This window comes from Amycolatopsis sp. cmx-8-4, assembly GCF_046548675.1.
GTDB lineage: Bacteria > Actinomycetota > Actinomycetes > Mycobacteriales > Pseudonocardiaceae > Amycolatopsis.
On the sequence record NZ_JAEBDZ010000004.1, the window covers coordinates 1 to 113,289 of the forward strand.

General features: G+C 71.5%; 106 protein-coding genes, 1 rRNA gene and 2 pseudogenes (1 of these 109 only partly in view). 48 read left to right on the plus strand and 61 right to left on the minus strand.

The genetic code is table 11. From position 1 onward, the window contains the following. The 11 genes from ACLJQZ_RS08925 to argC all read right to left on the minus strand — a co-directional run. Positions 1-67 (minus strand): 16S ribosomal RNA (locus ACLJQZ_RS08925); the annotation flags it as partial. Positions 68-413: 346 nt separating this feature from the next. Further along, a complete protein-coding gene (tyrS, locus tag ACLJQZ_RS08930; RefSeq protein ID WP_410619572.1) occupies positions 414-1,688 on the minus strand; it encodes a tyrosine--tRNA ligase in 1,275 nt (424 codons plus the stop codon). 32 nt (positions 1,689-1,720) lie between these two features. Continuing rightward, positions 1,721-2,359 (minus strand): DNA-3-methyladenine glycosylase, encoded by a 639-nt coding sequence (locus tag ACLJQZ_RS08935; RefSeq protein WP_410619573.1) that lies wholly within the window; start codon positions 2,357-2,359, stop codon positions 1,721-1,723. Between the two features lie 79 nt (positions 2,360-2,438). Next, the gene (gene argH, locus ACLJQZ_RS08940) at positions 2,439-3,854 is read right to left on the minus strand and encodes an argininosuccinate lyase (protein WP_410619574.1); all 1,416 of its coding nucleotides are present in this window, start codon (positions 3,852-3,854) and stop codon (positions 2,439-2,441) included. 50 nt (positions 3,855-3,904) lie between these two features. Further along, a complete protein-coding gene (locus ACLJQZ_RS08945; protein ID WP_410619575.1) occupies positions 3,905-4,801 on the minus strand; it encodes an argininosuccinate synthase domain-containing protein in 897 nt (298 codons plus the stop codon). Continuing rightward, on the minus strand, positions 4,798-5,310 hold the full coding sequence (locus ACLJQZ_RS08950; protein WP_410619576.1) for an arginine repressor: 513 nt from the start codon (positions 5,308-5,310) through the stop codon (positions 4,798-4,800). Before ACLJQZ_RS08950 ends, ACLJQZ_RS08945 begins: the two co-directional genes overlap by 4 nt. After that, positions 5,307-6,248 (minus strand): ornithine carbamoyltransferase, encoded by a 942-nt coding sequence (gene argF, locus ACLJQZ_RS08955; protein WP_410619577.1) that lies wholly within the window; start codon positions 6,246-6,248, stop codon positions 5,307-5,309. The genes ACLJQZ_RS08950 and argF overlap by 4 nt, the downstream gene beginning before the upstream one ends. After that, complete coding sequence (locus tag ACLJQZ_RS08960; RefSeq protein WP_410619578.1) at positions 6,248-7,459, minus strand: acetylornithine transaminase; 1,212 nt, start codon at positions 7,457-7,459, stop codon at positions 6,248-6,250. The genes argF and ACLJQZ_RS08960 overlap by 1 nt, the downstream gene beginning before the upstream one ends. Continuing rightward, on the minus strand, positions 7,456-8,376 hold the full coding sequence (argB, locus tag ACLJQZ_RS08965; protein WP_410619579.1) for an acetylglutamate kinase: 921 nt from the start codon (positions 8,374-8,376) through the stop codon (positions 7,456-7,458). The genes ACLJQZ_RS08960 and argB overlap by 4 nt, the downstream gene beginning before the upstream one ends. Then, positions 8,373-9,533 carry a bifunctional glutamate N-acetyltransferase/amino-acid acetyltransferase ArgJ gene (argJ, locus tag ACLJQZ_RS08970; RefSeq protein ID WP_410619580.1) on the minus strand — a complete coding sequence of 387 codons (1,161 nt, stop codon included), beginning with the start codon at positions 9,531-9,533 and terminating at the stop codon, positions 8,373-8,375. Before argJ ends, argB begins: the two co-directional genes overlap by 4 nt. After that, positions 9,530-10,558 (minus strand): N-acetyl-gamma-glutamyl-phosphate reductase, encoded by a 1,029-nt coding sequence (gene argC, locus ACLJQZ_RS08975; protein ID WP_410619581.1) that lies wholly within the window; start codon positions 10,556-10,558, stop codon positions 9,530-9,532. The genes argJ and argC overlap by 4 nt, the downstream gene beginning before the upstream one ends. A 106-nt stretch (positions 10,559-10,664) precedes the next feature. On the opposite strand from argC, the gene ACLJQZ_RS08980 reads away from it, so the two are divergent. Next, positions 10,665-11,627 (plus strand): helix-turn-helix transcriptional regulator, encoded by a 963-nt coding sequence (locus tag ACLJQZ_RS08980; protein ID WP_410619582.1) that lies wholly within the window; start codon positions 10,665-10,667, stop codon positions 11,625-11,627. Between the two features lie 32 nt (positions 11,628-11,659). Here the strand turns inward: ACLJQZ_RS08980 and ACLJQZ_RS08985 are convergent, their stop codons facing one another. The 3 genes from ACLJQZ_RS08985 to ACLJQZ_RS08995 all read right to left on the minus strand — a co-directional run bounded on the left by ACLJQZ_RS08985 (position 11,660) and on the right by ACLJQZ_RS08995 (position 14,389). Beyond that, a complete protein-coding gene (locus tag ACLJQZ_RS08985; RefSeq protein ID WP_247054020.1) occupies positions 11,660-12,019 on the minus strand; it encodes a hypothetical protein in 360 nt (119 codons plus the stop codon). Positions 12,020-12,101: 82 nt separating this feature from the next. After that, positions 12,102-12,602: a helix-turn-helix domain containing protein gene (locus tag ACLJQZ_RS08990; RefSeq protein WP_247054022.1), complete on the minus strand. Its 501-nt coding sequence runs from the start codon at positions 12,600-12,602 to the stop codon at positions 12,102-12,104. 203 nt (positions 12,603-12,805) lie between these two features. Then, the gene (locus tag ACLJQZ_RS08995) at positions 12,806-14,389 is read right to left on the minus strand and encodes an alpha/beta hydrolase (RefSeq protein WP_410619583.1); all 1,584 of its coding nucleotides are present in this window, start codon (positions 14,387-14,389) and stop codon (positions 12,806-12,808) included. A 193-nt stretch (positions 14,390-14,582) separates the two neighbouring features. Here ACLJQZ_RS08995 and ACLJQZ_RS09000 point away from each other — a divergent pair, with 193 nt between their 5' ends. Further along, complete coding sequence (locus tag ACLJQZ_RS09000; RefSeq protein ID WP_410619584.1) at positions 14,583-15,272, plus strand: DNA alkylation repair protein; 690 nt, start codon at positions 14,583-14,585, stop codon at positions 15,270-15,272. 221 nt (positions 15,273-15,493) lie between these two features. Here the strand turns inward: ACLJQZ_RS09000 and pheT are convergent, their stop codons facing one another. The 6 genes from pheT to infC form a co-directional block, all read right to left on the minus strand. Next, the gene (gene pheT, locus ACLJQZ_RS09005; protein ID WP_410619585.1) at positions 15,494-18,055 is read right to left on the minus strand and encodes a phenylalanine--tRNA ligase subunit beta; all 2,562 of its coding nucleotides are present in this window, start codon (positions 18,053-18,055) and stop codon (positions 15,494-15,496) included. Further along, positions 18,055-19,119, minus strand: coding sequence for a phenylalanine--tRNA ligase subunit alpha (pheS, locus tag ACLJQZ_RS09010; protein ID WP_247054031.1), 1,065 nt, complete (start codon positions 19,117-19,119; stop codon positions 18,055-18,057). Before pheS ends, pheT begins: the two co-directional genes overlap by 1 nt. A gap of 319 nt (positions 19,120-19,438) precedes the next feature. Continuing rightward, a complete protein-coding gene (locus ACLJQZ_RS09015; RefSeq protein WP_410619586.1) occupies positions 19,439-20,227 on the minus strand; it encodes a TrmH family RNA methyltransferase in 789 nt (262 codons plus the stop codon). A gap of 23 nt (positions 20,228-20,250) precedes the next feature. Then, the gene (gene rplT, locus ACLJQZ_RS09020) at positions 20,251-20,625 is read right to left on the minus strand and encodes a 50S ribosomal protein L20 (RefSeq protein ID WP_247054033.1); all 375 of its coding nucleotides are present in this window, start codon (positions 20,623-20,625) and stop codon (positions 20,251-20,253) included. Between the two features lie 63 nt (positions 20,626-20,688). Then, positions 20,689-20,883: a 50S ribosomal protein L35 gene (gene rpmI, locus ACLJQZ_RS09025; RefSeq protein WP_247054035.1), complete on the minus strand. Its 195-nt coding sequence runs from the start codon at positions 20,881-20,883 to the stop codon at positions 20,689-20,691. 69 nt (positions 20,884-20,952) lie between these two features. Beyond that, entirely contained in the window at positions 20,953-21,630 is a 678-nt protein-coding gene (infC, locus tag ACLJQZ_RS09030; RefSeq protein ID WP_410619587.1) for a translation initiation factor IF-3, read from the minus strand. A 148-nt stretch (positions 21,631-21,778) separates the two neighbouring features. On the opposite strand from infC, the gene ACLJQZ_RS09035 reads away from it, so the two are divergent. From ACLJQZ_RS09035 to ACLJQZ_RS09045, 3 genes are all read left to right on the plus strand, one after another. Beyond that, entirely contained in the window at positions 21,779-22,138 is a 360-nt protein-coding gene (locus ACLJQZ_RS09035) for a DUF1844 domain-containing protein (RefSeq protein WP_247054038.1), read from the plus strand. A gap of 421 nt (positions 22,139-22,559) precedes the next feature. Continuing rightward, positions 22,560-23,204: a GntR family transcriptional regulator gene (locus tag ACLJQZ_RS09040; RefSeq protein WP_410619588.1), complete on the plus strand. Its 645-nt coding sequence runs from the start codon at positions 22,560-22,562 to the stop codon at positions 23,202-23,204. Then, the gene (locus ACLJQZ_RS09045) at positions 23,201-24,196 is read left to right on the plus strand and encodes a 1-aminocyclopropane-1-carboxylate deaminase (protein WP_410619589.1); all 996 of its coding nucleotides are present in this window, start codon (positions 23,201-23,203) and stop codon (positions 24,194-24,196) included. Before ACLJQZ_RS09040 ends, ACLJQZ_RS09045 begins: the two co-directional genes overlap by 4 nt. 36 nt (positions 24,197-24,232) lie before the next feature. Here the strand turns inward: ACLJQZ_RS09045 and ACLJQZ_RS09050 are convergent, their stop codons facing one another. The 3 genes from ACLJQZ_RS09050 to ACLJQZ_RS09060 are packed head-to-tail and all read right to left on the minus strand — an operon-like array spanning position 24,233 to position 26,342. Next, a complete protein-coding gene (locus ACLJQZ_RS09050) occupies positions 24,233-24,616 on the minus strand; it encodes a RidA family protein (protein ID WP_410619590.1) in 384 nt (127 codons plus the stop codon). Next, positions 24,616-25,374: an IclR family transcriptional regulator gene (locus tag ACLJQZ_RS09055; protein WP_247054046.1), complete on the minus strand. Its 759-nt coding sequence runs from the start codon at positions 25,372-25,374 to the stop codon at positions 24,616-24,618. The genes ACLJQZ_RS09050 and ACLJQZ_RS09055 overlap by 1 nt, the downstream gene beginning before the upstream one ends. After that, positions 25,371-26,342 carry a sugar kinase gene (locus ACLJQZ_RS09060; protein WP_410619591.1) on the minus strand — a complete coding sequence of 324 codons (972 nt, stop codon included), beginning with the start codon at positions 26,340-26,342 and terminating at the stop codon, positions 25,371-25,373. The genes ACLJQZ_RS09055 and ACLJQZ_RS09060 overlap by 4 nt, the downstream gene beginning before the upstream one ends. Before the next feature lie 113 nt (positions 26,343-26,455). Between ACLJQZ_RS09060 and ACLJQZ_RS09065 the strand changes: the two genes are divergently transcribed. The 8 genes from ACLJQZ_RS09065 (at position 26,456) to ACLJQZ_RS09100 (ending at position 36,492) form a co-directional block, all read left to right on the plus strand. Beyond that, positions 26,456-27,763: an amino acid deaminase gene (locus ACLJQZ_RS09065; protein WP_410619592.1), complete on the plus strand. Its 1,308-nt coding sequence runs from the start codon at positions 26,456-26,458 to the stop codon at positions 27,761-27,763. After that, positions 27,763-29,358: an N-acyl-D-amino-acid deacylase family protein gene (locus ACLJQZ_RS09070; protein ID WP_410619593.1), complete on the plus strand. Its 1,596-nt coding sequence runs from the start codon at positions 27,763-27,765 to the stop codon at positions 29,356-29,358. The genes ACLJQZ_RS09065 and ACLJQZ_RS09070 overlap by 1 nt, the downstream gene beginning before the upstream one ends. Then, a complete protein-coding gene (locus ACLJQZ_RS09075) occupies positions 29,355-30,743 on the plus strand; it encodes a GntP family permease (protein WP_410619594.1) in 1,389 nt (462 codons plus the stop codon). Before ACLJQZ_RS09070 ends, ACLJQZ_RS09075 begins: the two co-directional genes overlap by 4 nt. 78 nt (positions 30,744-30,821) lie before the next feature. Further along, positions 30,822-31,949 (plus strand): lactonase family protein, encoded by a 1,128-nt coding sequence (locus ACLJQZ_RS09080; protein WP_410619595.1) that lies wholly within the window; start codon positions 30,822-30,824, stop codon positions 31,947-31,949. A gap of 71 nt (positions 31,950-32,020) precedes the next feature. Next, complete coding sequence (locus tag ACLJQZ_RS09085; RefSeq protein WP_410619596.1) at positions 32,021-33,304, plus strand: extracellular solute-binding protein; 1,284 nt, start codon at positions 32,021-32,023, stop codon at positions 33,302-33,304. Further along, a complete protein-coding gene (locus ACLJQZ_RS09090; protein ID WP_410619597.1) occupies positions 33,304-34,254 on the plus strand; it encodes a carbohydrate ABC transporter permease in 951 nt (316 codons plus the stop codon). Before ACLJQZ_RS09085 ends, ACLJQZ_RS09090 begins: the two co-directional genes overlap by 1 nt. Next, entirely contained in the window at positions 34,245-35,120 is an 876-nt protein-coding gene (locus ACLJQZ_RS09095; protein WP_328647219.1) for a carbohydrate ABC transporter permease, read from the plus strand. The genes ACLJQZ_RS09090 and ACLJQZ_RS09095 overlap by 10 nt, the downstream gene beginning before the upstream one ends. A 1-nt stretch (position 35,121) precedes the next feature. After that, positions 35,122-36,492 carry a beta-N-acetylhexosaminidase gene (locus ACLJQZ_RS09100; protein ID WP_410619598.1) on the plus strand — a complete coding sequence of 457 codons (1,371 nt, stop codon included), beginning with the start codon at positions 35,122-35,124 and terminating at the stop codon, positions 36,490-36,492. 9 nt (positions 36,493-36,501) lie between these two features. On the opposite strand, the gene ACLJQZ_RS09105 is transcribed toward ACLJQZ_RS09100, so the two are convergent. From ACLJQZ_RS09105 to ACLJQZ_RS09115, 3 genes are all read right to left on the minus strand, one after another. Continuing rightward, positions 36,502-37,233 carry an alpha/beta hydrolase gene (locus ACLJQZ_RS09105; RefSeq protein WP_410619599.1) on the minus strand — a complete coding sequence of 244 codons (732 nt, stop codon included), beginning with the start codon at positions 37,231-37,233 and terminating at the stop codon, positions 36,502-36,504. Between the two features lie 180 nt (positions 37,234-37,413). Continuing rightward, positions 37,414-39,171 carry a M64 family metallopeptidase gene (locus ACLJQZ_RS09110; RefSeq protein ID WP_410619600.1) on the minus strand — a complete coding sequence of 586 codons (1,758 nt, stop codon included), beginning with the start codon at positions 39,169-39,171 and terminating at the stop codon, positions 37,414-37,416. Positions 39,172-39,259: 88 nt separating this feature from the next. Next, positions 39,260-40,579, minus strand: a complete 1,320-nt coding sequence (locus ACLJQZ_RS09115) for an amidohydrolase family protein (RefSeq protein WP_410619601.1) — start codon at positions 40,577-40,579, stop codon at positions 39,260-39,262. A 78-nt stretch (positions 40,580-40,657) separates the two neighbouring features. Here ACLJQZ_RS09115 and ACLJQZ_RS09120 point away from each other — a divergent pair, with 78 nt between their 5' ends. After that, entirely contained in the window at positions 40,658-41,113 is a 456-nt protein-coding gene (locus tag ACLJQZ_RS09120; RefSeq protein ID WP_410619602.1) for a MarR family winged helix-turn-helix transcriptional regulator, read from the plus strand. 16 nt (positions 41,114-41,129) lie between these two features. Here ACLJQZ_RS09120 and ACLJQZ_RS09125 read toward each other — a convergent pair whose 3' ends face one another. Together ACLJQZ_RS09125 and ACLJQZ_RS09130 are read right to left on the minus strand one after the other, a co-directional pair. Further along, positions 41,130-41,798, minus strand: coding sequence for a response regulator (locus ACLJQZ_RS09125; protein ID WP_410619603.1), 669 nt, complete (start codon positions 41,796-41,798; stop codon positions 41,130-41,132). Continuing rightward, positions 41,795-43,432: an ATP-binding protein gene (locus tag ACLJQZ_RS09130; RefSeq protein WP_410619604.1), complete on the minus strand. Its 1,638-nt coding sequence runs from the start codon at positions 43,430-43,432 to the stop codon at positions 41,795-41,797. The genes ACLJQZ_RS09125 and ACLJQZ_RS09130 overlap by 4 nt, the downstream gene beginning before the upstream one ends. A gap of 91 nt (positions 43,433-43,523) precedes the next feature. Here ACLJQZ_RS09130 and ACLJQZ_RS09135 point away from each other — a divergent pair, with 91 nt between their 5' ends. Beyond that, on the plus strand, positions 43,524-44,891 hold the full coding sequence (locus ACLJQZ_RS09135; RefSeq protein ID WP_410619605.1) for a cation:dicarboxylate symporter family transporter: 1,368 nt from the start codon (positions 43,524-43,526) through the stop codon (positions 44,889-44,891). A gap of 182 nt (positions 44,892-45,073) precedes the next feature. Here ACLJQZ_RS09135 and ACLJQZ_RS09140 read toward each other — a convergent pair whose 3' ends face one another. Next, positions 45,074-45,475 (minus strand): winged helix-turn-helix transcriptional regulator, encoded by a 402-nt coding sequence (locus tag ACLJQZ_RS09140; RefSeq protein ID WP_410619606.1) that lies wholly within the window; start codon positions 45,473-45,475, stop codon positions 45,074-45,076. 105 nt (positions 45,476-45,580) lie between these two features. Here ACLJQZ_RS09140 and ACLJQZ_RS09145 point away from each other — a divergent pair, with 105 nt between their 5' ends. After that, positions 45,581-46,999, plus strand: coding sequence for a DHA2 family efflux MFS transporter permease subunit (locus ACLJQZ_RS09145; protein ID WP_410619607.1), 1,419 nt, complete (start codon positions 45,581-45,583; stop codon positions 46,997-46,999). 65 nt (positions 47,000-47,064) lie between these two features. Here the strand turns inward: ACLJQZ_RS09145 and ACLJQZ_RS09150 are convergent, their stop codons facing one another. From ACLJQZ_RS09150 to ACLJQZ_RS09165, 4 genes are all read right to left on the minus strand, one after another. After that, positions 47,065-47,505, minus strand: a complete 441-nt coding sequence (locus ACLJQZ_RS09150; RefSeq protein ID WP_410619993.1) for an SRPBCC family protein — start codon at positions 47,503-47,505, stop codon at positions 47,065-47,067. Positions 47,506-47,512: 7 nt separating this feature from the next. After that, positions 47,513-48,235 (minus strand): anti-sigma factor family protein, encoded by a 723-nt coding sequence (locus ACLJQZ_RS09155; protein ID WP_410619608.1) that lies wholly within the window; start codon positions 48,233-48,235, stop codon positions 47,513-47,515. Further along, positions 48,232-48,786 carry a sigma-70 family RNA polymerase sigma factor gene (locus ACLJQZ_RS09160; protein ID WP_247064425.1) on the minus strand — a complete coding sequence of 185 codons (555 nt, stop codon included), beginning with the start codon at positions 48,784-48,786 and terminating at the stop codon, positions 48,232-48,234. Before ACLJQZ_RS09160 ends, ACLJQZ_RS09155 begins: the two co-directional genes overlap by 4 nt. A 143-nt stretch (positions 48,787-48,929) precedes the next feature. Continuing rightward, entirely contained in the window at positions 48,930-49,433 is a 504-nt protein-coding gene (locus tag ACLJQZ_RS09165) for a hypothetical protein (protein ID WP_326951197.1), read from the minus strand. Between the two features lie 221 nt (positions 49,434-49,654). Between ACLJQZ_RS09165 and ACLJQZ_RS09170 the strand changes: the two genes are divergently transcribed. Beyond that, positions 49,655-50,248: a fibronectin type III domain-containing protein gene (locus ACLJQZ_RS09170; RefSeq protein ID WP_410619609.1), complete on the plus strand. Its 594-nt coding sequence runs from the start codon at positions 49,655-49,657 to the stop codon at positions 50,246-50,248. 12 nt (positions 50,249-50,260) lie between these two features. Here the strand turns inward: ACLJQZ_RS09170 and uvrA are convergent, their stop codons facing one another. Beyond that, entirely contained in the window at positions 50,261-53,122 is a 2,862-nt protein-coding gene (uvrA, locus tag ACLJQZ_RS09175) for an excinuclease ABC subunit UvrA (RefSeq protein WP_410619610.1), read from the minus strand. A 74-nt stretch (positions 53,123-53,196) separates the two neighbouring features. Then, complete coding sequence (locus ACLJQZ_RS09180; RefSeq protein WP_410619611.1) at positions 53,197-54,444, minus strand: acyltransferase family protein; 1,248 nt, start codon at positions 54,442-54,444, stop codon at positions 53,197-53,199. Positions 54,445-54,572: 128 nt separating this feature from the next. Here ACLJQZ_RS09180 and ACLJQZ_RS09185 point away from each other — a divergent pair, with 128 nt between their 5' ends. The 3 genes from ACLJQZ_RS09185 to ACLJQZ_RS09195 all read left to right on the plus strand — a co-directional run bounded on the left by ACLJQZ_RS09185 (position 54,573) and on the right by ACLJQZ_RS09195 (position 57,279). Beyond that, positions 54,573-55,250, plus strand: a complete 678-nt coding sequence (locus tag ACLJQZ_RS09185; RefSeq protein WP_410619612.1) for an MBL fold metallo-hydrolase — start codon at positions 54,573-54,575, stop codon at positions 55,248-55,250. A gap of 116 nt (positions 55,251-55,366) precedes the next feature. Beyond that, complete coding sequence (locus ACLJQZ_RS09190) at positions 55,367-56,677, plus strand: PIN-like domain-containing protein (RefSeq protein WP_410619613.1); 1,311 nt, start codon at positions 55,367-55,369, stop codon at positions 56,675-56,677. A gap of 113 nt (positions 56,678-56,790) precedes the next feature. Continuing rightward, positions 56,791-57,279: a hypothetical protein gene (locus tag ACLJQZ_RS09195; protein ID WP_410619614.1), complete on the plus strand. Its 489-nt coding sequence runs from the start codon at positions 56,791-56,793 to the stop codon at positions 57,277-57,279. Between the two features lie 18 nt (positions 57,280-57,297). Here ACLJQZ_RS09195 and ACLJQZ_RS09200 read toward each other — a convergent pair whose 3' ends face one another. The 4 genes from ACLJQZ_RS09200 to ACLJQZ_RS09215 form a co-directional block, all read right to left on the minus strand. Further along, complete coding sequence (locus ACLJQZ_RS09200) at positions 57,298-58,077, minus strand: DUF1684 domain-containing protein (protein ID WP_410619615.1); 780 nt, start codon at positions 58,075-58,077, stop codon at positions 57,298-57,300. 83 nt (positions 58,078-58,160) lie between these two features. Continuing rightward, entirely contained in the window at positions 58,161-58,784 is a 624-nt protein-coding gene (locus tag ACLJQZ_RS09205) for a hypothetical protein (protein ID WP_410619616.1), read from the minus strand. A gap of 35 nt (positions 58,785-58,819) precedes the next feature. Next, entirely contained in the window at positions 58,820-59,785 is a 966-nt protein-coding gene (locus ACLJQZ_RS09210) for a hypothetical protein (RefSeq protein ID WP_410619617.1), read from the minus strand. Positions 59,786-60,266: 481 nt separating this feature from the next. Next, positions 60,267-60,980, minus strand: coding sequence for a Crp/Fnr family transcriptional regulator (locus ACLJQZ_RS09215; protein ID WP_410619618.1), 714 nt, complete (start codon positions 60,978-60,980; stop codon positions 60,267-60,269). Between the two features lie 89 nt (positions 60,981-61,069). Here ACLJQZ_RS09215 and rnhA point away from each other — a divergent pair, with 89 nt between their 5' ends. The 5 genes from rnhA to ACLJQZ_RS09240 all read left to right on the plus strand — a co-directional run bounded on the left by rnhA (position 61,070) and on the right by ACLJQZ_RS09240 (position 67,267). After that, on the plus strand, positions 61,070-61,549 hold the full coding sequence (gene rnhA, locus ACLJQZ_RS09220) for a ribonuclease HI (RefSeq protein WP_326951208.1): 480 nt from the start codon (positions 61,070-61,072) through the stop codon (positions 61,547-61,549). A 114-nt stretch (positions 61,550-61,663) separates the two neighbouring features. Further along, positions 61,664-62,320, plus strand: coding sequence for a hypothetical protein (locus tag ACLJQZ_RS09225; RefSeq protein ID WP_410619619.1), 657 nt, complete (start codon positions 61,664-61,666; stop codon positions 62,318-62,320). A 62-nt stretch (positions 62,321-62,382) separates the two neighbouring features. Further along, positions 62,383-62,763, plus strand: a complete 381-nt coding sequence (locus tag ACLJQZ_RS09230) for a YchJ family protein (RefSeq protein WP_328647203.1) — start codon at positions 62,383-62,385, stop codon at positions 62,761-62,763. Positions 62,764-62,835: 72 nt separating this feature from the next. After that, on the plus strand, positions 62,836-64,068 hold the full coding sequence (locus ACLJQZ_RS09235) for a hypothetical protein (protein ID WP_410619620.1): 1,233 nt from the start codon (positions 62,836-62,838) through the stop codon (positions 64,066-64,068). 124 nt (positions 64,069-64,192) lie between these two features. Beyond that, positions 64,193-67,267, plus strand: a complete 3,075-nt coding sequence (locus ACLJQZ_RS09240; protein WP_410619621.1) for a glycosyl hydrolase 2 galactose-binding domain-containing protein — start codon at positions 64,193-64,195, stop codon at positions 67,265-67,267. A gap of 60 nt (positions 67,268-67,327) precedes the next feature. Here ACLJQZ_RS09240 and ACLJQZ_RS09245 read toward each other — a convergent pair whose 3' ends face one another. Next, positions 67,328-68,719, minus strand: coding sequence for a carboxylesterase/lipase family protein (locus ACLJQZ_RS09245; RefSeq protein WP_410619622.1), 1,392 nt, complete (start codon positions 68,717-68,719; stop codon positions 67,328-67,330). Positions 68,720-68,747: 28 nt separating this feature from the next. Between ACLJQZ_RS09245 and ACLJQZ_RS09250 the strand changes: the two genes are divergently transcribed. After that, positions 68,748-69,227, plus strand: coding sequence for a hypothetical protein (locus ACLJQZ_RS09250; RefSeq protein ID WP_410619623.1), 480 nt, complete (start codon positions 68,748-68,750; stop codon positions 69,225-69,227). Here ACLJQZ_RS09250 and ACLJQZ_RS09255 read toward each other — a convergent pair. Next, positions 69,224-70,803: pseudogene (locus ACLJQZ_RS09255) on the minus strand (beta-N-acetylhexosaminidase). The gene ACLJQZ_RS09250 and the pseudogene ACLJQZ_RS09255 sit on opposite strands and share 4 nt — an antisense overlap. A 139-nt stretch (positions 70,804-70,942) precedes the next feature. Here ACLJQZ_RS09255 and ACLJQZ_RS09260 point away from each other — a divergent pair. Together ACLJQZ_RS09260 and ACLJQZ_RS09265 are read left to right on the plus strand one after the other, a co-directional pair. Further along, complete coding sequence (locus tag ACLJQZ_RS09260; protein ID WP_410619624.1) at positions 70,943-72,826, plus strand: Na+/H+ antiporter; 1,884 nt, start codon at positions 70,943-70,945, stop codon at positions 72,824-72,826. 10 nt (positions 72,827-72,836) lie between these two features. Beyond that, positions 72,837-73,523, plus strand: coding sequence for a histidine phosphatase family protein (locus ACLJQZ_RS09265; protein ID WP_410619625.1), 687 nt, complete (start codon positions 72,837-72,839; stop codon positions 73,521-73,523). Here ACLJQZ_RS09265 and ACLJQZ_RS09270 read toward each other — a convergent pair. Together ACLJQZ_RS09270 and ACLJQZ_RS09275 are read right to left on the minus strand one after the other, a co-directional pair. Next, positions 73,507-74,250 carry an ABC transporter permease gene (locus ACLJQZ_RS09270; RefSeq protein WP_410619994.1) on the minus strand — a complete coding sequence of 248 codons (744 nt, stop codon included), beginning with the start codon at positions 74,248-74,250 and terminating at the stop codon, positions 73,507-73,509. The genes ACLJQZ_RS09265 and ACLJQZ_RS09270 overlap by 17 nt on opposite strands. Positions 74,251-74,267: 17 nt before the next feature. Continuing rightward, entirely contained in the window at positions 74,268-74,759 is a 492-nt protein-coding gene (locus ACLJQZ_RS09275) for an MmpS family transport accessory protein (RefSeq protein ID WP_410619626.1), read from the minus strand. A gap of 189 nt (positions 74,760-74,948) precedes the next feature. Here ACLJQZ_RS09275 and ACLJQZ_RS09280 point away from each other — a divergent pair, with 189 nt between their 5' ends. Continuing rightward, a complete protein-coding gene (locus tag ACLJQZ_RS09280) occupies positions 74,949-75,377 on the plus strand; it encodes a YybH family protein (RefSeq protein ID WP_410619627.1) in 429 nt (142 codons plus the stop codon). 107 nt (positions 75,378-75,484) lie between these two features. Here the strand turns inward: ACLJQZ_RS09280 and ACLJQZ_RS09285 are convergent, their stop codons facing one another. After that, entirely contained in the window at positions 75,485-75,907 is a 423-nt protein-coding gene (locus tag ACLJQZ_RS09285) for an NUDIX hydrolase (protein ID WP_410619628.1), read from the minus strand. Between the two features lie 9 nt (positions 75,908-75,916). Between ACLJQZ_RS09285 and ACLJQZ_RS09290 the strand changes: the two genes are divergently transcribed. The 4 genes from ACLJQZ_RS09290 (at position 75,917) to ACLJQZ_RS09305 (ending at position 79,669) form a co-directional block, all read left to right on the plus strand. After that, a complete protein-coding gene (locus tag ACLJQZ_RS09290; RefSeq protein ID WP_410619629.1) occupies positions 75,917-76,630 on the plus strand; it encodes a helix-turn-helix domain-containing protein in 714 nt (237 codons plus the stop codon). 104 nt (positions 76,631-76,734) lie between these two features. Beyond that, positions 76,735-77,712: a LacI family DNA-binding transcriptional regulator gene (locus tag ACLJQZ_RS09295; protein WP_410619630.1), complete on the plus strand. Its 978-nt coding sequence runs from the start codon at positions 76,735-76,737 to the stop codon at positions 77,710-77,712. Between the two features lie 667 nt (positions 77,713-78,379). Beyond that, complete coding sequence (locus ACLJQZ_RS09300) at positions 78,380-78,961, plus strand: DNA-binding protein (protein ID WP_247054136.1); 582 nt, start codon at positions 78,380-78,382, stop codon at positions 78,959-78,961. A gap of 51 nt (positions 78,962-79,012) precedes the next feature. After that, positions 79,013-79,669, plus strand: a complete 657-nt coding sequence (locus tag ACLJQZ_RS09305) for an RES family NAD+ phosphorylase (RefSeq protein WP_410619631.1) — start codon at positions 79,013-79,015, stop codon at positions 79,667-79,669. Positions 79,670-79,682: 13 nt separating this feature from the next. Here ACLJQZ_RS09305 and ACLJQZ_RS09310 read toward each other — a convergent pair whose 3' ends face one another. From ACLJQZ_RS09310 to ACLJQZ_RS09320, 3 genes are read right to left on the minus strand one after another with little or no spacing between them, the layout of a single operon-like run. Next, entirely contained in the window at positions 79,683-80,015 is a 333-nt protein-coding gene (locus ACLJQZ_RS09310; protein ID WP_247054140.1) for a hypothetical protein, read from the minus strand. Between the two features lie 48 nt (positions 80,016-80,063). Continuing rightward, the gene (locus tag ACLJQZ_RS09315) at positions 80,064-82,019 is read right to left on the minus strand and encodes a S9 family peptidase (protein ID WP_410619632.1); all 1,956 of its coding nucleotides are present in this window, start codon (positions 82,017-82,019) and stop codon (positions 80,064-80,066) included. Positions 82,020-82,071: 52 nt separating this feature from the next. Next, complete coding sequence (locus tag ACLJQZ_RS09320) at positions 82,072-83,034, minus strand: TerC family protein (RefSeq protein ID WP_326951225.1); 963 nt, start codon at positions 83,032-83,034, stop codon at positions 82,072-82,074. A 315-nt stretch (positions 83,035-83,349) separates the two neighbouring features. On the opposite strand from ACLJQZ_RS09320, the gene ACLJQZ_RS09325 reads away from it, so the two are divergent. From ACLJQZ_RS09325 to ACLJQZ_RS09335, 3 genes are all read left to right on the plus strand, one after another. Beyond that, positions 83,350-86,211 (plus strand): alpha/beta fold hydrolase, encoded by a 2,862-nt coding sequence (locus tag ACLJQZ_RS09325; RefSeq protein ID WP_410619633.1) that lies wholly within the window; start codon positions 83,350-83,352, stop codon positions 86,209-86,211. Next, on the plus strand, positions 86,208-87,140 hold the full coding sequence (locus tag ACLJQZ_RS09330; protein ID WP_326951227.1) for an ABC transporter permease: 933 nt from the start codon (positions 86,208-86,210) through the stop codon (positions 87,138-87,140). The genes ACLJQZ_RS09325 and ACLJQZ_RS09330 overlap by 4 nt, the downstream gene beginning before the upstream one ends. Positions 87,141-87,201: 61 nt before the next feature. Next, on the plus strand, positions 87,202-87,957 hold the full coding sequence (locus ACLJQZ_RS09335) for an enoyl-CoA hydratase/isomerase family protein (RefSeq protein WP_410619634.1): 756 nt from the start codon (positions 87,202-87,204) through the stop codon (positions 87,955-87,957). On the opposite strand, the gene ACLJQZ_RS09340 is transcribed toward ACLJQZ_RS09335, so the two are convergent. Further along, a complete protein-coding gene (locus ACLJQZ_RS09340; RefSeq protein WP_328647188.1) occupies positions 87,954-88,457 on the minus strand; it encodes an SRPBCC family protein in 504 nt (167 codons plus the stop codon). The genes ACLJQZ_RS09335 and ACLJQZ_RS09340 overlap by 4 nt on opposite strands. A 236-nt stretch (positions 88,458-88,693) precedes the next feature. On the opposite strand from ACLJQZ_RS09340, the gene ACLJQZ_RS09345 reads away from it, so the two are divergent. Then, positions 88,694-90,100, plus strand: a complete 1,407-nt coding sequence (locus tag ACLJQZ_RS09345; protein WP_410619635.1) for a S28 family serine protease — start codon at positions 88,694-88,696, stop codon at positions 90,098-90,100. A gap of 79 nt (positions 90,101-90,179) precedes the next feature. Continuing rightward, on the plus strand, positions 90,180-90,569 hold the full coding sequence (locus ACLJQZ_RS09350) for a VOC family protein (protein WP_410619636.1): 390 nt from the start codon (positions 90,180-90,182) through the stop codon (positions 90,567-90,569). A 1-nt stretch (position 90,570) separates the two neighbouring features. On the opposite strand, the gene ACLJQZ_RS09355 is transcribed toward ACLJQZ_RS09350, so the two are convergent. The 6 genes from ACLJQZ_RS09355 to ACLJQZ_RS09380 form a co-directional block, all read right to left on the minus strand. After that, positions 90,571-90,918 carry an MmcQ/YjbR family DNA-binding protein gene (locus ACLJQZ_RS09355; RefSeq protein ID WP_410619637.1) on the minus strand — a complete coding sequence of 116 codons (348 nt, stop codon included), beginning with the start codon at positions 90,916-90,918 and terminating at the stop codon, positions 90,571-90,573. Continuing rightward, positions 90,915-91,313, minus strand: a complete 399-nt coding sequence (locus tag ACLJQZ_RS09360; RefSeq protein ID WP_410619638.1) for a type II toxin-antitoxin system VapC family toxin — start codon at positions 91,311-91,313, stop codon at positions 90,915-90,917. The genes ACLJQZ_RS09355 and ACLJQZ_RS09360 overlap by 4 nt, the downstream gene beginning before the upstream one ends. Continuing rightward, positions 91,310-91,582 (minus strand): type II toxin-antitoxin system VapB family antitoxin, encoded by a 273-nt coding sequence (locus ACLJQZ_RS09365; RefSeq protein ID WP_326951232.1) that lies wholly within the window; start codon positions 91,580-91,582, stop codon positions 91,310-91,312. The genes ACLJQZ_RS09360 and ACLJQZ_RS09365 overlap by 4 nt, the downstream gene beginning before the upstream one ends. A gap of 91 nt (positions 91,583-91,673) precedes the next feature. Continuing rightward, a complete protein-coding gene (uvrB, locus tag ACLJQZ_RS09370) occupies positions 91,674-93,830 on the minus strand; it encodes an excinuclease ABC subunit UvrB (protein WP_410619639.1) in 2,157 nt (718 codons plus the stop codon). Between the two features lie 46 nt (positions 93,831-93,876). Then, complete coding sequence (locus ACLJQZ_RS09375) at positions 93,877-94,488, minus strand: carboxymuconolactone decarboxylase family protein (protein ID WP_410619640.1); 612 nt, start codon at positions 94,486-94,488, stop codon at positions 93,877-93,879. An 11-nt stretch (positions 94,489-94,499) separates the two neighbouring features. Beyond that, positions 94,500-96,071: a DUF5685 family protein gene (locus ACLJQZ_RS09380; protein ID WP_410619641.1), complete on the minus strand. Its 1,572-nt coding sequence runs from the start codon at positions 96,069-96,071 to the stop codon at positions 94,500-94,502. 117 nt (positions 96,072-96,188) lie between these two features. Here ACLJQZ_RS09380 and ACLJQZ_RS09385 point away from each other — a divergent pair, with 117 nt between their 5' ends. Together ACLJQZ_RS09385 and ACLJQZ_RS09390 are read left to right on the plus strand one after the other, a co-directional pair. Next, on the plus strand, positions 96,189-96,704 hold the full coding sequence (locus ACLJQZ_RS09385) for a DUF402 domain-containing protein (RefSeq protein ID WP_410619642.1): 516 nt from the start codon (positions 96,189-96,191) through the stop codon (positions 96,702-96,704). A gap of 301 nt (positions 96,705-97,005) precedes the next feature. Beyond that, entirely contained in the window at positions 97,006-97,647 is a 642-nt protein-coding gene (locus tag ACLJQZ_RS09390) for a response regulator (RefSeq protein ID WP_410619643.1), read from the plus strand. Here ACLJQZ_RS09390 and coaE read toward each other — a convergent pair. Continuing rightward, positions 97,644-98,828, minus strand: a complete 1,185-nt coding sequence (gene coaE / locus ACLJQZ_RS09395) for a dephospho-CoA kinase (protein ID WP_410619644.1) — start codon at positions 98,826-98,828, stop codon at positions 97,644-97,646. The two genes, ACLJQZ_RS09390 and coaE, sit on opposite strands and share 4 nt — an antisense overlap. Before the next feature lie 230 nt (positions 98,829-99,058). Between coaE and ACLJQZ_RS09400 the strand changes: the two genes are divergently transcribed. Further along, positions 99,059-99,307 carry a hypothetical protein gene (locus ACLJQZ_RS09400; RefSeq protein WP_247054187.1) on the plus strand — a complete coding sequence of 83 codons (249 nt, stop codon included), beginning with the start codon at positions 99,059-99,061 and terminating at the stop codon, positions 99,305-99,307. Positions 99,308-99,317: 10 nt separating this feature from the next. On the opposite strand, the gene ACLJQZ_RS09405 is transcribed toward ACLJQZ_RS09400, so the two are convergent. Both ACLJQZ_RS09405 and ACLJQZ_RS09410 read right to left on the minus strand, forming a co-directional pair. Next, positions 99,318-99,764 (minus strand): OsmC family protein, encoded by a 447-nt coding sequence (locus ACLJQZ_RS09405; RefSeq protein WP_410619645.1) that lies wholly within the window; start codon positions 99,762-99,764, stop codon positions 99,318-99,320. 347 nt (positions 99,765-100,111) lie between these two features. After that, positions 100,112-100,507, minus strand: a pseudogene (locus tag ACLJQZ_RS09410) (HD domain-containing protein); the annotation flags it as partial. A gap of 108 nt (positions 100,508-100,615) precedes the next feature. Between ACLJQZ_RS09410 and ACLJQZ_RS09415 the strand changes: the two are divergent. Next, positions 100,616-101,230 carry a TetR/AcrR family transcriptional regulator gene (locus tag ACLJQZ_RS09415; protein WP_410619995.1) on the plus strand — a complete coding sequence of 205 codons (615 nt, stop codon included), beginning with the start codon at positions 100,616-100,618 and terminating at the stop codon, positions 101,228-101,230. 567 nt (positions 101,231-101,797) lie between these two features. Here ACLJQZ_RS09415 and rpsA read toward each other — a convergent pair. Next, positions 101,798-103,300 (minus strand): 30S ribosomal protein S1, encoded by a 1,503-nt coding sequence (gene rpsA / locus ACLJQZ_RS09420; RefSeq protein WP_410619646.1) that lies wholly within the window; start codon positions 103,298-103,300, stop codon positions 101,798-101,800. Positions 103,301-103,636: 336 nt separating this feature from the next. Between rpsA and ACLJQZ_RS09425 the strand changes: the two genes are divergently transcribed. The 6 genes from ACLJQZ_RS09425 to ACLJQZ_RS09450 all read left to right on the plus strand — a co-directional run bounded on the left by ACLJQZ_RS09425 (position 103,637) and on the right by ACLJQZ_RS09450 (position 109,610). Further along, positions 103,637-104,488 (plus strand): class I SAM-dependent methyltransferase, encoded by an 852-nt coding sequence (locus ACLJQZ_RS09425; RefSeq protein ID WP_410619996.1) that lies wholly within the window; start codon positions 103,637-103,639, stop codon positions 104,486-104,488. Then, positions 104,485-105,396 carry a GNAT family N-acetyltransferase gene (locus ACLJQZ_RS09430; protein ID WP_410619647.1) on the plus strand — a complete coding sequence of 304 codons (912 nt, stop codon included), beginning with the start codon at positions 104,485-104,487 and terminating at the stop codon, positions 105,394-105,396. Before ACLJQZ_RS09425 ends, ACLJQZ_RS09430 begins: the two co-directional genes overlap by 4 nt. Positions 105,397-105,416: 20 nt before the next feature. After that, positions 105,417-106,337, plus strand: a complete 921-nt coding sequence (locus ACLJQZ_RS09435) for a GNAT family N-acetyltransferase (protein ID WP_410619997.1) — start codon at positions 105,417-105,419, stop codon at positions 106,335-106,337. 107 nt (positions 106,338-106,444) lie between these two features. Then, the gene (locus tag ACLJQZ_RS09440) at positions 106,445-107,149 is read left to right on the plus strand and encodes an ABC transporter ATP-binding protein (RefSeq protein ID WP_410619648.1); all 705 of its coding nucleotides are present in this window, start codon (positions 106,445-106,447) and stop codon (positions 107,147-107,149) included. Beyond that, on the plus strand, positions 107,146-109,041 hold the full coding sequence (locus tag ACLJQZ_RS09445; RefSeq protein ID WP_410619649.1) for a YhgE/Pip family protein: 1,896 nt from the start codon (positions 107,146-107,148) through the stop codon (positions 109,039-109,041). The genes ACLJQZ_RS09440 and ACLJQZ_RS09445 overlap by 4 nt, the downstream gene beginning before the upstream one ends. After that, positions 109,038-109,610 carry a TetR/AcrR family transcriptional regulator gene (locus tag ACLJQZ_RS09450; protein ID WP_410619650.1) on the plus strand — a complete coding sequence of 191 codons (573 nt, stop codon included), beginning with the start codon at positions 109,038-109,040 and terminating at the stop codon, positions 109,608-109,610. Before ACLJQZ_RS09445 ends, ACLJQZ_RS09450 begins: the two co-directional genes overlap by 4 nt. A gap of 154 nt (positions 109,611-109,764) precedes the next feature. On the opposite strand, the gene ACLJQZ_RS09455 is transcribed toward ACLJQZ_RS09450, so the two are convergent. The 3 genes from ACLJQZ_RS09455 to polA form a co-directional block, all read right to left on the minus strand. Next, positions 109,765-111,375 (minus strand): serine protease, encoded by a 1,611-nt coding sequence (locus ACLJQZ_RS09455; protein WP_410619651.1) that lies wholly within the window; start codon positions 111,373-111,375, stop codon positions 109,765-109,767. A gap of 114 nt (positions 111,376-111,489) precedes the next feature. Continuing rightward, positions 111,490-112,023, minus strand: coding sequence for an EF-hand domain-containing protein (locus ACLJQZ_RS09460; protein WP_410619652.1), 534 nt, complete (start codon positions 112,021-112,023; stop codon positions 111,490-111,492). 195 nt (positions 112,024-112,218) lie between these two features. After that, positions 112,219-113,289, minus strand: the 3' portion of a protein-coding gene (gene polA, locus ACLJQZ_RS09465; RefSeq protein ID WP_410619653.1) for a DNA polymerase I. It continues 1,671 nt past the right edge of the window; only the last 1,071 of its 2,742 coding nucleotides appear in the window; its start codon lies off the right edge, out of view — the gene reads right to left on this strand; the stop codon is at positions 112,219-112,221.

Here is a 113,289-nt window from a genome sequence, read left to right on the forward strand (position 1 = left end):
GTTCGACTTGCATGTGTTAAGCACGCCGCCAGCGTTCGTCCTGAGCCAGGATCAAACTCTCCAACAATGAATAGTTTGATCGAGACTATGTACTCAATCATTCTCAAAGGAACCTCATACGAGGTTAAATATAAGCTCTACTGGCTTAGTTCACTAGCACACTGTTGAGTTCTCAAGCAACACACTCCGGAATCACCCACATTATCCGCGGGCTCAACCTCGGCGATTGTTTCAAGCTATTTTGGTGGGACACCCACTCAATCGCTTCTGCGAGAGCTTGGTTCGTGTCCCGGTGGCCACCCGGTTTCCCTGGCGACTTGGAGAACTTTACATGGCCTTCCGGGGCCCGGAACAGGGGGGTACCTTAACCGCGTTCCCGCAGGTCAAGGCCCTGTTCCGGGCCGCGGAGCCGATCAGCCGCCGAGCGCGACGCCGGCGACGTTGCGCCGGCCCCGGCGGACGACGAGCCACTTGCCGTGGAGCGCGTCGTCCGAAGCGGGCTTCCACTCCTCGTCACCGATCTTCACGTTGTTCACGTACGCGCCGCCCTCTTTCACCGTGCGGCGCGCGGCGCCCTTGCTGTCGACCAGTCCCCCGGCGAGCAGCAGATCGACGATCGTCGCCTCGCCGGACGGGTCTACCTTGCCGTTCGGGACCTCGGCCATGGCGGCGTCGAGGGTGCGTTCGTCGAGGTCGGCCAGCTCGCCGCGGCCGAACAGCGCCTGGCTGGCGTTGATCACCTGCCGGGTCTGGTTCTCCCCGTGCACGAGGGTGGTGAACTCCTCGGCCAGCCGCTTCTGCGCCGAGCGCAGGTGGGGACGTTGTTCGGTGTCCTCGGCCAGCGCGGCGATCTCCTCCTGGTCGAGGAAGGTGAACATCCGCAGGTAGCGGACCACGTCGGCGTCACCCACGTTGACGAAGTACTGGTACCAGGCGTACGGCGAGGTCATCTCCGGGTCGAGCCACAGCTTGCCGCCACCGGTGGACTTGCCGAACTTGCGGCCCTCGGCGTCGGTGACCAGCGGCGCGGTGAGCGCGTGCACGCTCACCCCCTCGGTGCGGCGGATCAGGTCGACCCCGCCGATGAGGTTGCCCCACTGGTCGGAGCCGCCGACCTGCAGCTTGCAGCCGTACTGGCGGTACAGCTGCTGGTAGTCCTGCGACTGCAGCAGCAGGTAGCTGAACTCGGTGTACGACATGCCGTCGCTCTCGAGCCGGCGCTTGACCGTCTCCCGGTTGAGCATGACGTTGACCGAGAAGTGCTTCCCGGCGTCGCGCAGGAACTCCAGGACGCTCTGCTGGCCGGTCCAGTTGAGGTTGTTCTCGACGACCGCGCCGATCGGGCTGTCGTCGAAGTCGACGAACCGCTCCAGCTGACCGCGGATGCGCCCGGCCCACTCCGCGACGACGTCGAGGGTGTTCAGCGTGCGCTCACCGGTGTCGCGCGGGTCGCCGACCATCCCGGTCGCGCCGCCGGCCAGCACGATCGGCCGGTGCCCGGCGCGCTGGAACCGCTTGAGCATGAGCAGCGGGACGAGGTTGCCGGCGTGCAGGCTGGGCGCGGTCGGGTCGAAACCGCAATAGAGCGTCACAGGACCCTGGTCGAGCTCGCGCCGGAGGGCGTCGATGTCGGTGGACTGCGCGATGAGGCCGCGCCAGGACAGCTCGTCGAGGATGTGTTCGCTCACGCCTGTAGATCCTCCCGCACCAGGTCAACCGACTAACTGGCGGGTCGGACCCGGCGCTTCCCGCCGCGGCGGTAGGTGGACACGGCCGGGGAGGCGCCGTCCCAGAACCGCCACGGCGTGTCGATCGCCGTCGCGACGCCGACGCGCGGCCCGACCCGGATCCGTTCGGCCGGCACCCGCTCGCCGACGTGCAGCCGCACCGGCGACGCCGGGTCGGTGAGGTCGACGCCGTTCTGCTCGCGGTCGATGCACAGCACCGAGGTGAGGATGGCCGGGCCTTTGGCCAGTTCGCCGGTCCCCCGGGCGCTCGGGCGCCGCTTGCGGACGACGTCGAGGCCCGAGACGACCTCGCCGGCCCGCAGCAGCACGGCCCCCGGCATGTCCTCGTGGGTGCCGACGACGTTCGCGCAGAAGTGCATCCCGTAGACGAAGTACACGTAGAGGTGACCGGCCGGCCCCCACATGACCGCGTTGCGCGGGGTCCGGCCGCGGTAGCAGTGCGACGCCGGATCGTCCTCGCCGCGGTAGGCCTCGACCTCGACCAGCCGGACGCCGACGGTGCCGTCGGGCCCGGTCGCCTCCAGCACGGAGCCGAGCAGCAGCTGGGCCAGGTCGACCGGGTCCAGCGCCAGTTCGGCGCGGGTGAACAACCGGCCTGCTTCGCCGCTCAAGCGTCCCCTCCTTCGGGAAGTCGTGCGACGACCAGCCTATCGAGCCGGACCGACATTGGCGCCGGCCCGGCTCGTCGGCTCAGTTCAGCCAGTGGCGGGCGGCGGTGACCCGCTCTTCGAGCCGCGCGCGCTGCTCGGCCACCCGCACCGGCGCCGTGCCGCCCCGCGCGTCGCGGGACTTCACCGAGCCTTCGACGGTCAGGACCTCGCGCACCGCGGGCGTCAGGGCCGGGTTGATCTTCTCGAACTCCTCGTCGGTGAGCTCGTCCAGGCCGACGCCGCGCGACTCGGCGACCCGGACGCTTTCACCCGCCGCTTCGTGCGCGACGCGGAACGGGACGCCCTGGCGCACCAGCCACTCCGCGATGTCGGTGGCCAGCGTGAACCCGGCCGGAGCCAGCTCGGCGAGGCGGTCGGTGTGGAAGGTCAGCGTGGCGAGCATGCCGGCGATGGCCGGGAACAGGAGCTCGAGCTGCTCGACCGAGTCGAACACCGGCTCCTTGTCCTCCTGCAGGTCCCGGTTGTAGGCCAGCGGCTGGGCCTTCAGCGTCGCCAGCAGGCCGGTGAGGTTGCCGATGAGCCGGCCCGCCTTGCCGCGGGTCAGCTCGGCGACGTCCGGGTTCTTCTTCTGCGGCATGATCGAGCTGCCGGTGGCCCAGGCGTCGTCCAGCGTCACGTAGCCGAATTCGGCGGTGTTCCAGATGATCACCTCTTCGGCGATCCGGGACAGGTTGATCGCCAGCATCGAGACGGCGAAGGCGAACTCGGCGACGAAGTCGCGCGAGGCGGTGCCGTCGATGGAGTTCTCCACGCTGGTCGCGAAGCCGAGCTCCACGGCGACCGCCTCCGGGTCGAGCCCCAGCGACGAGCCGGCCAGCGCGCCCGAGCCGTACGGCGACTCCGCCGTGCGGGCGTCCCAGTCCTGCAGCCGCGAGACGTCGCGCAGCAGCGCCTGGCCGTGGGCCAGCAGGTGGTGCGCGAGCAGCACGGGCTGGGCGTGTTGCAGGTGCGTGCGGCCGGGCAGGATCGCGTCCGGGTGCCGCTTGGCCTGTGACACCAGCGCGTCGACGATGTCGAGCGTGCCGGCGACGACGCGGCGGGCGGCGTCCCGCAGCCACATCCGGAAGAGGGTCGCCACCTGGTCGTTGCGTGACCGGCCGGCGCGCAGCTTGCCGCCGAGCTCGGTGCCCGCCCGCTCCAGCAGCCCGCGCTCGAGTGCGGTGTGCACGTCTTCGTCGGCGATCGTCGGGGTGAACGCCCCCGAAGCGACGTCCTGGGCGAGGGTGTCGAGCGCGGTCAGCATGCCGGTCAGCTCGTCGCCGGTGAGCAGGCCCGCCTTGCTCAGCACCCGGGCGTGCGCGCGGGAGCCGGCGATGTCGTAGGGCGCCAGGCGCCAGTCGAAGTGCGTCGACGCGCTCAGCGCCGCCATGGCCTCCGCCGGACCGCTGGCGAACCGGCCGCCCCACAGCTGCACCGGCTGCTCGTTCCCGCTCACTGTTCTCGCTTCTCCTGTGTCTGTTTCGATCGTCTGTTCCGATGGGTGGGTCAAGCTTGTGCCGTGATCCTGCCGGGCCGCGCGACGTACTCCGCCGCGGGCCGGGCGTCACGCGGTTCGAGCGCGGTGACGCGGCCGTCGTGCAGCAACAGCCGTACGTCGCCCGAGACCGCTTCCTGCGCTTCGACCACGAAGCTGTCCAGCGCGTGCTTCAGCGGTGAGAACCACTGGCCGTCGCGGACCAGGGTGGCCCATTCGCGGTCGACCCGCCGCTTGAACCGGGCCAGCTCCGGCTCGAGGGTGCCGCTTTCGAGCGCGCGGTGCGCCGTGACCAGCACGAGTGCGCCCGGGGCCGCGAACGTCCGGCCGTCTTCGGTCCGGTGTTTCCCGGCGCCCTGCGCCGCCGCCCGGCGGTTCAGCCTCCGGAGGGCTTCGGCGACCGAGACCGTCTCGCCGTCGACCGCCACCGGGACCCCGCTGTCGAAGGTCACGGTGACCTCCTCCGGGGCGAGGAACTCCCCCTCGGCGGGGAACCGCCACCGGTCGCCGGGTTCGACCACGTACCCCCAGAGGGTCCGCTCGGCCGGGGGCGCGCCGGGCACCGCGAGCACCCGGAGATCCGGGGCCACCGCGGCCAGCCCGGCCGCGAACCGGTGCGCGCCGCGCCCGGTGTACCCGTGCGCGACGGTCGTGGCGCCGCACCGCCGGGCCGCGTCGGCCAGGCGGCGGACGACGGCGGGCCAGGCCAGCCCGGTGACGAGCGCGTTGGCCTGGATCGCCGGGAGGCAGTGGTCGTCCGCGAAGGTGGCCGCGTCGCGGTTCGAGCCGCCGGCCGTCGGGTGGCCGCCGAGGTCGGCGACGAGCGTCACGACCTCGGCTCCGGTCTCCTCGGCGAGCTTCGCGGCGGCCGAGGCGACCTCCCCACCGGCACCGGCGAGCACGATCATGGCGTTGTTTCGTCTCCGTGTTCCGTGACCGAGCGCTGGGCCAGCGCGGCGAAGCGTTCGGCGAGTTCCTTGCCCGACAAGGGTTCCCGGGCGATGACGGCGACGGTGTCGTCGCCCGCGATCGAGCCGACGACCTCCTCCAGCGCCGCGCGGTCGATGGCGCTGGCCAGGAACTGCGCCGCGCCCGGCGGGGTCCGCAGGAGCATCAGGTTGCCCGACGAGTCGGCCGAGACCATCAGCTCGGCCAGCAGCCGGGACAGGCGTGACGTGCCGCCCTGGACCCCGCGGACCGGGCTGCCGTCCTCAGGGATCACGTAGACCGGCGCGCCGGAGTCCGGGCCACGCAGCTTCACCGCGCCCAGCTCGTCGAGGTCGCGCGACAGCGTCGCCTGGGTGACGTCGATGCCCTCCGCGGCCAGCAGTTTCGCGAGCTCGGTCTGGCTGCGGATGGTCGTGGACGACACCAGTTCGGTGATCCTGGCCTGCCGCCCCACCCGGCTGCTGGTCATCGTCGGCTCTCTTCGGGCCGGCTCTCTTCGAAGAGCCAGACCAGCAGCGCCTTCTGGACGTGCAGCCGGTTCTCGGCCTCGTCCCACACCGCGCTGGCCGGGCCGTCGAGCACCTCGTCGGTGATCTCCCAGCCGCGGTGCGCCGGCAGGCAGTGGAGCACGATCGCGTCGTCCGCCGCCTTCTTCAGCAGCTCGGCGTTGACCTGGAGGGCGCGGAACGGACCAATCCGGTCGAGGCCGTCGTTTTCCTGCCCCATCGACGTCCAGGTGTCGGTGACGAGCACGTCGGCGCCGGCCACCGCTTCGTACGGGTCGGTGAACGCCGTGGCCGTGCCGCCGGTGTCCTCCCCGCGCGTCTTGGCGTCGAGGATGACCTGCTGGTCGGGCTGGAACCCGAGCGGCGAGACCACCCGGACGTGCATCCCGGCGGTGACGCCGCCGAGCAGCAGCGAGTGCGCCATGTTGTTGGCGCCGTCACCGAGGTAGACGAGGGTCAGCCCGGCGAGCTCACCCTTGCGCTCCCGGATCGTCATCAGGTCGGTGAGCACCTGGCACGGGTGGAACTCGTCGGTCAGCGCGTTGACGACCGGGATCGACGCGGCCGAGGCCATCGCTTCGATGCGCTTCTGCGCGAAGGTCCGCCAGACGATCGCGTCGACGTACCGCGACAGCACACGCGAGGTGTCCTCGATGGTCTCCTCCCGGCCCAGCTGCATCGACCGGCCGTCGACGATCACCGGGTGCCCGCCGAGCTGGCTGATGCCCACCTCGAAGGAGAACCGGGTGCGGGTCGAGTTCTTCTCGAAGATCGCCGTGACGGACTTCCCGGCCAGCGTGCGGTTGCCGAGCGGGTCGGCCTTCAGCGCGTCGGCGAGGTCGAGGATGGCTTTCTGCTCGGCGGGACTGACGTCGTCGTCGCGGAGGAAGTGGCGGGGCATCAGTCGGAGTCCTTCGATTCGGTGGCCGCGGCGTCGAGCGCGCCCGGGAGCGCGGCGAGGAAGCCGTCGGCCTGGTCGCTGTCCAGCACGAGTGGCGGCGCGAGCCGCACGGTCTCGGGCGCGATCGGGTTGACCAGGTAGCCGGCGTCCTGGACGGCCTTGGCCACCGCTCCCGAGACGGGCCGGCGCAGCGAGATCCCCAGCAGCAGGCCGGCGCCGCGCACCCCGGCGACGAGCGGGTGGCCGAGCGCCTCGACGCCGGCCGCGATGTCCTTGCCCAGTGCGGAGACGTGGTCGAGGAGGTTGTCCTCGGCGATGGTCCGGAGCACGGCCAGGCCCGCCGCGCAGCAGACGGGGTTGCCGCCGAACGTGGTGCCGTGCTGGCCGGGCTTGAGCAGATCGGCCGCCGCGCCGACGCCGATCACCGCGCCCAGCGGCAGGCCGCCGCCGAGGCCCTTGGCCAGGGTGATCACGTCCGGCACGATGCCGGCCTGCTGGTAGCCGAACCAGGTGCCGAGCCGGCCGAGGCCGGTCTGCACCTCGTCGAGCACCAGCAGCGTGCCGGTGGCCTTGGTGATCTCGCGCGCGGCCTGCAGGTAGCCGTCCGGCGCCGGTATCACGCCGGCTTCGCCGAGCACCGGCTCCAGGAACACGGCCGCGGTGTCGGTGTCGACGGCCGCCTTGAGCGCCGCGACGTCCCCGAACGGCACGTGTTCCACGCCGGGCACCAGCGGCTTGAACGGGTCGCGCTTGCCGGGCTGCCCGGTGAGGGTCAGCGCGCCCATGGTCCGGCCGTGGAACGCGCCCTCGGCCGCGATCACCTTGGTGCGCCCGGTCAGCCGGCTGATCTTCAGCGCCGCTTCGTTCGCCTCGGCCCCGGAGTTGACGAACAGCACCTTGCCGTTGCCGGCGAGACCGGCGACGTCGAGCAGCGCTTCGGCGAGCTCGACGGCGACCGGGTTGACGTACAGGTTCGACGTGTGGCCGAGCCGCGAGATCTGCTCGGTGACCGCGGCGACGATCGCCGGGTGCGCGTGGCCGAGCGCGTTGACGGCGATGCCGCCGACCAGGTCGACGTACTCGGTGCCGTCGGCGTCCCACACCTTCGCGCCCTCGCCGCGGACGAGGGTCAGCGCGGGGGTGCCGTAGTTGTCCATCAACGCGGACTTCCAGTGCTGCTGGCCATCCACATTGGACTTGAGGTCGGTCACGGGAGCTCCGTTTCGGGGAAGACCATGGTGCCGACGCCGCGGGAGGTGAAGACCTCCAGCAGCACCGAATGGGCGAGGCGGCCGTCGATCACGTGCGCCCGGCGCACCCCGCCGCGGATGGCGCGCACGCATGCCTCCATCTTCGGGATCATGCCGCTGGCCAGGCCGGGCAGCATCGGCTCGAGGTGGTCGACGCGGATGCGGTCGATCAGCGACGACCGGTCCGGCCAGTCCGCGTACAGGCCTTCGACGTCGGTGAGCACGACGAGCTTCTCGGCGCCCAGCGCGGCCGCCAGCGCTCCGGCGGCGGTGTCGGCGTTGACGTTGTGCACCACGCCGTCGACGTCCGGGGCGACCGTGGACACCACCGGGATGCGCCCGGCGTTGACGATGTCGAGCACGGCGTCCGGGTTGACCTCGGCGACCTCGCCGACCAGGCCGATGTCGACTTGTTCACCGTCCACAGTGGCCTGTTTGCGCTCGGCGGTGAACAGCCGGGCGTCCTCGCCGGAGATGCCGACCGCGTACGGCCCGTGGGCGTTGATCAGCCCGACGAGCTCGCGGCTGACCTGGCCGGTGAGCACCATCCGGACGATGTCCATCGTCTCCGGCGTCGTGACGCGCAGCCCGCCCTTGAACTCGCCGGGCACGCCGAGCCGGTTGAGCATCGCGGTGATCTGCGGGCCGCCGCCGTGCACGACGACCGGGCGCAGGCCGGCCAGGCGGAGGAACACCATGTCTTCGGCGAAGGCCGCCTTCAGATTGTCGTCGATCATGGCGTTGCCGCCGTACTTCACCACCACAGTGGCGCCGTGGAACCGCTGCAGCCAGGGCAGCGCCTCGATGAGCACCCCCGCCTTCTCGGCCGCCGTCGCCAGTCTCTCGTCCGCGGAAATCAGAGCCTCCGAGCCGGTCATGAGGAGTACGCGCTGTTCTCTTCGACGTAACCGTGCGAAAGATCGGTGGTGTAGACCGTCGATTCGGCCGACCCGACGCCCAGGTCGACGACGATCTCGATGGCCCGGCCGGTGAGGTCGGCTTCGGACCGGTCGGCGGCCGGCATCCCCTTCGCGAACAGGGTGACGCCGTTGACCGCGATCGACACGGTCTCCGGGTCGATGCGGGCCGGGACGCGGCCGAGCGCCATGGCGATCCGGCCCCAGTTCGGGTCGGAGCCGAAGAGCGCCGTCTTGACCAGGTTGTCCTCGGCGATCGTGCGGGCGACGGCGATCGCGTCGGCCTCCGACTCCGCGCCCTTCACGGTGATGTCGACGTCCTTCGTCGCGCCTTCGGAGTCGGCGCGCAGCTGGAGCACCAGGTCGTGGCTGACCGCGGTGAGCAGCTCGGTCAGCTCCGCCTCGGTCGGTTCGACGCCGCTCGCGCCGGAGGCCAGGACCAGCACCGTGTCGTTGGTGGACGTGCCGCCGTCGACGTCGAGGCGGTCGAACGTGACGTGGGTGGCCGCGCGCAGGGCGCGGTCGAGGGTTTCCTTGTCCGCCACGGCGTCGGTGGTGAGGATCGAGAGCATGGTGGCGAGGTTCGGGGCGAGCATGCCCGCGCCCTTGGCGAACCCGCCGACGCTCCACCCGGAGTCGTGTTTCGCGAAGGCCTGCTTCGGTTTCGTGTCGGTGGTCATCACGCCGGTGGCGGCGTTCAGGCTCGCCTGATCGCTCGCGTCGAGGGCCTCGACGGCGGTGTCGACCCCGGCCAGCACGGCGTCCATCGGCAGGCGTTCACCGATCAGGCCGGTGGAGCAGACGGCCACCTCGATCGCGCCGGCGCCGAGCACCTCGGCGACCTTCTCGGCCGTGGCGTGGGTGTCCTGGAAGCCGCCGGGCCCGGTGGCCGCGTTGGCGCCGCCGGAGTTGAGGACGACGGCCTTGAGCCGCTGCTGCTTGAGCACCTCCTGCGACCACAGCACGGGCGCGGCTTTGATCACGTTGCGGGTGAACACGCCCGCGGCGACGTCGAGCGGGCCGTCGTTGACGACCAGCGTGAAGTCGAGCGCGCCGGACGCCTTGATCCCGGCGGCGACGCCTGCTGCGCGGAAGCCCTGGGGGCCGGTGACGGTCACGGTGCCACTCCTACGGTGGAAAGGCCGGTGGTTTCGGGGAGGCCGAGGGCCAGGTTCATCGACTGGACGGCACCGCCCGCGGTGCCCTTGGTCAGGTTGTCGATCGCGGCGACGACGACCAGGCGCCGCGCGTCGGTGTCGACCGTGACCTGCAGCTGGACGTTGTTCGAGCCGAGCGTCGCGGAGGTGGTCGGCCAGGCGCCTTCGGGCAGGAGCTGGACGAACGGTTCCGCGTCGTAGGCCTTTTCGTAGGCCTCGCGGGCGGCGGCCGCGTCGATGCCCGCCTTCAGCGGGGCACTCGCCGTGGTGAGGATGCCGCGGGGCATCGGCGCGAGCACCGGGGTGAAGGACACGGTGACCCGCTCACCCGCGACGGCGGAGAGGTTCTGCGCGAACTCCGGGGTGTGGCGGTGGGCGCCGCCGACGCCGTACGCGCTGGCCGAGCCCATCACCTCGGAGCCGAGCAGGTTCGGCTTCAGGCTCTTGCCCGCGCCGGAGGTGCCGGTGACCGCGACGACCGTCACGTCGGGCTCGATCAGGCCGGCACCCAGGGCGGGCGCGAGGGCGAGCGAGCCGCCGGTCGGGAAGCAACCCGGCACGGCGATGCGCTTCGTGCCGGCGAGCTTCTCTCGCGCGCCCGGCAGTTCGGGGAGGCCGTACGGCCATTGGCCGGCGTGGTCGCCGCCGTACCAGCGCCGCCAGTCGGCCGCGTCGGCCAGCCGGTGGTCGGCGCCGAGGTCGACGACCAGGACGTCCGGGCCGAGCTGCGCCGCGATCGCCGCGGAGTGCCCGTGGGGCAGGGCCAGGAAGACGACGTCGTGGCCGGCCAGGGTCTCCGGCGTGGTCTCCGCCAGGACGCGGTCGGCCAGGGGGACCAGGTGTGGCTGGTGGACGCCGAGATTCGTGCCGGCGCTGCTGGCCGCCGTGAGCGTGCCGATCTCGACCTCGGGATGGGTCAGCAGCAGGCGCAGGAGTTCGCCGCCCGCGTACCCGCTGGCTCCGGCCACCGCGATGTTCACCGTCATACGCATGATTATGCATGCCCTTGCAAGGCTAAACAAACAGGAATACCGGGAAGTGGTGCCCGCCACCGCGCGGACGCCGTCCCGCGGGGCTTGGGATGCTGTGCCGATGACGGACACCCCGGCGCGGCTGCTCGGACTGCTCTCGCTGCTCCAGACGCCACGGGAATGGCCGGGCAGCGAACTGGCCGACCGGCTCGGAGTCAGCCCGCGCACGATCCGTCGTGACGTCGAGCGGTTGCGCGAACTCGGCTATCCGGTCGAGGCCAGCCGCGGGGTCACCGGTGGCTACCGGCTGATCGCCGGCACCGCGATGCCGCCCCTCGTGCTCGACGACGACGAAGCCGTCGCGATCGCCGTGGGCCTGCGGACCGCCGCGGGCCAGGCCGTCGACGGCATCGAGGAAGCCTCCGTGCGGGCGCTGGCCAAACTCGAGCAGATCCTGCCCGCGCAGTTGCGCCGCCGGGTGGGCACGATCGGCACCGCGACCGTCGCGGTGCCGGCCACCGGACCCGTCGTCGACCCCGCGCAGCTGACCGTGTTCGCCGGCGCGATCACCAACCACGAGACGGTCCGGTTCCGCTACCACTCGGGCGACGGGACCGAGTCCCGGCGCCGGACCGAGCCACTCCGGCTGGTCGCCACCGGACGGCGCTGGTACCTGGTCGCCTTCGACCTCGACCGGGACGACTGGCGGGTCTTCCGCGTCGACCGGGTCCACGACGCCGAGGCGACCGGTGGGCGCATCGCCCCGCGCCGGCCACCCGCGACGGATCTGGCGGCCTACGTCCTCGAACGGCTCTACGACCTCGTGCCCACCTACCGGGCAGTGGTCACGCTGGCCGCACCGGCCGACGAGATCACCCCGCGCCTGGGCACGGCGGTCGGCGAGCTGACGCCGCTGCCGGACGGCGGCTGCCGCTGGCACAGCCACGGGGACACCCTGGACTGGCTCGCGTTCCGCCTGCTGGGGCTGGGGTGCGCGTTCACGGTCGAGGAACCGCCGGAACTGGTGGCCCGCTTGGAGGTCCTCGCAGCCCGCGCGCTGGCCGGCGCGGGCGTGGGCGACTGATCCGCGGTGGTCCGGGTTTCCCGGCACGGAACTCACTCCGCACCGCCCGAGGGCGGGTACACGGTTGCGTCCTGCGGGTCGTAGAGAACCATCCCGTGCCGCCCGGCCAGCTCCTGGACGTACGACACGACGGCGTCGGGAGCGGACCAGCTCAACGACATGACCACGCCGTCACCGGCGACGGTCAAGGCGCACGACCACGGGCAGCTGCCGAGGTCCTCGACCGGCACGTCGGTCAGTTCCGGGTAGCGGGCCGTCAGCTCCCGGTGGTACGCGACAGCCCGGGGGTGCAGCGGGATCACCACCGGTTCGGGGGACGTCAGCGCGGCGTACTTGCGGGCCGCTTCTTCGGCGGCCGTGGGCTGGTGCCACACGGCGAGATCGAAACTCATCAGGACAACTCCGGTGAGTGAAAGGGAAACGGGACGGCCGCGGTGGCGGGCCGGTCCGGTGTGGACCGGCCCGCCACCGTGCTCAGCCCGGTTCACCCCCGTCCAGGTCCACGCGCCGGCTCGGCGGCACGGGGAGGTAGCAGCCCGGGTTCTCCGGGTCGCAGCCCACACGCGGCAGCCGGGAGCGGATGCCGCCGGGGGTGCGCTCGAAGTACGCCGCGATCTCCGTGACGCTCTCGCCGGCCAGCCACCGGCTCTCCAGCTCCGCGTCCATCTCGTCGTTCCACGGACGGCCTTGCTGGGCGGCCCGGGCCGCGGATCTTCGCCGCGACGACCGGCCGGCGCCGGTCGTCGCGGACAGCAGGCCGTCGGCGACCAGGTCGGCCACCGTGGCCGCCACGGCGACGTCCAGGTCGAGGCTGCCCTCGGCGACCGGTTCGCCCTCAGGACCGCCGGCTTCCAGGGTGATCATCACCCTGGTGTTCGGTTCGGCGCGGTCTTCGTCCGTCCTGGTGGCGACCGCGATCTGGTAGATGATTTCCTGTGCCCGGATCTCGGTCCGGCGCTCTTCGATGATCGACATGCCGTGAAGCTAGCGCGCACCCCCGACAATTTTCGGCCACGCACTGCTCAGGGCCGACTCCGCTCCGAAATTGTCGGACCCCTCCCCTAGCGTCCTCGTCGACCACACCACGTCACCGGGAGGCCACGATGCGACACCTGCGTACAAGACGGTGCCCCGGTCCGGACGAGCCGGACCGGGGCACTGACCTACGTCGATTCCGCTCAGAAGTGCAGCAGCTGAGCCAACGTTCGCTGCTTCTCCTGGGCCGCCTTCGCGGTGTTGTCCGACTTCTGCGCGGCGGCGCCGTCGGGCACCGGCGGCGGAACCGGGCTGCACTGGACGTCGGAGTGGTTGCCGGGCCGGCGCGCCGGCAGCGTTCCGGTCGCCAGGTAGTCGGCGATCTTGTCGTCCACACAGGACACCCCGGACAGCGAACCGGCGTGCGTGGTGCCGCCCGGCGCGCTGATCAGGCTCGAGTTCGGGAACCGCTTGCGGACCTCGAGGCTGCCGGCGTACGGCGTCGCGGCGTCGAGCTCTTCACTGATGAGGAGCGCCCCGGCGACCTTGCTGCCGTTGATGTCGACGGGCTTGCCCGCCTTCGCCGGCCAGTACACGCAGGGCGCGTTGAACCAGGCGTTGCCCCAGGTCTCGAACGGGGCCTTGGCGTAGGTCAGCCAGTTGTCGACCCGCCACTTGTTCCAGCTGGTCGGCCACTGGGTGTCGGTGCACTGCACACCCAGGTAGACGGCGAAACCGTTGTCGTCGCCGGGCGGGTTCGAGTCGTCGTAGAGCGCCTTCAGCGTCTGCCAGTCACCCTTGTGGACGTAGCCGTCGAACGCCTTGGCCATGTCGACCCAGCCGAAGACGTAGTAGCCGGCCTGCAGGAAGACGTCGGTCCACTCGTCACCGCCGATCACCCCGCCCGCCGGGTTCCTGGCGAGCTTGCGCTGGGTGTCGTACCAGAGCTTCTCCACCGCGGAACCGGTCTTGCCCAGGTGGTAGACGCTGTCGTAGGACGCCAGCCAGTCGAAGTAGATCTTGATGTTCTTGTCGAACGCGACGTCCTGGTCGAGGTTGGCCTGGTACCAGACCTTCCGCGGGTCGACGTTGCCGTCGAGCACCATCCGGCGGACGTTCTTCGGGTACATCGTGCTGTACACCTGGCCGAGGTAGGTGCCGTAGGAGAAGCCGTAGTAGTTGATCTGCTTCTCGCCCAGCGCCTTGCGCAGGCTGTCCATGTCCTGCGCGACGTCGGTCGTCTTCAGGTGGTCGAGGATCGCGCCGTTCTTGCGGCACGCCTGCGCGTAGCCCTTCGAGCGGTCGAGCCAGGTCTTCTCCAGCTTCGGCGAGGTCGGCACGTACCCCGGCCGGTCGTAGCTGAAGTAGTTGCCGTCACAGCTGACCGCGGGCTTGCTGGAGCCGACGCCCCGCGGGTCGAAGCCGATCCAGTCGTAGTTGTCCCCCGCGTGGTTCGGCACGTACTTGCCGAGCACCGAGAGCCCGAGGCCGGACCCACCGGGGCCGCCCGGGTTCACCAGCATGATCCCTTGGGACTGCGCGGTCTTGTGCTTGATCCGCGACACCGCGACGGAGACCTTCGCCCCGCCCGGCTTCGCGTAGTCCATCGGCACTTCGAGGAAGCCGCACTCGGCGCCCGCCGCCTTGAGGCTCGCCGAGTCGCAGGGCCCCCAGGCGATCGGCGCGGGGCTGAACTGCACCGCGGGGTCCGCCGACGCGGCGGGTGCGGCGGCCAGCAGCCCGGCCGCGAGCCCCACAGCGGCGACAGCGGCAACGATTCTCTTCACAGTCGTCCTTTTCATCCGCATTCGACAGAGTTCGCCGGATTTCGCCGAAACTACCGGCAACCCTGCACAATCTCGCCGACCGCCACGACTTCCGCCATCCGCCTTTCGTCGGGACCTCCCCCGATCGGCGAGCACCCGGAACCGTCGGTGGCCACCGGTACGCTCCGGGCGACCGGGGACGACGGGAGGACGGATGACCGCGGACGAACGGCTGGTCAAGGCCATTCGCACCGGGCTGGCCGAGCTGGGCGATCCGGTGAAGGCACCCGGGATGCGGGCGTACATGAAGTCGGCCATGCCGTATCGCGGAGTGGCCAAACCGGAGCGGAGCGTGCTTCTCAAGCGGGTGCTCGCCGACCACATACTGCCCGATCGAGTGACGTATTCGGCGACGATCCTGGCGTTGTGGCGGGACGCGGAATTCCGGGAGGAGCGGTACGCGGCGGTCGATCTTTCCGGATATCGCGCCTACCGGTCGTGGCAGGATCCCGGCCTGATCCCGATGTACGAGGAAATGATCGTCACGGGGGCGTGGTGGGACCACGTCGACGAGCTGGCGATCCGGCGGGTGGGCCCGATCCTGTGTTCCGCCCGCGGCGAGGTCACGCCGATCATGCTGCGCTGGGCGGCCGACGAGGACCTCTGGCGGCGGCGCACGGCGATCATCTGCCAGGTCGGCGCGAAGGAGGACACCGACACCGACCTGCTGACCCGGGCGATCGAACCCGCGATCGCCGAGCCGGAGTTCTTCCTGCGCAAGGGAATCGGCTGGGCGTTGCGGGACTACGCGAAGACGTCACCGGACTGGGTGCGGTCCTTCGTGGACGATCACCCCGGCCTGTCGGGGCTGTCGCGCCGGGAGGCGCTCAAGCACATCGGGTGACGTTCGGCTTCGAAGAGGTGCCCGGCGCCGCGACACCTGCGGCCGGCCGACGTGCCTGGACGGTCGGCTCACGTACCTGGAGGGTCGGATCGCGTATCTGGAGGGTCGGGTCGCGTGCCTGGAGGGTCGTCTGCGTTCTGGTGCTGTTGGTCGGCCGGATGTGCGGGGCCGGACGCGAAAGAGGGGCCGGTTTCCCGGCCCCTCTTCGAGAGCGTCGTGCGTCAGCGCAGGGTCGCTTCGAACCGTTCGCCCGCCGCGGCGACCGCGGCGTCACGGGCCTTGGTCGCCTCGTCGACGGTCAGCGTCCGGTCCGGGGCGCGGAAGCGCAGCTTGTAGGCCAGCGACCGCTTGCCCTCGCCGACCTGCTCGCCGGCGTAGACGTCGAACAGCGTGATGTCCTCGAGCAGCTCGCCCGCCCCGGTGCGCAGCACCGCGGCCAGGTCGCCCGACGGGACGTCCGCGGCCGCGACCAGCGCGACGTCGAGCAGCACCGGCGGGTAGCCGGACACGCTCGGCGCCGGCCGGGAGTCCGGCAGCGGGATCGCGTCGAGGTCGAGCTCCATCGCCACGGTGCGCGGCGGCAGGCCGAGCGCCTCGACGACCTTGGGGTGCAGCTCGCCCGCGTGGCCGACCGGCCAGTCGCCGACCCGCAGCTGGGCGCAGCGGCCCGGGTGCCACGGCGGCAGGTCGGTGGCCTGCGTGGTCAGCTCGACCCCAGCGGCCTCGGCGATCGTCCGGGCGGCCTGCACCGCGTCGGCCCAGCTCGCCTGCTCGCCCCCGCCCCACCAGCCGGCGCGGTGACGCTGGCCGGCGAGCACGACGGCGACGTGCAGCGGCTGCTTCGGCACGGCCTCTTCGAGAACGGCCAGTTCCTCGTCGGTCGGGCGGCGGTCGACGCCGAGCACCGGCACCTTCAGCGGGTTCGGCGCGGGCAGCACGACCTGGCCGACGTGGAACAGCGCCACGTCCTTCATCCCGCGCGACACGTTGCGCTGCAGCGTGTCCAGCAACCCCGGCAGCAGCGTGGTGGCCAGCTTGTTGCGCTCGGCCTCCAGCGGGTTGCGCACCACGACGGCGTTGCGGCGGACGTCGTCCTCCGGGAGCCCGAAGGCGTCCCACACCGCGTCGCCGACGAACGGGAAGGGGCGCACCTCGACGTACCCGGCCTCGGCCAGCGCCCGCGCGACACCGCGGACGCGCCGCTGGCCGTCGGTCAGGCCGCGGCCGGCCGGAGCGGCGGGCAGCGTCGACGGGATGCTGTCGTAGCCCTCGAGCCGCAGCACCTCTTCGACGAGGTCGGCGGGCTGGCGCAGGTCGCCGCGCCAGCTCGGCGGGATCGCGGTGACGAGGCCGGTGCCGTCGTCGCCCGTGCTGACCGTGACCTTGCAGCCGATCTGGCTGAGCCGGCGCACGGTCACGCCGCGCTGGTAGCTCACACCCGCGACCTTGTCGGGCAGGTTGATCGGCATCCGGACCGGCGGGTTGGGCTCGACCGTGCCCTCGTCGGTGCGGCCGGGCCGGATGGCCGCGTCGCCGTACTGCCGCAGCAGCCGGGCGGCCAGCTCGACCGCCGGCCCGCACAGCTGCGGGTCGGTGAACCGCTCGAACCGCTTGGCCGCCTCGGAGAACAGCTTGTGGCGCCGGGCCGTGCGGCTGATCGACGCCGGGTTCCAGTGCGCCGCCTCGAGCAGCACGTCCGTGCTCTCCGGCGTGATCTCGGTGCTCGCACCACCCATGGTGCCGGCCAGCGAGATGACGCCGCTGTCGTCGGCGATCACCACGTCGTCCGGGTCGAGCGTGCGCTCGACGTCGTCCAAGGTGGTCAGCTTCTCGCCCGGCTTCGCCTTGCGCACCACCAGGTCGCCCTGGATGGCCTTGGTGGCGAACGCGTGCAGCGGGTGCCCGAGCGCGAGCATCACGTAGTTGGTGACGTCGACGGCCAGGGAGATGGAGCGGATGCCGGCCAGCATCAGCCGCCGCCGCATCCACCACGGGGTCGGCGCGGTCGAGTCCAGGCCGGTGACCCGGCGCAGCACGAACCGCGGGCAGCCCTCGGGGTCCTCGACACGAACCGGCCAGGCATCACCCTCGGCCGCCGGGACCTCCAGCAGCGCCGGGTCGCCGAAGGGCACGTCGAGGGCGTTCGACAGCTCGCGCGCCAGGCCGCGGACCGACAGCGCGTAGCCGCGGTCCGGGGTCGGCGTGAGCTCGATCACCGTGTCGTTCAGGGCGAGCAGCTCCTGGGCGTCGTCGCCCGGGCTCGCGGTGCCCGGCGGCAGCACCAGGATGCCGGTGTGGTCCTCGCCGAGGCCGAGCTCGCGCGCCGAGCAGATCATGCCGTCGCTGATGCGGCCGTAGGTCTTGCGGGAGGCGATGGCGAAGTCACCCGGCAGCACCGCGCCGGGCAGCGCGACGACGACCAGATCGCCCTCGGTGAAGTTGCGCGCGCCGCAGATGATGCCGCGGGTCCTGATGCCGTGCGGGCCCTCGTCGAACTCGCCCGACTCTTCGTCGTCCTCGTCTTCGTCGTCGTCTTCGGGCTCATCGTCTTCCTCGGCGACTTCGCCGACGTCGACACGGCAGAAGCGGACCGGCTTCTTGAACTCGGTCAGTTCCTCGATCTCGGCCACGCGGCCGACGACCAGCGGGCCGGTCACCGGGCCGAGCTCGCGGAGGTCGTCGACCTCGATCCCGATCCGGACGAACGCCTCGACCAGGTCCTGCGGCGTGATCTCCTCGCCAACGTCGAGGTGTTCGGTCAGCCAGCTGACTGGGACTCGCACTACGCCTCCGTTCCGAAGGGAAGGGTGAAGCGGACGTCGCCTTCCACCATGTCGCGCATGTCCGGGATCCCGTTGCGGAACTGCAGGGTGCGCTCGATGCCCATGCCGAAGGCGAAGCCCGAGTACACCTCGGGATCGACACCGCAGGCGCGCAGGACGTTCGGGTTGACCATGCCGCAGCCGCCCCACTCGACCCAGCCGGGGCCGCCCTTCTTCTCCTCGAACCAGACGTCCACCTCGGCGGACGGCTCGGTGAACGGGAAGAAGTGCGGGCGCAGCCGGGTCTTGGAGTTCTCGCCGAACATCGCGCGGGCGAAGGCGTCCAGCGTGCCCTTGAGGTGCGCCATGGTGATGCCCTTGTCCACCGCGAGGCCCTCGACCTGCGTGAACACCGGGGTGTGGGTCGAGTCGAGCTCGTCGGTGCGGTACGTCCGGCCGGGGCACACGACGTACACGGGCAGGTCGCGGTGCAGCAGGGTGCGGGCCTGGACAGGCGAGGTGTGCGTGCGCAGCACCAGGCCGGAGTCCTCTTCGCCGACGTAGAACGTGTCCTGCAGCTGGCGCGCGGGGTGGTCCTTGCCGAAGTTCAGCGCGTCGAAGTTGAACCACTCGGCTTCGAGCTCCGGGCCTTCGGCGACCTCGTAGCCCATCGCGATGAACGCGTCGGCGACGCGCTCGGAGACGGTGCTGATCGGGTGCCGGGCACCGCGCGGCACGCGATCCCACGGAAGGGTGACATCGACGGCTTCTTCGCGCAGCACGCGCTCGTCGCGCTCCACCTGGAGCTCGGCGCGGCGGGTGTCGAAGGCCGATTGGACGGCCTGACGGGCCTCGTTGACGCGCTTGCCGGCCTCGGCCTTCTCCTGCTTGGGCAGGGCGCCGATCTCGCGGCGCGCCAGCAGCAGCGGCGAGTGGTCACCGAGATGCGCGGGCTTGACCTCGGCCAGCGCATCGAGCCCGGTCGCGGCGGCGAACGCCGCTTCGGCGGCCTTGACCGCCTCCTGCAGCGTCTCGGGGGCGAGAACCGCGCCGCCTTGGGCTTCCTTCTCCTTGGCTCCGGACATAACTCCTCGGCGTCCGCTGGGACTGGTCGTTCGTGCTCCGCCGGACAACACGGCGCACGAGAGGTCAAAGGCAAGAAAAGTCTATGGGATCGGGTCAGGGCGCCCTTGGTCGCCCTCGGCCCGCGCCGGCGCACGCCCGGGTACGGGCCTGACGGGACTGAACGATGACCAGGCCGGGCCGCGGGAATCCGGTCGTGTGAGGTGAAATCGCTGGTCGGCGCACAGCGCGTGTCCGGTGAGCGGACACCGGCGGGATCGGCCGCCAAGACTCCGTGGAGGGACCGGCGGTGGCTCGGCTGAGCGGGCGATGGGCCACGCCTCAGCGGCGGGCCGCCATCGCGCTCGTGTACACGCAGACCGCCGCCGCCGTGGCCAGGTTGAGACTCTCCGCCTTGCCGTACAGCGGGATGCGGACCGCCAGATCCGTCTCGGCCAGGACCGCTTCCGAAAGGCCGTGGGCTTCGTTGCCGAACACCCAGGCCGTCGGCTCGGTCAGATCCACCCGATCGAGTTCGGCGTCGGCGTAGCCGTGGGCCGCGAACGTGCGCAGGCCCGCCGCCGAACAGGCCTTCAGCGCGGCCGAGACGTCCCGGACGCGGGTGATCGGGAGGTGGAACAGGCTGCCCGCGGCCGCTCGGACGCACTTGCCGTTGTGGGGGTCGACCGTGTCGCCCGCCAGGACGACGGCGTCGGCGCCCGCCGCGTCCGCCACGCGGATCACCGTGCCCGCGTTGCCCGGGTCGGCGATGTCCACCAGCACGACCACCAGCCGGGCACCCGGGGTCACGGCCGTCTCGAGTGGACGGTCGAGCAGGGCGCAGACCGCCACGATGCCTTGGGGCGTCACGGTTTCGGACAGGCCGTCCGCGGCGCGGTCGGTGACCGGCGAGACCGGGACGCCGGCCGCACGGGCGGTGTCGACCAGGTTCGCGTGCTGGGCGGCCGCGCGCGACGTCACGAACAGCTCGTGCACCGTTCCGTTCGCCAAGGCGGCTTCGACGGCGTTGGCGCCTTCGGCCAGGAACCGGCCGGTCTTGTCCCGGTCCGCGCGCCGGGTCAGCTTGCGCGCAGCAACGACCCGGGGGGTCCGTTCGGTGAACGGATCCACCCCGGGTCGGGGAAAGCTGCCGGTCAGGCCGACTTCGCTTCGGTGTTCACGTTGGCCTTGGCGAGCTCGGCCAGCGCGGTGAAGGCGACGGCGTCGTTGACGGCGAGGTCCGCGAGGATCTTGCGGTCGACCTCGACACCCGCGGCCTTGATGCCCTGGATGAACCGGTTGTAGGTCACGCCGTTCTCGCGGGCGGCCGCGTTGATGCGGGTGACCCACAGGCGGCGGAAGTCACCCTTACGGGCACGACGGTCCCGGTAGGCGTAGTTGAGCGAGTGAAGCGTCTGCTCCTTGGCCTTGCGGTACAGCCGCGAACGCTGGCCGCGGTAGCCGCTGGCCAGTTCGAGAGTTGCGCGACGCTTCTTCTGGGCGTTGACCGCCCGCTTGACGCGTGCCACGGGTCCATCCTGTCGATCTCAGGGGGCGAAGGGGAGCCCCGGGTGGTTAGAGCAAGTCGAGGGTCAGCGGCCGAGGAGGCGCTTGACGCGACCGGTGTCGGGCTTGGCGATCTCGGTGGTGCCCTCGAGCCGGCGCGTGAGGCGGTTGGACTTCTTCTCCATCAGGTGCCGGCGGCCGGCCTTCTGACGGCGCAGCTTGCCCGTGCCCGTGACGCGGACGCGCTTGGACGTCCCGCTGTGGGTCTTCATCTTCGGCATTTCAGTCCTCTTTCGTGCGGCGGCTCACCGGAGACTCCGGTGAGCCGCTGACATGTGCTGGTCGGCGCCTTACGCCTCGGGGACCGATTCGGGAACCGGCTCGACCTTGGCCTTCGGCTTCACGTTCTTGTGCGGGGCCAGCACCATGATCATGTTGCGACCGTCCTGCTTGGCCGACGATTCGACGAAGCCGAGCTCCGTGACGTCTTCGGCGAGCTTCTGCAGCAGCCGGTAGCCGAGCTCCGGCCGGGACTGCTCGCGACCGCGGAACATGATCGTGACCTTGACCTTGTTGCCCGCCGCCAGGAAGCGCGACACGTGACCCTTCTTGGTCTCGTAGTCGTGCTGGTCGATCTTGGGGCGCAGCTTCTGTTCCTTGATGACGGTCAGCTGCTGGTTGCGACGCGACTCGCGGGCCTTCTGCGCGCTCTCGTACTTGAACTTGCCGAAGTCCATGAGCTTGCACACCGGCGGGCGGGCCTGCGGCGCGACCTCGACGAGGTCGAGATCGTTCTCCTGCGCCAGGCGCAGCGCATCCTCGATCCGGACGATGCCGACCTGTTCACCGGCGGGTCCGACGAGTCGGACCTCCGGCACCCGGATTCGGTCGTTGATGCGTGTCTCGGAGCTGATGGGGCCTCCTTGGTCCGAGGAATGTTTCCTGTTCTCGTTTTCGACCTGGTGCCCACATAGCGAAGGCCCCGACACCGTTTCGGTGCGCGGGGCCCACTCTGTTTCCGATCGCATCCGGCCGCTAAGCCGGGTACTTCACCCTGGACTTGCAGTCCGGGCGAGACCGGACCCGGACACCTGAACGGTGACGCGGGTGGGAGCGGGGCTCCACTTGCCGCCCCCGATCGCTCGGGAGCTGGTCGCAGGTGGAAGAGTACCAGACGTGTCAGATCAACCCTCCGCACCGCCCCCGTATTCCCCCGAAGCCCGCCACCTGGAGGACATCCCCAGCGTGGAGGTGATCAGCCGCGCGGCCGTCATGCTGCTGTCGGCCGGGGCCGAACGCCTCGGCCTCGCCGACGCCGACCCGGACAACTCGCCGCACCGCGACCTCGACGAGGCGCGCCGCCTGATCACCGCGCTCGCCGGGCTCATCACCGCGTCCGCCGAATACCTCGGCCTGCACGCCGGCCCGTTGCGCGACGGCCTGCAGTCGCTCCAGAAGGCCTTCCGCGAAGCCTCGGCCGTCCCGGACGCCCCCGGCCAGGGTCCCGGGGAGAAGTACACCGGCCCCGTCTACTGACCGCAATTCTCAAGCGGCCCCGCCCAAGAGCAGCCCCCGCCCTCTCCGGGGGGCGTCCCCAAGTCCAGTTTATCGGGGGTGCCCGACAGAACCCGGAAAAGGCGCCGGTTTGGGCCCGGTTGTCCACATCACGGGGTGCCTGTGGACAAGCGTCCGGCGCCTGTGGGCATCACGGACGACTGGAGGGATCGCGGGCTGCCGGAGACATTGCGGGTGACTGGAGACGTCACGCGCGGATGGGGGCATCGCGACGGAAGCGCACCGCGATGCTCTGGTGTCCCGCAGGGTCTGGCTCGCCGACCGCGAGCCGCACCGCACCAGCGGTGCACCAGCACCCCGCACCGCAGCCGCACCCGGCACCAGGAACCAGGGACAGCTTTAGGCTCAAAAAACTTGCCGAAGCCGCCTCGTGACATCTAACATGTTAGATGTGAGTCTCTCGAAGGTCAGTCGCCCGCTGCTCCGTGATGAGGCGTACGACCGCATTCGCCACGCGATCGTCGATGGCTCGCTGCCGCCTGGTGCGCCGCTGCGGGACGCCGACCTGGCCGACCAGCTCGGCCTGTCGAGAGCCCCCATCCGCCAGGCGCTGCTGCGGCTGGCCGACGACGGGCTCGTCGACTCCAAACCCCAGAGCTACACCCGCGTCTCCGAGGTGATGTCCCCCGATGTCACCGACGCCCGCGAGATCGTCCGGCTGCTGCACGAGTTCGCCGTCCGGCAGGCCGTGGCGAAGGTCCGCCGGGAGGACGTCGCCGCGATGCGGGCGGCCAACGATCGCTTTGCCGCGGCGATCGAAGCCGGTGACGTCGCCGCCGCCGTCAAGGCGGACGACGAGCTGCACGACGTCCCCGTCCGGCTGGCCGGGAACGCCGCCGTGGCCGCCACTCTCGACCGCTACACGCCGCTGCTGCGCCGGCTCGAACACGCGCGGTTCAGCTCGGCGCTCGCCTGGAACTCGGTGGAACGCCACACGCGGCTCATCGACGCCCTCGAGAAGCGTGACACCGACACCGCCGTCTCCGTGATCTCGACCATCTGGACCGACCTGCTGGAGGACCGATGACCCTCGCCGACTTCCCGCGCTTCCCGTTGCTCTTCGGGCCGTCGCCGGTGCATCCCCTGGAGCGGCTCACGGCCCACCTCGGCGGCGCGCAGGTCTGGGCCAAGCGCGAGGACGTCAACTCCGGGCTCGCGTACGGCGGCAACAAGACGCGCAAGCTGGAGTACCTCGTCGCCGACGCTCTGAAAGAAGGCGCCGACACGCTCGTCTCGATCGGCGGTGTCCAGTCCAACCATACCCGGCAGGTCGCGGCCGCGGCGGCGCGTGCCGGGCTGAAGGCCGTGCTGGTGCAGGAAAGCTGGGTCGACTGGCACGACCCGCTCTACGACAAGGTCGGCAACATCCAGCTCTCGCGCATCCTCGGCGCGGACGTCCGGCTCGTCGACGCCGGCTTCGGCATCAGGTTCAAGCAGGCGTGGGAGGACGCGGTCGCCGAGATCGAGGCCGGCGGCGGGAAGCCGTACGCCATCCCGGCCGGCGCGTCGGACCACCGGCTCGGCGGGCTCGGTTTCGCGAACTGGATCGTCGAGCTGGAACAGCAGGAAGAGCAGCTGGGCGTCTTCTTCGACACCGTGATCGTCTGCTCGGTCACCGGCAGCACCCAGGGCGGGATGGTCGCCGGGACCGCACTGGGCAAGCCGCGCCGCATCCTCGGGATCGACGCCTCGGCCAAGCCGGACGAGACCCGCGCGCAGGTCACGCGGATCGCGCGCAACACCGCGGAGCTGATCGGCGCCGGGGCGATCGCGGACGTCGAGCTGGACGACCGGTACCACGGCGGGATCTACGGCATCCCCGGCAAGTCCACTGTGGACGCCATCGAGACGTGCGCCCGGCTGGAGGGGATGATCACCGACCCGGTCTACGAAGGAAAGTCCATGGCGGGACTCATCGACCTGGTCGGCCGGGGTGAGATAGAACGAGGCTCGAACGTGCTCTACGCCCACCTCGGCGGGCAGCCCGCGATCAACGGCTACACGAGCGTCCTGGGCTGATCCCCTGGGGCCGGGAAGCCGGCCCCAGGGACGACCTCAGTCCAGCACGCAGAGCACGTCGATCTCGACGAGCAGCTCGCCCGGGAGGCCGACGTACACCGTCGTGCGGGCGGCGTGCGGGCCCTCGCCGATGAGCTCGTTGTAGACCTCGTTGAACGGCGCGAAGTGCGCGGTGTCGGTGAGGTAGACGCGCACCATGATCGCGTCCGCCAGGCTCGAACCCGCCGCCGCCAGCACAGCTTCGATGTTCTTGAACGTCTGGCGGGTCTGGCCCGCGACGTCGTCGCCGACGATCTCGTTCGTGGCCGGGTCGAAGGCCACTTGGCCCGCGACCTGCAGCAGGTTTCCCTTGCGGACGGCCTGTGAGAACTTCGCCGCCGGCTTCGGCGCGTTCTCGGTGGAAACTGCCGTCTTGCTCATCAGTGCCCCTTTCCGTTCCCCGTCCATCCACTGTGGACGGAAGCTTCGTTCGTCGCGGCCCGCAGGTCCGGCACCAGCGCGAGCAGGCCTTCGTAGTCGAGCAGCACCTTCGGCACCGACATCGACGCGGCGGCCAGCACTTCGCCGTCCGCGCCGCGCACCGGCGCCGCGACGCAGTGGATGAAGTCCTCGTGCTCGGCGTTGTCGACGGCGTACCCGAGCTGGGCGACTCGGTCCAGCTCCGCGAGGTAGTCCTCGGGCGTCGTGATCGTGTTCGGCGTCAGCACCGGGTACTCCATGGACCGGGCGATCTCCTCGCGTTTCGCGGAAGGCATCGCGGCGACCAGGACCTTCCCGACGGCGGTGCAGTGCAGCGGCGCGCGCTTGCCGACGCGGGAGTACATCCGCACCGAGTGGCGGCCCTCGTACTTGTCGATGTAGACGACTTCGCCGTCGTCGTAGCTGGCCAGGTGCACGGTGTGCCCGGTGCGGGCGTTGAGCGCGGCCAGCGCGGGCTGGGCGCTGCGCCGGACGTCGATCGAGTCGAGGGCCTGGTTGGCGAGGTCGAACATCGCGCTGCCGAGCCGGTAGTAACGGGTGCCCTCGCGGCGGACGAAGTGGTGCTGCTCCAGGGTGCGCAGCAGGCGCAGCACCGTCGACTTGTGGACGCCGATCTCCTCGGCGAGGTCGTCGAGGGTGCGCGCGTCCTGCGCGATCGAGTTCAGCAGCGTCAGCGCGCGGTCCAGACTTTGACTCAAGCGAGAACCCCCTCTCCCGTCAGCCGCGCCGAACGCCACTCGTCCGGGTCCGCGTTCAGCAGGGTATCCACGACCGTGCGCGGCAGCGGTACGCCGACGTCGTCGTGGGTGAGCAGGGTGGCGGCGGCCTGCAGGTGCCCGCGCCGGAGCCGTTCCAGGGGCGCGGCACCGCGCAGGGTCGCGGCCAGGAAGCCCGCGGCGAACGCGTCCCCGGCGCCGACCGGCTCGACGACGTCGACGCGCAACGCGGGCGCGAACAGCGGCTCGCCTTCGACGAGGGTCGCCCCGCGTTCGCCATGCTTGACGACGAGCGTGCGCGGGCCCGGCAGGAGGGCCCGCAGCGAAACCGGGTCGCCGGTCCCCCACACGTGCTGGGCTTCGTCGTCGCCGGTCAGGACGATGTCGGCCTGCCCGGCCAGTTCCGCGAGCAGGCGGGGGTCACGGCCGGCCCACAGCGCGGGCCGCAGGTTGACGTCGAAGGAGACGAGCCGGTCGCCGCGGGGCGCGTCCAGCAGCGCGCGCACCAGCGCGAGGCAGCTGTCGGACAGCGCCGGGGTGATCCCGGACAGGTGCAGCACGCGGACGCCGTCGAGGTTCAGGCGCTCCAGCAGCGAAGGGCCCATGCCGGAGGCCGCGGAGCCGGCGCGGTAGTAGCGCACGGGGCTGCCGCCTGCGCCGCTTTCCTTGACGTAGAGCCCGGTCGGGCGCACGGGGTCGATCGAACACGCGCTGACGTCGACGCCGGCCGCCGCGATCTCGCGCAGCATCGCGTGGCCGAACGGGTCGTCGCCGACCGCGCTCACCCAGCCGCTTGGGACGCCGAGGGCGGGCAGGTGACAGGCCACGTTCGACTCGGCGCCGCCGATGGTGCGCGTCCACTGGCGCACTTCGTCCGGCGGGCCGGGTTCGGCGGGCACGAACAGCGCCATCGTCTCGCCGACACAGAGCACTTCGGGCCCGCTTGTCACTTTCCGTCTCCCCTGTCCTTCACCCCGTTGACCTGTGGCGACCCGGATGCTACACCTATGGCACTCAAAATGCGCAACAGTCGTTGCAACATACGCAACCGAGGTCGCCGCCGATGAACACACCCGCCCCTTGCTCGATCGACACCGCCGCGCTCGACGCCCTCCGCCAGGAGCGCGTCGACTGGCGGTTCCGCTCGGCCGCGCCCGCCCTGACCGGGCTCACGCTGAGCGAGGCCGCGGACCGGCGGCTCAACCTGTTCACCGACGGGTTCTTCGCGCCCTTCGTGGTGCTCGACGACGAAGCGCTCGAACACAACCTGCGGACGATGGCCGCCTGGTGCGCCGCCCGCGGTGTCGTCCTCGCCCCGCACGGCAAGACCACCATGGCCCCGCAGCTGTTCGCCCGCCAGATCGAGCACGGCGCCTGGGGCATCACCTGCGCCAACGCCGGGCACCTGCGCGTCTACCGCGCGTTCGGCGTCTCGCGGATCCTGCTGGCCAACCAGCTGCTCGACCCGAGCGGCCTGCGCTGGCTGGCCGCCGAGCTGGCCGCCGATCCCTCGTTCGAGTTCATCTGCTGGGTCGACTCGGTCCGCGGCGTCGAGCTGATGACCGAAGCCCTCGAAGGCGCGAGCCGGCCGGTGGACGTCCTGCTCGAACTGGGCGCCGACGGCGGCCGCACCGGCGTCCGCGACACGGCGACCGCGCTGGCCGTCGCAGAAGCCGTCCACGCCAGCCCGGCACTGCGGCTGCGCGGCACCGGCGGTTACGAAGGCGCGCTCTCGCACGACACCGACGACGCCGCTCTCGCCAAGATCAGCTCCTACGTGGACGGTCTGCGCGAGCTCGCGATCACCTTCGCGGACAAGGGTCTCCTCGACGGCCAGATCATCGTCACCGCGGGTGGCAGCGCCTACTTCGACCAGGTCGCGAACGAGCTCACCAAGCCGTGGCCCGACGGTCTCGACGTGCTCCCGGTGCTGCGCAGCGGCGCCTACATCACCCACGACGACGGCTTCTACCGCGAGATCTCCCCGCTCGGCGAGCACCCGCGCATCGACGGCGTCGAGTCGTTCCGGCCCGCGCTGCACGCCTGGGCGCAGGTGACGTCGAAGCCGTCGGCCGAGCTGGCGCTACTGACCATCGGCAAGCGGGACGCGTCCTTCGACGAAGGCATGCCGGAACCGCAGCTGCGCCGCACCCCGCGCGGTCCCGCGGAACCGCTCGAAGGCCACGTCGTCGCGAAGATGAACGACCAGCACGCCTTCCTCACGCTGCCGGCGGGGTCGCCGGTCGAGGTCGGCGACTGGATCGGGCTCGGCCTCTCGCACCCGTGCACGGTGTTCGACAAGTGGCCGCTCCTGCCGGTGACGGCGGCCGACGGCGAAACCGTCGTCGACCTCGTCCGGACGTGGTTCTGATGGACGTCGTCTTCCGCGGCGCGCTGGTCGCCGACGGCACCGGGGACGCGCTCACACGCCACGACGTCGGCATCACCGGTGGCCGGATCGCGAGCGTCGCGGAAGCCGGTTCGCTGGCCGGGAACCGGAACATCGACGCCGACGGCCTGGTGCTCGCGCCCGGGTTCATCGACATGCATTCGCACTCCGACCTGCAGCTGCTGGCCAACCCGGACCACCCGGCCAAGATCACCCAGGGCGTCACCACCGAGGTCCTCGGCCAGGACGGGCTGTCCTACGCCCCGGTCGACGACGCCGTCCTCGAAGCGCTGCGCCAGCAGCTCGCGGGCTGGAACGACGACCCGGCCGGCTTCGACTGGAACTGGCGCTCGGTCGGTGAGTACCTCGACCGCCTCGACCAGGGCGTCGCCGTCAACGCCGCCTACCTCGTGCCGCAGGGCACCGTGCGGATGCTCGCCGTCGGCTGGGACGACCGTCCGGCCACCGACGCCGAGCTGACGCGGATGAAGGACCTGGTCGCGACGGGCCTGGCCGAAGGCGCGATGGGGATGTCGTCCGGGCTGACCTACACGCCGGGGATGTACGCGGACACCGCCGAGCTGGTCGAGCTGTGCCGCGTGGTCGGCGAGGGCGGCGGCTTCTACAGCCCGCACCACCGCAGCTACGGCAAGGGCGCCCTGGCGGCGTTCGCCGAGATGATCGACGTCTCCCGGCGGTCGGGCTGCCCGCTGCACCTGGCCCACGCGACGATGAACTTCTCGGTGAACAAAGGGAAAGCACCCGACCTGCTGAAGCTGCTGGACGACGCGCTCGACGACGGCTGCGACGTCACCCTCGACACCTACCCGTACCTGCCGGGCGCGACCTACCTCTCCGCGCTGCTGCCGAGCTGGGCCACCGAAGGCGGGCTGGCCGCCACCCTGGCCCGGTTGTCCGATGTGGACACCCGCGAGCGGATCCGCGCGGAGATCGAAGAGTCCGGTTCGGACGGTGCGCACGGCGTGCCGATCGACTGGAACGCCATCGAGGTCAACGGCGTCCGCAACGACCACAACGCCCATCTGGTGGGGCACAGCGTCGCCGCGTCGGCGCGGACCGCGGGCACGGAACCGGCGAAGCTGTACTTCGACACCCTGCTCGACGAGCGGCTCGGCACGTCCTGCCTGATGCACGTCGGGCACGAGGAGAACGTCCAGGCCATCATGCGCCACCGGACCCACACCGGCGGCAGCGACGGCCTCCTCGTCGGCACCCGCCCGCACCCGCGCGCCTGGGGCACGTTCCCCCGCTACCTGGCCCGGTACGTCCGCGAACTGGGCGTGCTGGACCTCGCCGAGTGCGTCGCCCACCTCACCGGGCGGGCCGCGCGGCGGCTGCGGCTGACCGACCGCGGGCTCGTCCGCGCCGGGTACGCCGCGGACCTGGTGCTGTTCGACCCCGACACGGTCGCCGACACCGCCACCTTCGACGACCCGCGGCAGGCCGCCGCGGGCATCACGCACGTGTTCGTCAACGGCGTCGCCGCCCTCGACGACGGCCGTCCCACCGGCGCCCTCGCCGGTCGATCCCTGCGCAATCCCGGGAGAACCCGATGATCCACTGGCTGCAACACACCACGGGCGGGCTCCTCACCCTCGCCGCCGTCTCGATCGCCCTGCTGTTGCTGCTGATCATCAAGGTCAAGGTCGAGCCGTTCATCGCCCTGATCGTGGTCAGCCTGCTCACCGCGCTCGCCGCCGGCCTGCCGGTCGGCACCCTGGTCGGCACCGCGCAGAAGACGTCGGACTCTTTGCTGGAGAAGGGGTTCGGCGGCATCCTCGGGCACATCACCGCGATCATCGGGCTCGGCACCCTGCTCGGGTCGATCCTGGAGAAGTCCGGCGGCGCCCGCGTGCTGACGTCGTCGCTGCTGCGGGCGTTCGGCGAGAAGCGCGCGCCGCTGGCGATGGGCGTGTCGGGCCTGATCTTCGGCATCCCGGTGTTCTTCGACATCGGCATCTTCGTGCTCGCGCCGCTGGTCTACGCCGCCGCCAAGCAGGGCGGCCGCTCACTGGTGCTCTACGCCCTGCCGCTGCTGGCCGGCCTGTCGATCACGCACGCGTTCCTGCCGCCGCACCCCGGGCCGGTCGCGGCCGCCGGGCTGCTGCACGTCGACCTCGGCTGGATCATCCTGATGGGGGCCATCTGCGGCATCCCGGCGTGGTTCGTCGGCGGCATCCTGTACTCGACGTGGATCGGCAAGAAGATCGACATCAAGATCCCCGAGGAGTTCGCGGACCTGGGCGGCGCCGACGACGAGCACGACAACCCGCCGTCGCTCGGCCTGGTCGGCGGCATCATCGCGGTGCCGCTGGTGCTGATCCTGGCCGGCACGTTCGGCAGCATCTGGCTGCCCAAGGGCTCGACGCTGGCCGGGGTCGCCGCGTTCATCGGGACGCCCGCGGTCGCGCTGACCATCGCGGTGCTCCTGGCGTCGTGGCTGCTCGGGCACCGGCGCGGGATCAACGGCAAGCAGCTCGGCGAGCTGTCCGCCGCGGCACTGCGCCCGGTCGCGATGATCCTGCTGGTCGTCGGCGCGGGCGCGTTCTTCGGCGCGGTGCTCTCGGCCACCGGCATCGGCACCGCCGTCGCCAAGTCGCTGGGGGACGCCGGCCTGCCGGTGATCCTCGCCTCGTACGTGATCAGCTGCGGCATGCGGATCGCCCAGGGATCCGCGACGGTGGCCATCGTGACCACGAGTGGCATCGTCGCGCCGACCGTCGCCGAGCTGCACTACTCCCAGGCGCAGCTGGCGCTCATCGTCGTGGCCATCTCGGCCGGGTCGATCATCGCCTCGCACGTCAACGACGGCGGGTTCTGGATCGTCTCGCGCTACTTCGGGATGACCGTGCCGGAGACGCTGAAGACGTGGACCGCGCTGGAAACCGTGCTTTCGGTGTCGGGCTTCGCGGTCGCCGCACTGGCTATGCTCGTGGTCTAGACCACAGCGGAATTTCCACTACACTGGACCGATACGCCGCCACGTTCGCCGTCACCGATACCCTTGGGAGACACCACGATGGCCGAGCTTTCCCGTCGCACGTTCCTCGGCGCGGCCGGTGCCGCCGGCGCCGCCACCGTCCTGGGCGCGCAGTTCGCGTCCGCCGCCGCGCAGGTCTGCACCGCTGGAGCCACTGTGTACGTCGGCAGTTACACCACCGGAGCGGACGGCCACGGCCTGGACGTCACGAGCCGTTCCGGTGCCGCGCTGACCCGGGTCCGCACGGTGCCGGGGATCAGCGACACGTCCTGGTTCGGCCGCGGCGCCGACGGCAAGACGCTGTACGTCACCAACGAGGGCGACCCGAACGGGTTCGTCTCGGCGCTGAACATCACCGACGTCACGAACCCGAAGCTGCTCAACAAGGTTTCGACGAAGGGCAGCGCGCCGACGCACCTGAGCGTGCACTCGAGCGGGAAGTACGTGCTGGCGGCCAACTACGGCACCGGCAGCGTCGTCGTGCTGCCGATCCTGACGGGCGGGAAGCTCGGCACGGCCACGGATCTGGCCCAGCACCAGGGATCCGATCGCGCGCCGAACGCGCACCAGGTCGTCAACGACCCGAGCGGCCGCTGGGTGCTCTCGGTCGACCTCGGCGCGGACTCGGTGTACGTCTACACGCTCGACGTCGCCACCGGGAAGCTCGCGCTGCACCAGCAGCTCAAGCTGCCCACCGGCGCCGGACCCCGGCACCTGGCGTTCGACCCCACCGGGAAGTTCGCCTATATCGTGCAGGAGCTGCGGCCCGAGATCACGGTGGCGAGCTGGGACGCGGCCACGGGCACGCTGAAGGCGCTGTCGGTCGTCCCGGCCGTGCCGGCGGGCAGCACCGGCGACCTGTACCCGGGCGAGATCGTCGTGTCGCGCGACGGGAAGTTCGTCTACGCCACCGTGCGCGGGCCCAACACCCTGGCCACGTTCGCCGTCTCCGGCGGCGGCGCCACGCTCAAGCCGGTGTCCACTGTGTCCAGTGGCGGCAACTGGCCGCGGCACGTGTCCCTCGATCCCGCCGAGGCCTGGTTCTACGTCGCGAACCAGCGCTCCGGCACCGTCACCTGGCTGCCGCGCGACCCGGCCACCGGCCTGCCCGGCGCGGTCGCCGGCAGCCTCGCCGTCGGCAGCGTCAACTCCACTTACTTCGTCTGAGCACCGGTCGTGAGTGCATAACAGTGTTCTAACACTGTTACGCACTCACGACCTCCCACTGGAGGGACCCCATGAGACTGCGCCGCACCCTGCCCGTCGTCGCCGGCCTGGCTTTGCTGGCCGGCTGCGCCCCCACCCAGTCCGCGCCCGCGGGCGCCGGCGCGGACGACAAGACCGGCACCGTCCGCGTCTGGCTGTTCGACGAGGCCAGCCGCGCGCCGAAGGAGGCGGCGGTCAAGGACGCGATCGCCGAGTTCAAGGCCGCGCACTCCGGCGTCGAGGTCGACGTCCAGTGGGTGCCGGTCGAAGGCCGCGCCGACAAGTTCTCCGGCGCCTTCAACGACCCGGCCAACGCGCCGGACGTCGCCGAGTTCGGCAACACCGACGTCTCCAGCTACGCCGCCACCGGCGCGCTCGCCGACCTGACCGGCGACCTCGCGTCGTGGAGCGAGGGCAAGGACCTCATCCCGACCGTCGTGGACACGGCGAAGTCCGGCGGCAAGACCTACGGCCTGCCCTGGTACACCGGCGTCCGCGCGTTGTACTACCGCACCGACGTCTTCACCGAGCTGGGCCTCAAGCCGCCGACGACGCTCGCCGAGCTCACCGACGACGCCCGCAGGATCCGCGCCGCGAAGCCGGATCTGTACGGCATCTCCGTCGGCGGCAAGTACACCTACGCGATGTTGCCGTTCCTCTGGGCCAACGGCGGTGAGCTGGCGCAGGAGAGCGACGGCAAGTGGAAGTCGACGGTCACCGGTGAGCAGGCCAGGTCCGGCGTCACCCAGTACGCGGACCTGCTCAAGGACGACATCTGCCCGCCCGCGCAGTGCGCGAACCTGACCGGCACACAGAGCGTCACGGCGTTCGCGGGCGGCAAGGCCGGGATGACCGTCGGCGGCGACTTCAACCGCAAGGCCGTCGACCAGGGCGCGGTGAAGGGCAAGTACGCCGTCGTGCCGATCCCGGGGACCACGGCGGGCAGCGTCGCCCCGGCGTTCGCCGGCGGCAACCTGCTGGGCGTGTTCAACGCGAGCAAGCACCGCGGCCTGGCGCTGGAGTTCATCGAGCTGCTCGGCGGCGCGAAGTACCAGGAGAAGATGTACACGGCGATGGGCAACCTGCCGACACTGAGCTCGGTGCAGCAGAAGCTCGCCGCGAACGACCCGTTCCTCAAGCCGTTTGTCGACACCCTCAAGGCGGGCACGAAGTTCGTCCCGGCGACGCCGGCGTGGTCCAAGATCGACAGCCAGAACGTGCTGCCGACCGCCGTGCAGCAGATCGCCACCGGCGGCAAGGACCCGGCCGCCGCGCTGACCGACGCCGCCGCCGCGATGGACAAGGCCTTCGGGTAGTGGTCGCTCAGCAAACCCGTCCCGTTGTCGCGGCGCCCGCCAAGGCGCCGCGACGGCGGCGGCGGGACGGCCGGGCCGCGATCCTGTACCTGCTGCCCGCGGGCATCCTGCTCGCCGCGCTGCTCGCGTACCCGATCTACGAACTGGTCCTGATCTCGTTCTACGACTACGGCCAGCCGCAGGCCGCGGGTAACGCGCCGCTGGTGTTCCTCGGCTTCGCGAACTACGCCGACCTGCTCTCGCAGGTGCAGTTCTGGACGGTGCTCGGCAACACGGTCGGGTTCGCCGCCGCCTGCGTGCTCGGCAGCCTGCTGGTCGGCACCGGGCTCGCCGTCCTGGCGAGCCGGGTGCGCGCGCTCCCCCGGATGCTGCTGTTCCTCGCCGCGCTCGGCGCGTGGTCGACGCCGGCGATGGCCGGCTCCTACGTCTGGCTGTTCCTCTTCGACACCGACTTCGGGCTGGTCAACGAGGTGCTCTCGGGGATCGGGCTGCCGTTCGAGCACCACTCCTGGACGTTCGGCACGATCGGCGCGTTCGGCCTGGTCGCCGCCGAGGTCGTCTGGTGCTCGTTCCCGTTCGTCATGGTGACGATGTACGCCGGGATCAAGGGCATCCCGGACGAGGTCCTGGAGGCCGCGTCGCTCGATGGCGCGTCGGCCTGGCGCTCGACGTGGGCGATCGTGCTGCCGATGGTGCGGCCGCTGCTGGTGATCGCGACCGTCCAGTCGATCATCTGGGACTTCAAGGTGTTCACCCAGATCTACGTGATGACCAACGGCGGCGGCGTCGCCGGGCGCAACCTGGTCCTCAACGTCTACGCCTACCAACAGGCCTTCGCCGGGCAGGAATACGGCCTCGGCTCGGCGATCGGAGTCGTCATGACGCTGTTGCTGCTGTCCGTCACCGGGCTCTACGTCCGCTCGCAGCGCCGGAGCGCGGCATGGCTGTGATCGCGAGCCGGCGCGTCCGCCGCGTCCGCCGTCCGGGCCGGCTGATCGCCGAGATCGTCACGGTCGTGATCGCCGGGATCGTCGCGTTCCCGCTGTACTGGATGCTGCTCTCGGCGTTCAAGCCACCGGGCGAGATCCAGTCGGCGAACCCGAAACCGTGGACGTTCAGCCCGTCGTTCGACAGCTTCCAGCGCGTGCTCACGGTGTCCGGCTTCGGGCGGTTCTTCCTGAACAGCCTGGTGGTGGCCCTGGTCGTCGTGGTGCTGTCGCTGCTGCTGTCGTTCCTCTCGGCCGTCGCGCTGACGCGGTTCTCGTTCAAGGGCCGGACCGTGCTGCTGGTGATGATCCTGGTCGCGCAGATGGTGCCGGTGGAGGCGCTGACCATCCCGCTGTTCTTCCTGATGCGCCAGATCGGCGGCGTGGCGCCGGCGTTCGGGCTGAACGAGCTGGGTTCGCTGGTGCTGGTGCACCTGGCCTTCAGCTTGCCGTTCGCGATCTGGATGCTGCGCGGGTTCGTCGCGGCGGTGCCGGTGGAGCTGGAGGAGGCGGCCAAGCTCGACGGCGCGTCCCGGATGCGGTTCACCTGGCAGATCCTGTTCCCGCTGGTCGCGCCCGGGCTGGTCGCGGTGAGCGTGCTGGCGTTCATCCACGCGTGGAACGACTTCCTCTTCGCCAAGACGTTCATCATCTCCAAGACCGAGAACCAGACGCTGCCGCAGGCGATCCTGGTGTTCTTCAAGCCGGAGGACACCGACTGGGGCGCGGTGATGGCGTCTTCGACGCTGATGACCGTGCCGGTGCTGGTGTTCTTCGTCCTCGTCCAACGACGGCTGGTGTCCGGCATGGCCGGCGCCGTGAAGGGCTGACATGTCTTTTGCCACCTTGCTCCCCCGCCCGGTTTCGGTGACGCCCGCCGCGGGTTCGTGCCCGTGGCCCGCGCCGGTCGAGGTGCGGCCGGCGGACCTGCCCGCCGAGGGCTACCGGCTGGAGATCGCGCCGGACGGCGTCGTGTTGTCCTGCGGTGACGCGGCCGGGGAGGTCTACGGGCGGCAGACGTTGCGCCAGCTCGTGGGGCCCGACGCGTTCCGCGCGGCTTCGCTCGGCCGGGACCTCTCGATCCCGTGCGGCGTGGTCGAGGACCACCCGCGCTTCGGCTGGCGCGGCTGCTTGCTCGACGTCGCCCGGCACTTCCGCACCAAGGCCGAGGTGCTGCGGTTCGTCGACCTGCTGGCCGCGCACAAGCTGAACGTGCTGAACCTGCACCTGACCGACGACCAGGGCTGGCGCTTCGAAGTCCCTTCATTCCCCAAGCTGACGTCGGTGGGCGGCTGGCGGCCGTCGTCGATGGCAGGCAGCGGGGGTGCGCAGGACGGCCGGCCGCACGGCGGTTTCTACACCGGCGACGACCTGCGGGAGATCGTGGCCTACGCCGCCGAGCGGGCGATCACGGTGGTTCCGGAGATCGACATCCCCGGTCACGCGCGCGCGGCGCTGGCGGCGTACCCGGAGCTGGGCACCGAGGACACCTACGAGATCTGGACCGCTTGGGGCATCAGTACTTCACTGCTCTCGCCCACGGAGTCCACTTTGGACTTCTTCCGCACGGTGTTCGACCACCTGCTGGAGATCTTCCCGTCCCCGGTGATCGCCCTGGGCGGCGACGAGACGCCGGGCGCGACCGACGAGCACCGCGAGTTCGTCCGGCTGCTGGCCGAGCACCTGGTGGCGCGCGGCCGGACGCCGATGGGCTGGGACGAGGTCCTCGACATCGGCGGCCTGCCCCCGATGGTGATCGGCTCCTGGCAGAACGAGACCGCGGGACAGCAGGCCGCCGCGGCCGGGCACGACGTCGTCATGTGCCCCGAGCAGCACGTGTACCTGGACCACCGCCAGTCCGCGCACCCGGACGAGCCGATCCCGGTCGGCATGGTGCACACGCTGGAGGACGTCTACGCCTACGAACCGGCGTTGAGCGGACGGCGCTTGCGGGGTGTGCAGGCACAGGTGTGGAGCGAGCACCTGGACAGCGTCCGGCGGGTCGACTACATGGCTTTCCCGCGGCTGTCGGCGTTCGCGGAGGTGGCGTGGAGCAGCGGGCCGCGCGAATACGCCGAGTTCCTGCCGCGGCTGCGGGACCACCACCTGCCGCGGCTGGACGCGCTCGGCGTCGAGTACCGGCCGCTCGACGGGCCGCGGCCGTGGCAGACCCGGCCGGGAGTGCCGGGCCGGCCACGCTGAACGGCCGCCTTACTTCAGGTGCCGGCCGAAGAACCGGTTCCCGTCGTCGCCCTCGAACGCCGGGATGCCGGTGTGCCCGCCCATGTTGGCGTGCAACGTCTTCTCCTTCGAGCCGAAGGCGTCGAAGACGTCCAGGGCGAGCTGCCGGTCGTTGCCTTCGTCGTCCCACTGCAGCAGGACCAGCAGCGGGATGGTGACCTGCCGGGCTTCCTCGACCATGCTGCGCGGCACGTAACTCCCGGCGAACAGCCCCGCGGCCACGATGCGCGGCTCGACCACCGCCAGCCGGATGGCGATCGCGAGCACCCCGCCGGAGAACCCGACCGGGCCGCCGATCCCGGACTGCGCGAGGAGGGCGTCCAGGGTGGTCCGCCATTCCGGGACCGCCCGCTCGACCAGCGGGAGGACGAGCCGATCGACGATGTCGCCGGTGACCGGCTCGCCGGCCTTCAGTGCCCGCTGCAGGTCGGCGCGGGCCTCGTCGACGGCGGCGAACCGGGGCCGGTCACCGCTGCCGGGCAGCTCGATGGTGGCCGCGGCGTAACCCGCCGCCACCGCGGCCCGGGCCCGGGCCGCCAGCCGGGGGTACATCCTGCGCAGGCCGCCGGGGTGGCCGAGCAGGATCAGCGGGACCGGTGCGGTGGTGATTTCGGGCGTCCACAGGACGCCGGGAATCTCGCCGAGGGTGAATTCGCGCTCGAGGACGCCGTCGTCGAGGTGCTGTTCTGAGGTGAAGTGCATGGTCGTGCCTTTCGGGAGTGCGCTGAACGGCGCTCCCGGACGACCTATCGCCCGGCCGTGACCCCGGAGGGGAGCACCCATGTCGTAACTGCGGTCACGGGTACCACCTCCTCGTTCTCTGGCACGGCTGCCGGGACGGTAGCAGTGGCCGCGGTGGATCGCCAACGGGTTTTACGGCGCTCATGGCAGCAGCGTCACCGTGACCGACTTCGTCGGGCCGACGTTGCCCGCCGCGTCGATCGAGCGGTACTCGATGCGGTGGCGGCCGTAGCCCGGCGTCCGGGGCGCGAACGGCGAGACCGTCAGCCCGCCCGGCCCGAGGTTGCCGTACGCCAGGCCGTCGATCTCCGTTCCCCGCGGCGTGAACAGGAACGGCGCGTTCGGGTCCGTCGGCCAGCCGTAGTACTTGTGCCAGCCGTCGCCGTCCACACGGAACTCCGGCATACCGTCGGACGCCGTCAGGCGCATCGTGAACGAGCCGTGGAAGACGTGGTCCTTGCCCGCTGGCAGCTCGGCCGTCGTCGTCGGGCCGGACGCGTCCACCGCCCAGGTCAGGGTCGTGCCGCCCGTGGTCGCGGTGAGGGTGTGCGCGCCGCGGGACTCGCCGAGGGCGAAGTCGGGGCCGCTCGCGACCGGACGACCGTCGAGCTTCCAGCGCACGGACGGGATCGAGCCGGTCGGCTCACCGGTTTCGACGTAGACGACGTCGTGCCCGCCGACCGGCTGCGACGTCGGCGTCGACCCCACGACCGCGGGGCAGCCGGAAGGTGCCGTGGTCACCCCCGGGTCGACGGTCCACGTGCGCGTCGCCGTCGGCCGGGCCGCCGGGTCCCGGACGAACGGCGTCGGGTCGGTCACCTTCGCCGTCAGCGTGTGCTTGCCCGGCGAAACGCGGACCTGCCGCAGGTCGAGCGCGTCGGAGCCGCGCACGGGACGGCCGTCGAGGGTCCAGGTGACGTCGAGGCGGTGGCCGACCGGGTGCATCGTCCGGATCCACACGACACGGTCGGCGCCGATCGTCCCGGCCGGGGTGCCGTCGCCGAGCAGCGGCACCTTCGCGGAGATCCGCTGGGTCATCCGCTCGCGGCCGACCTGGTCGTAGGCGTAGCCGAGGGTCTTCATCATCGAGTGCGCGCTGGGCCGCCACACGCCGGTCTGGGTGTAGAGCCCGCCCTCGTAACGCCCGATCGTGCCGCCGGACTCGCTGGGCTCGCCGAGCCAGCGATACCACTTCGCATGCTGCTCGCGCATCTGCTGCTCGGTCAGCGTGGTGTGGTGGATCGACGCGGGCTCGACGCCGTCATACGCCCCGCCCGGGACGCCGCGCGCGTAGTAGTCGTACTCGTCGTCGAGGCCGCCGAGCGAGTGGCCCAGTTCGTGCGGCGAGATGAGCGCCGACAGCGCGTTCCCGCCCGACGCCGTCGCGTAGGTGCCGCCCGCGCCGCCGTAGGTGGTGCTGTTGCCCAGTGCGAGGATCTGCCGGTTGGCCTTGGTCGTGCCGGGCACGAGGTCGGCGTAGCGCTGGGCGGCCGCGTCGTCGACGGTCAGCAGCCGCTGCACGCTCCCGGCGTCACAACCGCCCCAGAACCCCATGTTCAGCGGCGTGTTCCGCTGCGGCGCGTCCAGCCCCGGGTCACAGTCCACACCGGACTCGGGCGAGGCGATCGACACGGCGTAGACGTTGAAGTAGCTGCGGTAGGACTTGAACGGCTCGAGCGACCAGAGCGTGTTCATGTGCCGCGCGACGTCGGCCTGGAACTTCGGCTGCTCGGCCGCGGTGTAACCGTCGCCGAGTACGACGAGGTTGAACCGCTGCGCGACCGGCCCGGTCACCTGGACGTCGGTGACGGTGCCCGCGGGTTCGCCGGCGTATGCCGGGGTGGCGACCCCCGCGGCCAGCAGCAGCACCGCAGCGACGAGACCGGCCCAGTTCCGCATGCGGCTTTCCCCTTCATCGGCAAGTTCCCGTTGTACCGCAATGCTTTCCCCACCGGAACCCCCGGAAGTCGGACCACAGTATAGGGCGTTATACGGGGAGCCACGACCCGTCGAGGGGAATGCCGGCGGCCGCGGCGATCCGGGCGCGGGAGCGCAACGCGCGTTCTCGCAGCTCGCCGAGGTCGACGCCGACCAGCGCGCCGCCGCGTTTGACGACTTCGCCGGCGACGAGCACGGTGTCGACGAGCCCGGGATGTCCGGCGGACAGGATCGCGCCCGCCGGGTGGTTGACCGGGAAGAGCGTCAGGTCGTCGGCGCGCAGCAGCACGAGGTCGGCCTGCTTGCCCGGGGTGATGCTGCCGGTCCGGTCGCCGAGCCCGAGGGCGCGGGCGCCGTCGACGGTGGCGAACTCCAGCACGTCACGGCTGGTCAGCGACGGCGGCCGGCCGTGCGCGGTGTCGAGGCCGCGCTGCACGCCGAGTGCGGTGCGCATGGCCGAGAACATGTCGCCGCCGGCCGTGGGGCAGTTGTCGACGGACAGCGCCGGGCGGATGCCCGCGGCGAGCACGCGGCCGGTTTCCGGCCAGCCGAGGCCCATCTTCAGCTCGACGTCGGGGCTGATCGACACCGAGCAGCCCGCGTCGGCCAGCATCGCCAGCTCGTCGTCGTCCAGGCCGTTGCCGTGCACGATCGTCGTCCGGTCGTCGAGCAGCCCGTGCTCCCCCATCGCGGCGATCGGCCGGCGGCCCGACGTCGCCCCGGCGCGGACGTGCGCGTGGACGCTGACCCGCAACCCGAGGTCGCGGGCCGCGGCGACGTCGGCGGCCGTGGTCTCGACGGTGGTCCGCTGCGGGCCGCGCAGGCCGGCCGCCATCGTGACGAGCGCGTCGTCGCCGGGGCACCGGGCGCGCATCCGGGCGAGTTCGGCGGCGACCGGACCGTCGGTCGCGACGCCCGCGCCGTAACAGAAAACGCTCCGCCCGGGCGCTTGGCGAAGGGCGTCGAGCGCCGCGTCGCCGTGGGCGGGGGTGTCGGTGCAGTGGCACCAGTCCAGCACCGTGGTGACGCCCGAGTGCAGCGCTTCGAGCCGGCCGAGCAGTGTGCCGACGAGCACGTCCTCGGGCCGGTAGAGCGGGCGCAGCAAGCCGTGCATCGCCGGGCCGTACCGGGCGAACGTCCAGTCGGCGGCGAGCCCGCGGAACACCGCCTGCCAGGTGTGCCGGTGGGTGTCGACGAAACCGGGCAGCACGAGCATTCCGGTCGCGTCGAGCACGTCCGCGCCCGGCGCGTCGACCCGCTCGGCGACGGCGCCGATCCGGCCGTCCTCGACGAGCACGTCCCCGCGCGGCAGGTCCCCGATCGCCGGGTCGACGCTGATGACCGTGCCGCCGCGCACCAGAGTTCCCATGATTCCCCTTTGTTCAGTTGACGTGTCAACTGTAGGTCGCATTCAGTTGACACGTCAACTCTCGGGTACGCTCCCGGCATGACGGAGACTCCGGCGCTGACCCCGGACGAGTGGGCGTTCTGGCACACCTGGACGCAGGCGCAGCGCCTCCTCACCCGGGAACTCGACCGCGGCCTGCAACGCGACTCCGGCATTTCGAAGGCCGAGTTCAGCGTGCTGCTGACCCTGCAGCGCGCGCCCGGCCACGAACTGTGCGTCAGCGAACTCTGCGCGTCCCTCGACTGGGAGAAGAGCCGTGTCTCGCACCAGCTGACCCGGATGGAGAACCGCGGTTTCGTGGCGCGGACGGAGTCCGGGACCGGCGGCCGCCGCACGCGGGTCGGGCTGACCGCCGAAGGCGACCGCGCCGTGCGGGACGCCGTCGCCGGGCACGCCGGCAACATCCGCCGCTACTTCCTCGACACGCTCACCCCCGGCCAGGCCGCGGCCATCCGGGCCTGGAGCGAGCAGCTGACCGGCCGCCTGGCGCCGTGACGCGCCCGTGCCGCTGTCACGCGCGGGTCAGGCGGTACCAGACCTCGGGCCGGCCGACCTGGCCGTAGTGCGGCTCGCGGTAGGCCATTCCGTTGTCCGCCAAGTACTCCAGGTACCGGCGGGCGGTGACGCGGGACGCGCCGATCGCGGCCGCCGCCGCGCCCGCCGACAGGCCTTCCGCCGCTCCGCCCAGCGCGTCGGTGATCGCTTCCAGGGTCTGGACGCTCATGCCCTTCGGCAGCGGCGGTTGCTCGGTCGTGCGCAGCGTGCCCAGCGCCCGGTCGATCTCGGCCTGGCCGGACACCTCGCCGGACGCGTCGCGGAATTCGGCGTAGCGCTCCAGCTTTTCGCGCAGGGTGGCGAAGGTGAACGGCTTGAGGAGGTACTGCACCACGCCGACCGACACCGCGGCCTTCACCAGCGCGAGGTCGCGCGCCGACGTCACGGCGATGACGTCGATCGGCAGCCCGGCCGCGCGCAGCGAGCGGCAGACCGCCAGGCCGTGGGTGTCCGGGAGGTAGAAGTCCAGCAGCACCAGGTCGACCGGCTCGCGCTCGCAGAACCGCAACGCGTCGCCACCGGAGTGGACCACGCCCGCCACGGAGAACCCCGGGAGCCGCTCGACGTAGACGCGGTGCGCCTCGGCGGCCACCGGTTCGTCCTCCACCACCAGCACCCGGATCACCGGCCGGCCTCCTGCCGCGGCAGGCGCACGGTGAACACCGCGCCGCCGTCCCGCCCGACGTCGACCGTACCGCCGTAGCGGCGCACCGCCTGCCCGACGAGCGCGAGCCCGAGGCCGTGACCTTCCCCCGCCTTCGTCGACCAGCCGCGGCGGAAGACGTCGGCGTCGTCGGGGACGCCCGGGCCGGTGTCGGCGACGCGCAGCAGCAGCTCGTCGGCGTCGGAACGGGCGGTGACGACGACCGCCGGCCGGCCGGCGCCGTGGACCGCGGCGTCGATGCCGTTGTCGATCAGGTTGCCGAGGATGGTGACGAGGTCGCGCGCGGCGACGCCGTGGGTCGCGTCGTCGATCATCGTGTCCGGCGTGATCGTCAGCTCCACTCCGCGTTCGCTCGCCTCGGCCGCCTTCCCCAGCAGCAGCGCGGCGAGCACCGGTTCGGCGACGGCGCCGACGACGCGGTCGGTCAGCTCCTGGGCGAGCGCGAGCTCGGCCGTCGCGAACTCGACGGCCTGCTCGGGTTTGCCGATCTCCACCAGGGAAACCACGGTGTGCAGCCGGTTCGCGGCCTCGTGCGCCTGCGACCGCAACGCCTCCGCGAGGCCGCGGGCGGTGGTCAGCTCCCCGGTCAGCGACTGCAGTTCGGTGTGATCACGCAGGACCACAACGGTGCCCTGCGCCCGGCCGCCCGCGCGGACGGCGGTCGTGCTGACCAGCAGCACGCGCGCGTCGGTCAGGTGCAGCTCCTCGGCGCGGGTCTCGGCCGAGCCGAACGCCGTCACCAGCTCGGCGGGCAGGCCCAGCGCGCCCAGCTCCCGGCCGGCCGGATCGGCGTCGAGTCCGAGCAGGACACGCGCGCCGTCGTTGCAGAGCCCGACCTTCCCGTCGCGGCCGACCAGCAGCACACCTTCGCGGACCGAGTGCAGCACGGCTTCGTGGTACTCGAACAGGTTGCTCAGCTCATCCGGCGCGATCCCGCGCGTCTGACGGCGGAGCCGGGCGCTGATCAGCCAGCCGCCGAACGCGCCCACCAGCAGCACGGCGCCGGCGACGCCGAACAGCGGCCAGAGCCGTTCGCGCAGCTCGGCCGAGATCGCCGCGACGGTGATCCCGACGGCGACGAGCGCGACCACCCGCTGGCCGGGGCCGAACACCGGCACGACCGTCCGGATCGACGGGCCGAGTGATCCGGTGTAGGTCTCGGTGAACTCCTGCCCGTGCTGGGGCTGCGCGATGTTCCCGATGTAGTGCTGGCCGATCAGGGCCGGGTTCGGGTGGGTGTAGCGGATCCCGGCCGGGCTCATGATCGTGATGAAGTCGACGCCGGTGTCGGTCTGCACGCGCACCGCGAACGGCTGCAGCGTGACGCTCGGGTTCGGCGTGTCCACGGCGGCGAGGACGGACGGCGCGTCCGCCACGGTCGAGGCCACGGCCCGCACCTGGTCCTTGGCGTTCTGGTCGGTGGCCCGCGACGCGTCCAGGTAGGCGAACGTGATCCCGGCGCCGGCGAGCACACAGAGGACCACCAGCTGCAGCACGAGCAGCTGGCGCGCCAGGCTCCAGCGGGACGACGTCGGGGACACCTCCTCATACCAGCACACCGGGGCCCGGGTGTCCGAACGGGACGGTGCGATCATCGCGCGAACTCAATGAACACAAGTGAGCCGGGTCACCTCGGTGGGCCTACAGTGTGCCGCAACCTGGAACACCCCTGAGCTGGAGGCAACGGTGCCGACCCCACCGACAACCGAGGAGACCCCGCGCAAGCGGGACAAGACCCACTACCTGTACCTGGCCGTGATCGTCGCGGTGGCCCTCGGGATCCTGGTGGGTTTCCTGTTCCCCGGCTTCGCCAAGGGCCTCAAGCCCCTCGGTGACGGCTTCGTCAACCTGATCAAGATGATGATCACGCCGATCATCTTCTGCACCATCGTGATCGGCGTCGGCTCGGTCGCGAAGGCGGCCAAGGTCGGCAAGGTCGGCTTGATGGCGCTGTTCTACTTCATCATCATGTCGACCTTCGCCCTGGCGATCGGCCTGGTCGTCGGCAACATCCTGCACCCAGGCACCGGCCTGCACCTCAACCCGGCCGACGTGAAGAGCGTCCAGAAGTCCGCCACCGGCGCCGAAGGCCCGGTCGACTTCCTGCTCGGCATCATCCCGAAGACCTTCGTCTCCGCCTTCACCGACGGCGAAGTCCTGCAGGCCCTGCTGGTCGCGCTGTTCGTCGGGTTCGCGCTGCAGAAGCTGGGCCCCAAGGGCGCCCCGATCCTGCGCGGCATCGAGCACATCCAGCGGCTGGTCTTCCGCGTCCTGTCCATGATCATGTGGGCCGCCCCGATCGGCGCGTTCGGCGCCATCGCCGCGGTGGTCGGCGCGACCGGCTGGGCCGCGTTGAAGAGCCTCGCCGTGATCATGATCGGCTTCTACGCCACCTGCCTGATCTTCGTCTTCGTGATCCTCGGGATCGTGCTGTGGCTCGGCGCCCGCGTCTTCATCTGGAACCTGCTGCGCTACCTCGGCCGCGAGTTCCTGCTGATCCTCTCGACGTCGTCCTCGGAGTCGGCGCTGCCGCGGCTGATCGCGAAGATGGAGCACGTCGGCGTCAGCAAGTCGGTCGTCGGCATCACGGTGCCGACCGGCTACTCGTTCAACCTGGACGGCACCGCGATCTACCTGACCATGGCGACGCTGTTCATCGCCGCCGCGCAGGACGAGCCGCTGTCGATCGGTTCGCAGATCGGCCTGCTGGCGTTCATGATCATCGCGTCGAAGGGTGCGGCGGGCGTCAGCGGCTCGGGCATCGCGACGCTGGCTTCCGGGCTGCAGTCGCACCGGCCGGAACTGGTCAACGGCGTCGGGTTCATCCTCGGCATCGACCGGTTCATGTCGGAGGCCCGCGCGCTGACGAACTTCGCCGGCAACGCCGTCGCGACCGTCCTCATCGGAAACTGGACGAAGGAGTTCGACCGGGAGAAGGCCGAGCGGGTCTTCGCCGGGCAGGAACCCTTCGACGAGGCGACCATGCTCGACGACCACAGCCACGCGGCCGGGACCGACGACTTCGACGAGGCGGCCAAGGAACCCGCGAAGTAACCCCACCACGTTCGTGCTCACGCCCCCGCTGAGCACGAGCCACGCGGGCCGCGGTGCGAGTTCCCCGACTTCGCACCGCGGCCCGTTTCCATGTCTTCACGGCGTCACTTTCGTAGGGAAAGATGCGTCTGCGGGGCCCTCCGACGCATCTTTCCCTATGAAAGTGACGCCTCCGGCGGTCTTCAGCAAGCAGCGTGGCCGTCGTAGACGACGCGGGCGGCGGCGATCGACTCGCGGTGCCGCTCCGCCCAGCCGAGCAGGCCGTTGAGGGACTGGTACAGCTCCTTCGCCATCGGCGTGGCCTCGTACTCCACGCGCGGCGGGACCGTCGGGTAGACCGTGCGCACCAGCAGGCCGTCGCGCTCGAGGTTGCGCAGGGTCAGCGTCAGCATCCGGCGGCTGATGCCTTCGACCGCGCGCTCCAGCTCGGTGAACCGCACCGGGCCGCGCATGGCCTCCAGCAGGATGCCGATCGGCCACTTCCCGCTGACCCGGTTGATGACCTCGAGCAGCGTGCAGGCCTCGAGTTTCGCCGGGTCCACCTCGGCGACCTGGACAGGTACATCGATGTTCCCCTGGGACATGGAAGTGCCTCCTTCACGGCGTCCCCATAGTCACACATGATGGGCACTGTTACAAGAAGTGCCCTGGAGACGACCAGGGGAAACGCTCGACTGGAGGGGCCTGCCATGGCCGAGAACCGTCCCACCCGATCCCGCGGCCTCGCCTTGGCGGTGCTGTGCGCCGCGTCGCTGATGGTCGTGCTCGACAGCAGCATCGTCGCGGTGGCGCTGCCCGCGATCCAGGCCGACCTCGGCTTCACGGCCGCCGGGCTCGCCTGGGTCGTCACCGCCTATCTGGTCGCCTTCGGCGGCCTGCTCCTGCTCTCCGGCCGGCTCGGCGACCTGCTCGGCCGCCGCCGGGTGTTCCTCGGCGGCCTGGGCCTGTTCACGGCGGCGTCGCTGGCCGCCGGCCTCGCCGGGAACGCGACCGTCCTGGTCGTGTCGCGGTTCGTGCAGGGCGTCGGCGGCGCGCTGGCGTCGGCCGTGGTGCTCGGGATGATCGTCACGATGTACCCGCAGCCGCGGGCCCGGGCGAAGGCGATCGGCGTCTACAGCTTCACGCAGGCCGCGGGCGCGTCCATCGGGCTCATCGCGGGCGGCGCGCTGACCCAGGCGCTGAGCTGGCACTGGACGTTCTACGTCAACCTGCCGATCGGCGCCGTCGCGCTGGTGCTGGCCGTCCGGGTGGTCGAAGCGGACCGCGGCACGGGCCCGCGGGCGGGCCTGGACGCGCTCGGCGCGGTCCTGGTCACCGCCGCCGTGATGCTCGGTGTCTACGGGATCACGTCCGCGGCCTGGGGTGCGCTGGCCGGGTCCGGCGTCCTGCTCGCCGGATTCGTGGTGCGGCAAGCGAAGGCGCGCACGCCGCTGCTGCCGTTGCGGCTGTTCCGCAGCCGCGCGGTCACCGGCGCCAACCTGGTGATGGTCCTGATGGTCGCCGGGATGCTCGGCTTCCAGTTCGTCACCGCGCTGTACCTGCAGCAGGTGCTCGGCCTCGACGCGCTGCGCACCGGCGTCGCGTTCCTGCCGGTGCCGGTGGTGATCGCCATCGCGTCGCTCGGCTTCGCGGGCAAGCTCGCGGAGCGGTTCGGGCCGCGCACGGTGCTGCTGTCCGGTCTGGGCCTGGTGATCGCCGGCCTGCTGCTGCTCACCCGGGTTTCGGTGCGGGGCGGCTACTTCACCGACGTCCTGCCGCCGTTGCTGGTGATGGGCCTCGGCGCCGGCGTGGCGATCCCCGCGTTGATGGGCCTGGCGATGTCGGGTGCCGCGCCGGAGGACTCGGGAGTGGCGTCCGGGCTGATCAACACCACGCAGCAGGTGGGGGCGGCGATCGGCACCGCGGTACTGGCCACGGTGGCCGCGTCCCGCACGGCGAGCCTGGGTGCGGTGGACCACCGCGAGGCGCTGGCGTCGGGCTTCCGGCTGGCCTACGGCACGAGCGCGGGGTTCCTGATCGCGGCGATCGCGCTCGGGGCGGCGGTACTGGCCCGCCGTCCCCGCCGGAGCGCCACCGAGCCGGAGGTGTGCGTCGCCGGTTCCGCGTGAGCAGCGGGCCGGCACGCGTGATCGGGGCGACGACCCGGGTTCTCCCGGCCGGATCGTCGCCCCGCTCACGCGAGGTAGGTGCTCAAGCCCCGGTGACCCCGGCGCATCATCAGCGCGTGGTTCACGCGGAAGAGTGGCCGGGCGACCGTGTCCAGCCGCCGCAGCAACGCCTTGCGCGCGTGGACGTCCTGGGTGATCTCCAGCAGCGTCCCCGCGCCCGTCGCGCGGACGGTGCCGACCAGCACCCCTTCGAGGTCTCCGCTGAGCCTGACCCGCATCAGGCCCGCCCGCTCGTCCTGGTGGTCGCGGTGCATCCGGACGACCAGCCGGAACGGGAGCCGCGAACGGCAGACCAGTTCGGCGGTGTCGTCGTCCACCCGGCGCACCGTGCGGACGTCCGACCACCACCGCGGGTAGCCGGCGAGGTCGGTGACCGCGCCGAACACCCGCTCGGGCGCGGTACCGGGCAGCAGCCAGGAGCTGCTGAACCGGTAGCGCGCGCCCATCACGACCTCACACCTGGGCCGAGACCAGCTTCCGGCCGTCCACCGTGACGATGTCGACCGACTTCACGTCGTCGGGCGCGACCAGCGCGGACCCGTCGAGCGAAAAGCCCTGGCTCTCCCACTTCTCGGACACCTTCCAGCTGCCGGCGGTGACCGCTTGACCTTCCTTGGTCACGACCTGCAGCAGGCACTGTTCCCCGGCCTTGACGCCCTTGACGGCGACGTTGACCTTGACCCAGCCCGCGAAGGGCGCCACCGACGCGGCCAGCTGCACGCCGGTCGTCGGATCCCGCCCTTCGACGCTCTTCGTCCCCGCCGGGGTGTCCGGGGGGAACGCCGGCGCCGCGATACTCGAGTCGGACGTCTGCCGGCCCACGAGCACCCCGCCGCCGAGTGCGGCCACGACCAGCACCGCCGCCGCGACCAGGGCCAGGCCCCGCCGGGACGTCGGCCGCGACGCGGTCCGCGCCGGTGCCGCCGTCTCCTCTTCGCGCACCCGCCGGAGGGTCTTCTGCAGCAGCAGCTCCCCGCCTTCGGGCGGCCCGTCGAGGAACGCCTCGGGCGGCACCTCGTCGAGCGACTCGCGCAACGCCACGAGCTCGTTCAGGTCGAACCTGCACTGGGCGCAGGTTTGCAGGTGCCGTCGTTCGAAGTCGGCCGCCTCCGCCGGGTCGAGCGCCCCGAGGGCGTACGCGCCGAGCTGTGTATGACTTTCGTCCACCGCGTTCACCGCGCCACCTCCGTTCCGCTTCCCGAGATCATCGAGGCTCTGAGAGCCCTGAGTGCGTAGTACGACCTTGATTTCACGGTACCCGGTGCGACGCCCAGTGTTCTCGCCGCTTCGGCCACCGTCCGTCCCCGGTAGTAGATCTCCACCAGGACCTCTCGATGTTCGTTGGACAACCCGTCCATCGCACCGAGCACCGTCATCGAGTCGACCACGCCCTGGGCGTGATCGCGCTCGACGGACGGCGTGGGCACGCCTTCGGCCGGTTCGGCCACTTCCTGTGGCCGTGCCGCCCGGGCTCGCGCCCGGTCGGTGACCAGGTTGCGCGCGACGGTCAGCAACCAGCCGCGCACCGAGCCCTTCCCGTCGTTCTGCAGGTCGTCTGCGTGTTTCCACGCCCGTACCAGCGTCTCCTGGACCACGTCCTCGGCTGCCGCACGATCACCGGTCAGCCTCGTCGCGTAGGCCAGCAGGCTCCGCCCGTGTTCGGCGTAAAGCTGCCGAATCAGGTCTTCGCCTTTGGCCTTCTTCGGCCGCCTGCCTCCGATCGCCACCCTCGTCCTCCCGACGGTGTTCTGAGTCGGCGAGGACAGTACTGCAACCCGCAGCGCCACCGGCGGTGCGTGGGTCGAGCGCAGCGCGACCATGGTGTTCATCGGCTGCCCGTCCTTCCTCGTTCTGCCCGAAACCGTCGGTATCAGTAGCCGGAGCCGCCGGCCGCGGCCGGGGCGGTGATCTTGCTGCCGTCCGGGGCGACGGCGAACCAGGTGCCGTTGACGCCCTGGCCGTTCGCCTGCTCCGGTGCCTTGTCGCCCGAGAACTCGTACAGCGGCCAGCCGTTCAGCGTGAGCTGCTTGCTGCCGTCCTTGCGGGCCAGCGTGCCCACCTGGGTGTCCTGGATGCCCTTGAGCATCGGCGCGGCCTCCCCGGCGAGCACCGGCGGCCAGGTGGCCGCGCACTCACCGTCGCAGGTGGACGTCGGCGGCTGCGACATGTCCTTGTCGAACCGGTACAGCGTCTTGTCGGAGGCGTCCGTGACGACCGCCCCGATTCCCGGTACCGTCGCGGCGGCCAGCATCACGTGGCCGGGCTGGCCGTGTTCCGGACCCTGGGCCCCCGACGCCATGTCGCCACAGGCCGACAGCGGTGCGACGACGGCGAAAGCGGCAGCGCAGACGACGGCCGTCCGGATACGGTTCATCACGTTCTCTCCTCGGTGAGGGCGGCACCGCCGTGCGGCGGACCTCGACACCTCAGACACGGACGCCCGCGGGAAACGGTTCAGCGGGAGTTCGCGCGGTTCGGTGCCGGTGCGCGGGTGGATTGGTGGGTACCGGTGACCGGCACGGCCTTGTCGCCGTGCGGGCGGGTTCCTACGCTGATCACCGTTCCGCCGCCGCCCCCGTCGTCCCGGGAGCCGCCGTGTCCGCGAAACCCCTCGTCCTGGTGGCGCTGCTGGCCGCGGGCTGCGCCGCGACGCCGTCCCCGGCCTCGCCACCGCCGTTCACCGCGACGCTGACCTCGCCCACGGACGTGGTGCTGTCGTGGCCGGACGACGACGCCGCCGGGCACCGCGTGGAGTACGCGAACGACCCGGCGGGGCCGTGGACGACGCTGCAGTTCCTGCCGCCGCACGCGACGAGCTACCACCACCCGGACCTGATCCCGGAGACGCCGTTCTACTACCGGGAGCAGCCGTTCTCGGGCCCGGTGTCGGCCGAGACGACCGCGGGCGCGCCGACGGCCACGGACGCGACGGCGCTGCACGCGGTGGCGGACGGCGACACGGTGACGTTCACCTGGGCCGACCGTTCGGCCGACGAGGCCGGGTTCCTGCTCGAGATCCGCCGCCCGGGCGAGCCGGGCTTCTCACCGATCGAGGTGACGGACCCGGACACGACGACGTGCGCCCTGTCCACCCTCCCGGGTGAACAGGGCTCGGCCTACCGGCTCCGGGCGCTGCACTACGGGCCGCTCTCGCCGGTGGTCCACCAGACCACCGGCAAACAGCGGTGACGCCTACCCGGCCTACTCGGCCGCGAGGACGTGGCGCAGGAACTCGCCGGTGTAGCTGGTCTCGACCCCGGCCACGTGCTCGGGCGTGCCCTCGGCGATCACCGTGCCACCGCCGTTGCCGCCCTCCGGGCCCATGTCGATGATCCAGTCGGACGTCTTGATCACGTCGAGGTTGTGCTCGATCACGATCACCGAGTTGCCCTTGTCGACCAGCCCGTTGATCACGCCGATGAGCTTGTTGATGTCCTCGAAGTGCAGGCCGGTGGTCGGCTCGTCGAGGATGTAGACCGTCTTGCCGGTCGAGCGCTTCTGCAGCTCGCTCGCGAGCTTCACACGCTGCGCCTCACCACCGGAGAGCGTCGGCGCCGGCTGGCCGAGCCGGACGTAGCCGAGGCCGACGTCGACCAGGGTCTGCAGGTGCCGGTGGATCGCCTTGATCGGCTCGAAGAACTCCGCCGCCTCTTCGATCGGCATGTCGAGCACGTCCGAGACGGTCTTGCCCTTGTAGTGCACCTCGAGGGTCTCGCGGTTGTACCGCGCGCCCTTGCAGACCTCGCACGGGACGTAGACGTCCGGCAGGAAGTTCATCTCGATCTTGATCGTGCCGTCGCCGGCGCACGCCTCGCAGCGGCCGCCCTTGACGTTGAACGAGAACCGGCCCTGCTGGTAGCCGCGCACCTTCGCCTCGGTGGTCGCCGAGAACAGCTTGCGGACGTGGTCCCAGACACCGGTGTAGGTGGCCGGGTTGGACCGCGGGGTCCGCCCGATCGGCGACTGGTCGACGCGCACCAGCTTGTCGACCTGGGCCAGGCCGTTGATCCGGGTGTGGCGGCCCGGCACCTGGCGGGCGCCGTTGAGCTTGTTCGCCAGCACGGTCGCGAGGATGTCGTTCACCAGCGTCGACTTGCCCGAGCCGGAGACGCCGGTGACCGAGACGAGGCAGCCGAGCGGGAACGAGACGTCCAGCCCGCGCAGGTTGTGCTCGCGCGCGCCGATGACGGTCAGCTGCCGCTTCTTGTCGATCGGCCGCCGGATCGCCGGGACCTCGATCCTGCGGCGCCCGGACAGGTACTGCCCGGTGAGCGAGTCCTTGCTCTTCAGCAGCTTCTTGTACGGTCCACTGTGGACGATGTGGCCGCCGTGCTCGCCGGCGCCCGGGCCGATGTCGACCACCCAGTCGCTGGAGCGGATGGTGTCCTCGTCGTGCTCGACGACGATCAGCGTGTTGCCCAGGTTGCGCAGCCGGGTCAGCGTCTCGATCAGCCGGTGGTTGTCGCGCTGGTGCAGGCCGATCGACGGCTCGTCCAGCACGTACAGCACGCCGACCAGGCCGGAGCCGATCTGCGTGGCGAGCCGGATGCGCTGCGCTTCGCCGCCCGACAGCGTGCCCGACGCGCGGTCGAGCGAGAGGTACGTCAGGCCGACGTCGAGCAGGAACCGCAGGCGGGCCTGGATCTCCTTGAGCACGGCCCCGGCGATCATCGACTCGCGCTGCCCGAGCTCCAGCTCGTCGAGGAACTGCGACGCCTCGGCGATGGAGAGCCCGCAGACCTCGGCGATCGACATGTCACCGCGGGTCTTGTGCTGCAGCGTGACGGCGAGGATCTCCGGCTTGAGCCGGGTGCCCTGGCAGGTCGGGCACGGCACCTCGCGCATGTAGCCCTCGTACCGCTCGCGCATGTACTCGGACTCGGTCTGCTCCTGGCGCCGCTCGAGGAACGGGATGACGCCCTCGAAGCTGGCGTAGTACGACCGCTGGCGGCCGTAGCGGTTCTTGTAGCGGACGTGCACCTGCTCGTCGACGCCGTGCAGCACCGCCTTCTGGGCGCGCGCGGGCAGCTTGCGCCACGCCGTGTCCATCCGGAACCCGATGGTCTCCGACAGCGACTCGAGCAGCCGGACGAAGTAGTCCGCGCTCTGCCCGCCCGCCCACGGCGCGATCGCGCCTTCGGCCAGCGACAGCTCGTCGTCCGGCACCACCAGCTCCGGGTCGACCTCCTTGCGGATGCCGATGCCGGTGCACACCGGGCACGCGCCGTAGGGCGAGTTGAAGGAGAACGAGCGGGGCTCGAGGTCCTCGATGGCCAGCGGGTGGCCGTTCGGGCAGGCCAGGTTCTCGGAGAAGCCGCGGATGCGGTGCGGGTCGTTCTCCGGCAGGTCGACGAACTCGAGCTCGATCAGCCCATCGGCCAGCCGCAGCGCCGTCTCGACCGAGTCGGTGAGCCGCTGGCGCGAGCTCGACTTCACGCTCAGCCGGTCGATCACCACGCCGATCTGGTGCTTCTCCTGCTTCTTCAGCTTCGGCGGGTCGGTGAGCGGGTGCACCGTGCCGTCGACGACCACGCGCGCGTAGCCCTGCTGCTGCAGGTTCTCGAACAGGTCGACGTACTCGCCCTTGCGGCCGCGCACGACCGGCGCGAGCACCTGGAAGCGGACGCCCTCGTCCATCTCCAGCACCTGGTCGACGATCTGCTGCGGGGTCTGCTTGCTGATCGGCTCGCCGCACTTGGGGCAGTGGGCCTTGCCGGCGCGGGCGTAGAGCAGCCGGAGGTAGTCGTAGACCTCGGTGATCGTGCCCACGGTCGAGCGCGGGTTGCGCGAGGTGGACTTCTGGTCGATCGACACCGCGGGCGAGAGGCCCTCGATGAAGTCGACGTCCGGCTTGTCCATCTGCCCCAGGAACTGGCGGGCGTACGCGGACAGCGACTCGACGTACCGGCGCTGCCCCTCGGCGAAGATGGTGTCGAAGGCGAGGCTCGACTTCCCGGAGCCGGACAGACCCGTGAACACGATCAGGCTGTCGCGGGGCAGGTCGAGATCCACGCCGCGGAGGTTGTGCTCGCGGGCGCCGCGAACAACGAGGCGATCAGCCACGCCAGGGTCCCTTCAGTGTCATTCTCAGCTGGTTGCCGGCTCGGTCGGAGACTGCACGAGTGGCGGCCTCCATGCTACGAGCCACCACCGACAAAAACCGGCTCCGAGTCCGTGACCTGCGGTTCTTCCGGGTTTCGACGGCGATCCCGGCGAGCGGTGAGCCACCGGTGGACCGGTCGTTCGACGCCCGCGGTGATCGCCCAGCCCGCCAGCACGGCGGCGGCCACGACCGCGGGGAGCCGCAGCCAGCCGGGGACGCCGAGGTTGATCAGGGCGCGCGCCAGGATGTAACCCAGTTCCTGGTGCACCAGATAAAGACCATACGAGATGCCCGCGAGCCAGGTGACGGCCGGGGCGATCCGGCGCAGCCCGGGGAAGCGCCAGTCCGGCCCGCGCGCGGCGAGGCAGACGCCTGCGAGCAGCACGGCGAACCCGATCGTGGACGGCCAGCGCTGGGCGTCCTGCGGCAGCGCGCGGTGGAACGGGAACACCTGCAGGTCCTGCGCCACGCAGGTGGCGAGCACGAACAGCGCGACGTGCCAGTGCGCGAGCCGCTCCTTCGACCACAGCCAGAGAGCGGCGCCGATGGCGAAGACGTGCGCCCGGTGCAGGCCCAGGCCGTAGAAGACGGAGTCGACGACCTTCTGGTGCGTGGACGGCTCCAGCGACGGCGGGACGATCGCGAACCGGATCACCAGCGGCACCAGGATCAGCGCCCACAGCAGCCCGACGGTCACCCGGTGTGTCCGCCACGCCCGCGGCCACAGCAGCGCCGCGCAGGCGAAGGCCGCGAGCTGCACGGGGAGTGTCCAGTAGGAGCCGTCGAGGTAGTAGAACCACTCGAAGCGGTAACCCCATTCGGGGACCATGCCCAGGTTGGCGAGCAGGTCGGCCCAGGTGGGGATGTACCACGGCGAGGGGTCCGTCGGCAGGCCCTGCGGCACGCCGAAGAGGAAGCCGGTCAGGCCCGGCGGGAACGGCAGCCCGCTGAAGCGGATGGCGGCGTACCGCGTCACCAGGTAGGTGACGAGCACCGCGACCAGGTAGGCGGGCACGAGCCGCGCGACCCGGTTCCACAGCCACCGGCGCGGATGGCCCTTGCGGAGGCTCGCGCACACGAAGAACGCGGAGATCACCAGGAGGATCGCCGCCCCGAACTGCGCGGTCACCCGGATGGGGTACCCCGTGAGCTCCGGGTGCAGAAGTGCACCCTGGTGGGTGACATGTCCGAGGATCACCGCGAGGACGGCGAAGACGCGCAGGAGGTCCCAGCTGATCCGGCGTACGCCTCGCACCGGGGTCGGCGTCGGAGTCGTCGGCACGGTCTTCCCTGGGTCGGCACGGGTCGGCACGGGGTCGGCTTGCGGGGCTCCGGCGAGCCTACGGGGCGAGGTGAGCGCGCGCTTGTGCGGGTGGAACCGCTTGCGGTGCCCCGACTACCGTGTGCGGGGTGAACATCGTGGAGACCTACACCGGGCACGTCGACCCGGGCGGCGACGCCTCCCGGCGGACCCTGGACGCGCTGACCATCACCAAGCTGTCCGTCGGCCCGATGGACAACAACGCGTACCTGCTGGTGTGCCGGGCAGACAACGATGCCCTGCTCATCGACGCGGCGAGCGACCCCGAGCGCATCTCCGACCTGATCGGCCACGGCCCGGACCGGCCGGCCCTGCGCACGGTCGTCACGACCCACCAGCACCAGGACCACTGGCAGGCCCTGGGCGCGGTGGCCGGCGCGAACGGCTCGAACACCGCGGCGCACCCGCTGGACGCTTCGCCGTTGCCGGTGCCGCCGGACTTCCTGGTGGAGCACGGAGACACGCTTACGGTGGGCCAGATCACCCTTTCGGTGATCCACCTGCGCGGCCACACGCCGGGCTCGATCGCCCTGCTGTACCGCGACCCGGCGGGCCACCCGCACCTGTTCACCGGAGACTCGCTGTTCCCGGGCGGCGTCGGCCGGACGACGTCCCCGGAGGACTTCTCGTCACTGGTGGACGACGTGTCGTCGCGGATCTTCGACGAACTGCCGGACGACACCTGGTTCTACCCGGGCCACGGCGACGACTCGACACTGGGCGCGGAGCGCCCGAAGCTGGCCGAATGGCGCGAACGCGGCTGGTGAGCCGAGGATCTTCCCGAACGGGGCCGCCTACCTGATGGGCGGCCCCACCTGCTCCAACCGGGTAGAAATCACCGGGATCGCTTCTCGCACAGTTCTCCGTCGAGCAGAGTCGCCTCATGAACGGGCTGTACGACGGGGAATTCACCGGGTTCAAGATCGCGTCTCCGGAGGAGATCGACACCGCGCTCCGCGAGGCGGTAGTCGCCGTCGACGCCAATGTGCTCCTCGATTTGTACCGATTCCGGCCGCAAACGTCGCAGGACCTCATCAACACCCTGAAGAGCCTCGACGATCGGCTGGTCGTGCCGCACCAGGCGCTGCGCGAGTTCTGGCGCCACCGGCAGCGCTCCCAGGGCAGTCCCCGAGGAGCGACGAAGACGGCCACGGACGCCCTCGCCAAGTCGGGCCGGTCCATGTGCGATGCCCTGACGACCTGGGCGAAGGCGGTCGGTGTCGACGACGACGAGCTGTCCGACCTGGCCTCGCGGGTCGACGGCTTCATCGACACCCTCAGGGGCGAACTCCAGGACGTGCTCGACGGCGCGGACGCCGACCGGGGCGGCGATCCGATCCTGGAGCAATTGGAAGAACTCCTCGCCGGCCGGGTCACCGCACCGCTGGAAACCGACGAGTGGACGGAATGCATGGCGGAGGCCAACCGGCGCATCGAAAGCGAAGAACCTCCAGGCTACAAAGACGCGGGCAAACAAGACAATGACACACCCGAGGGTGGCGCCGGCGACTACCTCGTCTGGTACCAAGCAACCCGGTACGGAAAAGAAAAATCCAAAGACCTCCTTCTCGTCACCCGCGACGAAAAAGAAGACTGGTGGTGGCGCGAGCAGTCGGATTTCGTCGGCCCCCGCCCCGAACTGACCCTGGAGTACCACCAGCTGACCGGCCGGCGCCTGTTCCTGCTCCGCCCGGCGGACCTGCTCGCGCGCGCATCCGTTCTGGAAGTCGAGGTCGACCAGGCGTCGTCCGTGGACGCCGGCCGAGTCGCCGAGAGCGACGAAGAACCGCCGGCCGAACTCTGGACCTTGCCGGCCCTGGCCGCGCTCCTGGAGCGGCTCGACCGGGAAGCTCCCGTACAAGCGGCCGCGCTCCGGCTCGCGACGCCTGACCAGAACGGGCGGGTGAGCCGCGAAAAGGTCTACGAACTGGGCGGTTACGCGGACGACCGCATGCTGCGCGGGTTCACCCGGCCGGTCCGCCGCCTGACGGCGACCTTGCAAGGGGAGGGCGCGGTGCCGACCCGGGTCGCGCCGGTCTTCGTCGCCCGCTACCCGGACGGGGTGAAGGCCTCGTACTTCGGGGTACCGGCCGAAGTACCGGCATTGCTCGAAGAACTGTCCTCGCCCTCCCCGAACCCAGCTGACGAACCGCCCTCGTCCGACGGACCCGACACGTTCGGAGCAGCCGGGTAACGCTTGGGCCGCCGATCCCGGACACCGGGCAACTCCCCGGACGAACCGGGCGTCCCCCGCATGACCCCAGCGCTGGGGCTTCCACCGGTTCGCACCCGCCAGGAGGCCCAACCATGTCCAGACCCGTCAGACGCGCCCTCGTCGCCGTCACCCTGTTGCTCGCCGCCGCGGTGACCGCGGCCGCGGCGCCCGCGAATGCCGCCGTGCACAGCGTTCCCACCCTGACCGCCATCCGGACCGGGGCCAACCCCGGGTTCGACCGGATCGTGCTCGACCTCACCGCCGGCGGCGCGCCCAGCGCCGGCTACCAGCTGTTCGACGAGCTCACCGCCGACCCGACCGGGGACATCGTGTGGCTCACCGGGCAGTACTTCATCAACGTCACCGTGCCGTTCGCCGCCGCGCACGACGACAACGGCGTGCCCACCTACACCGGGCCGCAGAAGTTCCGGACGTGGAACCTGCGCAACGTCATGGCCGTCGCCGTCACCGGGGACTTCGAAGCCCAGCTGACCATCGGGCTCGGCGTGCGGTCGCGGACAACGGTGAACGTCTTCACGCTCACCGCGCCCAACCGCGTCGTGATCGACGTCGCCGGCTGAAACGTGGGGCGAACCCCGTCAGCGCTCGTACGGGGTCTTCTCCCCCGCCTCCACCGCGAAGGCCAGGTGGTTGCCCGCCGGGGGCAGGGGGCACGTCGCGAAGTCCGTGAACGCGCACGGCAGGTTGACCGCGCGGTTGAAGTCCAGCGTCACCGTGCCGTCCGCGGCCGGCGCGCCGACCGGCAGGGACCGGTTGGCCGCGTACGTCGTGACGCCGCTCGTCCCGTCCGTGAACAGGATGCTGAAGCCGCCTTCCTTGCCGTTGAACGCGGTCAGCGTGTGCGACGCGCCGTCGTGCTCGAAGTGGACCAGGCCCGGCGCGGTGTAGACGTGGCTCAAGCCCTCGACCACCGCGCCCACCGTGGTCGGCCGCGGCGCGTCGAACGCTTCGAAGCGGCCGGACAGCACCCACGACGGCGACGGCTCGTACGCCGGGACGCCGTGGAAGGCGCGCAGCACCTCGGCCTTCGGGTCGTGCACCCGGATCAGGTACCCCGAGCGGCGGGCCACCTCGATCTCGACGTCGCCGGCCAGCACGCGCATGCCCGCGCCGCTGTTGACCAGCTCGAAGCGCCGGACGTCCGTGATCGGGGTGCCGTCGTGCTCGAGTGAGGCGCCGGCCGGGTCGACGTACGCCGCGTCGGCGTCCTGCCACCAGCGGCCGGGGATGCCCGGGTACTCACGCGGGGCGTCGGTCAGCCAGTCCAGCGACACCAGCGCCAGCCAGCCGTGCGGTGCGGCGAGGTCCGACTCGCGCCCGGTCTTCCAGTCCTGCCACTCCTGCGTGAACGTGCTCATCGCTGGGCCCCTTCCCGTCGGCTGTCCTATCCGGGGCTTCGCCCCGGGCCGGGGGCTCCGCCACCCGGGCCCCCGCACCACAGCTACGACGGTGCCAACCCGTCCCCCGCCCCGATATTCCGCGTCCCAGCATCCGGACGGGCGTGCAGCCAGCCGATCTCGCGGCCGCCGGCCGGGACGACGACCCGCCGGAACACCGCCGGGTCCAGGTCGTGCTCGCCCTCCCCGGCGACCTCGTCGTAGAGCCGGTCGGACACGATCAGCACCTGGTCCTCCGCCGGGGCCGCGGTCATCGCCGCCTTCAGCTCGTCCGAGTCGCACAGCCAGGACGACAACGCGACCGCGGCCCCGCCGAAGCAGGACGGGCGCAGCACGACGTCGCCGTGGGCGACCGCCAGCCGCAGGCGCAGCCGGCCGAACTCGTTGAGGTGGCGGTTGCGGCGTCCCAGTGCCTCGGCCACCAGCTCGACCAGCCCGGTCGCGACCCACCGCGGCGGCACCGTCGGCGGGATGACCAGCGTCGTGTTGTCCCCTTCCGGGCGCCGGTACCAGCTCGGGGTGCGGTACGGCACCGGGACGCGCTCGAACACCTCGTCCAGCACCGCGTCGAGGGTGACGGCGAGGTGCACCGAACGCGCGGTGCGGCCGCGGCTCGGGGCGACGATCCCGATCCGGACGACGGTCGCGGCCAGCGGGACGGTGCGCACGGCCTCCTCATTCCTCCCGGCTCATTCAGTCCGGCTCAGTCACCCCGGGGGTCGAACGACCACTGCAGGCCGTAGCTCAGCCCCTGGTGCAGCTCGTGGAACTCCAGCCCCACCTCGCCGACCCGGTTGACGGTCAGCGCGTCCCCCGAGTCGACGCCGTCGTCGACCACCCGCCCCGGCACGCCGTTGAGCCGCCACACCCGGGACGGCGGATCGGCGCGGTCGAAGCGGACGCGGACCGAGAACTCCTCACAGCGGCGCAACGGGGTGAGGGCGTAGTACGGCCGCAACGACGTCCGCTGCGGCGTGAACCGGATGCCGTACTCGTGGCGCTGGCCCAGCCGCAGCGGGCTGGGCAGCCGCATGACGAACTGCGCGTGGCTCGCCGAGACCTGCCTGGCCTCGACGATCTCGCCGCCGAAGAGCACGTCGGCGGTGATGTCGGGCGCCGGGTCGGTGCCGGGCACGGCCGGGACGCTGAAGGACAGGACCAGCTCGTCGAGCTCGTCGACCTCCGCGACGATCCGGCGTTCCTCCTGCAGGTCCGGGAAATCGCGGTCGAAGCGGAGCATCACCTTCATCGACTCGACGTACCAGCCGGCCAGCGGATGCGGGTCCCGGCCCTGGCTGGGTTCGCCGAGCAGCTCGTCGAGCCGGCGGAAGGCGAGGTCGATGCGCCGGCGCGCGGTGCGCGGGTCCCGGTCGAGCATGCCGGCCAGCCACGAGATCCGCCGGTCCAGGAACTCCCCGGCCGCCTCCTCGTGCAGGCCGAGCGCCGCCAGTGCGGCCAGCCGCAGGTCCGCGGGCAGCCGGCCGCAGAGCTCGGTGAGCCGCAGGACGAGCTTGTGCCGCGCGGCGGCGGGCGAGTCGGCCTCGGCGATCCGGCACGCTTCGCGCAGGCACGGCCCGATCCGCTGGTGCAGATCGGTGGCGTCCAGACCGCGGCCGCGGCGCAGCTCGTTGAGCTCGCGCACGAACGGGAAGGAGTTCTCCGCCGTCACCCGGCCCTCCTCCTCGCTGCGGCAGAAAGAGAGTCGCAGAACGGCTCGTCACCTTACCAGCGGCAGTTCCGCGGCGGCATGACAAATAGCGGACAGTTGCGTTCGTGCGAATAGCCCGGCCGGTCGACCCCCCACGAGCCGGCCGACCGGGCCGCACCGCGGGTGCGTCAGTTCGCGCCGAAGATCAGCGCCCAGATCGAGTGGCTCTCCATCACACACCTCCTCATCGCTGCACCCAGGACGAGGCGGGGGTCGGTGCCGCCGGTTCCGCCGCGGTTCCGGAGGCCACCAGCAAGCCCGCTACGACGCCGGCGGCGAACGCGGCGGAAACGGATTTCACCAGGGTCCGGATTTTGCAGTAGACGTTCACGACAAGCACTCCCCCGAGCCTCGCTCAAAAACGGAATCCGGCCGGTGGCATCTCTTTCTTTCCGGCCGATCCCAGAATCGCGCGAGGCGGGCGGTTCTCAGAGGCCCGTTGTCACGGGCGTTGTGTGCCGTTCGGCTCAGAACGGGCCAGCGCGCGCAGGACGCGCATCCGGCGGACGAGGATGCGGCGCCGGCCGGTCTCGATGATCCCGCGGTCGCGCAGCACGCTCAGCGACCGCGCGACGGTGCGGCGTGCGGCACCGACCTGCCCGGCGATGTCCGCCTGCGACAGCGCGGCCTCGATGAGGATGCCCTCCGGCACGGTACGGCCGTGCTCGTCGGCCAGCCGCACCAGGTGGACCGCCACGCGGCGGCTCACGTCGAACGCCGCCGAGTCGACGCGGGCGGACTCGGCGGCGCGCAGCCGGACCGCGACGGTCTTGATCGTCGCGATGGCGATCTCGGGCCGGGCCCGCAGCGCGGCGAGGAACCGGTCGCCGGTCAGCTGGACGACGTGGCACGGTTCGATGGCGCGGCACGACACCGTCCGGGTCCAGCCGTTGATCGCCGCCAGTTCGCCCAGCACCTCGCCGGGGCCGCGCAGCCCGAAGAGCACCTCGCGGCCGTCCTCGACGATCGTGGACACTCGCACCCAGCCCGAGACCAGCACGTGGACGTGGTCGGACGGGTCGCCTTCCATGAGCACGACGTCGTTCGCCCGGAAGCGGCGGCGGACGCCCTGGGCGAGCAGGTACTCGCGATCGGCGTCGGTGAGGTACCCCAGCAGCGCGCCATCGGTCGTGTCACTCGCGTCGTGCCCGTTCATCGGAGCGCCTCCCACTCCGTTCCGGATCTCCACCGTAACCCGGCGTGGTGGCCCGGGGCGAGGGCAAGACGACCGGTAGGGTCGCCGCCGTGGCAGGCGAGGACGGACAGGCCGTGGAGATCTACACCGACGGCGCGTGCAGCGGAAACCCGGGACCCGGCGGCTGGGGCGCGGTGCTGACGTACGGGCGGCACGAGCGCGAGCTGTACGGCGGCGAAGCCACCCCGACGACGAACAACCGCATGGAGCTGACGGCGCCGATCCGCGCGCTGGAGAGCCTGAAGCGGCCGTCGCAGGTCCGCGTGTTCACCGACAGCACGTACGTGCGCAACGGCATCACGCAGTGGCTGCCGAGGTGGAAGAGCAACGGCTGGAAGACGGCGGCGCGCGAGCCGGTCAAGAACGCGGACCTGTGGCAGCGCCTGGACGAAGCGGTCCGCGAGCACGAGGTGGAGTGGCTCTGGGTGAAGGGCCACGCGGGGCTGCCGGGCAACGAGCGCGCGGACCGCCTCGCGGTGCGCGGCGCCCAGGAGGCGCGGGAGAGCGGGAAGCCGGTCAACGCGGGCTAGTCCACAAAGGACAAGCGCTGCGCCGTTCGGGCTAATTCGCCCGTTGCCATTCCCTTTCGGACGGTTCCGACGCAGGATCGGACCCTTCCGGACCGGGGAGGGACGGGGCTCGCGATGGTGCGCATGGTCGGTGGTAAGCCGCGGCCGTTCGGCGACGACAAGAAACCGAAGGGCCGCGCGGCGTTGCTGGTGGCCGCGGTGGTCGGCACCGCCGCGGCGGGAGGCACGGCGCTGAGCGCGGGCGGGGGTGCCGCCTCGGTCGAGTCCGGGGGCGGATCGAGCCTGCAGGCGCGCAATTCCGGCAAGGAGTCCGCCCGCAAGGGCAAGCACGAGGACGCCATGAAACGCCTCGGCCTCAAGACGCTGAAGAAGGTCGCCAAGCGTGAACTGAAGTGTGCGCCGTACGCGTTCGGGCAGGTCCAGGAGTTCTTCGTGCGCCATCCGTGCAAGTCGCTTTCGCGAATGCTGCTGGCCGTCGCCGACGGCGGTGGGAACACCGTCGTGGTGACCATCGCCTGGGTCCGCATGCCGAAGGCCGTCGACGCGCGAGAGCTGCGGGACCTGGCCGACCGGGACGGCAGCGGCAACATCTACGCCCTGCCGGACGCGCTGCTGAAACAGGCGGGCGTGCGGTTCACCGGCGACCACTACGCGTCCCGCCTCGACAGCTCCCTGCTGGTGATCGCCGAGGCGACCTCGGGTGGCGGCCGTCCGGCCGACGCCGTGCTCGAGGACGCCGCCACCGTCGCCGCGGATTTTCCCGTGCCCTGAACCGCGTCCGGCGGCGTCCGGACTCCCGCGAGAGCCCGGACGCGCCGTGGCACAATTCCGGGATGTCTCCCGCTTCCTGCCCGTGCGGCCTCACCGGGTCCTACGCCGCCTGCTGTGGCCGGTTCCACGACGGCGGCCTGGCGGCGCCGACCGCCGAACTGCTGATGCGGTCGCGGTTCAGCGCCTTCGCCGTCGGGGACGCCGGTTACCTGCTGCGCACCTGGCACCCGGACACCCGGCCGCGGAAGCTGGCGCTCGACGCCGGCCAGGAGTGGACGCGGCTGGAGATCCTCGCCCGCACCGGCGGCGGCCTGCTGCACAACGAGGGCACCGTCGAGTTCCGCGCGCACTACCGCCACCGCGGCCGCGACGGCTTCCTGGAGGAGAACAGCCGCTTCCGCCGCGACGACGGCCGCTGGGTCTACCTCGACGCGGAAGCCTGAGGCGGGCACCCGCGGCGGGAAAGCCCGAAACCGTCCCGCGCAGCACCTCCGCCGTGCTAAAACAGTGCGGCGATGGGAAAACTGACGCGCCGCGCCCGGGCGAAGGCGGACTACTTCGGCTTCATCGGCGCCCGGGAATGGCCGCTCGCCGCGTCCGGGCTCGGGGTGCTGCTCGGCGTGGTCACCATTCTGCCCAGCGCCGTCGGGGTCGTGCTGTCGGTCGTCGCGCTCGCACTCGGCGTCACCACCTTCACCCGGGACTTCCGGCTGCTGCGCCGCCGCTGGGCCGGGTTCGAGTTCACCGCGATCGCCGCGCCCTTCCCCACCGCTGACCTGCCGCCGCCCGCCGCTTATCCGCCGTCCGAGTACCTCGCCGTGCCCGCGCGCGGGACCGCGCTGGTCAGCTCCGCGATCGACCGGGACCTCTGGACGGGGCAGCACACGATCACCGTCGCCGAGGAGCCCTACCGGCTGCCGCCCGCGCTGAAGGCAACCGCGCCGCACGTGCTTCCGCTGCGCGCCCGGGGGCGGTTGCTCTTCAACGGCCCGGTCGTCGGCATGCACGGCGACCCACTGCCCGCCGCCGGGGCGCGGCCCGCGCCGATCCGGCTGCACCGCGCGCGGTTCTTCGACGCCGTCTGCTCGAACGAGCTCGGCACGCTGCGCATCACCCGCGGCGAGACCGGCGAAGAGTACGACCTGCGCAAGGCCGAGCTCACCGACTCGGCCGGCGCGCTGCGGACGTTGAGCAGCAGCGCGCTGACGGACCTGGTCGGCGTCTCCACGGTCGCCTTCACCACCGACGGCAAGCTCGTCACCGTCCGGCAGTCGTCGCTCAACGCCGCGAGCGGGCTGCTGCTGGCGCCCTCGGGCAGCGGCTCGCTCGAACCCCGTGACCTGCGGACCCCGGCCGGTGAACCCCGGCCGCTGCTGCACGACGCCGTCCGCGCGGGCATGGAACGCGAGCTGTGCGAGGAAAGCGGCCTCAAGCCCGAAGACGTCCACGAGACCCGGCTGGTCGGCTTCGCGCGCTGGATGGAGCGCGGCGCGAAGCCGGAGTTCTTCGGGCTGACCGAGCTGGGCGTCGACAGCGCGGACGTCGCCGGACGCCGGCCGGTCAGCGGCGAACGGCTCTACAGCGCCGGGTTGACGCTCTTCGACGTCGATCTCGCGGCGGTCGGCGCCGCACTGGCCGGCGGTGTTCCGCTGAGCGAGGCACTCCCGCGGCGGATCTGGGAAGACGGCTCGCTGCCGCTCCTGCTGGCCCTGCGCGCGGCGGCCGCGTGGCACGCGGCGCGGAGCTGACCAACCGGACGAACACCCCTGTTCCCGGAGTGACCGGACCGCTACTATCGTCCGCAATTGTTAGGAAAGTTCCCTAACGATGGTCACCGTCCCTCGCCGCCGTGGTGCCTAGGAGGCGCAGCTAGTGAGTCATCGGCAAAGAACAACCTTACGGCTGCTGGCGGCGGTCACGCTGGCCGTCGCGCTGGGCGGGGCGGCCGTTCCGGCGGCCAGTGGGCAGGTGGCGGCGAAAGCCACCGTCGCCGCGGCCGGCCCGGCCACCGCGGTCCCCGGTTTCCTGATCCAGACCTCGGCCCAGGTCAGCGACGACTCGGCGGTGTCGAAGCCCGGCTTCACCACCGCCGGCTGGTACCCGGTCGGCCCGCGCTCGACGGTCTACGCCGGGCTGCTGGCCAACGGCAAGTACGCCGACCCGTTCTACTCGACGAACATGAAGAACGTGCCGGCCGCGGACTTCAAGGTCCCCTGGTGGTACCGCACCGACCTCACCGTCACCGACACCACCCAGCGCACCTACCTCGACTTCAGCGGCGTGCTGTCGAAGGCCGACGTCTGGGTCAACGGGGCGAAGATCGCGGACAAGGCACAGGTCAACGGCGCCTACACGCGGCAGGACCTGGACATCACCGCGCAGGTGAAGGCCGGGACGAACAGCGTCGCGTTCAAGGTCTACCCGAACGACCCGGACAAGGACCTGTCGATGGGCTGGATCGACTGGGCGCAGACCCCGCCGGACCAGAACATGGGCATCGTGCGTGACGTCCTAGTCCGCCGCAGCGGGCCGGTCGCGCTGCGCGGCGGCCACGTCGTGACGAAGCTGACCGGCACGACGCACGCCGACCTCACGGTCAAGGCCGACGTCCGCAACGACTCGGCGGCCGCGGTCTCGGCGACGGTGTCCGGCACGGTCGCCGGCAAGGCGATCAGCCAGGCGGTTTCCCTGGCGGCCAAGGAAAAGAAGACCGTCACCTTCCCGGTCGTCGGGATCGACAACCCGCAGGTGTGGTGGCCGGCCGGGATGGGCGGGCAGCCGCTCTACGACCTCGACCTCAGCGCGAACGTCGGCGGCACGGCGTCGGACACCTCCCACGAGAGCTTCGGCGTGCGCGAGGTGAAGTCGACGGTCAACTCCGCCGGCGGCCGGGCGTACACGATCAACGGGCGCCCGCTGCTGATCAAGGGCGGCGGCTACTCCCCGGACCTGTTCCTGCGCTGGAACGCGCAGTACGCGGCGGACAAGCTGGCCTATGTCAAGGACCTCGGGCTCAACACCGTGCGCCTGGAAGGGCACATCGAGCCGGACGAGTTCTTCGACCTCGCCGACCGGATGGGCGTGCTGACGCTGCCCGGCTGGGAGTGCTGCGACAAGTGGGAGGGCCAGGTCAACGGCAGCGAGAAGGGTGACCCCTGGACCGCCGCCGACTACCCGATCGCCAAGGCGTCGATGACCGCGGAGGCCGAGCGGCTGCGCGATCACCCGAGCGTCATCTCGTTCCTGATCGGCAGCGACTTCGCCCCCGACGCGACGATCGAGAAGAACTACCTCGACGCGCTGAAGGCCGCGGACTGGGCCACCCCGATCGTCCCGGCCGCGTCGGCGAAGTCGTCGCCGCAGCTCGGCGCGTCCGGCATGAAGATGAACGGGCCGTACGACTACGTCCCGCCGAACTACTGGTACGACAAGGCGCACACCGACCTCGGCGGGGCGTTCGGCTTCAACTCCGAAACCAGCGCCGGGCCGGACATCCCGACGATGGACACGCTCAAGCGGATGATGTCGCCGAGCGAGCTCGACACGTTGTGGAAGAGCCCGTCGACCGCGCAGTACCACCGGTCCTCGTCCTCGACGTTCGCCAACCTGAAGCTCTACGGCGACGCGCTGACCGGCCGCTACGGCAAGCCGGCGAGCCTGGACGACTTCGTCCGCAAGGCGCAGCTGGCGCAGTACGAGAACGTCCGCGCCGAGTTCGAGTCGCACTCGCGCAACTTCAGCGACAGCTCGAACCCGTCGACCGGGATCATCTACTGGATGCTCAACAGCGGCTGGACGTCGCTGCACTGGCAGCTGTTCGACGCCTACCTCGACCAGAACGGCTCGTACTTCGGGGCCAAGAAGGCGAACGAACCGCTGCACATCCAGTACTCCTACGACACCAAGTCCGTCGTGGTGGTCAACCACAACCACGACGCGGCGTCGAACCTGACCGCGTCGGTCAAGCTGTACAACCTCGACGGGACGGAGAAGTTCACCCAGTCCAAGACCGGTCTCTCGGTCGGCGGTGACGGCGCGAAGACCACCGCGCTGACCATCCCCGCGGTGAGCGGCCTGTCGACGACGTACCTGGCGAAGCTCGTCCTGACCGACCCGGCGGGCAAGGAGGTCAGCCGCAACGTCTACTGGCTGTCCACCAAGGCCGACACGCTCGACTGGGGCAACAGCGACTGGTACTACACGCCGACGACGTCGTACGCCGACCTGACCGGGCTGAACGGCCTGGGCCAGGTGGCGGTCGACACCACCGCGAACTCGGCGGCGAACTCCGACGGCACCACGACCACCAAGGTGACACTGAAGAACAGCTCCACCGGCAAGCTGCCGGCGTTCTTCGTCGACGCGCACGTCCTCGGCGCGGCGGGCGCGCCGGTGCTGCCGGTGACGTGGACCGACAACCAGGTCAGCCTCTGGCCCGGCGAGTCGGCCACGCTCACCGCGACGTACCGGACCGCGGACCTCAAGGGCGCGACGCCGTCCGTGCGGGTCGCGGGCTGGAACACCGGCACGAAGACGGTGCCGGCGGACGGCGCGGCCGGTCCCGGCACCCCGGCCGACTACCAGGCCGAGGACGCCACGATCACCAGCGGTGTCGCGGAGTCGAACCACGCCGGGTTCACCGGCAGCGGGTTCGTCAACTACGACAACGCGACCGGCAGCGCGGTGGAGTTCTCCGTCGACGCGGCCGCCGCCGGCCCCGCCGACGTCGTCCTGCGGTACGCCAACGGCACCACGGTGAACCGCCCGATGGACGTCTCGGTGAACGGCACGAAGGTGGCGTCCGCGCTCGCCTTCGGCGGCACCGGGAGCTGGGACACCTGGCAGACGGTCACGGTCCACGTGACGCTGGCCGCCGGGGCGAACAAGATCAAGACGACCGCGACGACCGCCAACGGCGGCCCGAACGTCGACAAGATCACCGTCTAGCCCAAGTCCGTGAAGGACTCCTTACCGGCTCTTAGCGCCGGTAAGGAGTCCTTCACGGCTTTACAAGGTGTCCCAGAGCAGGCGCTGGGCGCGGTCCGGGTCGGGGACCGTGGTGCTGACGTCGTCGAAGAGGCGTGTGATGCGCTCGGACGGCGTGTAGCGCGGCCAGCCCGGGTCGCCTGTGGCGATGAACCGCACCCAGGTAGAGGACATCTCCGTCGCCAGCGCCTGCAGGCGCTCGGTGGGGCGCGGGCGGCCGGCGAAGAGGAACCGCCAGTTCTTGTTGCCGATGTCGTCGAACATCAACGGCAGGTCCAGGCCGTGCGGCGCGCCGAGGCCCCGGCCGCGCGGGGCGATCCGCCAGTCGAGGCGGTACATCCAGGCGTCGCGCTGCTTCTCGGCGAACCGGATCGCCGGGATCCACCAGTCCCCCGCGGTCAGCGCCCGGTTGCGGACCTGCTCGTCCGGCCAGTCGAGCAGCTCGGCGTACGCCGCGACGGCCTTGTCGATCTCGGCGGGCCCCAGCATCGTCGAGCCGACGCCCAGGAGCTTCGCGCCGCCCGACTGCAGCCAGCTGAACAGGTCTTCCTCGTCGGCCGTCGTCCCGATGAGCAGCGGGACCTCGCGGACGCCGTCGAGCGGGCGCGCAGGCAGCAGGTCGCCGTCGACGACCACGCGGTAGGTGACCTTGGTGCCCGACGCGGCCGAAACCCGTTGCTGTGCCTGGAGAATCCGCGTCACCGGCAGCGTCGTCAGCTCCGCAGCCGAGACGTCCAGCTCCTTCAGGACCGCCGACGCGATCGCCGCGCCCTCGGCCGGGGTGTGCACCACCGCGCCGACGCCGGTGCCGCTCTGCACGATGGCCTGGTGGACCAGGCCGCGCGTGGCGGGCACGGCCAGCAGCGTCCCGACCGTGCGGCCGCCGTTGGACTGCCCGGCCAGCGTCACCCGCGCCGGGTCGCCGCCGAACGCGGAGACGTTGCCTCGCACCCATTCCAGCGCGGCGACCTGGTCGCGCAGCGAGAGGTTCGAGTCGGCGACGCCGGGCAGGTGCAGCATGCCGAGGACGCCGAGCCGGTAGGCGACGGTCACGACGACCACCCCGCGCCGGGCCAGCGCCGACCCGTCGAACTGGTGCGGCGCGCCCATCACGCCGCCACCGCCGTGGATCCACACCAGCACCGGGTACGGGCCGGGCTCCTCCGGCGCGTAGACGTTGACGTAGAGGCAGTCCTCGTCGCCGGTGAAGCCCCGCCCGGTCAGCTCGGGCTGCGGCGCCCGCGGGGCCCAGCCGGTCGCGTCGCGGACGCCGGACCACGCCGGCGCCGGCCGCGGCGCGCGGAAGCGCAGTTCCCCGACCGGCGGCTCGGCGTACGGCACGCCGAGGAACGTCCTGACCCCGTCCCGCGCGGACCCGCGCACCGCGCCGCCCGCGATCTCTGCCATCGTCACGAAGCCAGCCTAGGCGGACAATGCCCGCATGGTGATCCGCGTCCTGCCGGTCGTCCTGCTCCTCGCCCTCACCGCGATCGGCGCGGCCGCGGTCGTGACGGGCATCGCGGAACAGCACGCCGCCGACACCGCGTACCTCGCCGACTTCTCGCGGCCCGGCGCCGAGTGCGGCGCCGGCGAAGCGCACTTCGACGAGTCCGACGGCCTGGTGCTGGCCTGCAAGCCGCGCGGCGGGTCCTCGGTGCGCTACCCCGGGTTCAGCGACGCCCAGAACCACGCCGTCGAAGCGCTCGCGAAGGACCTGGGCGCCGACTCGCTGTCGACGGTCGACCGGGCCCGCATCCAGCAGCGCGTCGACGAGTTCGCCGCGACCGTGCCGCCCGCCGCCCGCCCGCACTACGACGAAGGCGTCTCACTCGGCCCGGTGTGGGGCGCCGGGCTGGCCTGGGCGGGCGGCGCGGTGGCCCTGCTCGGCGGACTCGGGCTGTACCTGCGCCGCCGCGGCTAGGAACCGGCCGGCCAGGGCACCTGCGGCGACTTGTAGTACTTGAGCCCCAGCAGTTTCCAGAGCGGTCCCTGGGCGGCGAGCCGCTTCGAGAACGCCGTCCAGTCGTGTGTGCCCTGCGGCGACCAGCCGAGCTCGGCGATCGCCGCGAGCCGAGGGAAGGCCAGGTACTCGATGTCCGCGCTCGTCGTGACGGTCTCCGTCCACAGTGGAGCTTCGACGCCCGAGACGGCGGACTCGGCGACACCGGACAGGTACGCGCCGGGGTTCCAGTCATAGGCCTTCTTGACCTCGACGAGCCCGGCCCAGTCCTGCCCGATCGGCGAGCTCGACGTGTACTTCATGTCGAGGTAGGCGTGGTTCGCCGGGGACAGCACGAGCTTCGTCCCGTTCCTGGTCGCCGCGGTCACCGCGCTGTTGCTCGTCGTGGTGTCCCAGAACTGCGCGACGGTGCCGGCCGCCGGGGTCGCGTTGACCACCTCGTGCCAGGCCACCGCGCTCTTGCCGTGCGACGCGGTGAGCTGCTGGACGCGGTTCATGAACGCCTTGTAGTCCGCCGGTTTCGTCGACTGCGCCTCGTCCCCGCCGATGTGCAGGTACTTGCCCGGGGTCAACGCGGCGAGCTGGCCGATGACGGCGTCGAGGAACGTGTAGGTGATCTCCTTCGACGTGCACAGCGAGCTGAACCCGACGTCGGTGCCGGTGTAGAGCGGGCGCGCCTTGCCGTCGCAGTTCAGCTCGGCGTAGGAGGCCAGCGCGGCGTTCGTGTGGCCCGGCATGTCGATCTCCGGGACGACCGTGATGTACCGCGCCTGCGCGTAGGCGACGATCGCGGCGTAGTCGGCCTGCGTGTAGTAGCCGCCCGGCCCGCCGCCGGTCTGGGTGCTGCCGCCGTAGGTCGCCAGCCGCTCCCAGCCGTTGATCACGATCCGCCAGCCCTGGTCGTCGGCCAAGTGCAGGTGCAGCGTGTTCACCTTGTAGCGGGCGAGCTGGTCGACGTACCGCTCGACCTGCGCGACGGAGAAGAAGTGCCGGGCGACGTCGAGCATCGCGCCGCGGTAGCCGAACCGCGGCCGGTCGGTGATCCGGCCGCCGGCCAGCACCCACGGCCCCGCCGCCGTGGTGGCGCCCTGGGCGGCGGACGGGAGCAGCTGCAGCAGCGTCTGGACGCCGGCGAACAGGCCCGCGGCCTGCCCCGGGCCCGGACGACCACACCGGACGCCGTGACGTCGAGCTGGTAGCCCTGGTCACCGACCGAATCCGGCGCGCCCGAGAGCAGCAGCCGGACGCCGTCGGTGCCCGACGGCGGCGTGTGCACCGGGATCGCGTAGCCGGTCGACCGGCGCAAGGTCGTCGCGAGCTGGTCCCCGATCGCGGCGACGTCGGCGGAGATCGCCACGCCGGAGCCGAGTGTGTACGTCACCCCGCTCGCCGGGACGGCGCTCGCGAGCGCCGGGATGACACTGGTGAACGGGACGGGCGCGGCCGAGGCGGTGGCCACCCCACCGGCCAGTGCCGAGGCCGTCAGTGCGGCCACCAAGCCGAGCCGCAGCAGACGTCTTGTTCGCGAAACCGCCATCAAAACCCTCCATGATCGGACGAAACGGATCAAGCAGGGCTTCAGGAGCCGGCGGCGTCCACTCGCTGAGCCAGGGAGGATTCAACCAGAACCGACCCGCGCGGCACACCGCCACGACGGTCCGGGTGATGATTACCCCGTGCACATCGCGGCAGAGATAGTGGCCCTGGTCGTGACCGTCCTCGTCGTCAGCGCGCTCGCGCGGCGGCTGGACTGGTCCGCACCCCTGTGCCTGATCGTCGTCGGCGTCGGCGCGTCCTACGTGCCGGGCGTGCCCGAGTACCACCTGGACCCCGAGGTCGTGCTGCTCGGCCTGCTCCCGCCGCTGCTGTACTCGGCCGCCATCCAGACGTCCCTCGTGGACTTCCGGAAGAACCGCGGCGCGATCGGGCTGATGTCGGTCGGGCTGGTCGTGTTCACCGCCTTCGGCGTCGGGCTGGTCGCCTGGGCCGTGATCCCCGACCTGCCGCTGGCCGGCGCGATCGCGCTCGGGGCGATCGTCGCGCCGCCGGACGCGGTCGCCGCCAGCGTCGTCGCCCGCCGCGTCGGCATGCCCCGCAAGCTGATCCGGCTGCTGGAGGGCGAGAGCCTGTTCAACGACGCGGCCGCGCTGGTCGCGCTGCGCACGGCCATCGCCGCGCTGGCCGGCTCGGTCAGCATCTGGCAGGTCGGCGCCGACTTCCTGCGCGCGGCCATCGGCGGGATCGTGGTCGGCCTGGTCATCGGGTTCGTGGCCGCGTTCATCCGCGCGCGGATGAACGAAGCGGTGCTCGACACCGCGCTGTCGTTCGCGGTGCCGTTCATCGCCTACATCCCGGCCGAGGCGATCCACGGGTCCGGGGTGCTCGCGGTGGTCGTCGCCGGGCTGATCCTGGGGCACAAGGCCCCGAAGATCCTCTCCGGCTCGGCGCGCCTGGCCAGCAGGCTGAACTGGCAGACCATCGCGTTCCTGCTGGAGAACATGGTCTTCCTGCTGATCGGCCTGCAGCTGCGGCGGATCCTGTCCGAGGTCAGCGAAACCGGGTTGTCGCTCGGGTTGCTGACCTGGATCTGCGTCGCGGTGCTCGGCGCGACGATCGCCACGCGGATGCTGTGGATGCTCGGGATCGGCACCGTGAAACGGCTGGAACGGCGGCTCATCCCGAAGCGGCAGAAGGCGAAGATCTGGCCGTGGCGCTACTCGGCGGTGATCTCCTGGGCGGGCATGCGCGGGGTGGTCACGCTCGCCGCCGCGTTCGTGCTGCCCGCCGACACCCCGCAGCGGGCCGTGCTGGTGCTCGCCGCGTTCGTCGTCGTGGCCGGCACGCTCGCCGTGCAGGGCATGACGCTGCCGCCGCTGATCCGGCGGCTGCGCCTGCCCCGGCCGGACCCGGCGGAGGACGCGCTGCAGGAGGCGTCCGTGCTGCACGACATGACCACCGCGGCGCTGCTGAAGCTCGAGGAGATCCAGCAGCCCGACGACCCGCCCGAGATCATCCAGCGCATCCGCGACCGGCTGCAGAACCGGTCCGACTCGGCGTGGGAGCAGCTGGGCCGGCAGAGCGTGCTGGTCGAGACGCCCAGTGACGCCTACCGCCGGCTGCGGATCCAGCTCCTCGAGGTCGAACGCGACCAGTTCCTGAAGGCCCGCGCCGCCGGCAGCGCCGACGACGACGTCCTGCGGAAGGTCCTGGAGCGCCTCGACATCGAGGAGTCCATGCTCGACCGCGCCGAGGAGGAACCCGAGGTCGAGGGCCGCGAGCTGCGCACCCCGGCCGCGACGGCCGGCTCGTGCAAGCACCTGGCCCACGAGTGGGTCGACAAGGACCCCAGCTCGCCGGACACCTGCGCGGCCTGCGTCGAGGAGGGGACGACCTGGGTGCACCTGCGGATGTGCCTCAAGTGCGGCAACGTCGCGTGCTGCGACTCCTCGCCGCGCCGCCACGCGACCCGCCACTTCCACGAGAGCCGGCACCCGGTGATGCGCAGCTTCGAGCCGGGCGAGACGTGGCGATGGTGTTTCGTGGACAAACAGCTCGGCTAGGGTCGGGGTCATGAGCACGCCCGAGCAGGAGATCGAGTACCGGCAGCACCGGTTCACCCCGCCGTCCGGCGCCACCGAGATCTTCCTGGTCCGGCACGGCGAATCGGCGCCGGCCCGGGCCAGCGCCCCGTTCGACCTGGTCGACGGCCAGGCCGACCCGGACCTCGCGCCGGAGGGCCGCGACCACGCCCAGCGCGTCGGCGCCCGGCTGGCCGGCGAGCGCATCGACGCGATCTACGTGACGACGCTGCGCCGCACGGTGCAGACCGCCGCGCCGCTGGCCGAGAAGCTGGGGCTCACCCCGGTCGTCGAGCCGGAGCTGCGCGAGATCCACCTCGGCGACTGGGAGAACGGCCTCTTCCGGAAGTACACGACCGACGGCCACCCGATCGTCGACCGGCTGTGGGCCGAGCAGCGCTGGGACGTCATCCCCGGCGCGGAGTCCGACGAGGCGTTCGGCGCCCGGCTGCGCGACGCGCTCACCCGCATCGCCGCCGCCCACCCCGATCAGCGCGTCGCGGTCTTCACCCACGGCGGCGTGATCGGCGAGGTGTTCGCCCAGGCCGGCCGCTCGGTCGAGCGGTTCGCTTACCTCGGCGCGGACAACGGCTCGATCTCGCACCTGGTGCTGCACGGCGACAACTGGATCGTGCGGCGCTTCAACGACACCGCGCACCTGGCTAACCCGCTCGGCTGAGCTTCCCGGCCGCGACGCACTGCACGGTCACCAGGATCGACACGGCCTCCGCGGCCAGCAGCCCGATCAGGACCAGCACCTGGGTCGTGCCCGCCTGCAGCGGGCCGGCGCCGCCGAGCAGGACGCCGACGTACGCGCCGGGCAGCGTCACCAGACCGACCGTGCGCGTCTGGTCCAGCGCCGGGATCAACGCGTGCCCGGCCGACGGACGGCAGATCTCCAGCGCGGCCGGGCGGGGCATGAAGCCGAGGGCGAGAGCGGCTTCGTACTCGCCGTGGCGGGCCTTCAGCTCGTCCAGCGCCCGGCGGGCGGCCTGCGACGTCGCCGTCATCGCGCCACCGATGACGATGCCGGCGATCGGCACGACCGCGATCGGACGCAGCGGGACGACCCCGGCGCCGAGGACCAGCGCCAGCACGGGCGCGACGCCGGCCGCGATCGCGAGGGCCGTCCACGGGAGGTTCGCCCAGCCGCCGGCACGGCGCGCGGACGTCGCCGCGGCGATGCCGAACATGAGCAGCACGAACAGGCCGGTCAGCGGGTTCGAGCGCAGGATCGCGGTGATCACCAGCGACACGAGGGCCAGCTGGGCGACCGCGCGGACGGCGGCGATCAGCACCGCCCGCCCCTGGCCCAGCTCACCCCAGCGGACGATGGCGGCCCCGGCCGCGGTGAGCAGGACCAGCACCGCGATGAGGGCGGGCCCGAAGGTGATCACACCGCCGATCCTGCCTTACGCGGCTTTCAGACGGCGCAGCTGAACTGGCGTCCCGGCACGCTCACGGTCTTCTCGGCGAGCACGACGCCGTCGACGACGATCCGGCAGCGCAGCCCGCCGGGGCCGGGGTTCTGGGCGGCGATGCTGTAGAACTCGGTGCGGTCGGCCGGGCCGACGCGGGTGAAGGTGGTCGACCACGGCGTGCTGACCTCGGTCTGCTGGGCCAGCGTCGACCCCGCGGCCGAGTAGGTGACGTTGCGGGCGCCGTTCGCGCCGAGCAGCTCGTAGACGACGGAGTGGGTCACGGTGCGGACCGCGGCCGGCGCGACGGGAGCGGCGACGGGCTCGTCCCGGACCGGGCCGCCGGCGGACCGCGGCACCACGTACGACGTCACCACGAAGGCCAGGGCGAGCACCCCGAGCACCACGACGACGTTGCCCGCGGGCCGGCAGCGGCCGCGGTCCCGCTCGGCGGGCGTCGCGTGCTTCGCGGGTCGGGTCACGATGGGAACACTCATGGAGAGGTCTTCTCTCGTCGAGCGCACTTCCGTCGAGTACGTCGTCTACATCTCGCCGTGACCTAACTCCGCGTTAACGCCTGGTCGGCAAGAAGTCCAACTTTCACCCAATCGGGTGCGCCGTGGACCTCACATTTCCACGGGCTGCGTCGTCGTTATCAGTGAAGGTCCACAACCGAAGGGACAGCGATGACGACGGCACACGACGCGATCCGGCAGCAGGTCGGCAAGATCGTCGCGGGGATCCACGCCAAGGATCTCGACGCGCTGAGGCAGATCTACGCGGCGGACGTCGTGTCGTTCGACGTCGAGCCGCCGCTGCAGCACGTCGGGGTCGAGGCGAAGCTGAAGAACTGGGCGAGAGCGTTCACGTTCTTCGCGGAGGTGGCGTACGAAGTACGCGACCTGACGCTCACCGTGGGTGAGGACGTGGCGTTCGGCCACTGCTTCGGCCGGCTCAGCGGCACCCTGGGCGACGGGACGGCAACGAACGGGATGTGGGTCCGGGCGACGTTCGGCTTCCGCAAGATCGACGGCGACTGGCTGATCGTCCACGACCAGGCGTCGGTGCCGTTCGACCTGCCGAGCGGCCGCGGGGTCGTGGACCTGGAGCCATGAGCTGAGTGGTCAATCCACCAACCCGGCTTCAGCGAGCATCCGCTGCCCGGCGGCCCGACGCACGAAACGACCGCGGCACCCTCGACCTGCAGCCGAGAGCCGTGTCGTCAATCCACCAACCCGGCTTCAGCGAGCATCCGCAGCACCCGCTGACCGGCGGGCGGGCACACCGGCGCGTCCGCCGTGCTCAGCCAGGCCGCCTCCGCGATCTCCCGCGAAGGCGCCGGCTCGCCCTCGTGCGCGGCCGTGTAGCAGGTCATCCGCACCAGGCGGCCGTCGGCGAACCCGTCGGCCTGCTCCTCCAGCGCGGCGAAGAACCGGAAGCTGAGCGGGTCGAGCGTGATCCCGAGCTCTTCGCGGATCTCGCGGCACAACCCCGCGACGTCGCCTTCGCCCGGCTCACGCTTGCCGCCGGGCAGGTAGAACTTCGTCTTCCCGGTGGTGCGGACCGACAACAACCGCCGGTCGCGGACGTGGATCCAGGCCAGCGAGTCGACGGGCGGCGCGAAAGTGTCGGACCCCGGGTGCATGATCGGAGTATGTACGAAGAGGTGGCCCCACCCCCGCCGCTGCGGGGCGTCGCCCGCTGCGTGTGGCGGTCGGCCGCCTCGGCGCCGAAGCGGATCGTGCCCGACGGCTGCCTGGACCTGGTCGTCGGCGCGAGCGGAGTGTTCGTCGCGGGCCCGGACACCCGCGCCTGGTCGTCGGTCACCGGCCCCGGCGAAGTGCTCCACGGCGTGCGGTTCACCCCGGGCCGCGCGGCGGCGGTGCTCGGCGTGGCCGCCGACGAGCTGCGCGACCACCGCGTCCCCCTGCGCGAGCTGTGGGGCCACGAGGGTGAGCTGCTGACCGAACAGCTGCTCTCGGGCGACCTCTCCCCGGCGGCCGCGATCGCCACCCGGTTGCCGGACCTCTCGCCACCCGACCCGGCGGTGGTGGCGCTGGTCGCCCGGCTGGACGCCGGAGCCACCCGGGTCACGGAAGCCGCCGGTCAGGTCGGCGTCGCCGAACGCCGGCTGCGGCGGCGGTTCGTCCAGGCCGTCGGCTACGGACCGGCCACCTACCTGCGGGTGAGCCGGTTCCAGCGCGCGGTCTCGCTGGCGATGCGGGCACCGGGGCTGGCCGCGCTGGCCGCCGCCGCGGGGTACGCCGACCAGGCCCACCTCAGCCGGGACGTCCGGGCCCTGACCGGCCTGACCCCGCGCGCCTACTTCGCCGGGCGGTCCACTGTGGACGAGGTCCGTTCGGCGTAACGGCGACGGGTGCCCGGCCCGGATCGGTGAGCGGACGGTGAACGACTACCGGGAGCGCTATCCTCCCCCTCGAAGTGTGACCAGGGCTTCGGTCGGGAGGGCGTGTGGCCACCATCAGTGACGTCGCGGCGAGGGCCGGCGTCTCCACGGCGACCGTGTCGCGCGCACTCAACGGCAAGTCCACAGTGGACCCGACGCTGGCCGCGCGGGTGCAGGAAGCCGCCACCGAGCTCGGCTATCACCCGAACGGGCTGGCCCGGAACCTGCGCCGGCAGGAGACAGCAGTGCTCGCACTGATCATCTCCGACGTCGAGAACCCGTTCTTCACGGCGATCGCGCGCGGTGTCGAGGACCTCGCGCAGCGGTCCGGGTACTCGGTGGTGCTCTGCAACTCCGACGAGAACGAGGACAAGGAGCGGCGCTACATCGAGGTCGCGCTGCAGGAAAGGGTCGCCGGGGTGGTGCTGTCCCCCACCGGCCGGTCGACGAACGTCGAGGGCCTGCACCGCCAGGGCACGCCGCTGGTGGCGGTCGACCGGCCGCTGCCGGAAGCGGCGGGCGACCAGGTGCTGGTCGACACGCGCCACGCGGCGGCGGAAGCGACCCGGCACCTGCTGGCGGGCGGCTACGACCGCGTCGGCTGCCTGACCGGCCCCGCCGGCGTCCGCACGGCCGACGACCGCTTGGCGGGCTACGCCGACGTCGTCGGCGAGGAGAACGTCGTGTTCCGGCGGGCGGAGTACCGCGCGGAAGGCGCCCGCTTGGCGGCGCTGGAACTGCTGGACGAGCCGTCCCCGCCGGACGCGCTCCTGGTCGCGAACAGCACGATGGCGATCGGGGTCCTGGAGGCCCTGGCGGCCCGCGGACTGCGTTCGGGCCGCGACATCGGCATCGTCTCGTTCGACGACGCCCCGTGGACAACCCTGATCGACCCACCCCTGACGGTGGTCGCCCAGCCGGCGTACGAAGTCGGCCGCGTGGCGGCGCAGCTGCTGCTGGCCCGGATCTCGGACAGCACCCGCGACACCACCACGACCACGCTGGAAGCACGCTTGATCGAGCGGAAGAGCTCCCGCCGCTGACGCGCACGACCCGCACCCGCACTACCGCCGCGCACACCTGAGGGCCGGCTCCCGGCAGGGTCGGCTCGCGCGCTCGGCGAGATCAGCGCACGCACCCAGACGGTCGGCGCACGCACCCAGCGGGTCGGCTCACGACCCAGACGGTCGGCTCATGTACCCAGACGGTCGGCTCGCGTACCTGGAGCGTCGGCCCGCGTACCTGGACGGTCGGCTCGCGTACCTGGAGCGTCGGGTCGCGTACCCGCACGGTCGGCTCGCGTGCCTGGAGGGTCGGGTCGCGTAGCCGGAGGCGCGGGAGTTGCGGGGGCGACTCGCGTGCGGCTCAGCTGGACCGGGGACAGACGTGCCTGGGGGGCCGGCTCGTGCCAGGCCCCCCAGGCACGCCCCACCCCCTGTGTCCCCCATGACCGGCGCCAACCCGCCGGATCCTGTGAGCACGGAGCGGAAATCGTTTACTCACACGGAACGTAAGACGGCGAAGGCGGAGTGTCAAGCGAAGGGGCGGCTGGACAACCTCGCCCGATGCGGGCACACTTTCCGGAAGTTGCCTACTCAACGTGTTGATTGATGTGCGTAAAGTGTCGATCTCTGGTGAATTCGCCCACAGATAGGGCACGAACCCGCACGAACCCGCACAGCCGCGCTGTTTCGGGTTAACCTGAGCGGCATGTCTGTAGCGCTGGAGAACATCCTCGCCAAGGCGGGTCTGAAGGTCGACGCGAACGAGTTCCTCACGCTCGTCGAAGATGCCGCGCGCAGGCTGTCCCCACCGAATCCCGATCCCTCGCACTACTTCTCGGCCGATCAGCGCGCCGCGCTCACCGATGTCGGCCTGGATCTCTCGCCGCGGCGGGAAGAGGAACCGGACTTCCGGGCGCGCACCGTCGCCGCCCACGCCGTGCTCGCCGAAGGCGCCCTGAGCGTCAACGAAGCGGCCAAGACCCTCGGGGTCGACGACAGCCGCATCCGGCACCGCCTCAAGGAAGGCCGGTTGACCGGCTGGAAGGACAGCGGCTGGCGGCTCCCGGCGTGGCAGTTCGCCGGCTCGGGTGTGCTGCCCGGTCTCGAGGTCGTGCTCAAAGCCCTGCCCGAGGACCAGCCCGCGCTCGTCGTCGCCGCGTTCATGAGCACCCCCCAACCCGATCTGGTGATCAACGACCACCCGGCGACCCCGCGCCAGTGGCTCCTCTCGGGTGGTGACCCGGAGCACGTCGCGCGCCTCATCGCCACGCTCGGCTCGCCGTTCTAGGCTGGACCTCCCCGAGCAAGATCACCGACAAGGACGGACCACCCCCGACCCATGGCCCGGCTACCGCTGCCGCCCGCCCGATCCGTCCTGGTCCGGCAGCTGAATCGCGCCAGTGACGTGGTGACGGTCCAGCCCGCGACCAGGCTGGTGCGGATCTTCACGGCGCACGGCAACCACCTCCAGCAGTGGAACTCGTTCCGCTACACCGGCCCGCTACCGCACGGCCGGTTCGACCAGCAGTCGCCCGGCCGCGGCGGCGCGCCGGTCACCGACCCCGCCAACGGGGTGCTCTACTTCGGCCTCACCGTGCGCACGTCGATCGCCGAGGTCTACCAGACCAGCTCGACGGTCGACCGCCGCACCCGCGGCCCCCGGCTGGTCGTGGTCCGCCCGACCCGCACGCTGCGCCTGCTCGACCTGACCGGTCTGTGGCCGACCCGCGTCGGCGCGTCGCAGGAGATCTCCAGCGGGCCGAAGAAACTGACGCAGGCCTGGGCCCGGGCGATCCGCGCGGCCTTCAGCGACCTCGACGGCCTCTGGTACCGCTCCTCGATGGACTCCGGCGACCCCGCGATCTGCCTGTGGGACCCGCCGGCCGGCGCGGCCCTGCCGATCGCGCCGGACGTCCTGCTGCCCCTCGACCACCCCGGCCTGGACGTCCCGCTCGGCCGAGTCTGCGAAGAGCTGAACTACACGCTGCTGAACTGAGCGCCGGGCCCGCTCAGCCGAGCGTGCCCCGCGGGCAGACGAACCCGACGATCTCCGAGGCGATCAGCCCGGCCTGCTCGGCCGGGTCGGCGTCGAGGATCGCGCGCGTCTCCGCCTCCGACGTCCGGAAGAACGCCACCCCGGTCACCGGCAGCGCGGCCGACGGCTCCGGGATCGCCCCGGCGAGCCGCAGCGACCCGGCCGCCTGCTGCTGCCGGGCGGCCGCGAGGTGGCGGGCCCGCAGTTCACGAGCCATCTCCTCGGAGATCTCGTCGGCGCGGGGTCCCTTGCGGAACAGCACCATGCGCCAGGTCTCCAGCTCGAAGTCCACCTCGGGCAGCGTCATGGGTACGAAGATTCGCAGGCGGCCGCGGCCGGGACAAGACCGGTGCGGTTACAGGTGCCGCGCCCACCACTCGAGGATCGCGTCGAACCGCTGAACCCGGTGGCGCGGCCGGCCGGAGCGGGACAGTTCGTGGCCTTCGCCGGGGAACAGCAGGAACTCCGCGTCCGCGCCGGCGCGCCGCAGCGCGACGAACATCCGCTGCGCCTGCTCCAGCGGGCAGCGCCAGTCCTGCTCCGAGTGCACCACCGCGAACGGGATGCGGATCTTGTCCGCGTAGCTGAGCGGGCTGCGGTCGCGCTGCACCTCGGGGTCGGCGCCGATGTAGGAGTCGACGAACGTGTAGCCGATGTCGGAGCTGCCGGCCATCGAGTCCCACGCGTTGACCGCGCGCTCGCTCCACGCGGCGCGGAACCGCTCGCCGTGGTGGGAAGCCAGCCAGCTCGTCATGAACCCGCCGTAGGAGCCGCCCATGATCCCGACGCGCGAGGCGTCCAGGTCCGGGCGCTCCAGCGCCTTGTCGAGCAGGGCCAGGACGTCGTCGGCGTCGACCGTGCCGAAGGCGTGCGTGATCGCGTGGCCGTGCTGCTGGCCGTAGCCCGCCGAACCGCGCGGGTTGCCGAGCACCACGGCGTACCCGGCGGACGCGAACACCTGCGCCTCGTCGAACACCGCCCAGTCCTGCTGGGCGAACGGGCCGCCGTGCACCACGCGCAGCACCGGGTGCGGGCCGTCGCCCTCGGGCAGCACCAGCCAGCCGTGCACCGGGTAGCCGTCCGGCGCTGTCGTCTCCAGCTCGACGACCTGCCGGAGTCCCTTGTCCCGCAACGGCTTCGAGTAGTCGGTCAGCACGCGCGGGGCGTCCGCGCCGAGCAGCACGACGTCACCGGAGGACTCCGGCGTCGCGACGACCGCCGCGATCACCGGACCGTCCACAGTAAACGATCGCAGCACGGTGCGGTCCGCGTAGACCACCGGCAGGTCGGTCAGCGGCGCGTCCACGGCGTCGACCGGGACCGCGCGCAGCTCGACCGCGCCGCGGTTGCGGACGGCCACGAGCACGTCGCCCTCGCGCGGCGCCGGCGGCCCGGCGGACGCCTCGCAGTCGACCGTCTCGATCTCGGTGAGACGGCGGGCCTTCACCGGCCCGGCGCCGAACTCCGGCGTCGCGGCGTAAAGCCCGGTCGCCGCGGCTTCGCGGTGGTCCTCGAAGGACTGTCCGAAGTAGAACAACGTGCCACCGGGGCCGAACACCGGGCGCTCCGAGTAGCCCTCGCCGCGCACGAGGACCTCGGGTTCGCCGCCCCCGGCGGAGATCGCGCAGATGTCGCGCACGTCGCTCTCGGCCGCGTCCCAGTCCGGCGGCGCGGTGAAGACGATCCGGCTGCCGTCCGGTGTCCACGCCGGCTGGGCCGGTTCGAACTCGCCCGAGGTCAGCGGTTCCGGGTCCAGCTCGGCGCCCGCTTCGAAGGCCGCCACGGCGTCGACGGCGAACAGGCGCTGCACGCGGTCGCGAAGGAAGCCGATGTCGTCGATCCGGTAGTCCATGCGCGTGATCCGGCGCGGGGCCTCGGCCGCCGGCTCCGGCGTCTCGCCGTCGGTGTCTTCGGTTCCGTAGCGCCCGGCCTCGGGCACCCGCGCGACGAAGGCAACGCGCCGCGAGTCCGGGGCCCACACCGGCTCGCCGGCGCCGAGGTGCAGCGACGTGAGGCGCTGGGCCTCACCGCCGGCGGCGGGCATCAGGTGCAGCTGCGGGCGCCCGTCGGCACCCTCGCCCGCACCGGCGCGCAGGAACGCCACCCAGCGCCCGTCCGGGGAGATCGACGGCGCCGAGGCGCGCGGACCGTGCGTCCACGCGGACTCGCCGCCGTCGAGCGACACGCGCCGCAGCGCACTGTGCGCGGCGTTCGTCTTCAGGTCGGGGTTCTGGACGGCGGTCAGCAGCAGGTCACCGCGCAGGGCGGGACGGCCGGGGACGACGAGGCTTTCGATGTCGGCAGGGCGCACCCGTCCGACGGTACCCGAATCCCTTAGCGGTGCGAACGACTTTCGTCGGTCGTCACGCGGTCACCTGTTTGCGCTCGTCACGCCGCGCCTTCGCGAGGCTCGTCACCGTCGTGACGGTGAGGACGACGATGATCACGCCGAGGGAGATCCAGTTGTTGATGTCCAGCCAGTCCGGCACCACGTGGTACTCGTGCAGCGCGTGCAGGAACAGCTTCGCGCCGATGAACGCGAGGATCACCGCGAGGCCGTAGGTCAGGTAGACCAGCTTCGTCACCAGGCCGCCGAGCAGGAAGTACAGCTGCCGCAGGCCCATCAGCGCGAACGCGTTGGCGGTGAAGACGAGGAACGCCTCCTGCGTGATGCCGAAGATCGCCGGGATCGAGTCGACGGCGAACAGCAGGTCCGCGGAGCCGATGGCCACGATCACCAGCAGCATCGGCGTGATCATCCGCTTGCCGTTGATCTTCACGGTGTACTTGTGGTCGTGGTAGTCGTCGGTGACCGGGGCGATCTTGCGCACCTGCCGGGTCACGGCGTTCTCGTGGTACTCCTCGTCCTCGCCCTTGCCGCGCAGCATGCTGATCGCGGTCCAGACCAGGATCGCGCCGAAGAGGAAGAACACCCAGACGAACTGCTCGATCAACGCCGCGCCGACGGCGATGAACACACTGCGCATCGCCAGCGCCAGCAGGATCCCGACCAGCAGCACGCGGTGCTGGTGGATGGCGGGCACCTTGAACGACGCCATGATGATCATGAAGATGAACAGGTTGTCGACGCTCAGCGAGTACTCGGTGATGTACCCGGTGAAGAACTCGACACCCGGGTCGTGCCCGGCGAAGAACCACACGCCGGCGCCGAAGAGCACCGCGCACGACACGTAGAAGACCACCCAGCGCGCGGCTTCACCCGTGGTGACCGCGTGCGGCTTGTGATCGACGATGACCAGGTCGAGCGCGATGAGCGCGAGCAGGCCACCGATCGTGGCGATCCACAGCCACAGGGGGACAGTCATGGAACCAAAACCTCCGGATAGCGCGCATGAGCAACTAACCGGAGGTCTCTTCCGCCGGTGCGAACACCGGCCGACGGTGCCGGGGGCGCAAGGCCACCGTGCTGACGACACCGCCGCGAAGGAATACTCCCCTCACAGCGCGTCCAGTTTGCCGGTTCTCCCCGCCCGAGCGCCAGCCGGAATCGCGCACGTCACCAGGTTGGTCCTGTAATTCCGGTCACTTCGGTCCACCAGGTGGTCCCGAGCATGTGATCAGCGTGTGATCGACGTGAGTTGCGGAGGGCACTCTCAGGAAACTTCACATACGGTCACCCCGTGCCCCGACTCCCGCTCCCGCGCTCCCGCCGCGGCCGCCTCACCGCGCTCGGCGCCGTCGTGGTGGTCCTGGCCGCCGCGACCGTCCTCTGGGCGACGCGCGACACGGCCCCGCCCGCGGTGCCCACCCAGGACGCGCTGATCGACATGCCCGCCGCGCCGGGTTCGGCCGACCAGGTCAAGATCGACACGACCACCTACCTGCCCGCCACCGTGCCCGCGCCCGCGGTGCTGCTCGCGCACGGCTTCGGCGGCGACAAGACCAGCGTCGCCGACGACGCCCGCGAACTCGCCCGCAAGGGCTTCGTCGTGATGACGTGGTCCGCGCGCGGGTTCGGCAAGAGCACCGGCAAGATCGGGCTGAACGACCCGGACGGCGAAGTCGCCGACGCGAGCCGGCTGATCGACCGGCTCGTCGCGCAGCACCAGGTGACGACCGACCCCAACGGCGACCCGAAGATCGCCGTCACCGGCGCGTCCTACGGCGGCGCGCTGTCGCTGCTGCTGGCCGGCACGGACAAGCGCGTCGACGCGATCGCGCCGGTGATCACCTACAACGACCTCGGGCAGGCCCTCGTCCCGAACGCCGCCGCCCCGAAGGCACCGGCGGCGGGCACCCCGGCCGCCGGGGCGTTCGCGACCGACGGCGTGTTCAAGAAGAGCTGGGCCGGCATCTTCTTCTCCGCCGGCTCCGGTCCCGCCTCGAGCGGTGCGCCGTCGGCCGACGCGCCCGAAGCCGGGCAGGCGACCGACGCGGGGGCGACCGGCGCCGCCGGGGCCACAGCCGCCGTCCCGGCTGCGCCTTCGGGCGGGGGCGGGCCCCGCGCCGGGTCGGCCGACCCGTGCGGCCGGTTCACGGCCGCCGTCTGCAAGGCCTACACCGAGCTGGGCACCACCGGCGCGTCGAGCCAGGCGAGCCTCGACCTGCTGCGCCGCGTCTCCCCGGTGTCCGTGACGAGCAGGATCACCGTGCCGACGATGCTGGTGCAGGGCGAGAGCGACACCCTGTTCGGCCTCGACCAGGCCGACGCGACCGCCCGGCAGATCACCGCGGCGGGCGGCAAGGTCAAGACCGTCTGGTACACCGGCGGCCACGACGGCGGGAAGCCCGGGCCGCAGCTGCGCGGGAAGATCGGCGACTTCCTCTGGACCGCCGTCACCGGCGGCGACCCCGGCACCGGGTTCAGCTACGACGTCCAGGGCACGTTGCGCGCCAACGGAACGCCGTCGGTGCGCACGGTCAACGCCGCCGCCTACCCCGGCCTGACCGGCCCGGCCACCGAGCGGCGGCTGCTGCCGATGTCCGGCCCGGTCCAGCCGGTCGTGCGCCCGGCCGGGGCGAACCCCTCGGCGGTGAGCGGGATCCCCGGGCTCAACGGCCTCGCGAGCAGCACGTCGCGGCTCGGCGCGCTGTTCAGCAACGACCCGCCCGGCCAGGCCGCGCAGTTCACCACCGCGCCGGTCGACGGGCAGATCGTCGTCAGCGGCGCCGCCACCGTGCGGCTGCAGGTCGCCGCGGACCCGGCGCAACCGCAGCCGGAAGCCGTGCTGTTCGCGAAGCTCTACGACGTCGGCCAGGACGGCTCGCGGGTGCTGCCGGCCAACGCGATCGCCCCGTTCCGGGTGAGCGGGCTGCCCGCCAACGGCAACCCGGTCGAGGTCACCGTGACGCTGCCGGGCATCGTCCGGCCGATCGAGGGCGGGCACTCGCTGCGCCTGGTCGTCGGCACCACCGACCAGGCGTTCGCCGCCCCGGCCGCGCCCGCGGTGTTCCGCGTCGCGCTCGCCGGCGGCGGCACCGCGCTGGCCCTGCCGGTCGTGCCCGGGACGTCGGTCGGCACCCCGGCCCCGGTCGGGCAGATCGTCGGCATCGCCGTCACCCTGGCGATCGCCCTCGCCGCCGTGCTGTTCGCGGCGCTGCGCCGGCGCCGGGCGACCGACGTCGACCCGGAGCTGGCCACCACGCCGCTGGTCATCGAAGGCCTGCGCAAGACGTACGCGGGTGGGTTCGTCGCCGTGAACGACCTGTCGTTCCGCGTCGAGCCGGGCCAGGTGCTGGGCTTGCTCGGGCCGAACGGCGCGGGCAAGACCACCACGCTGCGGATGCTGATGGGCCTGATCACGCCCACCGAAGGCAGCATCCGCGTGTTCGGCCACAAGATCACCGCCGGCGCGCCGGTGCTCTCGCGCATCGGCTCGTTCGTCGAGGGATCCGGCTTCCTGCCGCACCTGTCCGGCCGTGAGAACCTCCGGTTGTACTGGGCGAGCACCGGGCGGCCTGCGGAGAAGGCGCACTTCGGCGAGGCGCTGGAGATCGCCGGGCTCGGCACCGCCGTCGACCGCCGGGTGCGGACCTACAGCCAGGGCATGCGGCAGCGGCTGGCGATCGCCCAGGCGATGCTCGGCCTGCCGGAGCTCATGGTGCTCGACGAGCCGACCAACGGGCTCGACCCGCCCCAGATCCACCAGATGCGCGAGGTGCTGCAGCGCTACGCCGTGACCGGGCGCACCGTGGTGGTGTCCAGCCACCTGCTGGCCGAGGTCGAGCAGACCTGCACGCACGTCGTGGTCATGCACCGCGGCGCGCTGGTCGCCTCGGGTGAGGTCGGCGAGCTGGCCGCGGCCGGCGGCGAGGCGACGTTCCGGGTCGACGACCCGGCCGCGGCCGCCGCGGCGCTGAAGGCGATCGCCGGGGTCGGCTCGGTCGACGTCGAAGGCGACCTGGTGCACGCCGACCTCGACGGGCTGCCGCGCGCCGAAGCGGTCGCGGCCCTGGTCCGCGCCGGGGTCGCCGTGGAGCAGGCCGGGCCGCGGCGCCGGCTGGAAGACGCGTTCCTGCAACTGGTGGGAGACCAGTCGTGAACAGCTCCAACTCAGGGGTCCACACGGACCCGCACGCGCTGGACGAGCTGAGCGACCTCGCCTCGAGCGAACACGCCGGGGTCGGGCCGGACGGCGCCGTCGCGGGCTACTCCGCGCGGCGGACGCTGGGGCTCGGCGTCGAGCTGCGGCGTCAGCTCAAGCGGCGGCGGACGCAGCTGCTGCTCGGGTTCGTCGCGATCCTGCCGTTCATCCTGGTGATCGCGTTCGAGGCGGGGCAGTCGAACCCGAACCGGCGCAGCGGCGGGTTCGTCGACCTGGCCACGGCCAGCGCGCCGAACTTCGTGGTGCTGGCGCTGTTCGTGTCGGGCACGTTCCTGCTGCCGATGATCGTCGCGTTGTTCTTCGGCGACACCATCGCGAGCGAGGCGTCCTGGTCGAGCCTGAAGTACCTGCTGGCGATCCCGGTGCCGCGGCACCGGGTGCTGCGCCAGAAGGCGATCGTGTCCGGGCTGCTGTCGGCGGCGGCGCTGATCCTGCTGCCGCTGGTCTCGCTCGGGGTCGGCGTCATCTGGTACGGCGCGGGCGACGCGATCAGCCCGACCGGCGACGCGGTGTCCTTCGGCGACAGCCTGCTCGCCATCGCACTGTCCACTGTGTACATCATCCTGCAGCTGGCCTGGGTGGCCGGGCTCGCGCTCGCACTGAGCGTGACGACCGACGCCCCGCTCGGCGCGGTCGGCGGCGCGGTGCTGGTGGCGATCCTGTCGCAGATCCTCGACCAGATCACGGCGCTGGAAGGCCTGCGCAACTACCTGCCGACACACTACGGGTTCTCCTGGATGGACCTGATCTCCACCGACGTCGACTGGACGAACCTGGCCAGCGGCCTGCTGTCGGCGACGATCTACGGCGCGGTGTTCTTCCTCTACGCGGGCCGCCGGTTCGCCACGAAGGACATCACCAGCTGAGGCGGCCCGGCCGGGCGGTTTCCGCTCGGCCGGGGCCGTCCCGGCGCGGTACGGTCGGGCCGTGCCGATCACCCTGGAGAGCCAGTCCGACGTCGCCGTGCTCCGGATCGACCACGGCAAGGGCAACACCCTCGACACCGATTCCTGCTGGGACCTCGTGCTGCGGCTGGAAGAAGCCGGCGCGGCCCGCGCGGTGGTGCTGACCGGTACCGGCGGCATCTTCTCCGCCGGCGCCGACCTCAAGCGCATCAGCGACGGTGGCGCCGCGTACGTGTCCGAGTTCCTGCCGCTGCTGTCGGACGCGCTGCTGGCGGTGTTCGGCTTCCCGCGTCCGGTCGTCGCGGCGCTCAACGGCCACGCGATCGCCGGCGGCGCGGTCCTCGCCGCGGCGTGCGACCACCGCGTGCTCACCACCGGACCCGGCCGGATCGGCGTCACCGAGCTGCTCGTCGGGCTGCCGTTCCCGCTCGCCGCGCTGGAGATCCTCCGCTGCGCGTACGGCACGACACCGCTGCCGTCGCTGACCTACTCGGGCGCGACCGTCGGCGGCGAGGACGCGCTGACCCGCGGCCTGGCCGACGAGCTCGCGCCGCCGGAGGAGGTCCTCGAGCGGGCCGTCGCGATCGCGACCCGGCTCGGCGACCTGCCCGCCGAGCCGTTCGCACACACCAAGGCCCAGATCCGGCAGCCCTACCACGAGCGGATCGCGGAGTACCGCCACGCCGACGACCCGCGGATCGAGCGGATGTGGCGGGCGCCCGAGGCGCTCGGCGCCGTCAAGTCCTACGTGGACAAGGTGCTGGACAGCCGCGCTTAGACCGCGCGGACGCCGGACTCGGCGAGGGACTTGATGCCCTCGACCGTCCGCTGCATGTTGTCGTGCAGCTCGCCCAGGCGCATCGCGACGATCTCTTCTTCGTGCTCGGGCATCGAGCCGATGATGGTCGTCAGGTTGGACGGGCCCGGGCCGATCTGGGCCCACTGGCGCAGGATGGTGCCCTCGCCGTCCGGGACCAGCTGGAACTTCCACGACGCGGCCGGGTCGGCCACGTCCATCACGGCCCACGCGAACAGCCGTCCGGGCTCGAAACCGGTGATGGTCGAGACCGTCTCCCACTCCCCCGCGACCGGGTGGGAGTTGCGGCCGCGGAACTGGGCGCCGAGGCCGGGCGCGCTGCCTTCGACCCAGCCGCCGCCCTGGAACTCGGTGGAGAAGCGGGCCGGCAGGTCGACGTCCAGCAGCCAGTGCCAGACCTCGGCCGGCGACGCCTCGATGCGGACCTCGACCTGGGTGGTCGGGCAGTCGGAAACCTTCATGGCGGACCCCTCGCTCGATGCCGGTGCCTTCTGGATCCGGACGGTAACGTGGCGCCGATCACCCGGACAACTTGCACAATGCGCGCGACTGCGCAGCGGCGAGGACGCCACCCGGGAGCCGCGGTACCCGCCGAAAGTCGGTTTCCGGCGAAGGGTGCGCCCGGTCAGCCGATTGCCCACCCCGGCCGGTTCTGTGAGGGTCCCACGCAGTGGTCCGAAGCCGGGGAAGGTGCTTCATGCGCAGACTGTTCACCGCCTGTTCGGCGGCCGTGCTGGCACTGGCCGCTCTGGCGGGCCTCGCGCCGTCGGCCGACGCGGCGACCGACATCGAAGCGGCCCTGCGGGGCATCCCCGGCCTGACCATCGTCAAGGAGGACCCGGCGCCGGCGGGGTTCCGGTTCTTCGAGCTGACCTTCACCCAGCCCGCCGACCACCGCCACCCCGGCGCGGGCACGTTCCAGCAGCGGTTCACCTTGCTGCACCGCGACATCGCCGCCCCGACGGTCGCCTTCACCAGCGGCTACAACGTCAGCACCGCGCCGAACCGGTCGGAGCCGACGCAGATCGTGAACGGCAACCAGCTTTCGATGGAGTACCGCTACTTCACGCCGTCACGGCCACAGCCGGAGAACTGGGCGCAGCAGCTGACGATCTGGCAGGCCGCCGCCGACGAGCACCGCGCGGTCCAGGCGTTCAAGGCGATCTACCCGGGCAAGTGGCTGGCCACCGGCGGCAGCAAGGGCGGCATGACCGCGACGTACTTCCGGCGCTTCTTCCCCGACGACGTCGACGGCACGGTCCCCTACGTCGCGCCCAACGACGTCATCGACCCGATCGACGTCTACAACAGGTTCCTTTCGCGCGTCGGCAACGACCCCGGCTGCCGCGACGCACTCAAGGCCATCCAGCGCGACGCGCTGAAACGGCGTGACGAGCTCGGTGCGATCGCCGCGGTGGACGCGGCGAAGCGGGGGCTGACGTTCTCGATCGTCGGCTCGGCCGACAAGTCCCTCGAGATCTCGGTGATCGACTCGTACTTCGCGTTCTGGCAGTACCAGACGCAGGCGGACTGCGCGACGGTGCCGAAGCCCGGCGCGCCCGCGGCCGACGTCTACGCCTGGTACGAGAAGGTGGAGAGCCTCAACACCTACTCCGACCAGGACCTCTCGCCCTACATCCCGTACTACTACCAGGCCGCGGTCCAGCTGGGCGCGCCCGAGGCGTACGACGGCTACCTGCGCGACCTGTTGCGCTACCCGGGCGCCGACCAGCCGAAGACGTTCGTGCCGAGCTCGGTCCGCCTGCCCCGGTTCGACTACCTGGCCATGCCGGACGTCGACTTCTGGGTGAAGTCGCGCGGCACGCGGCTGCTGTTCGTCTACGGCTCGAACGACCCGTGGGGCGCCGAGCCGTTCGAACTCGGCTTCGGCAGCCGGGACTCGTACCGCTACTACGTCCCGGGCGGCAACCACGGCTCGAGGATCGCCCAGCTGCCCGCGGCCGACGCCGCCGCGGCGACCGCGACGGTCCGGCGCTGGGCCGGGCTGCCCCCGGCCGCGTCGGCCTTGAGCGCCCGGAGCGCGCCGGCCGGCTTCCCGGAGTTCGACGCCGATCTCACCCTGTCGGGGCACCCGCGGCTCTGACCTCCCTGAACGACCTCCCGAAACCGGGCCGGCAGGCGTAGTCTCGCGGCACCTGCCGGCCCGGCCTGAGGAGGCGAGCATGCCTCGTCCGATCCACTTCGAGATCCACGCGGCCGACCCCGAGCGCGCGGTGGCGTTCTACACCGCGGTGTTCGGCTGGAAGTTCGAACGCTGGGGCGAGGTCCCGTACTGGATGATCACCACCGGCGACGGCGAGGGCATCGACGGCGGCCTGGTGCCGCGGCAGGGCCCGCCGCCCGCGGATTCGGGGCCGGTACACGGTTTCGTGAACACGATCGACGTCGCCGACGTCGACCACACCCTCGGCGAAGTGGCACGGGCGGGCGGGACGCTTGCGCTCGCGAAGCAGCCCGTCCCGGGTGTCGGGTGGCTGGCGTACTGCAAGGACACCGAGGGCAACATCTTCGGGATGCTGCAGGCGGACGAGGACGCGCCGGTGCCGGACTGAGTCAGGGCCGCTTGGCGCGGGGCAGTTTCTTCACGATGGCCTCGTAGGAGGCGTCGAGGAGTTCTTCCAGCTCGGCGTCGGACACCCCGGCGCCGAGCCGGACGCGGTTCCAGCCGTACCGGCCGAGGTAGTCCATCACGGACACGGCGTCGGGATGGCGCTCACGCAGTTCGGCCGCTTCTTCCCTGGTGGCCCCGCATTTGACGGCGACACTGCCGGGCTCCTCCTGGCCGATGAAGGCGAACCCCTTGCCGCCGACCTTCGCGACGAGCACGTGGTCACCGAACGGGTAGGTCTCCTCGGCGCCCGGCAACCCCAGGCAGTACGCGACCACGGCTTCGATGTTCACGACCCGAGCTTCACCAGCTCGAGATCGGTCTGCGGGAAGTCATCGCCGATGCAGAGCAACGGTTCCCGAGCGATCTTGGCGGTGGCATAGCTGTAGCAGTCGCCCATGTTCAGCTTGGCCGGGTGATGTCCCTTCCCGTACTGCTTGAACGCTTCGATCGCCACCTCCGCGTGTTCATCGGTGAAGGGTGCGGTCGCGATGTGGTTGTCCTGGAGGAACCTGGCGAGCACCAGCTGGCCCCGCGCGCCGAGCCTCGTGGTGAGCACGATGCCGACCTCGACGAGGGTCGGCGCGCCGATCCTGGCCGAGTCCGCCTCCGCGAGGCGCTCCTCGAGTCGTTCGTGATCCGGTTCCTGGCGCAGGATCGCCACAATGGCCGAGCTGTCGATGATCACACGCCACCCGGCCCGAACCCGAGAATCTCTTCCCACTCGTCCTTCGGGATCGGCTTCCCGAGCTCCTCGGGCGGGATCAACGGCCAGATCTCCTCTTCCAGTACTCGCCGCATCCGCTTCAGCCGCAGTTCGGTGTTGTCCCGCGCCATGAGCTGGTCACGGCGCAGTCGCAGGGCTTCGCGGACGGCACCGGTCTTGGTGTCACCCGTCAGTGCGGCGACCTCGGCGGCCAAACGCTCGGCCTCCGGGTCCTTGATGTTCATCGCCATGGTGGAAGCGTACCAACTGGGGTGTAATACTCGATCGAGCGATCACTGTTCGCCCCATGCGACAACCGCCCCCTGCTGGTGTCGTGTCCGGCTACTTGATGCCGGCGGCGTCCATGCCACGCAGCTCCTTCTTCAGGTCCTGGACCTCGTCGCGCAGGCGGGCCGCCAGCTCGAACTGCAGGTCACGGGCCGCCTGCATCATCTGGTCGGTCATCTGCTGGATCAGGTCCGCGAGCTGGGCCCGCGGCATCGCCGAGACGTCCTTGTCCACCAGCATCCCGGAGCTGCGCACCCGGTCGCCCTGTTCCGGCTTCTTGCCGCGCGAGGAGTTGCGGCCCGAGCCGCCGACCGAGACCTGCTCGGTGTCCTCCGCCTCGCTGTAGACCCGGTCGAGGATGTCGGCGATCTTCTTCCGCAGCGGCTGCGGGTCGACGCCGCGCTCCACGTTGTAGGCGACCTGCTTCTCGCGGCGGCGGTCGGTCTCGTCGATCGCGTGCCGCATGGAGTCGGTGATCTTGTCGGCGTACATGTGCACTTCGCCCGACACGTTGCGCGCCGCGCGGCCGATCGTCTGGATCAGCGACGTCCCGCTGCGCAGGAAGCCTTCCTTGTCCGCGTCGAGGATCGCCACCAGCGACACCTCCGGCAGGTCGAGGCCCTCCCGCAGCAGGTTGATGCCGACCAGCACGTCGAAGTCGCCCGCGCGCAGCTGCCGCAGCAGCTCCACCCGGCGCAGCGTGTCCACCTCGGAGTGCAGGTACCGCACCCGGATGCCCAGCTCCAGCAGGTAGTCCGTGAGGTCCTCGGACATCTTCTTCGTCAGCGTGGTGACCAGGACGCGCTCGTCCTTCTCCGCGCGCTCCCGGATCTCGTGCACCAGGTCGTCGATCTGGCCCTCGGTGGGCTTCACGACCACCTTCGGGTCGACCAGGCCGGTCGGCCGGATCACCTGCTCGACGAACTCGCCGCCCGCCTGGCCCATCTCGAACGGCCCCGGCGTCGCCGACAGGTACACCGTCTGCCCGATCCGGTCGGAGAACTCCTCCCAGGTCAGCGGCCGGTTGTCGACGGCGCTCGGCAGCCGGAAGCCGTACTCGACCAGGTTGCGCTTGCGGGACATGTCGCCTTCGTACATCCCGCCGATCTGCGGGACGGTCTGGTGCGACTCGTCGATGACCAGCAGGAAGTCTTCCGGGAAGTAGTCGATCAGCGTCGCCGGCGCGGTGCCCGCGCCGCGGCCGTCGATGTGCCGCGAGTAGTTCTCGATGCCGGAGCAGAACCCGACCTGCCGCATCATCTCGATGTCGTAGGACGTGCGCATCCGCAGCCGCTGCGCTTCCAGCAGCTTGCCCTGCTTCTCCAGCTCCGCCAGGCGATCCTCGAGCTCCTGCTCGATGCCCTTGATCGCCTTCTCCATGCGTTCCGGGCCGGCGACGTAGTGCGTCGCGGGGAAGATCCGGACCTCGTCGACCTCCTTGACGATGTCGCCGGTCAGCGGGTGCAGGTAGTACAGCTTCTCGATCTCGTCGCCGAAGAACTCGACGCGGATCGCGAGCTCCTCGTACGCCGGGATGATCTCGACCGTGTCGCCGCGCGCGCGGAACGTGCCGCGCGCGAACGCGATGTCGTTGCGCGTGTACTGCACGTCGACCAGCGCGCGCAGGAAGACGTCCCGGTCGAGCCGCTCGCCGATCTTCAGCTTCGAGGACCGGTCGAGGTAGGACTGCGGGGTGCCCAGGCCGTAGATGCAGGACACGCTCGCGACCACGATGACGTCCCGCCGGGACAGCAGGTTCATCGTCGCCGAGTGCCGCAGCCGCTCGACGTCGTCGTTGATCGACGAGTCCTTCTCGATGTAGGTGTCCGTCTGCGCGATGTACGCCTCGGGCTGGTAGTAGTCGTAGTAGCTGACGAAGTACTCGACCGCGTTGTGCGGGAACAGCTCGCGCAGCTCGTTCGCCAGCTGCGCGGCGAGGGTCTTGTTCGGCGCCATCACCAGTGCCGGCCGTTGCACGCGCTCGATCAGCCACGCTGTCGTCGCCGACTTGCCGGTACCGGTGGCGCCCAGGAGCACGACGTCCTTCTCGCCGGCGTTGACGCGCCGTTCGAGCTCGTCGATGGCCGCCGGCTGGTCACCGGCGGGCTGGTAGTCGCTGACGACCTCGAACCGGCCGCCTTCCCGGGGGATCTCCGAGACGGGCCGGAAGTCGGACTGCGCCAGCACGGGGTGTTCGGTTGCGAAAGACACGTCGACCAGAGTAAGCCTCGGCACCGACAATTTCCGTCGGTCCTGGTCAGCGGGGTCGGAACACCGTCGCGAAAGCCACTTCGCCGCCCGCCACCACGCAGTGCACGACGGCGCCCGGCGCGGGCCCGGGGCTGAAGCACGAGACCAGCACCCGGTCGGGGCCGGTCGCCTGGACCTCGGTGCGCGGGAACTCCGCGAGCACCTCGGCGACCTCGGCGCCCGGCGCTTCCAGGTACCCCAGGACGACCTCGCGGGCCGACGGCGGCGGCGGGATCGGCAGGCCGTGGCCTTCGAAGAGCCGGTTCAGCTGGTCGGCCGCGGAAACCGCGCGGGGGAAGCCGGCGAACGCGGCCGTCTGGACCACGATCTCGCCCACCTCGGCCGGCGACAGCCCGGCCGCCAGGCCGGTGCGGAGGTGCACGCTCAGCGGCGGCCCGACCATCCCCGCCGCGATGATCGCGGCGAGGGTGGCGGCTTCGCGCGTGCGGGCGTCGAGGGCCGGGCGCTCGTGGAGGTGGCCGTAGACCGTGCCGACGGCCAGCTCACCGAGCGCCGGGACGGTGGCGAACAGGGCGCCGAGCCGGGCTTCGCCGCCCTCGACCAGCGCCGCGAAGGTGGCGCGGCCGCGGTCGTGCAGCTGGTCCATCGGCTCGGTCATCACGGTTCCCCTCAGCAGTTGCAGTCACAACAGGAACAGCAGTCGCAGCAGTCACAATCGCAGTCACAGCCACCGCAGTCGCCGGTCGCCGCCGGTTTCCCGCTCCACGGCCCGGGATAGGGATCGCGGCAGCAGAACTGGCAGGTACAGCACATGTAGGAGGCTACGGCGCAGCCGAAGAAGAAGTTGCGCTTCTTCGGGGGCACGACGAACTTCGGGACCCAGAGGCCGCCGCCCTTGCCGTCGAGCGGCTCGGGTTCCGGGCCGTCGGGACCGTCCGGCCCGCCGGGACCTCCAGGGCCGCCAGGTCCACCCGGGCCGCCGGGGCCGCCTGGGCCGCCCGGACCGCCTGGGCCGTTGGCTCCGCCCGGGCCACCGGGTCCGCCCGGACCCCAGGGACCGCCGGGTCCGGCAGGACCACCTGGGCCGCCGGGGTTTCCCGGCCAACCCGGGCCACCTGGGTGTCCTGGCCGGCCGGGACCGCTCGGACCACCTCCCCACTGCGGACCACCAGGCGACGGCGGCTGGTGCGGATGCTGCTGAGGACGCGGCCCGGGCCCGATCCAGCCCGGCGGCGGTTGCTGCCCGGCGTCACCGCCCGACCAAAGGTCGCGGCCGTCGGTGAGCAGCAGGCCCCGCCCGCCGGGACCGGACGAATCGCCACCGTCCGCGGCACCGCCGTTGCCGTTGCCGTGCCCGTGCGCGTGACCACCGCTGTGGTCGTGCGCCGAGCCGTGGCCGAAGGCGCGGCGGACCGCCTGGCGCAGCTCGTGCACCAGCAGCGCGTGCACCAGCGCCGGTTGTGCGAACTCCGCCTCCCGCAACGCCAGCTCGACGCCCAGCACCGCGTCGTCGCACAGCCGGCGGGCCTCCACGAGGTCCGTTCCGGTGGCCAGCAACGGGTTCCACGCCCCCGCCGCCGCGTCCGCCGCCTGGTCCTCGACCGCGTCCAGCAGGTGTGCCGCGCGGCCGAACAGGCGGCCCGCCTCGGCCAGGGGCGCCACGTTGCCCGGCCGTCCGGCCAGCTCCGCCGTGCGGGCGAACGCCGCCGACGTGGCCAGTTCCGCGGGCTCGGTCGCCAGCAGCGCCGAGTCGCCCGGGCGCATCGCCCGCTCCAGCTCGCCCTGGCGGTCGACGGCCTCGGTCAGCACCGTCGTGTCGAACCCGACGCGGCCGCCCGTGCGGCTGCCCTGCTTCGCCCAGCGGGACGCGACGCGGCGGGCGGCCGCCGCCACCGGGCGCCTGCCGAACGCGCCGTCGCGGTCCTCGACGTGGTCGCCGACCTTCGCCGCCGCCAGCACCAGCGACACCGCCGCGGCCAGCTGGGCGCCTTCGCCGCGGGCCACCGACGTCGAGCGCATGCCGCGCAGCGGGCACGGACCCGCGTCGCGCCGCCCGTCCGCGCGCGGCGTCTGGGCTTCGACCAGGACCGAGATGATCAGCCCGTCGTAGTTGGTGACGACGCGCGCGAGCTGGCCGTGCTCGTCGCGCAGCGTGAGACAGAGCCCGCACAGGTGCGCGACCCAGTCCGCGTGCAACGAATCGGACAGCCGGTGCCGGCACGGCCTGATGATCCCGAACATCCCCAGTCCCCTCGGTTCCCCCGGTCGTCGGCGCACCTTAGCCCGAACGTGTGGCTCGCACCGCCGCCGTTCGCGATTCGTGACCGGGTTCCGCTCGGTTGCGGGCAGGATGGGGCCATGACGGGACTGCACCCGCCCAAGGTCGAAATCTTCGACCCGGCAGCGCGCACGAACATCGACCCGAAGGGCATCAGCCGGGAGGTCGAGGAGTTCCGCGAGGAGCCGTTCGGCCTGTACCTCGCCCGCCCGGCGCCGGGCCGTGCCCAGTTCCACTACCTCGAGTCGTGGCTGCTGCCGGAGCTCGGCCTGCGCGTCACCGACTTCTGGTTCTCCCCCGGCCACGAGCGTGACCAGGACTTCTACCTGGACATCGTCCGTGTGAACCGCGACGGCCCCCGCTGGATCGCCACCGACCTCTACGTCGACATCGTGCTGAAGGACAAGCTCTCCCTGCGCACCATCGACACCGACGAGCTGTTGGAAGCCCGCACCGCGGGCCTCGTCACGGCGGATGAAGCCGAGGCCGCGCTGGAGACCACCTACGCGGCCATCGAGGGCCTGGCCTCGCACGGCTACGACCTCGCCGCCTGGCTGGCCACGAAGGACATCGCCCTGACCTGGCGCCGCCACTGAGCTGCCGTCATCCAGGTCGAGCACCTCCACGAGCGGTACGGGAGAAGATCGCGGCCGACGACGTCTCGTTCGACGTCGCTGCTGATCAACACACTCGGCAACGGCGGGCCGCTACACGCGCCGACCGACGGACCGGGCATCTGGATCATCATCACCATCGTGCAGACCGTGGCCATCGGGGTGCGCGCGCCGCCGGGCGCGGCGGCTCGGCCGGTACGCTCCACGTCGAGTCCGAGCCCGGCGCCGGGACCGCGATCTCCGTCGCCCTGCCTGCCGTCCCGCTGCTCCCGGAGGCTCCCGCATGACGATCACCGTGCTGATCGCCGACGACCACCCGATCGTCCTGGACGGCCTGCGCGGCATCCTGTCCGCGGAGCCCGCCCACGGCGAGGAGGGGTTCGAGGTGCTCGGCGAGGCGGCCGACGGCGCCGAAGCCGTCACCCTGGCCGAGCGGCTGCGGCCCGCCGTCGTGCTGATGGACCTGCGGATGCCGGGCACCGACGGCGTCACGGCGATCAGCGAGCTCGCGCGGCTGGGGAACCCGGCGCGGATCCTGGTGCTCACGACGTACGACACCGACTCGGACGTCCTGCCGGCGATCGAGGCGGGCGCGACCGGCTACCTGCTGAAGGACGCGCCGCGCGAGGAGCTGTTCCGCGCGGTCCGGGCGGCGGCCCGCGGGCAGGCCGTGCTCTCCCCCGCCGTCGCCGGCCGGCTGATGGGGCGGATGCGCCGGCCCGCGCGGGAACCGTTGTCACAGCGCGAACTCGAGGTGCTGACGCTGGTCGCGCGCGGCTCGTCGAACAAGGAGACGGCGAAGAAGCTGTTCATCAGCGAGGCGACGGTCAAGACTCACCTGATCCACGTCTACGCGAAGCTCGGGGTGAAGGACCGCGCGGCCGCCGTCGCCGTCGCGTTCGAACGCGGGCTGCTCGGGTCCTAGGGCGTCCAGCCGGTCGTCTCGGCCCACTTCTCGGCCCGGACGAACGCGCCGTTGACCCAGTCCTGCTTCTCGTCGGCGTAGGCGGCGACGTTGCCGTCGGCGGCGTGCGCGTCGGCCAGCCGCAGCTTCACGTCGCGGTAGTCGTCCCGCTCGTCCGGGTGCGCGCGCACGAAGTCGCGGAACAGCAGCGCGAGCCGCCACGCGGGCGTCTCGACGGACCGGACGTGCAGGTTCACCGGCCGTTTCGGGTCGGCGCCGACGTGCAGCCGCTTCGGCCAGGTGCCGTCGCCGTCCTGGGCGTCGTCGGCCCACTCCCCGGCCAGGCGCGGGAAACCGGCGTCGGAGAGCAGCTCGGCGAGCTTGTCGGCGTCGTCCAAAGTGGACACCGTCAGCTGCAGGTCGAGGACGTCCTTGGCCGGCAGGTCCGGCACCGCGGTGGACCCGATGTGGTCGGCGCGCCGGGCCAGCTCGCCGCTCGCGGCGCGGACGCGGGCGAGCACCCGCTCGGCCTGCTGCGGCCAGGTGAGGTCGTACCCGGCGATCTTCGGCGACACCGGGGGCCGCGGCCGGCGCAGCCGGACGTTCGCCTCGAACGGCACCAGCCGGTCCGCCCACAGCGCGTCGACGTCGGCGAGCACCGCGTCCTCGGCACCGCCGTTGTCCAGCCAGACGTCGGCGACGGCGCGGCGCTGCTCGTCGCTCGCCTGCGCCCGGATCCGCGCGCGGGCGTCGGGCTCGGTCATCCCGCGCGCCGACACCAGCCGCCGGACCCGCACCTCGACGGGCGCGTCGACCACGACGACCAGGTGGTACGCCGTCGCGAGCCCGCCCTCGGCCAGCAGCGGGATGTCGTGCACGACGATCGCGTCCGGCGCGGCGGCGGCCATCAGCTCGCCGGTGCGGGCCCCGACCAGCGGGTGCACGATCGCGTTGAGCCGGCGGCGCGACTCGTCGTCGGCGAACGCCTTGGCGGCGAGCACCGGCCGGTCGAGCGAACCGTCGGCGGCCAGGATCTCCGGGCCGAACTCCTCGACGAGCCGGGCGAGCCCCTCGGTGCCGGGCTCGACGACCTCGCGGGCGATCTTGTCGGAGTCCACCAGCACGGCACCGTGTTCGGCGAGCCGGTTCGCCACGGTCGACTTGCCGGCCCCGATCCCACCCGTCAACCCCACACGCAACATGCCGATCACCCTAGTCACGCTCCCCCGGCGGCCGCCGGGTGCAGGTGACCTGCCGGCACCCGCCGCAGCGCACGCTCTGCGCGGTGGGCAGCACACACGGACGGGTGATCCGCAAGCCGATCGTGACGCGTGACTCAACCGAAATGTGGACACGCCGCGTTTCTTGCTCACCTTCATCGGTGCAGATGCGTACCGTGCGCCGCGACGAGGGTCGCCCACACGGAGGAACGATGGCGGACAGCAAGCACGTCGGGAGGCACCGGCTCGGCTCGCCGGGGCTGGTGCACTGCCTGGTTCACCACTCCGTGGCGACGGCCCTGGAGGACTACCGGCGGACGTGGCTGAGCACCCTGCTGGTCCCGGCGAAGCACAGCTTCGCCGGGCTCCGCCGCAAGGCCCGCGCGGCCGCGCTCGAACGCATCTGGGTCCCCGCCGTCGGCGTCGCCACCGTGCGGCCGGTCACGGCGCAGGCCGCCTGACGGGCCCTGCTCAGCGGCCCGTTTCGCGCGTCTCGATCACGATCTCCGACGACAGCGTCCGGTGCACCGGGCACTTGTCGGCGATCAGCATGAGCTTGGCGCGCTGATCGTCGTCGAGGTCGCCGGCCAGCTCGATCTCGCGGGTGATGCGGCTGAGCATCCCGTGCTCGGTCTCGCACTTCTCGCAGTCCTCGGCGTGGATCCGCTCGTGCCGCAGCCGGATCGTCGCGGCCTCCAGCGGGATGCCCTTGCGGTCGGCGTACATCCGCAGCGTGATCGCGGTGCACGACCCCAGCGACGCGAGCAGCAGCTCGTACGGGTTCGGGCCGGCGTCGGCCCCGCCGACGGACACCGGCTCGTCGGCCAGCAGCGTGTGCCCCGCCGTGGTGACCTGCTGCGTGTAGGTGCCGTCGCCGGTCGCGGTGACGACGACCGTGCCGGGTTCGGGATGCTCCATCCGGTTCGGTCCTCCCAGGGTGAGTCCAAGATCGTGGTGACGAAGTCCTGCCGCTCGAAGCCTGGCACGAACCGGGCCAGCACATCGGCTTTGACGTTCCCGAACGCCGTGTCGGGCCGGTCACGGATGCCGTCGGTGAACGCGGCGAGGATGCGGCGCTTGAAGTCCGGCCGCGGGTGCGCGGCGACGATCGCGGCGCGATCCCGCGCGGGCAGGTCGTGGTAGCCGATGCCGAGGACGTCGTACTCGACGCCCGCGGTGACCAGCGCGATCTCCGGCTCCATGTGCTCGGGGATGCCGGGGGTGGTGTGCAGCGCGATGGCCGTCCAGGCGATCCGGGCCCGCTCCGCGTCGACGCCGTGGCCGAGCAGGAAGCGCCGGGCTTCGTCGGCGCCGTCGAGCTCGAAGCGGCGGTCGGTGCGGTGGCGCCCGACCAGGCCGAGGTCGTGGAACAGGGCCGCGACGTAGAGCAGTTCGGCGTCGAAGCCGAGGCCACGGCGCCGGCCCTGCAGCGCGCCGAACAGGTAGACCCGCGAGGAGTGGTCGTACAGGAGCGGGCCGGCGGTGTCGCGCACGAGATCGGCGGCTGCACGGGCCAGCGCGGTGTCGGGGACGGTGATGTCGGCGATGGTGTCGGTCATCAGGAAGCCCTTTCGTCGGTGCTTCCGACGCTGCCAGGGTTCGCCGTGCCCCGACCGGTGCCCATCGGACGGGAATGCCGCACATCCGGACATCCGGCGCATTCCCAAGACGCTGCGGATATCGTATCTTCGGCTGCGGGTGAGTAACCCGAACGCCGTCGTGCGCGGCTGCTGCGAAGGGGGTGCGCCGTGGCCACCAGGCACGTCTCGATGCGCCCCGTCGAACAGGGACACCGCGAGCGCTACCTCGACGCCGCACTGTCGGTGCTGTTCGACCGCGGCGTCACGGCCCTCACGGTGCGCGGCGTGGCCGAGGCCGCCGGCGCGTCGACGATCTCGGTGTACGCCCGCTTCGGCGGCCGCGACGGCCTGCTCGACGCGCTGTACGAGCGCACGTTCGACTCGCTGCGCGAGATGCTGGAGGCGCTGCCGCCGGAGGGTCCCGACGGCCTCGCGGACCTGCTCGACCTGGCGATGGCGTACCGGCACTTCGCCCGCGAAAGCCCGGCGCGCTACGCGTTGATGTTCGAACGCCCGATCCCGGGGTTCGACCCCGACCCGGCGTTGCGCTCGGCCGTGGTGCGCACGACGTTCGGCCTGTTCATCGACCGGGTCCAGCGGATCAGCCCACCCGACGTGGACGCCCGGACGGCGGCGTACCACCTCTGGACGACGATGCACGGCCTGGTCGGCGCGGAGCTGATGCTCGCCTCCCGGACGGCGCTGCCGGAGTGGTTCATCCCGCCGACGGACGAGGCGAACGCGGAGGTGTACCGCCGCGGTGTCACGGCGATGACGACCGGCCTGGGCCTGCGCAACCACTGACCTCACGACCGCGGCCGGCGCGAGGCCGGGGCCGGGGCCGGGGCCGGGGCCGGTCCGGCGGAGGGCGCGAGACTGCTCGAACCGGCGGACGGCTCGTGTGTCCGGACCCGCGACCCGCGTGACTCAGGCCGCGACTCGCGTGATCGGGGCCGGAACTCGGGTGATCGGAGCCGAAACTCACGTACTCGAGCCGCGACTCGCGTGATCAGGGCCGAAACTCGCGTGTCCGGAGCCGGAACTCGCGTGATCGAGGCCGAGACTCACGTACTCGAGCCGCCACCCGCGCCCGAGGGCCGCGACCCGCGTGATCAAGACCGGAACTCGCGTGATCCAGGCCGCGACCAGCGTGATCAGAGCCGGAAGTCGCGTGATCAGGGTCGGGACTCACGTGATCCAGGCCGAAACTCTCGTACTCGGGCCGCGACCAGCGTGATCAGGGCCGGAACTCGCGTGCTTCGGGGCGTGACTCGCGATACCCGGGGCTGGGACGGTGGGGCCGGAACGCAGCGAACCCCGGGCCGTTTCCGGACCGGGGTTCGCTGGGGTTTCAGCTCAGAGAGCTAGTGCTCACGCACCACCGGAGAGCTTCTCGCGGAGTGCCGCGAGCTGCTCGTCGGAGGCGAGGGTGCCACCAGTGCTCTTCGTGTCGGTCGAGGTCGAGCCCGACGAGGTGTAGCTTTCCGCGCCACCCTCGATGCCGGTCGCCGCGTCGGCGGCGGCCTCCGCGTCGGCCTCGACGGCCTTCACGACCTGCTTCATGTGGGCCTCGTAACGAGTGTGGGCCTCGGCGTACTGACGCTCCCACTCCTCACGCTGCTTGTCGAAGCCTTCCTGCCACTCCTGGGTGTCCGGGTCGAAGCCCTCGGGGTAGATGTAGTTGCCCTCGGGGTCGTACTCGGCGGCCATGCCGTACTGGGTCGGGTCGAACTCGGTGTCCGGCGTGACACCCTCGTTCGCCTGCTTCAGCGACAGCGAGATGCGACGGCGCTCGAGGTCGATGTCGATGACCTTGACCATGACGTCGCCGTTGACCTGGACGACCTGCTCCGGGATCTCCACGTGGCGCTCGGCCAGCTCGGAGATGTGGACCAGGCCCTCGATGCCCTCTTCGACGCGCACGAACGCACCGAACGGAACCAGCTTGGTGACCTTGCCCGGCACGATCTGACCGATCGCGTGGGTGCGGGCGAACTGGCGCCACGGGTCTTCCTGGGTCGCCTTCAGCGACAGCGAGACGCGCTCGCGGTCCATGTCGACGTCCAGGACCTCGACCGTGACCTCCTGGCCGACCTCGACGACCTCGGACGGGTGGTCGATGTGCTTCCAGGACAGCTCGGAAACGTGCACCAGGCCGTCGACGCCACCCAGGTCCACGAAGGCACCGAAGTTGACGATGGACGACACGACGCCCTTGCGGACCTGGCCCTTGGCGAGCGCGTTGAGGAACTCGCTGCGCACCTCGGACTGGGTCTGCTCGAGGTAGGCGCGGCGGGACAGGACCACGTTGTTGCGGTTCTTGTCCAGCTCGATGATCTTCGCCTCGAGCTCGCGGCCCACGTAGGGCTGCAGGTCGCGGACGCGGCGCATCTCGACCAGCGACGCGGGCAGGAAGCCGCGCAGGCCGATGTCCAGGATGAGGCCGCCCTTGACGACCTCGATGACGGTGCCCTTGACGGGCTCGTCCTTCTCCTTGAGCTCCTCGATCGTGCCCCAGGCGCGCTCGTACTGCGCGCGCTTCTTGGACAGGATCAGACGGCCTTCCTTGTCCTCCTTCTGGAGGACAAGGGCTTCGACCTCATCGCCGACGGTGACAACCTCAGCCGGGTCGACATCGTGCTTGATGGAGAGCTCACGCGAGGGGATGACGCCCTCGGTCTTGTAGCCGATGTCGAGCAGGACCTCGTCGCGGTCGACCTTGACGATGGTGCCTTCGACGATGTCGCCATCGTTGAAGTACTTGATCGTCTTGTCGATAGCCGCAAGAAAGTCTTCCTCCGACCCGATGTCGTTGATGGCGACCTGAGGGGCCGCGTTCGGGGCGGTCGGGGCGGTGACGGTGTCGATGGTCATTAGGCGGGTTGCTCCGGAGGATGGGAATCGAGGGTTGGCAGTTGTCGGCGCGATGGGGTGTTGGGAGCATGCGACGACCCTGCGAGCAAACGTCCACCAGTGAACGACCGCGGCATGACCCGCAAACGGTGCGCGACCCGAGCCCGAGACGAAGCTGAGCGGAAGGCAGCGCGAACCCACTGCGCTAACACTGATCCTACGCGGCAGTCGCCAGGCGGCACAATCAGGGTCCCCCGGCGATCGCTAAGGTCCTCGCGAAGGCACATCGCAGGCTGGAGGACGCGGGTGGAGCAGGCAGCAGGGCAGCCGCCGGCGGCCGGGACCGGAGACACCATCATGCCACCGAACGAGCCCGCCGCGCCGGGGCGCCACGACGCCGCCGAGCACCGGCTGGGCACGACCGCCGTCGCCTACCGCGAGGTCGGCGGGCCGGAGGCCGCGGCCGCGAACCTCGCCTGGTGGGACGCCGACGCCGACGACTACCAGGCCGAGCACGGCGGGTTCCTCGGCGACGCCGACTTCGTCTGGTGCCCGGAGGGCGTGCGGGAAGACGAGGTGCGGCTGCTCGGCGACGTCCGCGGCAAGCGCGTGCTGGAGGTCGGCTGCGGCCAGGCCGCGTGCGCGCGCTGGCTGCGCGCCCAGGGCGCCGACGCCGTCGCGACCGACCTGTCCGCCGGCATGCTGCGCCACGCCCAGGCCGGCAACGCGCGCACCGGCGTCGCCGTGCCGCTCGTGCAGGCCAACGCCGAATACCTGCCGCTCGCCTCCGGCAGCTTCGACGCGGCCTGCTCGGCGTTCGGCGCGATCCCGTTCGTGGCGTCGGTGGATGCGGTGTTCGCCGAGGTCCACCGGGTGCTGCGGCCCGGCGCGCCGTGGGTGTTCTCGGTGACGCACCCGATGCGGTGGATCTTCCCGGACGACCCGGGCCCGCAGGGGCTCACCGTCACCCAGCCGTACTTCGACCGCACACCCTACGTGGAGGTCGACGACGACGGCGCCGCCACCTACGTCGAGTACCACCACACCCTCGGCGACTACGTGCGCGCGCTGGCCGCCGCCGGGTTCACCCTCACCGACCTGGTCGAGCCGGAGTGGCCGGCGGGGCACACCCGGCCGTGGGGCCAGTGGAGCCCGCTGCGCGGCCGGCTGTTCCCGGGCACCGCGATCTTCCGCACGCACCGCTCGTGACGTCCCTCGAAGACCAGCAGAACGCGCGGTTCGCCGCGCTCGACCCGCAGCTCCCGCCGATCGCGGCCCCGCCCATGACGAGCGAGCCGCTGCTGGTGACCGTGGGCGGCCGGAAGGCGGGCGGCCTGCTGACGCACGCCGTGCACGCGCCGGCGTCGTGGCCCGCGCTATGGGGCCCGGTTGAGATCCACGAGCTGACCGCGGTGCCGGGCGAGACCGGCGCGGCGGGTCTCGCGGCACTGCTGGGCGCGTGGCGCGAGCGGCTGCGCGGGTCGGGCAGCGGGCCGGACTCGGGCTGCATGCTGACCTGGCCGAGCCGGGACGACGAGGCGTCCGCCGTCCTGCTGGCGCACGGCTTCGCGCCGATGACCTGCCTGGCCGTCCGGCCCGTCGAGCCGCCGCCGGACCCGGGCCCGGCGCGGGTGCGCGTCCGGCGGGCCGGCAGCGGCGACGTCGAGGCGCTCACCGAGCTGCGGCTGGCCGAGTGGCGGTACACGTCGCTGGTCGGCACCGCCGTGCCGCGGCCGGACGCGCGGGCCCGGCTGCGCGCGGAGGTCGTCCGCGCGCAGCGGTTCAGCGGCCTGGCCTGGCTGGCCGAGGACGAGGGCGTGCCGGCCGGGATGGCCGCCTGCGCCCTGACCTCGCCGGCGCCGGGCGACAGCATCCACGGCCGGCTGCTCCCGGGGCTCTGGGGCTACGTCGACACGCTGTCGGTGGCGCCCGCGGCGCGCGACGGCGGCATCGGCCGGGCGCTGATGGCGGCGGCCCATCGCACCCTGCTCTCGTACGAGGTGCGCGGTACCTTTCTCTTCTACCACCCGGCGAACCCGCTCTCCCCGGTGTTCTGGCACCGGCAGGGTTATCGTCCACTGTGGACGATGTGGATCCGGCGACCGGCCTGGTCCTGACGGACGACCAGAGGGGAACCATGGACATCGCCGAGCCGCTGCTCGCTGCCCACAAGGCACGCTTCGCGGCCGTCGACGCGCTGCTGCCGCCCGCCGCGCCGCCCGCCGAGGGCCTGCGGCTGGACGCGGCGACGGCGGACGGCACCCAGGTCACCGGCGTGCTGCAGCGGCACCGGCTGGGCCCCGGCGACGCGGCGACGCTGTGGTCGGCCGCCGACACCTGGCAGCTGTTCCCCTACCTCGGCGACACCGGCACCGAGGGCGCCGACCTGCTCTTGCGCGCGCTGAAGGCGCAGCTCGAGAGCGAGGCCACCGGCGACGACTCGGCGTGCGTCGTCGTCTGGCCCAGCCGGGACGCCGAGGCGATCCGCGCCTTCCTCGACCACGGCCTGGTCCCGCTCGGCGCGCTGGGCGTGCGGACCGCTCCCCCGGCCGCGCCGGACCCCTCGGCGACCGTCCGCCGGGCCGGGCCCGCCGACTTCGCCGTGGCGCTGGAGCTGGCGACGGCGACGTTCGACTACACCGGCTTGGTCGCCGCGCCCCGCCGCGCGAACACCGCCGGCCTGCTGGCGCCCGCCCTGCGCGAGGCCCTCGACGCCGAAGAACCGCTGGTCTGGCTGGCCGAGGACGACGGCGAGGTGCGCGCGATGGCGCACTGCGCGTGGGTCGAGGCGACCCCCGGCGGCGCAGCGGCCGAGCTGCTCCCGCCAGGGCGCTGGGGCTACGTGAACAACGTCGTGACCGCGCCCGGCGAGCGGGGCGGCGGCGTCGGCCGGGCGCTGATGGCCCGCGTCCACCGGGAGCTGCACGCGGGCGGCGCGACCGGCACGTACCTCTACTACAACCCGACCAACCCGCTGGCCTCGGTGTTCTGGCACCGGCAGGGCTATCGTCCACTGTGGACGACGTGGGAGGTGCGACCGGCGGCCGCGCTGCGGTGAGTCACCCACTGGTGTGACGTGCGTCCGGTGATCTTGCTCCACACCCCGGCGAGGGCTAGCTTTTGAACTGACCGGTCAGTTCAAAAGTCTTCCACGCTGGAGTCCCCGTGCAGGTCCGAGCCGATCGGGTGTCCCTCGAAGGGCACTACGGCACCTTGTTACCGCCCACCTCGCTGACCATCGGCGAGGGCGACCTGGCGATCGTGCACGGCGAACCCGGCGTCGGCGTCACCGCGTTCGGCCTGGCGCTGGCCGGGCGGCTCAAGCCGAGCACCGGCACGGTCACGGTCGACGGCTCGGACGCCAGGCTGCCCGAGCTCGTCGCGGTCGTCGACGCACCCGAGGTCAGCGAGCCGGACGACGCGCTGCCCCTGCGCGTGGTCGTCGGCGAGGAGCTGGCCCTGGCCCACCGCCCGGCGGGCAAGGAGGACGTCGCCCGCTGGCTCACCGAGCACGACGCGGCGCCGTATGCCGGCACCCGGTTCGAGAACCTCGCCCCCGCCCTGCGCACCCGGCTGCTCACCGAGCTGGCCGCGGCGCGCAAGGGCGTGCGCGTCCTCGTGCTCGACACCCCCGACCGGCACACCAGCGACGTCGACAGCTGGGCCGGGCTGGCCCGCGAGCAGGCCGGACGCGGCCTCGCCGTGGTCGTGCTGACCGCCACGACGCCGGCGTCCGCGCTGCCCTTCACCCCCGCGCGCATCGGTTCGGCCGAGCAGCCGGAGCCGCAGCACTGCCTTCCCGAACTTCCCCAGCCCACCGAAGAGCTCCCTGAGAGCCCGGGGAACGTCACTGACGGAGTTTCCGAATGAACGCCTTCCGGATCGCCCGCAACGAACTGCGGCGGCTGTCCACCGGCACGATGCCCAAGCTGGCGCTGGTCGCGCTCGTGCTGGTGCCGCTGCTCTACGCGTCCTTCTACCTCTACGCGAACTACGACCCGTACGGCCGCCTGGACAAGCTGCCCGCCGCCGTCTTCACCAGCGACATGGGCGCGCAGGACTCCACCGGGCAGCAACGCAACGTCGGCCGTGAGGTGACCGACGAGCTGGTCAAGTCCGGTACGTTCCAGTGGCACGAGGTGTCGGAGCAGGACGCCCGTGACGGCGTCCGCGACGACAAGTACTCCTTCGCGATCGGCATCCCGAGCGGCTTCTCCGCCGCGCTGCTGTCGGTCGGCAACTTCCAGCCGCAGCAGGCGACGATCACGCTGACCACCAACGACGCCAACAACTATCTGTCCGGGACGATCGCGAAACAGGTCGCCGAGCAGGTGCGCAAGACGATCGCGGAGAAGGTCGGCAGCGAGGCCGCGGACCGGTTCCTGGTCGGTTTCTCCACGATCTACGGGAAGATCCAGGAAGCGTCGACCGGCGCGTCGCAGCTCGCGGACGGCGCGTCGCAGCTGAAGGCCGGCCAGCAGCAGCTCGCGAGTGGCGCGGCACAGCTCGCCGACGGCTCCTCGACGCTCGCCACCGGCCTCGGCACGCTCAAGAGCAGCACGGCGGATCTGCCGTCCCAGACGCAGAAACTCGCCGACGGTGCCTCGCAGGTGTCCGCCGGGGACCAGAAGGTCGCCGACGCCGCGTCGGTGGCCGCGACCGCGTCGTCGGACATCCAGGGCAAGCTCGACAGCTACCGCACGCAGCTGCAGACCGATCTCCGGAACGCCGGGGTGCCGGAGGAGCAGGTCACCGCGATCCTCGCGAAGGCCGATCAGCTGCGCTCCCCCGTCGACCAGGCCAACAGCAAGATCCAGCAGGCCAACGGGGATCTCGCGAAGCTGGCCGACGGCGCCAAGCAGGTGTCCGACGGCGCGGCCAAGCTCGCCGCCGCGTCGCCGCAGCTGGCGAACGGCATCGCGCAGGCGTCCGACGGCGCGAACCAGCTCAAGGACGGCGCCGCCAAGCTGAACGACGGCGAGAAGACCGCGGTCACCGGCACGAACCAGCTCGCCGACGGCGCGGTGAAGCTGCGTGACGGGCTTTCGGCCGGGCTCAAGGAGATCCCGAACCCGGACGACCCGACCCGCGCGGCGACGGCCAACACCATCGCGGACCCGGTGGCGGTCAACGCCAACGGCGAGGCGTCGGCCGGGACGTACGGCGCGGGCCTGGCGCCGTTCTTCATCTCGCTGGCCACCTGGATCGGCGCGTTCGTGCTGTTCCTGATCCTGCGCCCGCTCTCGACGCGCGCGCTGACCGCGGGCGCGTCACCGTTCCGGGTCGCTGTGGGCGGCTGGCTGTCCTCGGCACTGCTCGGCATCGCGCAGGTGATCGTCCTGTTCGGCGCGGTGACGTGGCTGGTCGGCATCCACATCGCGCACCCGCTGGGCGCGATCGGGTTCGCGGTGCTGGTGTCGCTGACGTTCACGTCGGTGGTGCACGCGCTCAACGCGTTCTTCGGCGCGGTCGGCAAGTTCCTCGGCCTGGTGCTGCTGGTGCTGCAGCTGGTCAGCGCGGGCGGCACGTTCCCGTGGCAGACCATCCCGGACGCCTTGTACCCACTGCACGTCGTGCTGCCGATGGGGTACGCGATCGACGGCTTCCGGCACCTGTTCTACAGTGGCGCCACCGTGCAGATCCTCGGCGACATCGGCGTGCTGCTGGCCTACCTGGCCGGCGGGATCCTGGTGTCAACCTTGGCCGCGCGCAAACGCCGGGTCTGGACGGTGTCGGCGCTCAAGCCCGAGCTGAGCCTGTGAGCGGCGGGACCAAGCAGAAGCTCTTCGAGGCCACCCTGCGGCTCGCGAAGAGCCGGGGCCTGGTGGGCCTCACCGTCGACGACATCGCCGCCGAGGCGGGCGTCGCGAAGGGCACCGTCTACTACAACTTCGGTTCGAAGGACGGCCTGGTCGACGGCCTCTTGCGCTACGGCGTCGACACGCTCGCCGGGCGGCTGCGCGACGCGGTCAGCGACGCGGACCCGCTCGACGTGATCGAGGCGCAGGTCGACGTGACGCTGGAGTTCATCGCCCGGTATCCGGGGTTTTCGCAGATCCTGGTGAGCGAGCTGTGGCGCACGCCCGGCCAGTGGCACGGCACGCTTTCCTTGCTGCGCGAGGAAATCATCTCGATCGTGAAGAGCCAGCTGTCACGCTTGGAGGAGGCCGGACGGCTGCCGGAGGGAGTCCGGATCCCGACGGCGGCGGCCGGGTTGTTCGGCACGATGCTGGTGGTCGCGCTGGACTGGCAGGTGTTCGGCCCCGAGCGGACGCGGGCGGAGGTCCGGGACGCGGTGATGGTGCTGATCCGCGGCCTGGGCCGCCGCTAGCCGCTTTCGCCGCAGCCGCAGGGCGCCGCCCCCCGTTTTCCACGCTACCGCCCGGCACCGACAGTTCCGGCTCCGAAAGCCGTGAAGGCCTCCTTACCGGCCATAAGAGCCGGGAAGGAGTCCTTCACGGCTTTTCCTTGCGCCGAGCGGAAAGTCAGCCGCGGTCTTCGATGCGGGCGCGGACCGCGGCCGCGTAGGTGTCGACCGCGGTGGCCGCCGCCGTGAGTTCGCAGGGGCCGTCGATCAGCAGGCGCTTCGCCGGGACGTACACCTGCTCCAGCTCCGGGTCGGTCGCGACACCGTGTTCGCGAGCCAGTTCGTTGTCGCCGGCCAGGCGGGCACGCAGTTCCTCGCGGCGGGCGACGAGGCCGTCGAGCACCGCGCGCTGGCGGCGGCCGTCCTCGACCGCCGGGGCGACGGCGTGCTCGTGGCCGTCGATGTGGCGCTCGACCCACTCGGCGTCGCCGTCGACCTCGGCCGAGCGGAGCTGCTTGAGCGTGCCGCGCAGCCGGTGGGCCCGCGCGGGCAGCATCGCGACGCCGGTGAAGCGCGTCGCCACCCGCAGCTGGTAGGCCTCGATCTCGGCGAGCTCCTCGACGGCCTGGGTCAGGACGTCCAGGCGGCCGGCGAGGTCGTCGGTCGCCGGGCGGGCCCGGTCCGTGCTCGCCCGCACCGCCGCCACCCCGGGCGAGGACTTTTCGCGAAAGCCGAGCAGCAGCCGGATGCCGAGCTCGGCCGCGCGGCCGGCGAGCGGCCCGAGCACCTCGCCGACGAGCCGGTCCGGTTCGGCGGAGTCGTCGATCGCGTCGACGACGAGCGTGCGGCCGGCGACGCCGCCGGTGAGCCGTTCTTCGATGCGGTGGCGGACGGCGTCGGCGGTGCGGCCGGTCGCGTCCACCGCGAGGTCGACGCTGCCGGCCGGGGGCATCTGGCCGAGCGCCGGCGGCAGCCCGGGGACGCCGAGCGAGCGTTCGCGGTCGGCCAGCACGATGCCGAAGCGCAGCGCCGCCGCGACGGGCGAGCCGGCCTCGCCGGTGTCGACGACCCAGACGGTGCCGGGCTCGGCCTTGGTGAACCAGTCGACGACGCGCTGCACGAAGGAGACGTCGACGGTTTCGCCGACGAGGCGGGAAAAACTGGCGTCGACGGCCGGGCCGCCGGACGTCCAGATGCTCAGCTGCGGCAGGTGCCCGAGCATGGTCTCGACGGGGATCATCCAGGTCCCGGTGTCCTTGCCGACGACCATGCCGACGACGTGCCCGGTCGCTTCGTCGAGCACCGCGGTGCCGCCGAACCCGGGGCCGAGCGACTCGGCCTCGGCCGTGCGCAGCAACCGGATCCATTCGCCGCCCGGGCCGCCGGGGTGTTCGGCGCCGCCGAGGCGGGCGTGGGTCCAGCGGCCGACCGAGCCGGGCGGGAAACCGAAGGCGCGCACGAGCTGGTGCTCCCCGAGCGGCATCCGGTGCAGCGGCGCGCGGAACACGCGGGACTCGGGGCGTTCGAGGCGCAGCAAGGCGAGGTCGCCGCGGCCACCGCCGTCGGAGGGCACCCAGCACCCTTCGACGACGGTGGCCGTGCCGGGCAACGCCTCGGCCAGGCCGACGAAGTCGACGCTCAACGCGGATCGCGCGCCACCGGCGGTCTCGACGACGTGCGCGCTGGTGAGGACGTGGTACTCGTCGAGTACCGTGCCCGCGCCGCACAGCCGGCCGAGTTCGTCGTGCAGCCGGACCCGCCAGCGTCGTCGCTCACGCTCGAACCCCATTCGGCGGACCCTACGCCGTGATCGGCTCGCGTCGGCGCGGGACCCGCTACCCAGCAGTAACACCTGCCCCGAACGGCGTCCGCCATTCGGCGCAGCGGCGTCCCGGTGGGCGGATCACACGCGGCCGAAAACCCAGCTGCCCGGGGCAGCGGGGTTGTCGCCCGCCCAGAACTCCAGCCAGTGCCCGGTGAACTCCTCGCGGGAGAGCCGGCCGTCACCGTCGAGGTCGAGGTGGGCGAAGATCTCGTCGGTCGGGGTTTCGGTGCCGTTCCAGGCTTCGATCAGCTGCCGGTACTCGGCCGCGGAGATGGCGCCGTCGCCGTTTTCGTCGACGGCTTCGAATATCGCGTCGGCGGTGCCGGTGACCGCGCCGGGTGTCATGGGCAGGTCGTCGACGACGTGGAGGACCTCGTCGAGGGTGACCTTGCCGTCGCGGTCCCGGTCCGACGCCGCGAGCAACGTGCCCCACCAGCCCATCATGATGGCGGCGAGCTTCTGCCCTTCGGCGGTGCTGTCGTCGGTGCCGCGCAGGTCGAGCCATCTCGTGGTGAGCGCCCGGAAATCGGACTCGGTGAGGTAGCCGTCGGCGTCGGCGTCCATCGCGCCGAAGACGCCGGAGATCTTGCGCCGCTGGAAATCGGTGGCCATGGCGGTGGTCCTTTCGGCCGGGCCCGGTGGGCCGTTCGGGCCACCCAGCTTCGTCCGGCGGACCGGCACGCGGCGCCGTCCGGCCGAGTAGTCCCGCCCCACGACCCGGTGATTCCGACGGCGACGCAGCGTAGGCGACGTCCCCCGGACGTGCACGAACCCCGCACCGGACGGTGCGGGGTTCGTGGGGAAACGTCAGTGCGCGGCGTCGTTCCAGGACCGGCCGTAGCCGACCGAGACCTCCAGCGGGACCGCGAGCTCGTAGGCCGAACCCATGCCGTGGCGCACGAGCTTCTCCAGCTCCTCGCGCTCGCCCTCGGCGACTTCGAGCACGAGCTCGTCGTGCACCTGCAGCAGGATCCGGCTCTGCAGCTTCGCCTTGACCAGCTCGCGGTGGACGTTGAGCATCGCGACCTTGATGATGTCGGCCGCGCTGCCCTGGATCGGGGCGTTGAGCGCCATCCGCTCGGCCATCTCGCGGCGCTGGCGGTTGTCGCTGTTGAGGTCCGGCAGGTAGCGGCGGCGGCCGAAGACCGTCTCGGTGTAGCCGTTCTTCGCGGCCACCCCGACGACCGAGTGGAGGTAGTCGCGCACGCCGCCGAAGCGGTCGAAGTACGCCTCCATCTGGGACTTGGCGTCGTCGGTCGAGATCCGCAGCTGCTGCGAAAGCCCGTACGCCGACAGTCCGTACGCGAGGCCGTACGACATCGCCTTGACGCGGTAGCGCAGCTCCGGCGTGATCTCCTCCGGCGGCAGCGAGAACGCCCGCGACGCGACGAACGTGTGCAGGTCCTCGCCGCTGTTGAAGGCCTCGATGAGGCCGGCGTCCTGCGAGAGGTGCGCCATGATCCGCATCTCGATCTGGCTGTAGTCCGCGGTCATCAGCTCGCTGTACCCCGCGCCGACGACGAACGCGTCGCGGATGCGGCGGCCTTCCTCGGTGCGGACCGGGATGTTCTGCAGGTTCGGCTCGGTCGACGACAGCCGCCCGGTGGCCGCGATCGTCTGCAGCAGCGTGGTGTGGATGCGGCCGTCGTCGGCGACGGACTTGATGAGCCCCTCGACCGTCGTGCGCAGCTTCGTCGCGTCCCGGTGCTCCAGCATGTGCTGCAGGAACGGGTGCTCGGTCTTCTCGAACAACCCCTGCAGCGCCTCGGCGTCGGTCGTGTAGCCGGTCTTGGTGCGCTTGGTCTTCGGCATGCCCAGCTCGTCGAACAGCACGACCTGCAGCTGCTTCGGCGAGCCGAGGTTGATCTGCTTGCCGAT

Coding starts and splice junctions, on each gene's coding strand:
- ACLJQZ_RS09085 (WP_410619596.1), top strand. CDS start 32,021: ATGAGACTGCGCCGCACCCTGCCCGTCGTCGCCGGCCTGGCTTTGCTG.
- ACLJQZ_RS09250 (WP_410619623.1), top strand. CDS start 68,748: ATGGTGATCCGCGTCCTGCCGGTCGTCCTGCTCCTCGCCCTCACCGCG.
- ACLJQZ_RS09415 (WP_410619995.1), top strand. CDS start 100,616: ATGCGCCCCGTCGAACAGGGACACCGCGAGCGCTACCTCGACGCCGCA.
- argF (WP_410619577.1), bottom strand. CDS start 6,248: ATGCCCCGCCACTTCCTCCGCGACGACGACGTCAGTCCCGCCGAGCAG.
- ACLJQZ_RS09150 (WP_410619993.1), bottom strand. CDS start 47,505: ATGGGCGCGCGCTACCGGTTCAGCAGCTCCTGGCTGCTGCCCGGTACC.
- ACLJQZ_RS09305 (WP_410619631.1), top strand. CDS start 79,013: ATGGCCCGGCTACCGCTGCCGCCCGCCCGATCCGTCCTGGTCCGGCAG.
- ACLJQZ_RS09230 (WP_328647203.1), top strand. CDS start 62,383: ATGTCTCCCGCTTCCTGCCCGTGCGGCCTCACCGGGTCCTACGCCGCC.
- ACLJQZ_RS09045 (WP_410619589.1), top strand. CDS start 23,201: ATGACCCTCGCCGACTTCCCGCGCTTCCCGTTGCTCTTCGGGCCGTCG.
- ACLJQZ_RS09140 (WP_410619606.1), bottom strand. CDS start 45,475: ATGTCCCAGGGGAACATCGATGTACCTGTCCAGGTCGCCGAGGTGGAC.
- ACLJQZ_RS09195 (WP_410619614.1), top strand. CDS start 56,791: ATGTCCAGACCCGTCAGACGCGCCCTCGTCGCCGTCACCCTGTTGCTC.
- ACLJQZ_RS08950 (WP_410619576.1), bottom strand. CDS start 5,310: ATGACCAGCAGCCGGGTGGGGCGGCAGGCCAGGATCACCGAACTGGTG.
- coaE (WP_410619644.1), bottom strand. CDS start 98,828: ATGTTGCGTGTGGGGTTGACGGGTGGGATCGGGGCCGGCAAGTCGACC.
- ACLJQZ_RS09095 (WP_328647219.1), top strand. CDS start 34,245: ATGGCTGTGATCGCGAGCCGGCGCGTCCGCCGCGTCCGCCGTCCGGGC.
- ACLJQZ_RS09145 (WP_410619607.1), top strand. CDS start 45,581: ATGGCCGAGAACCGTCCCACCCGATCCCGCGGCCTCGCCTTGGCGGTG.
- ACLJQZ_RS09265 (WP_410619625.1), top strand. CDS start 72,837: ATGAGCACGCCCGAGCAGGAGATCGAGTACCGGCAGCACCGGTTCACC.
- ACLJQZ_RS09310 (WP_247054140.1), bottom strand. CDS start 80,015: ATGACGCTGCCCGAGGTGGACTTCGAGCTGGAGACCTGGCGCATGGTG.
- ACLJQZ_RS08990 (WP_247054022.1), bottom strand. CDS start 12,602: ATGTCGATCATCGAAGAGCGCCGGACCGAGATCCGGGCACAGGAAATC.
- ACLJQZ_RS09460 (WP_410619652.1), bottom strand. CDS start 112,023: ATGGCCACCGATTTCCAGCGGCGCAAGATCTCCGGCGTCTTCGGCGCG.
- ACLJQZ_RS09070 (WP_410619593.1), top strand. CDS start 27,763: ATGGACGTCGTCTTCCGCGGCGCGCTGGTCGCCGACGGCACCGGGGAC.
- ACLJQZ_RS09300 (WP_247054136.1), top strand. CDS start 78,380: ATGTCTGTAGCGCTGGAGAACATCCTCGCCAAGGCGGGTCTGAAGGTC.
- ACLJQZ_RS09405 (WP_410619645.1), bottom strand. CDS start 99,764: ATGGAGCATCCCGAACCCGGCACGGTCGTCGTCACCGCGACCGGCGAC.
- ACLJQZ_RS09425 (WP_410619996.1), top strand. CDS start 103,637: ATGCCACCGAACGAGCCCGCCGCGCCGGGGCGCCACGACGCCGCCGAG.
- ACLJQZ_RS09350 (WP_410619636.1), top strand. CDS start 90,180: ATGCCTCGTCCGATCCACTTCGAGATCCACGCGGCCGACCCCGAGCGC.
- ACLJQZ_RS09200 (WP_410619615.1), bottom strand. CDS start 58,077: ATGAGCACGTTCACGCAGGAGTGGCAGGACTGGAAGACCGGGCGCGAG.
- ACLJQZ_RS09165 (WP_326951197.1), bottom strand. CDS start 49,433: ATGAACCGTATCCGGACGGCCGTCGTCTGCGCTGCCGCTTTCGCCGTC.
- ACLJQZ_RS09040 (WP_410619588.1), top strand. CDS start 22,560: ATGTTAGATGTGAGTCTCTCGAAGGTCAGTCGCCCGCTGCTCCGTGAT.
- ACLJQZ_RS09000 (WP_410619584.1), top strand. CDS start 14,583: ATGACCGCGGACGAACGGCTGGTCAAGGCCATTCGCACCGGGCTGGCC.
- ACLJQZ_RS09080 (WP_410619595.1), top strand. CDS start 30,822: ATGGCCGAGCTTTCCCGTCGCACGTTCCTCGGCGCGGCCGGTGCCGCC.
- ACLJQZ_RS09455 (WP_410619651.1), bottom strand. CDS start 111,375: ATGGGGTTCGAGCGTGAGCGACGACGCTGGCGGGTCCGGCTGCACGAC.
- pheS (WP_247054031.1), bottom strand. CDS start 19,119: ATGTCCGGAGCCAAGGAGAAGGAAGCCCAAGGCGGCGCGGTTCTCGCC.
- ACLJQZ_RS09285 (WP_410619628.1), bottom strand. CDS start 75,907: ATGCACCCGGGGTCCGACACTTTCGCGCCGCCCGTCGACTCGCTGGCC.
- ACLJQZ_RS09110 (WP_410619600.1), bottom strand. CDS start 39,171: ATGCGGAACTGGGCCGGTCTCGTCGCTGCGGTGCTGCTGCTGGCCGCG.
- argC (WP_410619581.1), bottom strand. CDS start 10,558: ATGACGGTGAACATCGCGGTGGCCGGAGCCAGCGGGTACGCGGGCGGC.
- ACLJQZ_RS09340 (WP_328647188.1), bottom strand. CDS start 88,457: ATGAAGGTTTCCGACTGCCCGACCACCCAGGTCGAGGTCCGCATCGAG.
- ACLJQZ_RS09365 (WP_326951232.1), bottom strand. CDS start 91,582: ATGGCGATGAACATCAAGGACCCGGAGGCCGAGCGTTTGGCCGCCGAG.
- ACLJQZ_RS09280 (WP_410619627.1), top strand. CDS start 74,949: ATGACGACGGCACACGACGCGATCCGGCAGCAGGTCGGCAAGATCGTC.
- ACLJQZ_RS09320 (WP_326951225.1), bottom strand. CDS start 83,034: ATGACTGTCCCCCTGTGGCTGTGGATCGCCACGATCGGTGGCCTGCTC.
- ACLJQZ_RS09390 (WP_410619643.1), top strand. CDS start 97,006: ATGACGATCACCGTGCTGATCGCCGACGACCACCCGATCGTCCTGGAC.
- ACLJQZ_RS09380 (WP_410619641.1), bottom strand. CDS start 96,071: ATGTTCGGGATCATCAGGCCGTGCCGGCACCGGCTGTCCGATTCGTTG.
- ACLJQZ_RS09100 (WP_410619598.1), top strand. CDS start 35,122: ATGTCTTTTGCCACCTTGCTCCCCCGCCCGGTTTCGGTGACGCCCGCC.
- ACLJQZ_RS08985 (WP_247054020.1), bottom strand. CDS start 12,019: ATGAGTTTCGATCTCGCCGTGTGGCACCAGCCCACGGCCGCCGAAGAA.
- ACLJQZ_RS09385 (WP_410619642.1), top strand. CDS start 96,189: ATGACGGGACTGCACCCGCCCAAGGTCGAAATCTTCGACCCGGCAGCG.
- rpsA (WP_410619646.1), bottom strand. CDS start 103,300: ATGACCATCGACACCGTCACCGCCCCGACCGCCCCGAACGCGGCCCCT.
- ACLJQZ_RS09130 (WP_410619604.1), bottom strand. CDS start 43,432: ATGATCGCACCGTCCCGTTCGGACACCCGGGCCCCGGTGTGCTGGTAT.
- ACLJQZ_RS09115 (WP_410619601.1), bottom strand. CDS start 40,579: ATGGGAACTCTGGTGCGCGGCGGCACGGTCATCAGCGTCGACCCGGCG.
- ACLJQZ_RS09400 (WP_247054187.1), top strand. CDS start 99,059: ATGGCGGACAGCAAGCACGTCGGGAGGCACCGGCTCGGCTCGCCGGGG.
- argB (WP_410619579.1), bottom strand. CDS start 8,376: ATGACCGGCTCGGAGGCTCTGATTTCCGCGGACGAGAGACTGGCGACG.
- ACLJQZ_RS09375 (WP_410619640.1), bottom strand. CDS start 94,488: ATGACCGAGCCGATGGACCAGCTGCACGACCGCGGCCGCGCCACCTTC.
- ACLJQZ_RS09290 (WP_410619629.1), top strand. CDS start 75,917: ATGTACGAAGAGGTGGCCCCACCCCCGCCGCTGCGGGGCGTCGCCCGC.
- ACLJQZ_RS09235 (WP_410619620.1), top strand. CDS start 62,836: ATGGGAAAACTGACGCGCCGCGCCCGGGCGAAGGCGGACTACTTCGGC.
- ACLJQZ_RS09065 (WP_410619592.1), top strand. CDS start 26,456: ATGAACACACCCGCCCCTTGCTCGATCGACACCGCCGCGCTCGACGCC.
- infC (WP_410619587.1), bottom strand. CDS start 21,630: ATGCGATCGGAAACAGAGTGGGCCCCGCGCACCGAAACGGTGTCGGGG.
- ACLJQZ_RS08945 (WP_410619575.1), bottom strand. CDS start 4,801: ATGATCGTGCTCGCCGGTGCCGGTGGGGAGGTCGCCTCGGCCGCCGCG.
- rpmI (WP_247054035.1), bottom strand. CDS start 20,883: ATGCCGAAGATGAAGACCCACAGCGGGACGTCCAAGCGCGTCCGCGTC.
- ACLJQZ_RS09345 (WP_410619635.1), top strand. CDS start 88,694: ATGCGCAGACTGTTCACCGCCTGTTCGGCGGCCGTGCTGGCACTGGCC.
- ACLJQZ_RS09075 (WP_410619594.1), top strand. CDS start 29,355: ATGATCCACTGGCTGCAACACACCACGGGCGGGCTCCTCACCCTCGCC.
- ACLJQZ_RS09120 (WP_410619602.1), top strand. CDS start 40,658: ATGACGGAGACTCCGGCGCTGACCCCGGACGAGTGGGCGTTCTGGCAC.
- ACLJQZ_RS09225 (WP_410619619.1), top strand. CDS start 61,664: ATGGTGCGCATGGTCGGTGGTAAGCCGCGGCCGTTCGGCGACGACAAG.
- ACLJQZ_RS09105 (WP_410619599.1), bottom strand. CDS start 37,233: ATGCACTTCACCTCAGAACAGCACCTCGACGACGGCGTCCTCGAGCGC.
- ACLJQZ_RS09275 (WP_410619626.1), bottom strand. CDS start 74,759: ATGAGTGTTCCCATCGTGACCCGACCCGCGAAGCACGCGACGCCCGCC.
- ACLJQZ_RS09190 (WP_410619613.1), top strand. CDS start 55,367: ATGAACGGGCTGTACGACGGGGAATTCACCGGGTTCAAGATCGCGTCT.
- ACLJQZ_RS09445 (WP_410619649.1), top strand. CDS start 107,146: ATGAACGCCTTCCGGATCGCCCGCAACGAACTGCGGCGGCTGTCCACC.
- ACLJQZ_RS09215 (WP_410619618.1), bottom strand. CDS start 60,980: ATGAACGGGCACGACGCGAGTGACACGACCGATGGCGCGCTGCTGGGG.
- ACLJQZ_RS09050 (WP_410619590.1), bottom strand. CDS start 24,616: ATGAGCAAGACGGCAGTTTCCACCGAGAACGCGCCGAAGCCGGCGGCG.
- ACLJQZ_RS08980 (WP_410619582.1), top strand. CDS start 10,665: ATGACGGACACCCCGGCGCGGCTGCTCGGACTGCTCTCGCTGCTCCAG.
- ACLJQZ_RS09435 (WP_410619997.1), top strand. CDS start 105,417: ATGGACATCGCCGAGCCGCTGCTCGCTGCCCACAAGGCACGCTTCGCG.